This window comes from Phaeobacter sp. JH204B (genome assembly GCF_048055755.1).
In the GTDB taxonomy this organism is placed as follows: Bacteria; Pseudomonadota; Alphaproteobacteria; order Rhodobacterales; family Rhodobacteraceae; genus Phaeobacter; species Phaeobacter bryozoorum.
On record NZ_JAYMXF010000026.1, the window covers coordinates 1 to 111,470 of the forward strand.

At 62.6% G+C, this 111,470-nt stretch carries 109 protein-coding genes and 2 pseudogenes; 63 read left to right on the top strand and 48 right to left on the bottom strand.

Annotation, left to right across the window (positions count from 1 at the left end; all coding sequences use genetic code 11):
• Positions 1-161 precede the first annotated feature (161 nt).
• The 4 genes and pseudogenes from VXL81_RS14045 to VXL81_RS14060 form a co-directional block, all read left to right on the top strand.
• Positions 162-422: pseudogene (locus tag VXL81_RS14045) on the top strand (transposase); the annotation flags it as partial.
• Positions 423-702: 280 nt separating this feature from the next.
• Complete coding sequence (locus VXL81_RS14050) at positions 703-1,788, top strand: Hint domain-containing protein (protein ID WP_416554790.1); 1,086 nt, start codon at positions 703-705, stop codon at positions 1,786-1,788.
• Positions 1,789-2,068: 280 nt separating this feature from the next.
• Positions 2,069-2,689, top strand: coding sequence for a 30S ribosomal protein S4 (gene rpsD / locus VXL81_RS14055; protein WP_072505221.1), 621 nt, complete (start codon positions 2,069-2,071; stop codon positions 2,687-2,689).
• A gap of 207 nt (positions 2,690-2,896) precedes the next feature.
• Positions 2,897-3,481 (top strand): PA14 domain-containing protein, encoded by a 585-nt coding sequence (locus VXL81_RS14060; RefSeq protein ID WP_416534980.1) that lies wholly within the window; start codon positions 2,897-2,899, stop codon positions 3,479-3,481.
• Positions 3,482-3,523: 42 nt separating this feature from the next.
• Here the strand turns inward: VXL81_RS14060 and VXL81_RS14065 are convergent, their stop codons facing one another.
• Positions 3,524-3,985 carry an Lrp/AsnC family transcriptional regulator gene (locus VXL81_RS14065; protein ID WP_340546268.1) on the bottom strand — a complete coding sequence of 154 codons (462 nt, stop codon included), beginning with the start codon at positions 3,983-3,985 and terminating at the stop codon, positions 3,524-3,526.
• Between the two features lie 152 nt (positions 3,986-4,137).
• Between VXL81_RS14065 and hisC the strand changes: the two genes are divergently transcribed.
• Genes hisC through VXL81_RS14080 form a run of 3 tightly spaced genes read left to right on the top strand, consistent with a single transcriptional unit; the run spans position 4,138 to position 7,012 of the window.
• Positions 4,138-5,223 (top strand): histidinol-phosphate transaminase, encoded by a 1,086-nt coding sequence (gene hisC, locus VXL81_RS14070; protein ID WP_340546267.1) that lies wholly within the window; start codon positions 4,138-4,140, stop codon positions 5,221-5,223.
• Positions 5,220-6,140, top strand: coding sequence for a prephenate/arogenate dehydrogenase family protein (locus tag VXL81_RS14075; protein WP_416534982.1), 921 nt, complete (start codon positions 5,220-5,222; stop codon positions 6,138-6,140). Before hisC ends, VXL81_RS14075 begins: the two co-directional genes overlap by 4 nt.
• Complete coding sequence (locus VXL81_RS14080; protein WP_340546265.1) at positions 6,137-7,012, top strand: extensin family protein; 876 nt, start codon at positions 6,137-6,139, stop codon at positions 7,010-7,012. The genes VXL81_RS14075 and VXL81_RS14080 overlap by 4 nt, the downstream gene beginning before the upstream one ends.
• Here VXL81_RS14080 and VXL81_RS14085 read toward each other — a convergent pair.
• A pseudogene (locus tag VXL81_RS14085) lies at positions 7,009-8,012 on the bottom strand (DUF2125 domain-containing protein). The gene VXL81_RS14080 and the pseudogene VXL81_RS14085 sit on opposite strands and share 4 nt — an antisense overlap.
• Positions 8,013-8,076: 64 nt before the next feature.
• Here VXL81_RS14085 and VXL81_RS14090 point away from each other — a divergent pair.
• From VXL81_RS14090 to VXL81_RS14100, 3 genes are all read left to right on the top strand, one after another.
• The gene (locus VXL81_RS14090) at positions 8,077-8,607 is read left to right on the top strand and encodes a gamma-glutamylcyclotransferase (RefSeq protein ID WP_340546263.1); all 531 of its coding nucleotides are present in this window, start codon (positions 8,077-8,079) and stop codon (positions 8,605-8,607) included.
• A gap of 79 nt (positions 8,608-8,686) precedes the next feature.
• Positions 8,687-9,868, top strand: a complete 1,182-nt coding sequence (locus tag VXL81_RS14095; RefSeq protein WP_340546262.1) for a biopolymer transporter ExbB — start codon at positions 8,687-8,689, stop codon at positions 9,866-9,868.
• A gap of 3 nt (positions 9,869-9,871) precedes the next feature.
• Entirely contained in the window at positions 9,872-11,839 is a 1,968-nt protein-coding gene (locus VXL81_RS14100) for a peptidoglycan -binding protein (protein ID WP_340546261.1), read from the top strand.
• Between the two features lie 16 nt (positions 11,840-11,855).
• Here the strand turns inward: VXL81_RS14100 and VXL81_RS14105 are convergent, their stop codons facing one another.
• The 4 genes from VXL81_RS14105 to gloB all read right to left on the bottom strand — a co-directional run bounded on the left by VXL81_RS14105 (position 11,856) and on the right by gloB (position 16,882).
• A complete protein-coding gene (locus tag VXL81_RS14105) occupies positions 11,856-12,425 on the bottom strand; it encodes a DUF2087 domain-containing protein (RefSeq protein WP_416554792.1) in 570 nt (189 codons plus the stop codon).
• 207 nt (positions 12,426-12,632) lie between these two features.
• Positions 12,633-13,598 carry a M23 family metallopeptidase gene (locus tag VXL81_RS14110; RefSeq protein ID WP_416554794.1) on the bottom strand — a complete coding sequence of 322 codons (966 nt, stop codon included), beginning with the start codon at positions 13,596-13,598 and terminating at the stop codon, positions 12,633-12,635.
• 6 nt (positions 13,599-13,604) lie between these two features.
• Entirely contained in the window at positions 13,605-15,926 is a 2,322-nt protein-coding gene (gene clpA, locus VXL81_RS14115) for an ATP-dependent Clp protease ATP-binding subunit ClpA (protein ID WP_340546258.1), read from the bottom strand.
• A 182-nt stretch (positions 15,927-16,108) separates the two neighbouring features.
• Positions 16,109-16,882, bottom strand: a complete 774-nt coding sequence (gene gloB / locus VXL81_RS14120; protein ID WP_416534987.1) for a hydroxyacylglutathione hydrolase — start codon at positions 16,880-16,882, stop codon at positions 16,109-16,111.
• A gap of 65 nt (positions 16,883-16,947) precedes the next feature.
• On the opposite strand from gloB, the gene VXL81_RS14125 reads away from it, so the two are divergent.
• The 7 genes from VXL81_RS14125 to VXL81_RS14155 all read left to right on the top strand — a co-directional run bounded on the left by VXL81_RS14125 (position 16,948) and on the right by VXL81_RS14155 (position 23,678).
• On the top strand, positions 16,948-17,694 hold the full coding sequence (locus VXL81_RS14125) for a class I SAM-dependent methyltransferase (protein ID WP_340546256.1): 747 nt from the start codon (positions 16,948-16,950) through the stop codon (positions 17,692-17,694).
• Between the two features lie 584 nt (positions 17,695-18,278).
• The gene (locus tag VXL81_RS14130; RefSeq protein ID WP_340546255.1) at positions 18,279-18,839 is read left to right on the top strand and encodes a F0F1 ATP synthase subunit delta; all 561 of its coding nucleotides are present in this window, start codon (positions 18,279-18,281) and stop codon (positions 18,837-18,839) included.
• Complete coding sequence (atpA, locus tag VXL81_RS14135; RefSeq protein ID WP_340546254.1) at positions 18,840-20,378, top strand: F0F1 ATP synthase subunit alpha; 1,539 nt, start codon at positions 18,840-18,842, stop codon at positions 20,376-20,378.
• 14 nt (positions 20,379-20,392) lie between these two features.
• A complete protein-coding gene (locus tag VXL81_RS14140) occupies positions 20,393-21,274 on the top strand; it encodes a F0F1 ATP synthase subunit gamma (RefSeq protein WP_340546253.1) in 882 nt (293 codons plus the stop codon).
• Between the two features lie 20 nt (positions 21,275-21,294).
• A complete protein-coding gene (gene atpD / locus VXL81_RS14145; RefSeq protein WP_340546252.1) occupies positions 21,295-22,719 on the top strand; it encodes a F0F1 ATP synthase subunit beta in 1,425 nt (474 codons plus the stop codon).
• Between the two features lie 11 nt (positions 22,720-22,730).
• Positions 22,731-23,144, top strand: coding sequence for a F0F1 ATP synthase subunit epsilon (locus tag VXL81_RS14150; RefSeq protein ID WP_340546251.1), 414 nt, complete (start codon positions 22,731-22,733; stop codon positions 23,142-23,144).
• Between the two features lie 183 nt (positions 23,145-23,327).
• Positions 23,328-23,678, top strand: coding sequence for an H-type lectin domain-containing protein (locus VXL81_RS14155; RefSeq protein ID WP_416541877.1), 351 nt, complete (start codon positions 23,328-23,330; stop codon positions 23,676-23,678).
• Here the strand turns inward: VXL81_RS14155 and VXL81_RS14160 are convergent.
• A complete protein-coding gene (locus VXL81_RS14160) occupies positions 23,675-24,052 on the bottom strand; it encodes a GFA family protein (RefSeq protein WP_416554796.1) in 378 nt (125 codons plus the stop codon). The two genes, VXL81_RS14155 and VXL81_RS14160, sit on opposite strands and share 4 nt — an antisense overlap.
• 138 nt (positions 24,053-24,190) lie before the next feature.
• On the bottom strand, positions 24,191-25,210 hold the full coding sequence (locus VXL81_RS14165; RefSeq protein ID WP_340546248.1) for a ribose-phosphate pyrophosphokinase: 1,020 nt from the start codon (positions 25,208-25,210) through the stop codon (positions 24,191-24,193).
• A 215-nt stretch (positions 25,211-25,425) separates the two neighbouring features.
• Between VXL81_RS14165 and VXL81_RS14170 the strand changes: the two genes are divergently transcribed.
• The gene (locus tag VXL81_RS14170) at positions 25,426-26,280 is read left to right on the top strand and encodes an alpha/beta fold hydrolase (protein WP_416555038.1); all 855 of its coding nucleotides are present in this window, start codon (positions 25,426-25,428) and stop codon (positions 26,278-26,280) included.
• 114 nt (positions 26,281-26,394) lie between these two features.
• Here the strand turns inward: VXL81_RS14170 and VXL81_RS14175 are convergent, their stop codons facing one another.
• Positions 26,395-26,823, bottom strand: a complete 429-nt coding sequence (locus tag VXL81_RS14175) for a hypothetical protein (protein WP_340546247.1) — start codon at positions 26,821-26,823, stop codon at positions 26,395-26,397.
• 92 nt (positions 26,824-26,915) lie between these two features.
• Between VXL81_RS14175 and VXL81_RS14180 the strand changes: the two genes are divergently transcribed.
• Complete coding sequence (locus VXL81_RS14180) at positions 26,916-27,818, top strand: LysR family transcriptional regulator (protein ID WP_416534989.1); 903 nt, start codon at positions 26,916-26,918, stop codon at positions 27,816-27,818.
• A gap of 67 nt (positions 27,819-27,885) precedes the next feature.
• Here the strand turns inward: VXL81_RS14180 and VXL81_RS14185 are convergent, their stop codons facing one another.
• The 5 genes from VXL81_RS14185 to VXL81_RS14205 form a co-directional block, all read right to left on the bottom strand.
• Entirely contained in the window at positions 27,886-28,920 is a 1,035-nt protein-coding gene (locus tag VXL81_RS14185; RefSeq protein ID WP_416554798.1) for a threonine aldolase family protein, read from the bottom strand.
• Entirely contained in the window at positions 28,921-29,391 is a 471-nt protein-coding gene (locus VXL81_RS14190) for a YcgN family cysteine cluster protein (RefSeq protein ID WP_416539141.1), read from the bottom strand. It lies immediately after the preceding gene.
• On the bottom strand, positions 29,388-30,320 hold the full coding sequence (locus VXL81_RS14195; RefSeq protein WP_340546243.1) for a bifunctional riboflavin kinase/FAD synthetase: 933 nt from the start codon (positions 30,318-30,320) through the stop codon (positions 29,388-29,390). The genes VXL81_RS14190 and VXL81_RS14195 overlap by 4 nt, the downstream gene beginning before the upstream one ends.
• A 75-nt stretch (positions 30,321-30,395) precedes the next feature.
• Positions 30,396-30,839, bottom strand: coding sequence for a MaoC family dehydratase (locus VXL81_RS14200; RefSeq protein ID WP_416534992.1), 444 nt, complete (start codon positions 30,837-30,839; stop codon positions 30,396-30,398).
• A gap of 146 nt (positions 30,840-30,985) precedes the next feature.
• A complete protein-coding gene (locus tag VXL81_RS14205; RefSeq protein WP_416554800.1) occupies positions 30,986-31,861 on the bottom strand; it encodes a TIGR01459 family HAD-type hydrolase in 876 nt (291 codons plus the stop codon).
• Positions 31,862-32,001: 140 nt separating this feature from the next.
• Between VXL81_RS14205 and VXL81_RS14210 the strand changes: the two genes are divergently transcribed.
• Entirely contained in the window at positions 32,002-33,969 is a 1,968-nt protein-coding gene (locus VXL81_RS14210; RefSeq protein ID WP_416554802.1) for a methyl-accepting chemotaxis protein, read from the top strand.
• A 658-nt stretch (positions 33,970-34,627) separates the two neighbouring features.
• On the opposite strand, the gene VXL81_RS14215 is transcribed toward VXL81_RS14210, so the two are convergent.
• Positions 34,628-35,548, bottom strand: coding sequence for a manganese-dependent inorganic pyrophosphatase (locus tag VXL81_RS14215; RefSeq protein ID WP_416554804.1), 921 nt, complete (start codon positions 35,546-35,548; stop codon positions 34,628-34,630).
• A 213-nt stretch (positions 35,549-35,761) separates the two neighbouring features.
• On the opposite strand from VXL81_RS14215, the gene VXL81_RS14220 reads away from it, so the two are divergent.
• The 7 genes from VXL81_RS14220 (at position 35,762) to VXL81_RS14250 (ending at position 42,905) form a co-directional block, all read left to right on the top strand.
• Complete coding sequence (locus VXL81_RS14220) at positions 35,762-36,472, top strand: DUF2161 domain-containing phosphodiesterase (protein WP_416541308.1); 711 nt, start codon at positions 35,762-35,764, stop codon at positions 36,470-36,472.
• A 169-nt stretch (positions 36,473-36,641) separates the two neighbouring features.
• Positions 36,642-36,929: a co-chaperone GroES gene (locus VXL81_RS14225; protein WP_340546237.1), complete on the top strand. Its 288-nt coding sequence runs from the start codon at positions 36,642-36,644 to the stop codon at positions 36,927-36,929.
• Between the two features lie 75 nt (positions 36,930-37,004).
• Positions 37,005-38,654 carry a chaperonin GroEL gene (gene groL, locus VXL81_RS14230; protein WP_340546236.1) on the top strand — a complete coding sequence of 550 codons (1,650 nt, stop codon included), beginning with the start codon at positions 37,005-37,007 and terminating at the stop codon, positions 38,652-38,654.
• Positions 38,655-38,960: 306 nt separating this feature from the next.
• Complete coding sequence (locus VXL81_RS14235; RefSeq protein WP_416554806.1) at positions 38,961-39,854, top strand: HNH endonuclease; 894 nt, start codon at positions 38,961-38,963, stop codon at positions 39,852-39,854.
• Between the two features lie 92 nt (positions 39,855-39,946).
• Positions 39,947-40,828 (top strand): DMT family transporter, encoded by an 882-nt coding sequence (locus VXL81_RS14240; protein WP_416554808.1) that lies wholly within the window; start codon positions 39,947-39,949, stop codon positions 40,826-40,828.
• Positions 40,829-40,926: 98 nt separating this feature from the next.
• Entirely contained in the window at positions 40,927-41,760 is an 834-nt protein-coding gene (locus tag VXL81_RS14245) for an esterase/lipase family protein (protein WP_416554810.1), read from the top strand.
• Entirely contained in the window at positions 41,757-42,905 is a 1,149-nt protein-coding gene (locus VXL81_RS14250) for an alpha-D-ribose 1-methylphosphonate 5-triphosphate diphosphatase (RefSeq protein ID WP_416554812.1), read from the top strand. The genes VXL81_RS14245 and VXL81_RS14250 overlap by 4 nt, the downstream gene beginning before the upstream one ends.
• Positions 42,906-43,055: 150 nt before the next feature.
• Here VXL81_RS14250 and VXL81_RS14255 read toward each other — a convergent pair whose 3' ends face one another.
• The 3 genes from VXL81_RS14255 to VXL81_RS14265 form a co-directional block, all read right to left on the bottom strand.
• On the bottom strand, positions 43,056-44,132 hold the full coding sequence (locus VXL81_RS14255; protein WP_416554814.1) for a 5-(carboxyamino)imidazole ribonucleotide synthase: 1,077 nt from the start codon (positions 44,130-44,132) through the stop codon (positions 43,056-43,058).
• Positions 44,125-44,625, bottom strand: a complete 501-nt coding sequence (gene purE / locus VXL81_RS14260; RefSeq protein ID WP_416554816.1) for a 5-(carboxyamino)imidazole ribonucleotide mutase — start codon at positions 44,623-44,625, stop codon at positions 44,125-44,127. Before purE ends, VXL81_RS14255 begins: the two co-directional genes overlap by 8 nt.
• 127 nt (positions 44,626-44,752) lie before the next feature.
• Positions 44,753-44,977, bottom strand: coding sequence for a YdcH family protein (locus VXL81_RS14265; RefSeq protein WP_340546229.1), 225 nt, complete (start codon positions 44,975-44,977; stop codon positions 44,753-44,755).
• A 178-nt stretch (positions 44,978-45,155) separates the two neighbouring features.
• Here VXL81_RS14265 and VXL81_RS14270 point away from each other — a divergent pair, with 178 nt between their 5' ends.
• The 4 genes from VXL81_RS14270 (at position 45,156) to VXL81_RS14285 (ending at position 47,805) form a co-directional block, all read left to right on the top strand.
• Entirely contained in the window at positions 45,156-45,569 is a 414-nt protein-coding gene (locus VXL81_RS14270) for an Hsp20 family protein (protein WP_072505182.1), read from the top strand.
• A 5-nt stretch (positions 45,570-45,574) separates the two neighbouring features.
• Entirely contained in the window at positions 45,575-45,799 is a 225-nt protein-coding gene (locus VXL81_RS14275; protein ID WP_340546228.1) for a DUF1150 family protein, read from the top strand.
• 247 nt (positions 45,800-46,046) lie between these two features.
• Positions 46,047-46,928, top strand: a complete 882-nt coding sequence (locus VXL81_RS14280; protein WP_416554818.1) for a PhzF family phenazine biosynthesis protein — start codon at positions 46,047-46,049, stop codon at positions 46,926-46,928.
• 13 nt (positions 46,929-46,941) lie between these two features.
• Positions 46,942-47,805 (top strand): hypothetical protein, encoded by an 864-nt coding sequence (locus tag VXL81_RS14285; RefSeq protein ID WP_416554820.1) that lies wholly within the window; start codon positions 46,942-46,944, stop codon positions 47,803-47,805.
• 63 nt (positions 47,806-47,868) lie between these two features.
• On the opposite strand, the gene VXL81_RS14290 is transcribed toward VXL81_RS14285, so the two are convergent.
• From VXL81_RS14290 to trxB, 3 genes are all read right to left on the bottom strand, one after another.
• On the bottom strand, positions 47,869-49,944 hold the full coding sequence (locus tag VXL81_RS14290) for a bifunctional sulfate adenylyltransferase/adenylylsulfate kinase (RefSeq protein WP_416541892.1): 2,076 nt from the start codon (positions 49,942-49,944) through the stop codon (positions 47,869-47,871).
• 184 nt (positions 49,945-50,128) lie between these two features.
• Entirely contained in the window at positions 50,129-50,461 is a 333-nt protein-coding gene (locus VXL81_RS14295; RefSeq protein WP_416539132.1) for a ribonuclease E inhibitor RraB, read from the bottom strand.
• A 5-nt stretch (positions 50,462-50,466) separates the two neighbouring features.
• Positions 50,467-51,408: a thioredoxin-disulfide reductase gene (gene trxB, locus VXL81_RS14300; protein WP_416535007.1), complete on the bottom strand. Its 942-nt coding sequence runs from the start codon at positions 51,406-51,408 to the stop codon at positions 50,467-50,469.
• Between the two features lie 241 nt (positions 51,409-51,649).
• On the opposite strand from trxB, the gene VXL81_RS14305 reads away from it, so the two are divergent.
• Positions 51,650-52,150 (top strand): Lrp/AsnC family transcriptional regulator, encoded by a 501-nt coding sequence (locus VXL81_RS14305; RefSeq protein ID WP_340546222.1) that lies wholly within the window; start codon positions 51,650-51,652, stop codon positions 52,148-52,150.
• Positions 52,151-52,261: 111 nt separating this feature from the next.
• Here VXL81_RS14305 and VXL81_RS14310 read toward each other — a convergent pair whose 3' ends face one another.
• From VXL81_RS14310 to lgt, 5 genes are all read right to left on the bottom strand, one after another.
• The gene (locus VXL81_RS14310) at positions 52,262-53,038 is read right to left on the bottom strand and encodes a Hint domain-containing protein (protein ID WP_416535008.1); all 777 of its coding nucleotides are present in this window, start codon (positions 53,036-53,038) and stop codon (positions 52,262-52,264) included.
• Between the two features lie 274 nt (positions 53,039-53,312).
• Positions 53,313-53,465 (bottom strand): hypothetical protein, encoded by a 153-nt coding sequence (locus VXL81_RS14315; RefSeq protein ID WP_416554822.1) that lies wholly within the window; start codon positions 53,463-53,465, stop codon positions 53,313-53,315.
• A 195-nt stretch (positions 53,466-53,660) separates the two neighbouring features.
• The gene (gene pgeF / locus VXL81_RS14320; RefSeq protein WP_416554823.1) at positions 53,661-54,428 is read right to left on the bottom strand and encodes a peptidoglycan editing factor PgeF; all 768 of its coding nucleotides are present in this window, start codon (positions 54,426-54,428) and stop codon (positions 53,661-53,663) included.
• Positions 54,425-55,492 (bottom strand): class I SAM-dependent methyltransferase, encoded by a 1,068-nt coding sequence (locus VXL81_RS14325; RefSeq protein WP_416539131.1) that lies wholly within the window; start codon positions 55,490-55,492, stop codon positions 54,425-54,427. Before VXL81_RS14325 ends, pgeF begins: the two co-directional genes overlap by 4 nt.
• Positions 55,489-56,391 (bottom strand): prolipoprotein diacylglyceryl transferase, encoded by a 903-nt coding sequence (lgt, locus tag VXL81_RS14330; protein ID WP_416535012.1) that lies wholly within the window; start codon positions 56,389-56,391, stop codon positions 55,489-55,491. Before lgt ends, VXL81_RS14325 begins: the two co-directional genes overlap by 4 nt.
• 96 nt (positions 56,392-56,487) lie before the next feature.
• Here lgt and VXL81_RS14335 point away from each other — a divergent pair, with 96 nt between their 5' ends.
• The 5 genes from VXL81_RS14335 (at position 56,488) to VXL81_RS14355 (ending at position 59,780) form a co-directional block, all read left to right on the top strand.
• Positions 56,488-56,736, top strand: a complete 249-nt coding sequence (locus VXL81_RS14335; RefSeq protein ID WP_340546216.1) for an accessory factor UbiK family protein — start codon at positions 56,488-56,490, stop codon at positions 56,734-56,736.
• A gap of 374 nt (positions 56,737-57,110) precedes the next feature.
• Positions 57,111-57,611 (top strand): YbjN domain-containing protein, encoded by a 501-nt coding sequence (locus VXL81_RS14340; RefSeq protein WP_340546215.1) that lies wholly within the window; start codon positions 57,111-57,113, stop codon positions 57,609-57,611.
• 57 nt (positions 57,612-57,668) lie between these two features.
• The gene (gene proC / locus VXL81_RS14345) at positions 57,669-58,496 is read left to right on the top strand and encodes a pyrroline-5-carboxylate reductase (protein WP_416554825.1); all 828 of its coding nucleotides are present in this window, start codon (positions 57,669-57,671) and stop codon (positions 58,494-58,496) included.
• Positions 58,489-58,827: a tRNA-binding protein gene (locus VXL81_RS14350; RefSeq protein WP_340546213.1), complete on the top strand. Its 339-nt coding sequence runs from the start codon at positions 58,489-58,491 to the stop codon at positions 58,825-58,827. The genes proC and VXL81_RS14350 overlap by 8 nt, the downstream gene beginning before the upstream one ends.
• A gap of 26 nt (positions 58,828-58,853) precedes the next feature.
• Positions 58,854-59,780 (top strand): 2-hydroxyacid dehydrogenase, encoded by a 927-nt coding sequence (locus VXL81_RS14355; RefSeq protein WP_416555040.1) that lies wholly within the window; start codon positions 58,854-58,856, stop codon positions 59,778-59,780.
• 96 nt (positions 59,781-59,876) lie between these two features.
• Here VXL81_RS14355 and VXL81_RS14360 read toward each other — a convergent pair whose 3' ends face one another.
• Entirely contained in the window at positions 59,877-60,476 is a 600-nt protein-coding gene (locus tag VXL81_RS14360) for a thymidine kinase (RefSeq protein ID WP_340546212.1), read from the bottom strand.
• Positions 60,477-60,864: 388 nt separating this feature from the next.
• Here VXL81_RS14360 and VXL81_RS14365 point away from each other — a divergent pair, with 388 nt between their 5' ends.
• Together VXL81_RS14365 and arsH are read left to right on the top strand one after the other, a co-directional pair.
• Entirely contained in the window at positions 60,865-61,326 is a 462-nt protein-coding gene (locus VXL81_RS14365) for a hypothetical protein (RefSeq protein ID WP_340546211.1), read from the top strand.
• The gene (arsH, locus tag VXL81_RS14370) at positions 61,319-62,080 is read left to right on the top strand and encodes an arsenical resistance protein ArsH (RefSeq protein ID WP_374015560.1); all 762 of its coding nucleotides are present in this window, start codon (positions 61,319-61,321) and stop codon (positions 62,078-62,080) included. The genes VXL81_RS14365 and arsH overlap by 8 nt, the downstream gene beginning before the upstream one ends.
• An 86-nt stretch (positions 62,081-62,166) precedes the next feature.
• Here arsH and VXL81_RS14375 read toward each other — a convergent pair whose 3' ends face one another.
• Positions 62,167-63,291 carry a beta-ketoacyl-ACP synthase III gene (locus VXL81_RS14375; RefSeq protein WP_416535014.1) on the bottom strand — a complete coding sequence of 375 codons (1,125 nt, stop codon included), beginning with the start codon at positions 63,289-63,291 and terminating at the stop codon, positions 62,167-62,169.
• A gap of 208 nt (positions 63,292-63,499) precedes the next feature.
• Here VXL81_RS14375 and VXL81_RS14380 point away from each other — a divergent pair, with 208 nt between their 5' ends.
• The 4 genes from VXL81_RS14380 (at position 63,500) to VXL81_RS14395 (ending at position 69,432) form a co-directional block, all read left to right on the top strand.
• Positions 63,500-64,015, top strand: a complete 516-nt coding sequence (locus VXL81_RS14380; protein WP_416544186.1) for a MarR family winged helix-turn-helix transcriptional regulator — start codon at positions 63,500-63,502, stop codon at positions 64,013-64,015.
• Between the two features lie 3 nt (positions 64,016-64,018).
• Positions 64,019-65,062: an efflux RND transporter periplasmic adaptor subunit gene (locus VXL81_RS14385; RefSeq protein ID WP_340546208.1), complete on the top strand. Its 1,044-nt coding sequence runs from the start codon at positions 64,019-64,021 to the stop codon at positions 65,060-65,062.
• Between the two features lie 11 nt (positions 65,063-65,073).
• On the top strand, positions 65,074-68,118 hold the full coding sequence (locus tag VXL81_RS14390; RefSeq protein WP_416539127.1) for an efflux RND transporter permease subunit: 3,045 nt from the start codon (positions 65,074-65,076) through the stop codon (positions 68,116-68,118).
• Positions 68,119-68,718: 600 nt separating this feature from the next.
• Positions 68,719-69,432, top strand: a complete 714-nt coding sequence (locus VXL81_RS14395) for a trypsin-like serine peptidase (RefSeq protein WP_416554827.1) — start codon at positions 68,719-68,721, stop codon at positions 69,430-69,432.
• 226 nt (positions 69,433-69,658) lie between these two features.
• On the opposite strand, the gene carB is transcribed toward VXL81_RS14395, so the two are convergent.
• Positions 69,659-73,018 carry a carbamoyl-phosphate synthase large subunit gene (gene carB, locus VXL81_RS14400; RefSeq protein WP_416554829.1) on the bottom strand — a complete coding sequence of 1,120 codons (3,360 nt, stop codon included), beginning with the start codon at positions 73,016-73,018 and terminating at the stop codon, positions 69,659-69,661.
• Between the two features lie 188 nt (positions 73,019-73,206).
• Between carB and VXL81_RS14405 the strand changes: the two genes are divergently transcribed.
• The 5 genes from VXL81_RS14405 to VXL81_RS14425 all read left to right on the top strand — a co-directional run bounded on the left by VXL81_RS14405 (position 73,207) and on the right by VXL81_RS14425 (position 80,008).
• Positions 73,207-74,361, top strand: a complete 1,155-nt coding sequence (locus VXL81_RS14405) for an aminodeoxychorismate synthase component I (protein WP_416544184.1) — start codon at positions 73,207-73,209, stop codon at positions 74,359-74,361.
• Positions 74,304-74,957: an aminotransferase class IV family protein gene (locus VXL81_RS14410; protein ID WP_416554831.1), complete on the top strand. Its 654-nt coding sequence runs from the start codon at positions 74,304-74,306 to the stop codon at positions 74,955-74,957. Before VXL81_RS14405 ends, VXL81_RS14410 begins: the two co-directional genes overlap by 58 nt.
• 371 nt (positions 74,958-75,328) lie before the next feature.
• On the top strand, positions 75,329-77,113 hold the full coding sequence (gene aspS / locus VXL81_RS14415) for an aspartate--tRNA ligase (RefSeq protein ID WP_340546345.1): 1,785 nt from the start codon (positions 75,329-75,331) through the stop codon (positions 77,111-77,113).
• Positions 77,114-77,325: 212 nt separating this feature from the next.
• On the top strand, positions 77,326-78,735 hold the full coding sequence (locus tag VXL81_RS14420; RefSeq protein ID WP_416554833.1) for a DUF1800 domain-containing protein: 1,410 nt from the start codon (positions 77,326-77,328) through the stop codon (positions 78,733-78,735).
• A gap of 13 nt (positions 78,736-78,748) precedes the next feature.
• On the top strand, positions 78,749-80,008 hold the full coding sequence (locus VXL81_RS14425) for a DUF1501 domain-containing protein (RefSeq protein WP_416554835.1): 1,260 nt from the start codon (positions 78,749-78,751) through the stop codon (positions 80,006-80,008).
• Between the two features lie 285 nt (positions 80,009-80,293).
• Here the strand turns inward: VXL81_RS14425 and VXL81_RS14430 are convergent, their stop codons facing one another.
• Together VXL81_RS14430 and VXL81_RS14435 are read right to left on the bottom strand one after the other, a co-directional pair.
• On the bottom strand, positions 80,294-80,434 hold the full coding sequence (locus VXL81_RS14430) for a hypothetical protein (RefSeq protein ID WP_340546200.1): 141 nt from the start codon (positions 80,432-80,434) through the stop codon (positions 80,294-80,296).
• A gap of 1 nt (position 80,435) precedes the next feature.
• Complete coding sequence (locus tag VXL81_RS14435; RefSeq protein ID WP_416554837.1) at positions 80,436-81,155, bottom strand: response regulator; 720 nt, start codon at positions 81,153-81,155, stop codon at positions 80,436-80,438.
• 222 nt (positions 81,156-81,377) lie between these two features.
• Between VXL81_RS14435 and mce the strand changes: the two genes are divergently transcribed.
• Together mce and VXL81_RS14445 are read left to right on the top strand one after the other, a co-directional pair.
• Positions 81,378-81,782 carry a methylmalonyl-CoA epimerase gene (gene mce, locus VXL81_RS14440; RefSeq protein ID WP_340546198.1) on the top strand — a complete coding sequence of 135 codons (405 nt, stop codon included), beginning with the start codon at positions 81,378-81,380 and terminating at the stop codon, positions 81,780-81,782.
• A gap of 57 nt (positions 81,783-81,839) precedes the next feature.
• Positions 81,840-82,115, top strand: coding sequence for a DUF1467 family protein (locus tag VXL81_RS14445; protein WP_340546197.1), 276 nt, complete (start codon positions 81,840-81,842; stop codon positions 82,113-82,115).
• 98 nt (positions 82,116-82,213) lie between these two features.
• Here VXL81_RS14445 and VXL81_RS14450 read toward each other — a convergent pair whose 3' ends face one another.
• Both VXL81_RS14450 and VXL81_RS14455 read right to left on the bottom strand, forming a co-directional pair.
• On the bottom strand, positions 82,214-82,918 hold the full coding sequence (locus tag VXL81_RS14450; protein WP_340546196.1) for an EI24 domain-containing protein: 705 nt from the start codon (positions 82,916-82,918) through the stop codon (positions 82,214-82,216).
• On the bottom strand, positions 82,915-83,493 hold the full coding sequence (locus tag VXL81_RS14455) for a nitroreductase family protein (RefSeq protein WP_340546195.1): 579 nt from the start codon (positions 83,491-83,493) through the stop codon (positions 82,915-82,917). Before VXL81_RS14455 ends, VXL81_RS14450 begins: the two co-directional genes overlap by 4 nt.
• Before the next feature lie 211 nt (positions 83,494-83,704).
• Between VXL81_RS14455 and VXL81_RS14460 the strand changes: the two genes are divergently transcribed.
• Positions 83,705-84,001: a DUF167 domain-containing protein gene (locus tag VXL81_RS14460; RefSeq protein WP_416555042.1), complete on the top strand. Its 297-nt coding sequence runs from the start codon at positions 83,705-83,707 to the stop codon at positions 83,999-84,001.
• A 64-nt stretch (positions 84,002-84,065) separates the two neighbouring features.
• Here the strand turns inward: VXL81_RS14460 and VXL81_RS14465 are convergent, their stop codons facing one another.
• Entirely contained in the window at positions 84,066-84,320 is a 255-nt protein-coding gene (locus VXL81_RS14465; protein ID WP_340546194.1) for a hypothetical protein, read from the bottom strand.
• 149 nt (positions 84,321-84,469) lie between these two features.
• On the opposite strand from VXL81_RS14465, the gene VXL81_RS14470 reads away from it, so the two are divergent.
• The 4 genes from VXL81_RS14470 (at position 84,470) to VXL81_RS14485 (ending at position 86,220) form a co-directional block, all read left to right on the top strand.
• Positions 84,470-85,195, top strand: coding sequence for a M48 family metalloprotease (locus tag VXL81_RS14470; protein ID WP_416554839.1), 726 nt, complete (start codon positions 84,470-84,472; stop codon positions 85,193-85,195).
• Positions 85,192-85,578, top strand: a complete 387-nt coding sequence (locus VXL81_RS14475) for a YigZ family protein (protein ID WP_340546192.1) — start codon at positions 85,192-85,194, stop codon at positions 85,576-85,578. Before VXL81_RS14470 ends, VXL81_RS14475 begins: the two co-directional genes overlap by 4 nt.
• Positions 85,579-85,673: 95 nt before the next feature.
• Positions 85,674-85,967, top strand: coding sequence for a DUF6455 family protein (locus tag VXL81_RS14480; RefSeq protein WP_340546191.1), 294 nt, complete (start codon positions 85,674-85,676; stop codon positions 85,965-85,967).
• A gap of 1 nt (position 85,968) precedes the next feature.
• Positions 85,969-86,220, top strand: coding sequence for a DUF6455 family protein (locus VXL81_RS14485; RefSeq protein ID WP_416554841.1), 252 nt, complete (start codon positions 85,969-85,971; stop codon positions 86,218-86,220).
• Positions 86,221-86,230: 10 nt separating this feature from the next.
• Here VXL81_RS14485 and VXL81_RS14490 read toward each other — a convergent pair whose 3' ends face one another.
• The 3 genes from VXL81_RS14490 to rimO all read right to left on the bottom strand — a co-directional run bounded on the left by VXL81_RS14490 (position 86,231) and on the right by rimO (position 89,066).
• Positions 86,231-86,614 carry a thiol-disulfide oxidoreductase DCC family protein gene (locus VXL81_RS14490; RefSeq protein WP_340546189.1) on the bottom strand — a complete coding sequence of 128 codons (384 nt, stop codon included), beginning with the start codon at positions 86,612-86,614 and terminating at the stop codon, positions 86,231-86,233.
• Positions 86,615-86,955: 341 nt separating this feature from the next.
• Entirely contained in the window at positions 86,956-87,666 is a 711-nt protein-coding gene (locus tag VXL81_RS14495) for a hypothetical protein (RefSeq protein ID WP_416541288.1), read from the bottom strand.
• Positions 87,648-89,066, bottom strand: coding sequence for a 30S ribosomal protein S12 methylthiotransferase RimO (gene rimO / locus VXL81_RS14500; RefSeq protein ID WP_416554843.1), 1,419 nt, complete (start codon positions 89,064-89,066; stop codon positions 87,648-87,650). The genes VXL81_RS14495 and rimO overlap by 19 nt, the downstream gene beginning before the upstream one ends.
• A gap of 379 nt (positions 89,067-89,445) precedes the next feature.
• On the opposite strand from rimO, the gene VXL81_RS14505 reads away from it, so the two are divergent.
• Positions 89,446-91,398 (top strand): AsmA family protein, encoded by a 1,953-nt coding sequence (locus tag VXL81_RS14505; protein ID WP_416554845.1) that lies wholly within the window; start codon positions 89,446-89,448, stop codon positions 91,396-91,398.
• Positions 91,399-91,492: 94 nt separating this feature from the next.
• Here the strand turns inward: VXL81_RS14505 and VXL81_RS14510 are convergent, their stop codons facing one another.
• Genes VXL81_RS14510 through VXL81_RS14525 form a run of 4 tightly spaced genes read right to left on the bottom strand, consistent with a single transcriptional unit; the run spans position 91,493 to position 96,195 of the window.
• Positions 91,493-92,989: a phosphomannomutase/phosphoglucomutase gene (locus VXL81_RS14510; RefSeq protein WP_416539117.1), complete on the bottom strand. Its 1,497-nt coding sequence runs from the start codon at positions 92,987-92,989 to the stop codon at positions 91,493-91,495.
• Between the two features lie 21 nt (positions 92,990-93,010).
• On the bottom strand, positions 93,011-93,844 hold the full coding sequence (gene kdsA / locus VXL81_RS14515) for a 3-deoxy-8-phosphooctulonate synthase (RefSeq protein WP_340546184.1): 834 nt from the start codon (positions 93,842-93,844) through the stop codon (positions 93,011-93,013).
• 4 nt (positions 93,845-93,848) lie between these two features.
• Positions 93,849-95,558, bottom strand: a complete 1,710-nt coding sequence (locus VXL81_RS14520) for a capsule biosynthesis protein (RefSeq protein WP_416554847.1) — start codon at positions 95,556-95,558, stop codon at positions 93,849-93,851.
• Complete coding sequence (locus tag VXL81_RS14525; RefSeq protein WP_340546182.1) at positions 95,533-96,195, bottom strand: ABC transporter ATP-binding protein; 663 nt, start codon at positions 96,193-96,195, stop codon at positions 95,533-95,535. The genes VXL81_RS14520 and VXL81_RS14525 overlap by 26 nt, the downstream gene beginning before the upstream one ends.
• A 286-nt stretch (positions 96,196-96,481) precedes the next feature.
• On the opposite strand from VXL81_RS14525, the gene VXL81_RS14530 reads away from it, so the two are divergent.
• Together VXL81_RS14530 and VXL81_RS14535 are read left to right on the top strand one after the other, a co-directional pair.
• The gene (locus tag VXL81_RS14530) at positions 96,482-97,075 is read left to right on the top strand and encodes a uracil-DNA glycosylase family protein (protein WP_340546181.1); all 594 of its coding nucleotides are present in this window, start codon (positions 96,482-96,484) and stop codon (positions 97,073-97,075) included.
• On the top strand, positions 97,072-97,869 hold the full coding sequence (locus VXL81_RS14535; RefSeq protein ID WP_340546180.1) for an SseB family protein: 798 nt from the start codon (positions 97,072-97,074) through the stop codon (positions 97,867-97,869). The genes VXL81_RS14530 and VXL81_RS14535 overlap by 4 nt, the downstream gene beginning before the upstream one ends.
• Before the next feature lie 106 nt (positions 97,870-97,975).
• On the opposite strand, the gene yghU is transcribed toward VXL81_RS14535, so the two are convergent.
• On the bottom strand, positions 97,976-98,857 hold the full coding sequence (gene yghU, locus VXL81_RS14540; RefSeq protein WP_340546179.1) for a glutathione-dependent disulfide-bond oxidoreductase: 882 nt from the start codon (positions 98,855-98,857) through the stop codon (positions 97,976-97,978).
• Between the two features lie 348 nt (positions 98,858-99,205).
• Here yghU and VXL81_RS14545 point away from each other — a divergent pair, with 348 nt between their 5' ends.
• A complete protein-coding gene (locus VXL81_RS14545) occupies positions 99,206-99,724 on the top strand; it encodes a YHS domain-containing (seleno)protein (protein WP_340546178.1) in 519 nt (172 codons plus the stop codon).
• A gap of 164 nt (positions 99,725-99,888) precedes the next feature.
• Here the strand turns inward: VXL81_RS14545 and VXL81_RS14550 are convergent, their stop codons facing one another.
• Positions 99,889-100,497 carry a GcrA family cell cycle regulator gene (locus tag VXL81_RS14550; RefSeq protein ID WP_340546177.1) on the bottom strand — a complete coding sequence of 203 codons (609 nt, stop codon included), beginning with the start codon at positions 100,495-100,497 and terminating at the stop codon, positions 99,889-99,891.
• 293 nt (positions 100,498-100,790) lie between these two features.
• On the opposite strand from VXL81_RS14550, the gene VXL81_RS14555 reads away from it, so the two are divergent.
• Entirely contained in the window at positions 100,791-101,651 is an 861-nt protein-coding gene (locus VXL81_RS14555; RefSeq protein ID WP_416554849.1) for an ABC transporter permease, read from the top strand.
• Here the strand turns inward: VXL81_RS14555 and VXL81_RS14560 are convergent.
• Entirely contained in the window at positions 101,633-102,565 is a 933-nt protein-coding gene (locus tag VXL81_RS14560; RefSeq protein WP_416554851.1) for a DMT family transporter, read from the bottom strand. The genes VXL81_RS14555 and VXL81_RS14560 overlap by 19 nt on opposite strands.
• A gap of 50 nt (positions 102,566-102,615) precedes the next feature.
• The gene (locus VXL81_RS14565) at positions 102,616-102,753 is read right to left on the bottom strand and encodes a hypothetical protein (RefSeq protein WP_416539112.1); all 138 of its coding nucleotides are present in this window, start codon (positions 102,751-102,753) and stop codon (positions 102,616-102,618) included.
• A 302-nt stretch (positions 102,754-103,055) separates the two neighbouring features.
• On the opposite strand from VXL81_RS14565, the gene VXL81_RS14570 reads away from it, so the two are divergent.
• Together VXL81_RS14570 and argF are read left to right on the top strand one after the other, a co-directional pair.
• On the top strand, positions 103,056-104,240 hold the full coding sequence (locus VXL81_RS14570) for an aspartate aminotransferase family protein (RefSeq protein WP_416554853.1): 1,185 nt from the start codon (positions 103,056-103,058) through the stop codon (positions 104,238-104,240).
• Positions 104,241-104,349: 109 nt separating this feature from the next.
• A complete protein-coding gene (gene argF / locus VXL81_RS14575; protein ID WP_416554855.1) occupies positions 104,350-105,276 on the top strand; it encodes an ornithine carbamoyltransferase in 927 nt (308 codons plus the stop codon).
• Positions 105,277-105,393: 117 nt separating this feature from the next.
• Here the strand turns inward: argF and VXL81_RS14580 are convergent, their stop codons facing one another.
• The 3 genes from VXL81_RS14580 to hrpB form a co-directional block, all read right to left on the bottom strand.
• On the bottom strand, positions 105,394-106,875 hold the full coding sequence (locus VXL81_RS14580; protein ID WP_416554857.1) for an inorganic phosphate transporter: 1,482 nt from the start codon (positions 106,873-106,875) through the stop codon (positions 105,394-105,396).
• A 90-nt stretch (positions 106,876-106,965) separates the two neighbouring features.
• Positions 106,966-107,424: an NUDIX hydrolase gene (locus VXL81_RS14585; RefSeq protein WP_340546169.1), complete on the bottom strand. Its 459-nt coding sequence runs from the start codon at positions 107,422-107,424 to the stop codon at positions 106,966-106,968.
• Positions 107,425-107,606: 182 nt separating this feature from the next.
• A complete protein-coding gene (gene hrpB, locus VXL81_RS14590) occupies positions 107,607-110,111 on the bottom strand; it encodes an ATP-dependent helicase HrpB (protein ID WP_416554859.1) in 2,505 nt (834 codons plus the stop codon).
• 139 nt (positions 110,112-110,250) lie between these two features.
• Here hrpB and meaB point away from each other — a divergent pair, with 139 nt between their 5' ends.
• Positions 110,251-111,288: a methylmalonyl Co-A mutase-associated GTPase MeaB gene (gene meaB, locus VXL81_RS14595; protein ID WP_416554861.1), complete on the top strand. Its 1,038-nt coding sequence runs from the start codon at positions 110,251-110,253 to the stop codon at positions 111,286-111,288.
• The last annotated feature ends 182 nt before the right edge of the window (positions 111,289-111,470 follow it).

The following is a 111,470-nucleotide window of genomic DNA, read 5'->3' on the forward strand; positions in this document are numbered from 1 at the left end:
TATACCAGACAAAATAAACAACATGGCGCCCCAAGGGGCGATTCTGGCGTTCGTAGCACTGGATGTGTGGAAACACAGATTTGGCCCGAGAAATATGGACAGTTGAGCTAGGTGGATTTCCCGCTCCTGATCCGGCAGCGTGCCGGGACGAAGGAGCGACGATGGCCAGACGACCCAGACGGAACCACAGCCCTGCATTCAAGGCGAAAGTCGCATTGGCAGCTTTGAAGGGCGACAAAACGATGAGCGAATTGGCGACGCAGTTTGACGTTCATCCGAACTAGGTCAAGCAATGGAAAGACCAGCTCCTAGGCCGCGTGACAGACGTTTTTGACGACAAGCCGAAGGCGTCGAAGGAGACCGAGATCGATGTCAAATCGTTGCACGCGAAGATAGGCCAGTTGACGCTGGAAAACGATTTTTTGGGCGAAGCGCTCGCCAAGGCCCGTCTGTTGAGAACGCTTGCGGGGTCTCACGGCAGACGCAATGCTCCAGCCCTTGTCGCTCCCAGTCCTGCCAGCCGACAACCACCATCCCTTTCGTCCTTCCTCATATGAGCTGTCTTGAAATCGTAGGCTGCATCTCTTTGACCATAAAGGACGAGCGGCTGTGAACCGTTCTGGTGATGTGGCTTTTGTGGGCGGGCGGTTTCTGTTAACGTTGGTTTAACAACAATACCGCCAGAGACAGGCAGTCGAGCATATGCAAACAGGCTTTCGAGGCACCTACGTCATTTCGTGGGGGCAGACCGAAGTGGATGGTCTGCCGGGGGCGCCGGTGTCGGCACTGGCCGCCGGGGCAAGCTGGCGCTGGCGCGGGGCGCCGCTGCGGGTCGACGGGCCTGGCAATCTCCTGGAACTGGAACCTGGCGATGCGGAGCGGGATCTGCGGCGCAATGCGGCGCGGTCCGTGCGCCGGTTGGTCGGGCTCGCGATCGAACCCGGACCGCAGGGGCGGGACCGCCCGGCTGACCGGCCGGAGGAGGACCGCCCGCAGACGGTGCTGCGGGATCGCTATTTCGTGGTGACCGACGGGCGGCGCAATTACACGGTGACGCTTATTGATGTCGGGCCCGTGCAGCGGCCGCTGTTGATGTTTGTCGATTCTCAACCTCCGAACGACAGGGATCTGTGGGTCGTCGATGTGCGGCTGGACACAGGCGACCGACGCGATGTGCGGTCGCATACCGGCGTGATCTGTTTTACCCCCGGAACCATGCTGCGCACCCCTGCGGGGGCGGTACCGGTTGAACGGCTGCAGGAAGGCGACTGGATCCAGACCCGCGACAGCGGCGCCCAGCAGATCCAGTGGATTGGCGCGCGGCGGATGACCGGCGCACGGCTGTTCGTCGCGCCTGAGCTGCGCCCGGTGCGGATCAGGGGAGGGGCGCTTGGCATCGAGCGGCCCGATGCGGATCTGCTGGTCTCGCCGAGCCATCGCATGCTGCTGCGGGGGCCGCATGTGCAAAGCCTGTTCAACACGCCCGAGGTGCTGGTTGCGGCGCGCGATCTGATCAATGGTCGCGAGATTGCGGTCGATACGCAGCTGCGCGAGGTCACCTATATTCATGTCTTGTTGGCGGAGCATCAGGTGCTGTGGGCCAATGGGGTCGAGACAGAGAGCTTTCACCCCGCCCAGGCGGCGCTGAGCGCGCTGCGCGATGAGGATCGCGCCCGGCTGTTGCAGCAGCTGCCGGATCTGGAAGTCGATGCGATGCGCTATGGCGAATTCGCGCGCCGCAATCTCAGCCAGCCGGAGGCGGCAATCCTGCGACATGCAGCAGCCTGACCGCTTGTCGGCCGCGCGCTGAGACCGTGCGACCGCGCGGCTGGCGGAGCCGTTTTTCCCTCTGCCTTTGGCAACGCGCGATAGGGGCGGAAAAGCTGGTTGACTCTCTCTCGCCCTCGTCTATACACGCGGCTTCATTGGTGTTGGCGGCTCCCGCAAGGGAATGCCTGTCATGCCCGAAGAGCGCAAGGATCATCCGGTCCTTCGCGACACGGAGCAAGAGGACAACGCCCTTCGATGCAGCCCTTTGGGGTGCGACCAAAACTGAAGGAGATCAGCCGTGACCAAACGCACGTCTGCCAAGTACAAAATTGACCGCCGTATGGGCGAAAACATCTGGGGCCGTCCGAAGTCCCCGGTGAACCGTCGTGAATACGGCCCCGGCCAGCACGGCCAGCGCCGCAAGGGCAAACTGTCCGATTTCGGTATCCAGCTGCGCGCCAAGCAGAAGCTCAAGGGCTACTACGGCGACCTGACCGAGAAGCAGTTCCGTCGCATCTACGCCGAAGCTGAGCGTGTTAAAGGCGACACCGGTGAAAACCTCATTGGTCTGCTGGAGCGCCGCCTGGACGCGGTTGTGTACCGTGCCAAATTCGTTGCAACCGTTTTTGCGGCCCGTCAGTTCGTGAATCACGGTCACGTTCTGGTCAACGGCAAGCGCGTGAACATCCCCTCCTACCGCGTGAAGGAAGGCGATGTGATCGAGGTTCGCGAGAAGTCCAAGCAAATGACCGCACTGCTGGAAGCTGTTCAGCTGGCAGAGCGTGACGTTCCTGACTACGTCGAAGCCGACCACTCCAAGATGACCGCCACTTTCGTGCGCGCACCGGGCCTGTCCGACGTGCCGTACCCGGTTGTGATGGAACCGAACCTGGTCGTCGAATTCTACGCCAAGAACTAAGTCCTGTCCGAACCCGGACACGACAGAAAGGGGCTGCCATCTGGCGGCCCCTTTTTCATTTGCTACCGCAGCGGAAGGTCACTGGTGATCGCCTGGGATGACAGGCGCCACCCGCCGCTGCCGCCATTTGCGATTGCCAGCTGCCCCCTTGCGGACCTATCCTTTTTGCAGACGCCCGCTCAGAGGTGATGAACAGGAAGGTAGACGATGAAAATGACCCGTATTCTGGGGATGGCTGCGATGGCAGCTGTCACCGCAACACTCACAGCAACACTCTCATGGGCGGCGCCCCTGCGTCTGACCCCGGCCAACCCGCAACCGACGGGGCTGAAGCCGGGTCTGACGGTGCGCTATGCCTATCCCGACGACGTCAAGACGCTGCGCGCCGCTGCCAAGGCGCTGGAGGCCGGAGCCGAGGTCGGACCGCCGCTCAAGGGGCTCGACTATCGCGACACCAGCATCGGGCAGAATGCCCTCACCTCCAAACGCTCGGAGCATGTCGCGGCTGACATCCGTGGCTATGTGCGTTTTGATGCGCCGGGCATCTATACGATTGATTTCCTCACCAATGATGGCATCCGGGCGACGATCGGCGGCAAGGTGGTCGGCAAATTTGATGGTCGGCAGACCTGTCAGGAGACCTTTGCCCAGCAGGTGGAGGTGCCGCAAGCCGGCTGGTATCCGATCCATGTGCTGTATTTTCAGCGGCTGAATACCTCCTGCCTGCATATGCGCATGGGGCCGCAGGGCAGCCGTGTCACCTGGATGCCGAACAAGGCTTTTGGCCGCTGACAGGACTGCGGATTGGCGGTGACCGGTTGCGGGCGCCTGCGGCTATAGCGGCAGCGGGCGTCCTTCGGCGATGGCTTCCATGGCGAAATACGACGTGACGCTGTCCAGCTCGACACCTTCGATCAGGCGCTGGTAGACCTTGTCGTAACTGGCCATATCCTCGGTCACGACCTTCAGCTGGTAATCGTAATCGCCGCCGATGCGGTGGAAATCGACCACCTCGGGGATGGTCAGCACATGGCGGCGAAAGGTCTGCAACCATTCCGCCGAATGGTGACGTGTGCGCAGCATCACAAAGACCACCAGATCCAGCCCCAGCTGCTTGCGGTCCAGACGGGCGGTGGTGCCCTGCATCAGGCCGCTTTCGCTCAGGGTTTTCAGGCGTCGCCAGCAGGCGTTCTGCGACAGGCCGACCTGCTCTGCCAGATCGCGCTGCGAGAGGCTGGCGTCACGCTGCAGGGCGCGCAGCAGGGCCAGGTCGATGTTATCCAGCTTATGGGTCATGGCCCCATCATGGCGGCGGGCATGGCGGAGTTCAATCACTCAGTGCAACCAACGGACGGGACCGGGACATTGCAATCCGGCAAGAGGCGTCTTGCCGCTTTCCCATTGCTGCCAAGGCGGTTATTACGAGGCGGCATCAAGGAGCATCTACCATGACCCACATCGCGCCGCAGCCTGGCATATTGGACATCGCCCTTTATGAGGGCGGGGCTGCCCATGTGAAAGGGGTGAGCAATGTGACCAAGCTCTCCTCCAATGAAAACCCATTGGGGCCAAGCCCGAAAGCCATTGAGGCAATGCAGGCGGCGGTCTCTCAGATGCACCGGTATCCGAGTTCCGATCACAGCGCCCTGCGTCAGGCGATTGGCGAGGTCTACGGCCTGCCGGCGGAGCAGATCATCTGCGGGGCGGGCAGTGACGAGATTATCACCTTTCTCTGTCAGGCCTATGCGGGGCCGGGGGATGAGGTTCTGTTCACCGAGCATGGCTTTGCCATGTATCGCATCAGCGCCCTGGCGGCCGGGGCGACCCCGGTCGAGGTGGCGGAACGCGAACGCGTCACCGATGTCGATGCGCTGCTGGCCGGATGCAGCGAGCGCACGCGGCTGGTGTTCATCGCCAATCCCAACAATCCCACCGGCACGATGATCGGCACCGCTGATCTGGCCCGGCTCGCCGATGGTCTGCCACGGGGAGCACTGCTGGTGCTGGATGGCGCCTATGCGGAATATGTCGAAGATTATGACGCCGGGGCCGAGCTGGTGGCCAGCCGCGACAATGTGGTGATGACGCGCACCTTCTCCAAGATCTACGGGCTGGGTGGCGCTCGGGTCGGCTGGGGCTATGCGCCGAAAGTCATCATTGACGTGCTGAACCGGGTGCGCGGTCCGTTCAATCTGTCGTCCACCGCTCTTGCCGGGGCGGAGGCAGCGGTGCGGGATACGGAGTATACCGAACATTGCCGTCAGGAAAACGCCAGATGGCGCGGCTGGCTGGCCGAGGCGCTGGCGGAGTTGGGTGTGCCCTCAGACACCTCCTGTGCGAATTTCATTCTGGCGCGCTTTGCCAGCCCGGAAGAAGCGGGCGCCTGCGATGCCTTCCTTCAGTCGCGCGGGCTGATCGTGCGCCGGGTGAGCGGATACAAGCTGCCCGCAGCGCTGCGGATCACCGTGGGTGATGAGACCGCATGCAAGCAACTGGTTGCGGCTGTGAAGGCGTTCAAGGATGGCGCGGCATGAGCGCGCCGATCTACAACCGCATCGCGCTGATTGGTCTTGGCCTGATCGCCTCCTCCATGGCACATGCCATTCGCCGTGGCGGGCTGGCAGGCGAGATCACCGGCTATGCCCGCAGCGCACAGACCCGCGAGACCGCGCGCCGTATCAACTTGTGTGATCGTGTCTGCGAGACGGCTGCGGAGGCGGCGCAGGACGCTGATCTGGTCGTGCTCTGTGTGCCTGTGGGGGCGATGGATGCTGTGATGGCGGACATTGCGCCGGTGCTGAAACCCGGTGCCACGGTTTCCGACGTGGGGTCGGTCAAACGCCATGTGATCGACGCGGTGTTGCCGCATATCCCCGACGGGGTGCATTTCGTGCCGGCCCACCCATTGGCGGGCACCGAACATTCCGGGCCCGAGGCCGGGTTTGCCGAGCTTTATGATAACCGCTGGTGCCTGCTGGTGCCGGTAGAGGGCTGCGAACGCGCCCCGGTGGACCGGTTGCGCCGGCTCTGGGAGGGGATGGGCTCCAACGTCGATGAGATGGACGCGGATCACCATGATCTGGTTCTGGCGGTGACCTCGCATGCGCCGCATCTGATTGCCTATACGATGGTCGGCGTGGCTGATGACCTGCGCCGGGTGACCGATAGCGAGGTGATCAAATACTCGGCTGCGGGATTTCGTGATTTCACCCGGATTGCCGCCTCCGATCCGACCATGTGGCGGGATGTATTCCTGACCAACAAGGATGCGACGCTGGAAATTCTGGGACGTTTCACCGAGGAGCTGTTTGCCCTGCAACGGGCCATCCGCACCGGGGATGGGGAGCATCTGCACCAGTATTTCACCCGCACCCGGGCCATCCGCCGGGGCATTATCGAGGCCGGGCAGGACACGGCGGCGCCGAACTTCGGCCGCGAGACCAAGTCATGAGGCGCGGCTGGCGGTCGGGGGCGCAGGCGGTTGCGACGGCAGCCGGGCTGATCGTCATGATCGCCGTCAGCGCCGGGGCCACTGCGGCCAATGCGCCTGACCGCTCGCTGCGGCCCAATGCGCGCCCGGATCCGGCGGCTGTCGCCGCTTTGACGCCGACACCCGCCGCTGCTGCGGTCACCGTTTCATCGGATCTGCGCCCGCAAGGGCGACCGCCGTCTGAACAGGCCGTCGCCATGGCTGCGCTGCGCCTGCCGATGATGCCGACCGGTCCAGAGGCCTCTCTGCGTCCACATCTGCGGCCCGGCGATCTGGCGGAGAAAATCCTGTTCGGCAAACGCAAACGCCGCAAGACCTCGGTCTGCGGTGATATCGACATTCAGGGAGCAGAGGTGGGTGCCGTACCGGGGCGTCTGAACGGCTGCGGCGCAAAGAACGCGGTGCGGGTGCGATCGGTTGCCGGGGTGACGCTCAGCCAGCAGTCGGTGATGACCTGCGACACCGCCCGCGCGCTCAAGAAATGGGTGGAGCGGGATGTGGTCAAGGCCTTTGGCCGGCGTGACAAGGTGGTGGCCCTGAGGGTGGCGGCGCATTATTCCTGCCGCACCCGGAACAACCGGCCGGGCGCAAAGATCTCAGAACATGGTCGGGCCAAGGCGATTGATATCTCGGGCTTCGTTCTGGAGAGCGGCAAGGTGATCACGGTGCTGAAGGGCTGGACCGCGCGCGCCACGCGCAAGGGGCTGCGGAAGATGTGGAAAGGTGCCTGTGGCCCGTTTGGCACCGTGCTGGGGCCGCTTTCGGACCGGTACCATCTGGATCATTTCCATCTGGACGTCGCCCGTCATCGCGGCGGTCCTTATTGCCGCTAGCGCAGGATCAGACGGGGCGCTGGACCGATCGGCAGCGGACCGAGCGTGACATAGCCGGAGCGCAAAGTCAGCGGCAGATCAAGGTCGCGATGGTTGCCGCCAAGCCCGGCAAAGACCCGCAAAACCCGCTCAATCCCGGAGCGCGCAGTCGGGTGCAGGCTGCCTGAGGCTTCGGCCATTTGCAGGATGTCCTGCCAGTTTTCAACCTGAAGCGCGAGATCGCCCTCTGGCAGGCCGGTCTCATCCAGACGCAGCTCGCCTGTGCCTTGATGCGCATCGGGCCCCAGCGGGCCTCGGCAAGATGCAGCGATATCTGGCGCGGCTGCGGGCGGCGCAGCTCAATCGCGCTGCGGTTCCAGCTGGTGTCGAAGCCCACATTCATGTCGAGCGTGACCGTCTCCAGCCGCTCCGGAAGCCCCTCGGTCGCCGCTAACCGCTGGCGCAACAGCGGGTGAGGGGAGACACCCTGCGCATCGGCGTGGATCTGGTAGTGGTTCTGCGCATCGGTCCGCGTCATCTCCAGCAGGACCGCCTGACCGCTCAGCTCGGGTTTGCCATTGCTCTGTACCGTCCAGTTTCTGGACATCATGTGCAGCTGTTCCAGGTCCAGCGCGGATCCCGGTGCCAGTTGCAGCTCGGCCCGCAGCCCCTCGGCGTGCAGGATCGCGGTGCTGTCGAAATAGGAGAACCGTTGTGGTGTCGGCGGCAGCAGAAGCGTCACGGTGCCGGGCCAGAGTGCAAGGCTGCGGATGTCGAGCCAGTCGGCACGCCATGCGGTGCCGGTGCCCGGATCGGCGAGGGCAGGGGTGGTGATCCGGTGATGGTGATAGAGTGGATAGCCCGAGGTGCGCAGCGTGGCATAATCGGCCTGCCAACCCTGCCGCTGCTGCTCGGCAAACCAGCCATCCAGCCCCTGACGCAGGCCCCAGGCGGCAACCGCCCAGTAAAGGCTCCAGACGGAGACCGAAATGAGCAGCATTTTTGTCCAACGGATCATCATTCGGCCTCTTTTCTGGACGTGGGATTTGATGTTTATAGACCGCGATCAAAAAAGGGCCAGCGTCATGACCATGTGGGTATTTGGATACGGATCTTTGTTGTGGAATCCAGGTTTTCCGGTGGCCCGCCGCGAAGTTGCGACCCTGCCGGGCTATGCGCGGTCCTTCTGCATGAAGTCGATCCATCATCGCGGCAGCGAGGAGAAACCCGGTCTTGTGCTGGCGCTGGATGCCATCGAAGGGGCGGCCTGTACCGGAATCGCGCTGGCGGTCGAGGCTGGCCACGAAGAGCAGACCTTGCTGGAACTGCGGGCGCGGGAGCTGATTTCCTCGGCCTATGTGGAGAAGGATCTGACGGTGCAGCTGGCCAGCGGCGGGGAAGTTACCGCCGTGACCTATGTGATTGATCCCGATCATATCCAATATTGCGGCGGCATTAGCCTCGAAACTCAGGCGCAGATCATTGCCGAAGCGGTTGGGGGACGTGGCCCCAATACCGAATATCTGTTCAATACGGCCGAGCATCTGGCGGAGATCGGGCTGCGCGACGCTGATTTGGATTGGCTTGCGGCGCGTGTGCGGGATCTTGCGTCATAAAGCCTTGGCTCTTTTGAGGATTTGCCTATAGGCTCCGGTTCTGCAAGAGCACCAAAAAAAAGTGTCAGGAGCCACAGCTATGGCGCAGCCAGACCGCGAAAGCAGACCGCAGTTTTCCCAACCGGTACGCCAGATTATCATGATGCTGATCGCTCTCGGGCTGTCAGGGTTCGGGGCCTTTGTGGCGCTGCCGCGCGTTTTGCCGGTGTTTGAAGCCAACCCCTGGCTCAACGGGTTTATCGGTCTGGTGTTTGTTTTCGGCGTGATGGCCTGTTTCTGGCAGGTGCTGCAACTGATCGGGTCGGTGCGCTGGATCGAGGCTTTCGCTGCCGGGGTCGCCAGAGAGGATGTTCGCCCACCGTCGATGCTGGCTCCGCTGGCGTCACTGTTGCGGTCGCGGGGCGCGCGGATGCAGCTTGGCTCATCCTCGACCCGCTCGATCCTCGATTCCGTTGCGACCCGGATCGACGAAGAGCGTGAAATTACACGCTATATCGTTAACCTGCTGATTTTCCTTGGCCTTCTGGGGACGTTCTATGGTCTTGCGACCACGGTGCCAGCGGTGGTCGATACCATCCGCAGCCTCGCCCCGCAGGAAGGCGAGGAAGGGATCGCAGTGTTCAACCGGCTGATGACCGGGCTTGAGGCGCAGCTGGGCGGCATGGGCGTTGCCTTTGCCTCGTCTTTGCTGGGGTTGGCGGGATCGCTGATCGTCGGGCTGCTTGAGCTGTTCGCAGGCCATGGTCAGAACCGGTTCTACCGTGAGCTTGAAGAATGGCTGTCGTCTTTTACCCGCGTCAGCTTTTCCTCAGGCGAGGAGACAGGCGGCGGTGAAAACACGGCACTTGCAGGTGTGCTGGACAGCATGACCGAGCAGATGGACGCGTTGCAGTCGATGTTTGTGCAAACCTCCGAAGCCCGTGCCGGGGTGGATCAGAAACTGTCCGAGCTGGTGGATGCGATTACAGATATGAACCGGCGGCAGGACCAAACCGAAGGCACGGCCCGGGCGCTGGAGCGGGTCGCAGTGGGGCAGGAGGCCCTGACCGAACTGATGCGCGCCCATGGCGATGTCGGGCTGGATGCCGAAAGCCGGATGCGGCTGCGCTCTATCGACGTCCAGATGCTGCGCATCCTCGAAGAAATCTCCGCCGGCCGTCAGGAGAGCCTGGCGGAGCTGCGCAAGGATATCGACCTCCTGGTCAAGGCCTTTGCCCGACCGCGTGGATTGGGTCGCACCGCACGCGGCTCCGAGGACTAAGCGATGGCCCTGTCACGTCGCACCGGACAGCGTTTTCAGGCCTCGATCTGGCCCGGGTTCGTGGATGCGATGACGGGCCTGTTGCTGGTCCTGATGTTTCTTCTGACCATCTTCATGGTGGTTCAATTTGTGCTGCGCGAGACGATTTCGGGGCAGGAAAGCCAGCTGGATGAGCTGGCCGCGGAAGTCGGGGCGCTGGCGGATGCGCTTGGGCTGGAGGAGCGGGCCAACAGCCAGTTGCAGGCCCGTCTTGGCGCCTTGTCGGCGACGCTCGGCACCACGCAGGGCGCGCTTGAGGCTGCCGAGGCGGAGCTGTCGGCGGCGCGCGGAGAGATCAGCGATTTTGAGGCGCAGGTTGCGCAGCTGTTGCTTCGCCAGGAGGAGGCCAATGCCACGATCAGTGATCTGACCGCACAGCGCGCGGCGTTGCAGGCCTCGCAGTCTGAACTGGAAGGCGAGCGTGACGCGCTCTCGCAGGCGCTGGCTGCCAGCCGCAGTGAAATCGACGCCCAGACGGAGGCGGCCAGGCTGGCTGCGGCCAAACGCGAGGCGCTGGAGGCACTGGTTGCCGATCTGGAGACTACGGCGGCGGATGCCACGGCAGCGGCGCAGCAGCTGGAAACGGAGCTCACCTCTGCCGAGGCAGCGCGCCTTGCGGAGGCGGCTGCCGCCGAGGCGCTGCGCAACCGGCTGCAGGATGCGGATGCCGAACTGACCGCCATGACCCTCGCGCTTGAGGCGCAGCGGCAGGCCGCCGAGGATACGCTGACATTGCTTGCCGCTGCTGAAACGGCCAAGGACCAGCTGGATGCGCGGCTGGCCGAGGTTCTGGACGCGCTCGACAGCGCACAGGCAGCGAGCGCGGACCGGGATGTTCTGGCCGAGCGGCTGACCCGTGTCTTGGCGCAGCTCGATGCCACACAGACACGCGCCGACAGCGAGGTCGCGGCATTGCAGGAAGAGCTGGACCGGCTGCGGCAGAGCCGTGACACCGCGCAATCGGATCTTGAAACCACCACGGCGGCGCAGGCCGAATTGGAACAGCGCCTGCTGGAGGCGCTGGGCAAATTGGAACAGGCCAATGCAGCTGCTGCGGACCGGGATCTGTTGCAGCAGCGATTGCTGGCGGCCCTGAGCGACGGCAAGGATCAGGCCGCCGAAAGCGCCGAGCTGGCGAGCCTTGCAGAGCAGCGTGCCGCCCTGCTGGCACAGGCCCGCGAGAGCCTGAACGCCGAGCAGGCCATATCCGAGGAGGCGCGGCGTCAGACCGCACTGCTGAACCAGCAGGTCGCCGCCCTGCGCGAACAGCTTGGCGGTTTGCAGGCTCTGCTGGACGATTACAAAGCCCGTGATGCAGCACAGTCGGTGCAGATGCAGAACCTTGGTCAGGATCTGAACGCTGCCCTGGCCCGGGCCGCCGCCGAGGAACGCCGACGTCGGCTGCTGGAAGAGAGTGAGCGCAAGCGACTGGAGGCTGAGGCAGAGCAGCTCAGCTCCAAGGCGCAGGATCTTGAGCAGTATCGTTCAGAGTTCTTTGGCAGGCTGCGCGATGTGCTGGGTAATCAGGAAGGGGTGCGGATCGAAGGCGACCGTTTTGTCTTTGCCTCGGAAGTGCTGTTTGCCCCCGGAAGCGCCGATCTGTCGCTGGAAGGGCGGGCTGAAATCGCCAAGGTCGCAGGGATCCTGCAGACCGTGGCAGCGGCCATTCCGCCGGAAATCAATTGGATCATCCGGGTTGATGGGCACACCGATGACACCCCGCTGGGGGTGCACCCGAAATTTGCCGATAACTGGGAGCTGAGCCAGGGCCGCGCGCTGTCGGTGGTGCGCTACATGGTGCAGGCGCTGGGCATCCCGCCCGAGCGCCTGTCTGCCAATGGATTTGGTGAATATCAGCCGGTGAATCCAGCCCCGACTGCGGCCGCACGGGCGCAGAACCGCCGGATCGAGCTGAAATTCACCGAGCGCTGAGGTGCCATTGCCGGTGCTACCGGCGCGTGATCTGCGCTGCTGCCTGGGTGCGCTGTTTGCGGCGGGCTGCCAGTCGCGAAATCAGTGCTTTGGCTTCGGCGGTGGGCTCCTGTTCGATACGCCTGTAGTCGCTGCCATCGCGTTGCCGGGTCAGCAATCCACAGGAAATCATGGTGCGCCGCAGGGTTGCGGGATCCCTGAAGCGATGTTCGCCGATCAGCAGCGCATTCACCTGCGCCTCCTGCAACGCCCTGTCGGCCGGAAAGACCGACCAGAGCCCAAACAGCGCAAGCGTCTGCACGGCGCGTTTTGACGGCCAGCGCAGCAGCAGCCCGTCGTCATCGAAATGGCCCAGCGTGCGCGCGATCAGCCGATGATCAGCCGCCGGCGCCATTGTGGTTTTCGCGAGCCGTCGGGCCGCTGCCTGTATGGCGCGCTGGTGTTGCAGGTTCTGAAAACCGGCGGCGCGGGCGAGCATGTTCATCAGTGTCAGATGCGAGGGGCTGGCCTCGCCCAGTTGCCGGGACAAGGCGCGGGAGAAATGGGACAGGTCATCCACCTGTAGGGGAAGCGGTTTTCGGGTCATATTGCATCCTATCGGCGCCTGTGCGGGTCGTTGGTCGCTGTCCTGACGACGCGGCGCCATCTGCAATGGAAACCGTTCGGTGATATGGCAGGTTTAGCTCTCCCATGCGGGAGCAGCGACGCCTCGGTGTCTGCCGACCGTGGCAGCAGATTAGCCGCTGAGAGCGGCAAGGCCAAGAGGGCTTGGCCCCGCCGTGTCGGTGAAGCCCTATTTCACCGTCATTTCCTGGCGCTGATCATCTACGACCTGGCCGTCGCGCAGCAGTGTCGCGGTTGCGATGTAGCGGCCGGGTTGCAGCCCCGATCCACGGATCCGTTTGCCCGCGGCGCGGTACAGCTGCGCTTGGGTTTTTTCCAGCGGTTCTGTCTGCTCCAGCAGGGTGCCCTGCGGCCCGTCGATACGCAGCACCAGCTGGTCACCGCTGCGGGCGCCGAAGGCATAGGCCCAGAACACGATTGCGCCGCTGCCGGATGCCAGCGGCGACTGATCGGCGATCCCGGCCTTGATCGCGGCAAATTTCGGAACATGGTCGGCAAAGCCGCTGCCTAGAAAGCCGCCGGCCTGATAGGTGATCTCCTCGGCCCAGAGCGGCGCGCCGATGTCGGCACCGCAGCCCTGCTCCATCCGGGGGCCAAAGGGGTCTATGGTGATACCATCCTTGCGCACGGAAAGATGCAGATGGGGAAACTGGGTGTTGCCGGAGAGGCCGATTTCCCCAAGCGGTGTGCCGGCCGTGACCCTGTCGCCGGAGCTGACCTGGATGGACCCACGTTTCATGTGGCAATACTGAGTTTCCCAGCCGCCGCCGTGGCGCAGCAGAACCCCGTTTCCACATTCCCGCCCCTCGATCGCGGGGTCGTCCGGCCCGCTGGAATAGCGGTCCTCCATCCCGTCGCGGCTGCCGACCACGGTGCCATCCGCCGCGGCAAAGACGGCGACGCCGGCCTCCATGTCGCTGAGATAGGGCAGGGCGATATCCGTACCCTTGTGGCCGTCATAGGTGAGGGGATTGCAGGTGAAATCCTGTGTCGCCGGTCCGATGGCGCGGTCGACATATTGCTGGATCTGGCAGCTGTCGCCGAGGGTGCAATCGACCGGCCAGTCCAGAACGAGATCGCTCGCCGCGACGGGCGCGGCGAGCGAGGAGAGAAATGCCAGGGGCAGAAGACGCATTGGCTGTTACTCGGCCGTAAGCAGCGGCGGCCTGTCCCCCGAGATGCGAGGCTTGGCCGGGCCTTCGATCCTGAGATCCAGTTTGCCATCCTTGATGCCGACCTTGACCAGGCCCCCCTTGGAGAGTTTGCCAAACAGCAGCTCTTCCGCCAGCGGTTTCTTGATGTGCTCCTGAATGACACGGCCCAGAGGACGCGCGCCCATGCGGTCGTCGTAGCCTTTGTCAGCCAGCCATTCTGCCGCCTTGCGGGTGAGTTCGATCGAGACATTGCGGTCCATCAGCTGGGCTTCCAGTTGCAGGACAAATTTCTCGACCACCTGCAGGATGACGTCCTTGGGCAGCGGTGCAAAGGAGATCACCGCGTCCAGACGGTTGCGGAACTCCGGGGTGAACGTGCGTTCGATGGCGGCTGTATCCTCGCCTTCGCGGCGGTCACGACCAAAGCCGATGGCGGCCTTTGCCTGCTCGGATGCGCCGGCATTCGAGGTCATGATCAGCACGACATTGCGGAAGTTCACGGTACGGCCGTTGTGATCGGTCAGCTGGCCATTATCCATGACCTGCAACAGGATGTTGAACACATCCGGGTGCGCCTTCTCGATTTCATCCAGCAGCAGCACGCAGTGGGGATGCTGGTCAACACCATCGGTCAACAGCCCGCCCTGATCAAAACCGACATAGCCCGGAGGCGCGCCGATCAGGCGGGAAACCGCGTGTTTCTCCATGTATTCGGACATGTCAAACCGCAGAAGCTCCACACCCAGCGTATCGGCGAGCTGTTTGGCGACCTCTGTCTTGCCGACGCCGGTTGGGCCTGCAAAGAGATAGTTGCCGATGGGTTTTTCCGGTTCGCGCAGACCGGCACGGGCCAGTTTGATGGCGCTGGACAGCGCCTCGATCGCGTTGTCCTGACCAAAGACCACCCGTTTCAGCGAGCGCTCCAGATCCTTCAGCACCTCGGCGTCGTCCTTGGAAACGTTTTTGGGCGGGATGCGGGCGATCTTGGCGACAACCGCTTCGATCTCCTTCACACCGATGGTCTTGCGGCGTTTGCTTTCGACCACCAGATGCTGTGCGGCACCGGCCTCGTCGATGACGTCAATCGCCTTGTCCGGCAGTTTGCGATCATTGATGTAGCGGGCGGAGAGCTCCACCGCAGATTTGATCGCATCGCTGGTAAAGCGGATGCCGTGATGGTCCTCGAAATAGGGTTTCAGCCCTTTCAGGATCTCGATGGAATCCTCGACCGACGGTTCATTCACATCAATTTTCTGGAACCGGCGGGACAGCGCGCGGTCCTTCTCGAAATGTTGGCGGAACTCCTTGTAGGTGGTGGAGCCCATGGTGCGCAGCTTGCCGCCCTGAAGCGCGGGCTTCAGCAGGTTGGACGCGTCCATGGCCCCGCCGGAGGTGGCGCCTGCGCCGATCACCGTGTGGATTTCGTCAATGAACAGAACTGCATCGGGGTGATCTTCCAGCTCGGTAACGACGGCTTTCAGACGTTCCTCGAAATCGCCGCGGTAGCGGGTGCCCGCCAGCAGCGCGCCCATATCCAGCGAGTAGATGGTGGTTTCCGACAGAACCTCGGGCGTTTCACCGGCGACAATCTTGCGCGCCAGACCTTCGGCGATGGCGGTCTTGCCAACGCCGGGATCGCCAACCAGAAGCGGGTTGTTCTTGCGGCGGCGGCACAGAACCTGGATGCAGCGCTCAACCTCGTGGCTGCGCCCGATCAGCGGGTCAATGTCGCCCTCGCGCGATTTTTCATTGAGATCGACGCAGTATTTCGCCAGCGCGCTCTCTTTCTTGTCGCCCTCGGTGGTGGGCTGGGGCTCTTCCTCGACTTCGGGGGAGCCGGTGACGGGCCGGGACTCACCAAAGGCCGGATCCTTGGCCACGCCATGGGCGATGAAATTCACCGCGTCATAGCGGGTCATGTCCTGATCCTGCAGGAAGTAGGCCGCGTCGCTCTCGCGCTCGGCGAAGATGGCGACCAGCACATTGGCGCCCGTCACCTCGGTCCGGCCGGAGCTTTGAACATGGATGGCGGCGCGCTGGATCACGCGCTGGAAGGCAGCGGTCGGTACCGCTTCGGAGCCGTCGATGTCGGTGACCAGATTGGCGAGATCCTCATCGACAAATTCGACAAGGGTTGCACGCAATTCGGTGAGGTCGACACTGCAGGCGCGCATGACGCGGGCCGCGTCCGGCTCATCCAGCAGGGCCAGAAGCAGATGCTCCAGGGTTGCGAATTCGTGACGCCGTTCGTTTGCCAGCGCAAGCGCGGCGTGAATGGCCTGTTCCAAAGTGCTCGAGAATGAAGGCACGGGCGTGCTCCTCTTGGTCTTGGGTTGGCGTTGAGGCTGTGGGACGGATGCCTAGCCTTCCACAGTCCAACCATGTCCTGATAGTATTAGAGTTTGGTTGATACGTGCCCGGCTTCAAGTTCTTTCTTGCAATTTCTTGTCACATTTCTCGTGACTGTGCCGTGAAACGGCAGCCGGGGCGCCTAAAACTTGTCCTTTCGCGCCCGGATTTCAGCAAAGACCTTGGTCGCCGGCGCCCCGCCCATGCCAAGGGCATCCTTGACGCTGTCGAGATGGGCCCGCAGGAACGGGTTGGTGTCCAGCTCCTCTTGCAGGCGTGACGGGACTGTTGGTCGCCCTTCTGCACGGTCCGCATCAATCGCGGCACAGCGCTGTTGCAGCGCCGGGTTGTCCGGGTCGATGGTGAGCGCGAAGCGGGCATTGGACTGGGTGTATTCATGGCCGGAATAGACCGTGGTGTCGCGGGGCAGGGCGGCGAGTTTCTGCAGGCTCTGCCACATCTGGTCGGCAGTCCCTTCAAACAGGCGGCCACATCCCAGCGCCATCAGGCTGTCGGCTGTGAAAACCGCTGAGGACGCCGGGAGGTGAAAGGCAATATGGCCGAGGGTATGGCCGGAGACATCCAGCACATGGACCTCCTCGCCGAGGCAGCTGAAGGTCTCTCCCTCGGCCACCGCCAGATCTAGATCCGGCAGGCGATGGGCATCGGCGCGCGCACCGACGATCTGGCAGTCATAGGATGCACGCAGGTCGGCGACCCCGTCGATATGATCCCAGTGGTGGTGAGTCAGCAGGATCTGATCCAGCCCCCAGCCGCGCCTGTCTAGCTCCGACTTGATAGCCTCCGCTTCCGGCGCATCAACCAGCGCGGTCTGACCGGTGGCCGCATTGTGTAGCAAAAAGGCATAGTTGTCGGACAGGCAGGGCAGGGTGACGATTTCAAGGGGCATGGTCATTCGCTTCTCGATGGGTAAACTGACGGCGACTGGCCTCAGATTGGCCCAAGCAACGGACGCCCGCAATGCATGTTGATGTTCAGGATCTGAGGAATTTCTACTATCGCAGCACCCTGGGGCGGGCGGCGCAGGCGTCTATCCGCGGTCGGCTGCTGGAACTATGGCCCGAGGCGGCCGGGCTGACGGTCGCGGGGTTTGGGTTTGCGGCACCGCTGCTGCGCCCCTATCTGGCGGAGGCGCGGCGGGTGATTGCGCTGATGCCCGGGCCGCAGGGGGTGATGCAATGGCCGGCCGGGCTGCCCAATGTTTCGGTGCTCTGCGAAGAGACCTCCTGGCCGATTGAAACCGGGCATGTGGATCGGCTGGTGCTGCTGCACGGGCTGGAGACCTCGGACCGGCCGTCGCATCTGCTGGAGGAATGCTGGCGGGTGCTGGGACCGGGGGGGCGCGCCGTCTTTGTGGTGCCCAACCGTGCCGGTCTCTGGGCGCGCTCGGATGTGACCCCGTTTGGCTTTGGCCGCCCCTATACGCTGAGCCAGGTGGAAAATCAGCTGCGCCTGCATCAGTTCACCGTCGAGCGGCACTCAGCCGCGCTTTATCTGCCGCCCAGTCAGCGCCGCTTCTGGCTGAAGTCCGGGCCTTTGTTTGAGCGGATGGGGGATCGTCTTCCGGCGATGCTGGGGGGCGGTGCGTTTCTGGTGGAGGTCAGCAAGCAGGTGCATGTCCAGCGCGGCGAGATGACCCGCCTGCGCCGTCCCAACCCGATCCGGGTGCTGGAAGGGTTGTCCAATCCGATGCCCGAACCGGCGTGACGGGGGCGATTTCAGGGGCGGGCGGATGTGTCCGGGCGGTCGTCGATGTCGTTTGCGGCATATGCACAGGGTGACGGCAGGTCGCCTGCAAACGACGCCGCGTCGCGGCGTCTGCGGGCTGGACAGGTGGCGCAAAATGGGGCGCGATGAGAGGCTATGAAATAGGCGGTTCTTAATCTTTGGCAGGAGGCGCAGGATGACCTTGCGGAAGGCGGCTTCGGGTGCTCTGGTGCTTGATTCCCCGCATATGGTTCAAAATCGCGCTTTCAGTGCTCGTTTTCGACGGTTTGGAGGTTTTTTTGTCCTCAGGGCGTGATTTTTGCTGATTTGGAATCGCAAAATTGACGCCTAAAGTCGGTTTTTTTGACGCATGTTCTGTCGTTTCATCGAGTGTTATTGCCTAATCACTTGAAAACGCTTGAAACTTCCTTTTTTACCTCGCTGTCCAAGGCAGTTGATAGGTTGCCAACGCTCTGCTACATCCACGCTGATTTTGACGCCCCACCAGATTGTGGGGAGACCTCACGCCCCCGGACGCCACCTGCAAGGGTTAGCCAACCGGGGCCAATATCGGAAGGGTGGACGTGTCCGAACCAGCTTCGATCTCCGCAGGCATTGCCGCGCGCTATGCCACCGCGATCTTTGAGATCGCCGAAGAGAGCAAGGCGCTTGATAGCCTTGAAACCAGCATCAATGACCTGTCTGCCGCTCTGGCGGATAGTGAAGATCTCCGCGACCTGATCACGTCACCTCTGGTGTCGCGTCAGGAGCAGGGGGCTGCGATCACCGCAATTGCCAAGAAAATGGGCCTGGCCCCGGTTCTGGCAAATGCGCTGTCGCTGATGGCCGAAAAGCGCCGCCTGTTTGTGGTGCCTGCGCTGCTTGAGGCTCTGCGCGCACGCCTGGCCGAAACCCGTGGTGAGATTACCGCCGATGTCACATCGGCAAAGGCGCTGACCAAGACCCAGAGCGAAAAGCTGGCCAAGACACTGGCCGAACGCACCGGGAAAAAGGTCGTGATCAATGCAACCGTCGATGAAAGCATCATTGGCGGTCTTGTCGTTAAAGTGGGCTCGAAGATGATCGACAGTTCGATCCGCTCCAAGCTCAACTCCCTACAGAACGCAATGAAAGAGGTCGGATAAATGGGTATCCAAGCAGCAGAAATTTCTGCGATCCTGAAAGACCAGATCAAGAATTTTGGTCAAGAAGCCGAGGTGGCAGAAATTGGCCGCGTGCTGTCCGTTGGTGACGGTATTGCCCGCGTCTACGGTCTCGACAATGTCCAGGCCGGCGAGATGGTCGAATTCCCCGGCGGCATCATGGGCATGGCGCTGAACCTCGAATCCGACAACGTCGGTATCGTTATCTTCGGCTCCGACCGTGACATCAAAGAAGGTGACACCGTCAAGCGCACCAACTCCATCGTGGACGTTCCCGCTGGCCCCGAGCTCCTCGGCCGCGTAGTCGACGGTCTGGGCAACCCGCTGGACGGCAAGGGTCCGATCAACGCATCCGAACGCAAGGTTGCCGACGTGAAGGCACCGGGCATCATCCCGCGTAAATCGGTTCACGAGCCGATGGCAACCGGCCTGAAATCGGTTGACGCGATGATCCCGATTGGCCGTGGCCAGCGAGAGCTGATCATTGGTGACCGTCAGACCGGTAAAACCGCCGTTGCGCTGGACGCCATCCTGAACCAGAAAGTCTACAACGACGCCGCTGGTGATGATGAATCCAAGAAACTGTACTGTGTTTACGTCGCGATCGGCCAGAAGCGCTCGACCGTGGCCCAGCTGGTGAAGAAGCTGGAAGAAACCGGTGCGATGGAATACTCGATCGTGGTTGCCGCAACCGCGTCCGAACCGGCTCCGATGCAGTTCCTGGCGCCTTACGCCGCGACCGCGATGGCCGAATACTTCCGCGACAGCGGCAAGCACGCGCTGATCGTTTATGATGACCTCTCCAAGCAGGCCGTGGCCTATCGCCAGATGTCGCTGCTGCTGCGTCGTCCGCCGGGCCGTGAAGCCTATCCTGGTGACGTTTTCTACCTGCACTCCCGCCTGCTGGAGCGTTCCGCGAAGCTGAACGAAGAATTCGGTGCCGGCTCGCTGACCGCGCTGCCCGTGATCGAAACCCAGGGCGGCGACGTGTCCGCGTTTATTCCGACCAACGTGATCTCGATCACCGACGGTCAGATCTTCCTGGAAACCGAACTGTTCTACCAGGGCATCCGTCCTGCTGTGAACACCGGTCTGTCGGTGTCGCGTGTGGGCTCCTCGGCTCAGACCAATGCAATGAAATCCGTTGCTGGTCCGGTTAAGCTGGAACTGGCTCAGTACCGCGAAATGGCAGCCTTTGCACAGTTCGGCTCCGATCTGGACGCCGCGACCCAGCAGCTGCTGAATCGTGGTGCCCGCCTGACCGAGCTGATGAAACAGCCGCAGTACGCACCGCTGACCAACGCCGAGATCGTTTGCGTGATCTTTGCAGGTACCAACGGTTACCTCGACAAAGTCGACGTGAAAGCAGTCGGCCGTTACGAGGCTGGCCTGCTGGCGCATCTGCGCAGCAAGCACCAGGACCTGCTGGATTGGATCACCAACGAAGACCCGAAGATCAAGGGTGATGCAGCCGACAAGATCAAAGCAGCTCTGGACGCGTTCGCAGCTGACTTCGCTTAAGGGGGGATCAGGCGTTGCCTAACCTTAAAGACCTTAAAAACAGGATCGCGTCGGTCAAATCGACCCGCAAGATCACCAAGGCCATGCAGATGGTCGCGGCCGCAAAACTGCGCCGCGCCCAAGAGGCCGCCGAAGATGCACGTCCCTATGCCGAACGGTTCAACGCCGTTATGGCCGGGCTCGCCGCATCTGTCGGTGGCAGCGATTCTGCACCCAAACTGCTTGCCGGCACCGGTAGCGACCAGGTTCATCTCCTGGTCGTGCTGACCGCCGAACGCGGGCTTTGCGGGGGCTTCAATTCCAACATCGCCAAGCTGGCCCGGGTGGAAGCCCAGGCGCTGAAGGCAGCGGGTAAGACTGTCAAGATACTGACAGTCGGCAAAAAAGGCCGGGACGCGATGAAGCGCGACCTTGGCGAATATTTTGTCGGCCACGTGGATCTGAGCGACGTCAAACGTGTTGGCTATGCCAATGCGCAGGACATCGCCAAGGACGTTCTGGCCCGCTTTGATGCCGGGGAATTCGACGTTGCGACGCTCTTTTATGCGCGGTTCGTGAACGTTGTGACCCAGGTGCCGACAGCCCAGCAGGTGATCCCGGCGTCGTTCGATGCCACGGAAGACGCGGCTGCGACCAGCTCTGCGGTTTATGACTACGAGCCCAGCGAAGAGGCCATTCTGGCCGACCTGCTGCCGCGCGGCGTCGCAACTCAGATCTTTGCAGCGCTGCTGGAAAACGGGGCCTCCGAACAGGGTGCCCGGATGAGCGCGATGGACAACGCGACCCGCAACGCGGGCGAGATGATCGACAAGCTGACCATCGAGTTCAACCGCTCGCGTCAGGCCGTGATCACCAACGAGCTGATTGAAATTATTTCGGGCGCCGAGGCGCTCTAAAAGAAAACCGGAGACGAAACATGGCAAATGCAAAAGGCAAGGTGACCCAGATCATCGGCGCCGTTGTGGACGTGCAATTCGACGGCCACCTGCCGGCGATCTTGAACGCGCTGACCACCGACAACAATGGTAAGACCCTGGTTCTGGAAGTTGCCCAGCACCTCGGTGAAAACACCGTCCGTACGATCGCGATGGACGCGACCGAAGGTCTGGTTCGCGGTCAGGCTGTTGCCGACACCGGCGCACCGATCTCGATCCCCGTCGGCAACGCGACCCTGGGCCGCATCCTGAACGTTGTGGGTGAGCCCGTGGACGAGCAGGGCCCGGTGAACGCAGCGGAGACCCGTTCGATCCACCAGCCCGCACCCGAGTTCAGCGACCAGTCCACCGAATCCGAAGTGCTGGTAACCGGCATCAAGGTGATCGACCTTCTGGCCCCCTACGCCAAGGGTGGTAAAATTGGTCTGTTCGGCGGCGCCGGCGTTGGCAAAACCGTTCTGATCATGGAACTGATCAACAACATCGCAAAAGTGCACTCGGGCTTCTCCGTGTTCGCCGGTGTTGGTGAGCGGACCCGTGAAGGCAACGACCTCTACCACGAGATGATCGAATCCAACGTTATCAAGCCCGATAACCTGGAAGAATCGCAGGTGGCCCTGGTTTACGGCCAGATGAACGAGCCTCCGGGTGCGCGTGCCCGTGTTGCTCTGACCGGTCTGACCCTGGCGGAACAGTTCCGTGACCAGTCGGGCACCGACGTTCTGTTCTTCGTGGACAACATCTTCCGCTTCACCCAGGCGGGTTCCGAGGTTTCGGCTCTGCTCGGCCGTATTCCTTCGGCTGTGGGCTACCAGCCGACGCTGGCCACCGACATGGGTGCGATGCAGGAACGCATTACCTCCACCAAGAACGGCTCGATCACCTCGATCCAGGCTGTGTATGTTCCCGCGGACGACCTTACCGACCCGGCACCGGCAACCACCTTTGCCCACCTGGACGCGACCACCGTTCTCAACCGTTCGATCTCGGAACTGGGTATCTACCCGGCTGTTGACCCGCTCGACTCCACATCGCGCCTGATGGACCCGTCCATCGTGGGCGAAGAGCATTATGCTGTGGCCTCCGACGTTCAGCAGATCCTTCAGCGCTACAAGTCGCTGCAGGACATCATCGCGATCCTCGGCATGGACGAACTGTCCGAAGAGGACAAGCTGACCGTGACCCGCGCGCGTAAGATCCAGCGCTTCCTGTCCCAGCCGTTCGACGTTGCAAAGGTCTTTACCGGCGCAGACGGCAAGCAGGTTCCGCTTGAGGACACGATCGCGTCGTTCAAAGCCGTTGTGGCTGGCGAATACGACCACCTGCCCGAAGGCGCCTTCTACATGGTTGGCGGCATCGACGAGGTGATCGCTAAAGCCGAGAAAATGGCTGCTGACGCGGCCTAAGGAGGGCCCTGATGGCTGATACGATGCAATTCGACCTCGTGAGCCCGGAGCGCCGCCTGGCGTCGCTCCCGGTGACCGCGGTAATGATCCCCGGCGCGGAAGGCGACATGACGGCTATGGCCAACCATGCGCCGACCATCACCACGCTGCGTCCGGGTGTCCTGCGGGTTGAAGGCCCGCAAGGCACATCGGAATATCTGGTCACCGGTGGCTTTGCTGAAATCGGCGCTGACGGTCTGTCTGTCCTTGCTGAAAAGGCAATCCCCATGGACCAGCTGACGCGCGCGCAATTGGACGAGCTGATTGAAGAGGCCCGCACGACCTACAAGACCGTGCAGGAAACCGATCAACCGCATGGTCTCGTTGAAGACGCGGCCAAGCTGCTCGCTGACATGGAAGCCCTGGGCACCCACATGAGCCTCTGATCCGTCAGAGCCATGGCAAAACACGATAAACCGGCCCCTTGCGGGCCGGTTTTGTTTTTTGGCAGAGTTGCAGGACAGGCGGCGCACTCGCCCGCGCCCTGTGCACCAGGCTATGCGCAGGTCGGGCGGTGCGCAGAGCGGGCAGGGAAGAGATCGGGCAGGGGTTCAGGGGGCGGAAACAGTATGAAACGTGTACAGAGCCCCCGCCTTGGGGTGGATCAGGGCGATATCGAGATCTTCTCGGAGTTCGAGAATGGCGGCAGCATGTGGACCGGAACCGGCCCGCGCGAACGCCGTCGCGAGGTGCGCTTTTCCGAGCCCTTTGCCGAGCTGCCTGCGGTGCATCTCTCCAGCTCGCTGGTGGACATCGATTCAGGGGCCGCCATCCGGGCGGAGCTGGTCGCCGAGAAGGTCACCCACCAAGGATTTGACGTGGTGTTTCGCACCTGGAATGACAGCCGCGTCGCGCGGATCCGGGCCTCCTGGCTGGCGATCGGAACGCTGCCCTTTGCCGATGACTGGGACGTTCCCTAACACGGGTCTTTGTCGCGGTCAAAACGGGTCAGACCCGGAAACGCGGGCAGCCAGCTTTCGCGGCGCAGGCACCAGCCTTCATAGCTTGGCAGCAGCCCGTCCGTGGTTTCGAGCGCACCCAGATGCAGCTCGATCTCATCGCCGCTTCGGGAAAAAACCGACGAGCCGCAGATACCACAGAAATGGCGGCCCCTGTAATGCTGCGGCCTGCCATCAACAGTGACAGCCGATGCCGGGAAAATCGCAGCCGCGTAGAACAACGCGCCATGGTGCTTGCGACAGTCGCTGCAATGGCAGATGCCAACCCGGAGCGGCGCACCGGAGGCGCTGATACGGATGGCGCCGCATAGGCAGCTGCCCTGATGGTGCTGCATCCTCCTGCCTCCCCGCTTTAAGCCACGCGCCAAGCCTAGCGTGCTGGGCGGCGTGCCGTCGATAGCGGCAAGACGAAAAACCCCACGCGCCGGGTTCCGGGTGTGGGGTCAAAGAGCTTGGCCGATTGGCGGCGCGGTTTAGCCGTTGCGCGACAGCGACTCGTAGATCGGAACCAGCGTCTTGTCCTCGAACAGAGAGGACACGGAGGTGCCGTGCCAGATATTGAGAATGGCCTGAGTGAACAAGGGCGCGGTCGGCAGGATGCGAATATTCGGCGCGCCAAGGACCGCTTCGGTCGGCTGAATGGTGTCGGTCAGCACCAGCGATTTCATCACCGAGTTTGTCACGCGCTCAACAGCCGGGCCGCTCATCACACCATGGGTGATATAGGCGTGGACCTCCTTGGCCCCATTGTCGAGCAGCACCTGCGCCGCCTTGCACAGGGTGCCGGCTGTGTCGCACATGTCGTCGATGATCAGGCAGATCTTGTCGGTGACATCGCCAATCACGGTCATTTCGGCGACCTCGCCGGCTTTCTCGCGGCGTTTGTCGACGATCGACAGAGGCGCGTTGATGCGCTTTGCCAGTTCACGGGCGCGGGCCACACCGCCGACGTCCGGTGACACGACCATGAGTTCGTCCATGCTGTCCTTGAACTGGTTTTTCACATCCAGAGCAAAAATCGGCGAAGCATAGAGGTTGTCGACGGGGATATCGAAGAAGCCCTGGATCTGGGCCGCGTGCAGGTCCATTGTCAGAACCCGTTCGATGCCCGCACCGGTCAGCATATTCGCCACCAGCTTGGCCGAGATCGGCGTGCGGGCCTTGGTGCGGCGGTCCTGGCGGGCATAGCCGAAATAAGGGATCACGGCGGTGATACGCTGGGCAGAGGAGCGGCGCAGGGCATCTGCGATGATCAAGAGCTCCATCAGGTTGTCATTGGCCGGGTTCGAGGTCGGCTGAATGATGAACATGTCCTCACCGCGGACGTTCTCATAAACCTCGACGAAGATTTCGCCGTCGTTGAACCGCTCGACCCGGGCATCTACGAGGCCCTGATCAACGCCGCGGTGCATCGACATGCGGCGGGTAATGGTTTCGGCAAGCGGAAGATTGGCGTTCCCAGCAATCAGCTTGGGTTCGTTCAAAGTCGGCATTGGCTGTTATCCCCAGGCAGCAATGGCAGTGTGACAGATTCGTGATGTTGAACCCCGCTTAGCATGGGCGTACCGTCGCGCCTAGATTTAATGCGGGAGAACAGGCCCATGGTGGCAAACGACAGGGCAGGGGAAACCTGCTGGAGTTGCGCAGAGGAGCAGCGAAGAAGGACCTTGGTTGACGGTGGCATCGCGACCGCAAAAGGGCAGTCATGATGGCGGAAATCTCGGCCGGGCTGGCGCAGCCCGTGGTCACCCATTCCTTTGGTCGCGGCAATCGGCAGGTTCTGGGAGTCCATTGCTCCCTTGCCCATTCCGGTGCCTGGCGTGGTCTGGCGACCATTCTGGAAGAACATGTGACGATCTCAAGTTTCGACATGCTGTCGCACGGGCGCAGTCCCGATTGGGACGGTGAGGGGCTTTTGCAACTGCGCAATGCCGAGGCCGGGCTGGCCCTGATCGAGTCGGAGAACCTTGCCAAGGACGGGCCGATTGACCTGCTGGGCCATTCCTTTGGTGCCACGGTGGCGCTGGCAATGGCGCAGATGCGGCCTGACCTGGTGCGCTCTCTGGTGATGATCGAACCTGTGTTTTTTTCGCTGGGGACAGCGACGACGACCGATCCCGAGGCGCTTGAGGCGCTGCGCCGGGACCACATGACCGTTCGCGAAACCTATCTCAACGGCGATGTGGAGCAGGCGACACGCCTGTTCAACCGGGCCTGGGGAGCAGGCCATCCGAAATGGCCAGATTTGCCCGAAAGCGCCCGCAGCGCCATGGTCCGCAGTTTCCCGGCGGTGATGGCCTGCGATACGCAGATCTACGACGATATGCTGGGCGTGCTGGAACCGGATAAGCTGGCGTTGCTGACGATGCCCTGTCTGCTGATTGATGGCGGCAAAAGCCAGCCCATCATGCATGAGATCATTCGCGCTCTTGCCGCACGACTGCCGGAGGTGACCTGCCGAAGGGTCGAGGCGGCGGGACATATGCTGCCGATCACACATCCGGCCGAGACGGCGGCTCTGCTGCAAAGCTTCTGGCCGGACGTGGCGCTGGCGCAGGCCTAGGCCCTAGCCGATGCTGCACGGTCCCGAGGGGGCGTTCCCGTAGCAAGAACCCGAAGCGCGCCAGAGGCGGCTTCGGGTTTTTCAGCTTGCGACGTCAGGGCGCGTGAGTTGGCCTCAGAGATCGGTCACCGTGGTGACGGTTTCGCGGAAATAGTCAATCTTGCCGTCCTTCTGATGGGACAGGATGAAGGTCACGCTTTCCACCATACGATCCCGCACCGCGTAGTGATAGCGCTGCTGGAACCGGGTGTTATACCAGCCATCCCCCAGATCCTGTGATGTCAGATCCACGATTTTTGTTCCCTGAGGGAAAACTTCGGGGCCAAGCCGGGACAGGATCACGCCAAAGCCCTCGATATCGGTGGCCTGTTGCCAGCTGACGTCGACGCCATCGCTGTCGCGGTAATGGTCGATGCGAAAATCGATATCCGGCGCGATAAAGCCCATCAGGGCGGGGTCGCCTGCCTCGAACAGGCGCAGCAACTGCTCGATTTCGGGGGCGGTTGTGGCTTGGGGCGCGGGGGCGAGGGTGGTTGCGGACATGATGCTCTCCTGTTGAGTGGTGCCGACAGGATGGCAAAGATACCGACTATAGGGAATTGCTCTGGAGGCTATCCATGTTATAGTTTGAAGCTATGGATGATCTGACACCGCTACGATATTTCCGGGCTGCCTATGAAATGGGAACCTTCAGTGCTGCGGCACGGGCCTGCGATGTGCGCCAGCCCTCGGTCTCGGCGGCAATTGCCCGACTTGAGCAACGGTATGGCGGCCCGGTGTTTCGGCGCGGTCGGGATGGTCTGACGCCAACCGCGCTCGGGCATGAACTCTATCAGCAGGCAGGTGGGGTGCTGGCGCAGATGAGCCAGCTTGAGGCGCGGCTAAAGGGGCATGTCGCGCAAACGGTAAGGGTGTTCTGCGCGCCCGACGTCTTGATGGCGGCATTTGAGGATGGGCTGGCCCGGATCCGGCGGGCGGAACCACAGGCGCAGTTTCAGTTCACCGAGGATCCCACGCAGGCGGATCTGCATTTTGCGGCTGAGAGCTGCCTGCCACGGGGCTGCGGTTTTCATCCGCTCTGGCAGGAGCGCTATGGTCTCGGTCTGCCCTCTGGGCATCCTCTGGTGGCAAAACCGCAGCTGACGCTGGCAGATCTTGCGGATGAGGCCCTGATTGCGCGCCCCTATTGCCCCAGCGCGGACCGGTATCTGGCTGAACTGGCGCGGGATGACGGCGGGACGGGGCTGCGGGTGGCGGCCAGCGCGATACATGATGCCCAGCTGATGGATCTGGTGGCTGCCGGTTTGGGAATGGCGCTGATGCCAATGTCCCATGGCGATGCTCACAGGGGCATTGTGCTGCGGGAGATTTCGGACGTCGACCCGGTAACGCGGGTGGTTGGTGTCGGCTATCGCAAAACAGGATTTGCCGACGCTATGGCGCGGCATTTCCTGAGCCGCCAGAGCTTCATGGGTGCTGGCGCCGGGGGTGGCAGCGCTCCGGGTGGCGGGCCCGCGATGACCGCTGAGCCGATGTGACCGGGAGCCGCCGGTGGGCGGCAAACCGGCGTCCCATTAGGAGGTGGCGGCCCAACCGCGATATGTGTCAGAGAAGCGCGAGAAACGCGTCTATCTGGTCGTCTTCTATGGACCAGTCGCAGACGAACCGCGCGGTGACCTCTTCGTCCGCTGCGCCTTCCAGGCCGCCGTCCCAAAGGTGATAGACCGCGCCGGCGTCGAACAGCCGCTGGTGGGTGGCGCGTGGCAGGGCGGCAAAGATCATGTTGGCCTGCGGATCATGGCTGAACCGGGCGCCTTTGCTGCGCAACCCGTCCGCCAGACGCGCTGCCTTGGCATTTGCCGCGCGGGCGTTGTGCAGCCAGAGATCATCGGTCAGATAAGCCAGCATCTGCGCTGACAGATAGCGATGCTTGGAGAACAGATGCGCCCCGCGTTTGCGGCGATATTCGAACTCCTGCGCTTTGGCAGGGTCAAAGAAGATCACCGCCTCAACCCCCATGCAGCCGTTTTTGGTGCCGCCAAAAGACACCGCATCCACGCCTGCTTTCCAGGTCATCTCGGCGGCGGTGCAGCCCAGCGTCACCAGCGCATTGGTGAAACGTGCACCATCCAGATGCACCGGCAGACCGTAGGATTTTGCAACCTCGCAGAGCGCGCGCAGCTCTTCGACCGAATAGACCGTGCCAAATTCCGTCACCTGCGTGATCGAGACGGGACCGCGCTGCGGCCCGTGGACGCCGCGATTTTCCTCGCCCTCAAGGGCTTGGCGCAGATCGGCGGGGGTCATCTTGTCAGCATCGGTCACCAGCGTCAGCTTGGCGCCGCCGGTGTAGAACTCAGGCCCGTTGCATTCATCGACGTTGATATGGGCCTGTCGGGTGCAGAACAGCGTCTGCCAGGGCTGCGACAGGGTCGAAAGGGCCAGTACATTGGCGGCCGTGCCGGTTGCGACGAGGTAGACCGCTGCGTCCGGGGCGTCAAAGATCTCGCGGATGCGGGTGGTGACCTGTGCCATCTCGTCATCTGCACCGTAGCCCATGGCATAGCCAGTGTTGGCCGTTGCAAGGGCTGCCAGAATTTCAGGATTGGCCGGACCGGAGTTGTCAGAGGCGAAATGCATTTAGAGCGGCTCCTCGATTATATGCTCTTCCCAGTCTTCTTCGGGAGTGTCGAATTCCGATACGGTCCAGCCCCGCACCGAGACACCGGCCTCATGCACGCTTGCGGGATCACCGGTGATCAGCGGGTGCCAGTCGGGCAGCGGCTTGCCTTCCCAGAGCAGGCGATAGGCGCAGGTCTGTGGCATCCAATAGGCGTGGGTGTCCAGATTGTCGGGCTTCAGCACGATACATTCGGGGACAAACTGATGGCGGTTCTCGTAGTGGGCGCAGCGGCAGGTGGCATCATCCAGCAGACGGCAGGCAACCCGGGTCAGCGCCACTTCGCCGCTGTCTTCATCCTCCAGCTTGTTCAGGCAGCATTTGCCACAGCCATCGCAGAGCGCTTCCCACTCGCGGTTGTTGAGCTTTGTCAGCGGCTTCTTTTCCCAGAAGCGCTTGCTCAGCCCGTTGCGGTCAATGCCCTGGCTCATAGCGCCGCCAACAGCTGGCGCGCCGTGATGCAATCAGCGTCCATCTGGGCCAGCAGCCCCTCCAGCCCGTCAAAGGTCATTTCCGGGCGCAGGTATTCGACCAGCCCCACAGACAGCGTCGCGCCGTAGAGGTTGCCGGTGAAATCGAACAGGAAGGTTTCAATATTGGGATGGCTGCCATCGAACATCGGGCGCACTCCGACGGAGGCTGCGCCATGATAGCTGCCCCGATAGGGGCCATCCAGCACATCGACCAGCACGGCATAGACGCCAAAGGCGGGCTGATGCAGCCCGTCGATCGACATGTTCGCGGTGGGATAGCCCAATTCGCGGCCGCGTTGTTCGCCGCCAATGACCTCGCCTTCGATCCGGTGCCAATGGCCGAGCATATTGGCGGCATCGCGCGGCCGCCCGTCGCTGAGCGCGCGGCGGATGGCGGTGGAGGAGACCGTGTCCTCGGAATATTCCATCAGCGGCGCCACGGTGACGCCGAACCCCATCTGGTCGCCAAAACGCTGGAGATCGTCGGCAGAGCCGGCGCGACCCTTGCCGAAACAGAAATCCGAGCCGACGACGACATGGCGCAGGCCTAGACCGTCGGCAATCACCTTGCGGGCAAAGCCCTCGGGCGTGAGACCTGAGAGGGCGGCATTGAAATTCAACTGGTAGAGACGCTCCACCCCCAGTTTTTCCAGCCGCGATGCCCGGGCTTCGGCCGACATCAGGCGAAACGGCGGGGCATCGGGGGCGAAGAACTCCCGCGGGTGAGGTTCGAAGGTCAGGACCCCGAGCGGCGCCTCGGGCACAGCGTCGCGGGCCAGGTCGATGACCGATTGATGGCCGCGATGGACACCATCGAAATTGCCGATGGCGGCAGAGGCCCCACGATCCTTTGGATCTACGAATTGAAAGTCACGGATAATGCGCATGGCCACTGCCTAGCCGCGCCGGGACGCGCTTGCAAGAGCCATGCCACGGGGCGCCACAGCTTGGCGGCCATCGCGTCAGTCGAACTTGCGTGACGGCGCCATCACCATGGCTTCGCCGACCAGCACCTTCTTGCCCTCCACCATGCAGCGGCAATCCAGCTTGACCCGGCGTTTGTCGATCTCGATGCCGGTCACCTCGACCTCCGCAAGCACGAGATCGCCGGGGCGGACGGGGGCAAGAAACTTCAGGGACTGGCTCATGTAGATGGTGCCATGGCCGGGCAGTTGCTCGCCAATTACGGCAGAGATCAACCCGGCAGTCAGCATCCCATGGGCGATGCGCCCCTGAAACATGGTGTCCTGCGCGTAATCTTCATCCAGATGCACCGGGTTATGGTCGGTTGAGACCTCGGCAAACATCTCGATATCCTTGTCCGTCACCTCTTTGCGCAGATAGCGGACCATCCCCATTTCGATATCTTCGATGCAGATCGTTCCGCGCGGAAAATTGTCCAACATATGCCTCTCCTGTTGCCGTTGCTCTGCGAAAAATTGCGCGGTGCTGTCTATGGGTTGCGGGTCGAACCTGAAACAATCGGGCAAATGCAGACTTGTTACGGCAACTTTATTACTTTGCAGTCGCAGAAAGGCAAGTGTTTTCTCCGTTAGCGCAATCTGCCGATAGAATAGGTCGGTGCAGATTTTTCCTTTTCCAAATAGGTGCTTAGCGCGGCTTCATCGGGCTGGTGGTCGGTTTTGGTCTCTTTTGCTGCAAGTCCACCTGTAATGAAGAGTGAGTCCAGACCTTCGCCCATTGCGCCCGAGATATCGGTGTGGGGGCCGTCACCGATCGCCAATATGTCACGGTCGGCGATATCCAGGCCCAGCTCCGCCAGACGCCGCCGCGCCAGATCGTAGATCGGCGGGTGGGGCTTGCCGAAGTACAGGCTCTCGCCGCCCATTTCCGAATAAAGCCGCGCCAGCGCCCCGGCGCACCATTCGCGCGTCTCGCCGCGATCAACCACGATATCGGGATTGGCGCAGAGTAGTTTCAGCCCCATCTGCTTGGCATAGAGGAAATCCGGGCGGTTCACATCCGGGTCGGCCTGCGTATCGAATGGGCCGCAGCAGACAATGCCTTCGGCCTCCTTCAACGGAACGTGGGTCACATCAATCGGATCGTCCAGCATCTTCAGCGGCTCAAAGAAGCCGGCATCGCGTTCCCATTCACCCATGAAATAGACCTTGCGGCCAACGGCACCGCTGAACATGGCGGCGCGTGCGGAATCGCCGGAGGTGGCAATGGTGTCATAGGCATCCTGAGGGACGCCGAAGTCGCCAAGCTGTGCCGCAACCCCTGCCCTTGGCTTGGGCGAGTTGGTCACCAGCACAACAACACCGCCAGCCGCGCGATAGGCCTGCAAGGCAGCCACGGCCTCGGGGTAGGCGGTGATACCGTTGTGCACACAGCCCCAAAGATCGACAAACAGGGCTTTGTACTGGCTTGAGACCTCGGCGAGGGAGGCAATGAGTCGGGTCATGGGACAGGTCTTTCACATGGGATTTCGGCTGTTCAAGCTATGCCAGAGCCTGCGGAATTTGACCAGATCGGCGATGTTTCCGGTTTTTTAACAACAGAGGCGTAGAACAGGTCGAGGCTACAACCCAGAGGTGTGCGGTAATGTTTCGAACGATGTCAACAAAAACCCGATTTATTATTTCGGGTGCGGTATCCGTTTTTGCGATTGTTATATTGGCTCTGATATCTGTCTACAGCCTGTGGCAAAGCGAACTGGAGCTTGAGCGGCAGATTGATGTAACCAAAACGGTGCGCCACGAGCTGAAGGTCGACCTCCTGCATGAAGAGTTGCACTCGGAAGTGATCTATCTCGTGTTTGCCGGGGATCATGCGACCGCAGCCGAGAAAGAGGCGCTGCGCGCACAAGTGGTCCAGGCCAGCGAGGAGCTTCGCAAGAATCTGGAATTGCTGAAAAACGATTCCTTGCCACCAAAGGCGCTGGCGCAGGTCGAGGGGATGGTGGCGGAGGTTGATACCTTTGTCGGTCAGGGCGTCGCCCTGGCAGAGCTGGCCGTCACCGACCCGGTCGCCGCGGAGGCTGCTGTCGATGCCTTTCAGGACAGTTACGCGGCCCTCAATGAGAAATTGCACCCGTTGAGTGACTGGATTGAAACCTCGGCGGTCGAAACCGCAAAGGCGGCGCGGGCACATGACATGCTTCTGCTTTATGTCCTCCTGGGAACATCCGCCCTGTTGGTCTTGGTGACGCTCTATAACGCGCGCAAGATGACCATGAACATTGTGCGCCCGATTGATCGGCTGCGCGAAGCCCTGCGCGAAGTCGCAGAAGGGGATTTTGGCATCAAGGTCGCTGAGCGGATGCGCGGTGACGATTTTGGCGAGATCGCCCGCGATATCGACCGTGTGTCGGCCCGGGTCATCAGCGAGCTGGAGAAACAGAATACCCTGCGTGTGGAGGGTGAGCATGTCATCGACCGGCTGCGTCAGGGCCTGCAGGCGCTGGCGTCCGGGAACTTCAGCGTTCGCATCGCAGAGAGCTTTGGCGAGGCCTATGATCCGCTGCGGATGAATTACAACGAAACGGTCGATAAACTGAATGAGGTGATGGCCCAGGTGGTCAAGGCAAGCGCCGCGATCCAGGCGCAATCCGATGAAATCCGGTCCGGTGCTGAAGACATGTCTGCCCGCACCGAAAGCCAGGCGGCCACGCTGGAGCAAACGGCTGCCGCACTGGAAGAAATGACGGTCAGTGTCAACAACTCCGCCCAGAACGCCAAAGCCGTCGAAAGCGCTGTGGATTCCGCGCGCAAGGATGTTGAAAACAGCGGCCGGGTCGTGGAGGGCGCGATCGAGGCGATGAATGAGATCGAACGCTCGTCCGGGCAGATTTCGCAGATCATCGGCGTGATCGACGACATTGCCTTCCAGACCAACCTGCTGGCATTGAACGCTGGTGTCGAGGCGGCGCGGGCAGGTGAGGTCGGGCGCGGTTTTGCCGTCGTCGCCTCCGAGGTGCGCGCTTTGGCGCAACGGTCATCGGATGCCGCCAATGAGATCAAGTCGCTGATTTCGGCCAGCACCAGAACAGTGGAAGAGGGCGTGGAGAAGGTCGATAGCGCCGGCAAGGCCCTGTCGCAGGTTGTCGGCGAGGTGGTCAATATCGCCACGCTTGTCTCTGGTATCTCTTCGGAATCCGGTGAGCAGGCGCAGGGGCTGAACGAAATCAACATCGGTGTTGCCCAGCTGGACAATGTCACCCAGCAGAATGCCGCGATGGTTGAGGAATCCGGCGCTGCCATCCTGAAGATGAACAGCGAGACCTATGGTCTGAACCAGATCGTCAGCCAGTTTGTTCTGCTCTCAGCAGATGGTGCCGCAGGCCGCGCACCCTCAGCGGCGGAGCGCGCAGCGGCCGTTGTCGAGGCAGGTCACCCGGATGAGGAGCGTTGGGAAGACTATAACGAAGTCTCCGCCCATGGGCCTGTTTCCGGCGATGGCATCGATGACTGGGACACCGACCGCGCATCGCTGCACAAGTCCGTGGGGTCGAAAGCAGGGGATGCCGGTGACGATTGGGCGGATCGGGATGCGGTTGCCAATTTCGCCTGACGGCCTGAGCGCCTGATAGTCGTCTGTGGGGCACGGTAGGCAGCTGACCACGCGCCGGTTTCGGGCTTGCCGCCTGCCGCGCGTGGCGGCCTGTCACCTGGGATCGGGCGTCAGCTTCGCCCGGTGCAATCTGAACCGACCGGCCTCGGTCAGCCGATGCCTGTGAGCGAATCGGGCGCCCGCGACTTTATGGCAGGATTGCCAGCGCCAATGCCTTTGCATGACGGAAATGCCAATGCCGGTCGATAGATCCACGTCACCTCTGGCGGTGCTGGCTCCTTTGCCGAGGCGCTGACGCCGGTCGCGGCGCTTTGGCCCCTTTTGCACCGGGGCGGGCTGGGATGACTTAGGTATCCGTGGCTTACTTTCGCCCTGAGGCGTGATTTGCTGGAGTGTCATCCGGGGACCGCGACACGGGCAACCACAGCAATTGGTCAATGCGCACAGCAGATGCGGCAAACAGAGGTCCGGGGGGATCCGCAAGAGGGTGGCGATCGCTCTGCGCGTGCTACCAGCACCTGGTTGCCGGTCGATCGAAACACGCGGTGGTATCACCCGAAGATCGGATCGCCGGCTACTGCAGGTCCATCATAAAAGATGCGGGCCACCTCAGAAAACCCGCATCTTTCGCATTTCATAGGCTCGAAGGCGCCGGGCCTTAGATTGCCAGATTGGGGATGATCTGTTTCTTGCGGCTCATGATCCCCGGCAGCACAACGCTATCGCCCTCCGCTGTGGCGCCAAAGCTCTTGGCCGCGAGGGTTTTCACCAGGTCGTTGGGCACCAGAAGAGTGGCTTCTTCCTTCAGGATATCCACCACAAAGAGCAGAACCTGATCAACGCCATCTTCGGCAGCGACGGTTGTCATGGTTTCCATCAGCGACGCCTTGCGATCCAGCACCACGGCGGGAGCGGTGGTTTCCAGAACCGAGACCCGGAATTTGGTGCCTTCGACCGCGTATTCCTTGGAATCCATCCGCAGCAGCTCTGCGTCGGAGAAGGCCGAAACATCGGATTTCGCGGCAAACATCTCGGCGGCATAGGTGGCGATATCGACGCCGAGATCTTCGGCCAGGCTATAGGCCACGGCTTTGTCTTCCTGGGTGGTGGTCGGCGAGCGGAATTCCAGCGTGTCGCTCAGAATGCAGGTCAGCATCGCGCCTTTGATCTCGCGTGGTGCCTGCGCCAGATCGCTGCCGATCATTTTCCACATGATGGTCGCGGTGCAGGCGACCGGCTCGATGCGGATGTCGATGGGGCCTTTGGTTTCCAGCCCGCCGACCAGTTTATGATGGTCGATGATCGCACGAACGTCAGCGCCATTGATATTGGCGGGCAGTTCAGCCGGGTTGTTGGTGTCGACGATGACGACAGGCTGATCATCGGCCACATCGCTGATGATCTCCGGCTTTTCCAGCCTCCAGTGTTGCAGCATGAAGGCCGCTTCGGTGTTGGGCTCGCCCAGCAATTTCGGAGCGGCTTCGACGCCTTTGATCTGGTTCAGATACCACGACCAGATGATGGCGGAGCCGGTGGAATCGGTATCGGGGGATTTATGGCCGAAGACGAAGGTAGTCATTGAAGTGTGTCCTATGCAGATGCCGGAATTTTGCGCGTCTTATAGGTGGGGGCGGCGATCTTGTCACCCCGGCCCGTTGTCTCGTCAATGCAGCTATGCCGTCCGTGCAGATCAGGGCAGCGCACGCGCGCCAGGGGAGCCAATGGCTGCGGATCATAGCCCTGATTTGGCGAATGGCTTTTCCTCTGCTGCGGCTGGGGGTAGCATTGCGTCATGACCCGCGAAGATCAGCTTTATCCGCCCGTGAAGGCCCTGTTGGAACAGCAAGGGTATACCGTGAAGGGGGAGGTGGGGGCCGCTGATGTGGTTGCCTGCCGGGGCGATGAACCACCGGTTATTGTCGAGCTGAAGTTGCGGTTTTCACTGTCGCTGTTCCATCAGGCGATCACGCGGCTTGCGCTGAGCGACCTCGTTTATATCGCTGTGCCGAAACCCGCTGGCCGCCAGGCGCGGCGGGTGCTGAAGGACAATCTGGCGATGTGTCGGCGTCTAGGGCTGGGGCTGATCACGGTTCTGCCGGACGGTCGGACGGAGGTCCAGTGTGATCCGGGGCCTTACGCGCCGCGAAAATCGGCCAAGAAACAGGCGCGGCTGCTGCGCGAATTTCAGCGCCTGCAGGGGGATCCGAATGCCGGTGGGGCCACCCGCCACGGGATCGTGACCGCCTATCGCCAGGACGCCTTGCGCTGTGCCGCCCATCTGGCAGACCACGGGCCGAGCAAGGGGGCCGCCGTGGCCAGGGCAGCGGGCGTCCCACAGGCCACCCGGATCATGGCGAGCAATCACTATGGCTGGTTCATGCGGGTCGCCACCGGCATTTATCAACTGACCGAGGCCGGTCAGGCGGGGCTGGTTCATTGGGCGCATAGCTGGGAAGCGCTGGGGGCCGACGATGGGACAGCGGCCGAGGTGGGCCCTGCGTGATAGCCGCGGCAGAATATTGCCATAAAATTTCCCAACCAACCTGTTGACAGGACCGCACGCCCTGCCTAGCTATTCCTTCGTTAGCACTCGGCAGTATTGAGTGCTAACACCCTCTGCGGGGAGCAGGGGGGCGAGACAACAACCTTTGAGCCTTTAAGGAGCTACAAAGATGGCATTGAAACCGCTTCATGACCGCGTGCTGGTCCGTCGCACCGAAAGCGAAGAAAAAACCGCCGGTGGTCTGATCATCCCTGATTCCGCCAAGGAAAAGCCGAGCGAAGGCGTTGTCGTCGCAACCGGCGAAGGCGCACGCAAGGACAGCGGCGAGCTGATCGCAATGGCTGTTTCGGCTGGCGACAAGATCCTGTTCGGCAAATGGTCCGGCACCGAGGTCACCGTCGACGGCGAAGAGCTGCTGATGATGAAGGAAAGCGACATCATGGGCATCATCGAGTAAGACACCGGGTTTTTCCCAAGTCTGCTCTGATCCCTGATCGCTTAAACCCACAGAATTTCTCTAGGAGAGTAAAAAATGGCTGCTAAGGACGTCAAATTCGACACCGATGCCCGCAACCGTATGCTGCGTGGCGTCAACATTCTGGCCGACGCCGTGAAAGTGACCCTGGGCCCGAAAGGCCGCAACGTGGTTCTGGACAAATCCTTCGGCGCACCGCGCATCACCAAGGACGGCGTGTCCGTGGCGAAGGAAATCGAACTGGAAGACAAGTTCGAGAACATGGGCGCCCAGATGGTGAAGGAAGTTGCTTCCCGCACCAACGACGAAGCCGGTGACGGCACCACCACCGCAACCGTTCTGGCCCAGGCCATCGTCAAAGAAGGCCTGAAGCAGGTTGCAGCCGGTCTGAACCCGATGGACCTGAAGCGCGGCATCGACCTGGCAACCTCCAAGGTTGTTGAAGCGATCAAAGCCTCGGCCCGCGACGTGAAGGACAGCGACGAAGTTGCGCAGGTTGGCACCATCTCCGCCAACGGTGAAGCAGAAATCGGCCGTCAGATCGCTGACGCGATGCAGAAAGTCGGCAACGAAGGTGTTATCACCGTCGAAGAAAACAAGGGTCTGGAAACCGAGACCACTGTTGTCGAAGGTATGCAGTTCGACCGTGGCTACCTGTCGCCCTATTTCGTCACCAACCCCGACAAGATGGTTGCAGAACTCGACGACTGCATGATCCTGCTGCACGAGAAGAAACTGTCGTCGCTGCAGGCAATGGTTCCGCTGCTTGAGCAGGTGATCCAGTCGCAGAAACCGCTGCTGATCATCGCTGAGGACGTCGAAGGCGAAGCGCTGGCAACCCTGGTTGTCAACAAGCTGCGCGGCGGTCTGAAAATTGCTGCTGTCAAGGCACCGGGCTTCGGTGATCGCCGCAAGGCCATGCTGCAGGACATCGCAATCCTGACCGGCGGCCAGGTCATCTCCGAAGATCTGGGCATGAAGCTCGAGTCCGTCACCATGGACATGCTGGGCACCGCCAAGAAAATCGAAATCACCAAAGACGAAACCACCATCGTTGACGGCGCTGGCGAGAAGGCCGAGATCGAAGCACGCGTTGCCCAGATCCGCACCCAGATCGAAGAGACCACCTCTGACTACGACCGTGAGAAGCTGCAAGAGCGCGTTGCCAAACTGGCAGGCGGTGTTGCCGTGATCCGCGTCGGCGGCATGACCGAAGTGGAAGTGAAAGAGCGCAAAGACCGCGTCGACGATGCTCTGAACGCAACCCGCGCAGCCGTGCAGGAAGGCGTCATCGTTGGTGGTGGTGTTGCTCTGGTTCAGGCCGGCAAGGCACTGGACGGTCTGGAAGGTGCAAACTCCGACCAGAACGCCGGTATCATGATCGTTCGCAAGGCCATCGAAGCGCCGCTGCGCCAGATCGCCGAGAACGCCGGTGTTGACGGTGCCGTGGTTGCGGGCAAGATCCGTGAATCCTCTGACACCAGCTTTGGCTACAACGCCCAGACTGATGAATATGGTGACATGTTCTCCTTCGGCGTGATCGACCCCGCCAAAGTGACCCGCACCGCGCTGGAAGATGCAGCCTCGGTCGCAGGCCTGCTGATCACCACCGAAGCCATGGTTGCCGACAAGCCCGCCAAAGAAGGCGCGGCAGGTGGCGGCATGCCCGACATGGGCGGCATGGGCGGCATGGGCGGCATGATGTAATCACAAATCCCCTTGGGATTTGGGATGAGGCAAAAGGCGATTGGCTGCAGGTTTGTTATCTGGGCCAATTCGCCGGAAGCCCACCGCTGATGACTGGAAGAATTAGGGGCTGCCTTCGGGCGGCCCCTTTTCGTTTCGGCGGGGAGAGAGAAGGCCCGCCTTGCGGGCCTGCCTCCGGCGGGAGTATTTTTGGAAAGGTGAATGAGGGGGGGCGTCGCAGCGTCGGCATATTTGGCCAGAAAGAGGGGATGATGCCTCTTGTCTCTTCTCTTTTCGTTTTCGAAACAAAGACCTAAAGTTTCCGCCATGGTCAAAGCAGTTTTTATTCAGTCCTCGCATTCGGGTTATGACGACCAGCCTGGAAAAGCGTATCATTTCCCGAAGAAGCTCTATTTGAGCCGGGTCGAGCAAACCGTGGGCGACTGGGTCATCTTCTATGAGGGGCGGCGCGGCGGCGGTAAAGGGTACCATTCTGTACAGCGTGTCCTGAAGGTGCAGGATGACCCTGAGGACCCAGCATTGGCCTATGCGCTGCTGGACACAGGCAGTGAGCTGTCCTTTGAGAATTTTGTTCCCCGATGGGTAGAGGGGCAGGGACCCTATGAAACCGGGCTGCCACGGTCGCGCGGCAGCAACACAAGCGCGGTGCGGCTAATCTCCGACGCGGATTTTGCGCGCATTATCAATGCCGGCCTGACTGCGCGCGAAGAGCCGAATGCCATTCCGCGAACCGGGGATTTCACCGCAGAGCCTGGTTTTGCCGAAGCACAGGTCGCTTTTGAAACCCCAAATGGACCTCGCGAAATGCTGCTGTCCCAGCGGGCCTTCCGGGATCGTAGTTTTGCAAGACAGGTCAAACATGACTATGGCGGCCGCTGTTCGGTGTCGGGGTTGGAGTTGCGCAATGGCGGCGGGCGGCCTGAGGTCGAGGCCGCCCATATCGTGCCGGTTTCGGAATCTGGTCCGGACACGGTGCGCAATGGGCTGGCCCTGTCGGGAACGGTGCATTGGATGTTTGACCGAGGTCTTCTGTCGATCAGTGACGACAATGAGGTGCTTGTTGCGAAGAAGGCGGTGGATGACGCGACGCTGGATCGTTTGCTGCTGCCGGACCGGCGATTGATTGAGCCTGTGAACCCCGCATTCAAACCACACAGATCATATCTCCGCTGGCATCGGGAGAATGTCTTTAAGGGTTAGAGGCGCTTCGGGGCACATGTTCAGTCGAAGATAGATCTCTGACACGAAAATATCACTGGTCCGAAGTTGGTTTGCACGATAGCAGCCAGTTCATGCGCCTGTTTCTTCTTGTCTTCCTCACCATGGTGGCCTTTGCCGCCAATTCCATCCTCAGCCGACTGGCGATCGGAGGCGGGCATATGGAGGCTACAAGCTTTGGCCTTTTGCGCGTGCTGTCCGGGGCGGTCACGCTGGTTGGGCTCTGTGCCCTCAGCGGGCTGTCGCTGAGACGTGATCGACGCCAGACCTTCTGGGGGGCGGCGGCGCTTACGACCTATATCGTCGGGTTCTCCATCGCCTATGAGGACCTGGATGCAGGGCTTGGCGCGCTGATCCTGTTCGGCGTGGTGCAGGTGTCGATGTTCCTGTGGGGGGCGCTGCGGGGCAGTCCGGTCGCGCCGGGGCAGGTCGCTGGCGCGGCAATTGCTCTGGTCGGGCTTGCTGCGGTGGTCTGGCCGACCGACGGTGTGCCAGCGGCGCCGCTGGGGGCCTCATGCCTGATGGCGCTGGGCGGTCTTGGATGGGCGGGCTACAGTCTGCTCGGACGGGGCGCAAAGGCACCACTGGCGGCAACGGCTGTGAATTTCGCGGCGGCGAGCGTGATCATGGTGCCCGCGGTGCTGATCTTCGGCGCGGACATCGTCATCTCTCCATGGGGCGTGGTGCTGGCCATTGTGTCCGGCGCAGTAACCTCGGGCCTTGGCTATGCGCTCTGGTATCACGTCTTGCCACAGCTTGCGGCCGCCGTGGCTGCCACGGTTCAGCTGTCGGTGCCGGTGATCGCGATCCTTGCCGGTGCGGTTGTGCTGGGAGAGGTGATTGGCCTGCAGTTGACCATTGGCGCGATCGCTGTTCTGGGCGGTATTGCAATCGTCGTCCTGTCTGGGCCGGGGCGCAGGCGGGCGGCGGGCATCCCGGCGGGCAAAGAGGGCTAAGGCGCCGCGTCACGGCTCTGGGAATTGCGGTCTGCTCTTTCCGTTGAGGTGAAATGCCCCTATCTGCGGTGTCACGACCCCTTGAGACCGCGAGCACAATGACCCGACATTCCACCACCTTCTTAGCCAGTATTTCGGCATGTGTCGCCGCGATCCTGTGTCTTGCTCCGGGATTGGCCCGTGCAGATTGCGCGATCCTGCTGCACGGTCTGGCGCGCAGCGAAATCTCGCTGGCGGTTATGGGGCAGGTGCTGGAGGCGCGCGGCGTCAAGGTCGTGACACCCGGGTACCCGTCAACCGACAAACCGGTGGCGGTGCTTGCCGCGGAGACGCTGCCGGATGCGGTCGGGCAATGTGCGGAGCAGATATCACAAGGCGAGCAGATCCACTTTATCACCCATTCGATGGGCGGCATCCTGCTGCGCCACTGGTTGCGGGAAAACCGACCAGAGGCGCTGGGGCGGGTGGTTATGCTGGCTCCTCCCAACCACGGCAGCGAATTGGTGGACGAACTGGGCGACTGGGAGGTCTTTGGCCTGTTGAACGGGCCTGCGGGGCTGCAGCTGGGAACCGGCGAAGACAGCCTGCCCAACCAGCTGCCTGCTGCCAGTTTCCCGGTTGGGGTCATCGCCGGGCGCTTCTCGCTCAACCCGGTGTTTTCGGCCATCATTCCGGGGCCGGATGACGGCAAGGTGTCGGTGCTGAGCACATATCTGGAGGGCATGGCGGATCACATCGTGTTGCCCGTGACCCATACTTTCATGATGAATAATCCGCAGGTTATTGCGCAGGCGTTGCATTTCCTCGACAGGGGGCGCTTTGACCCCGATCTGACATGGTTTGAGTCCATCACGGGTGAAATAGAGGAGGCCTGTGCCGGTGGTCGGTGCAGCGCCGATGGGGATCAGCTGCAAGGGGAGGCCCGGCCATGAGCACGCTTGAACTTACATTGACCGGTGCAGATGTACTGCGCCCGGACGGGATGGAGCGCGGTGGCGTGCTGGCGCTGGCAGCAGGTCGGATCCAGGCCGAGCGGGCGGGGCGGCAGATTGACCTGACCGGATATCGGATCCTTCCGGGGATCGTTGACTGTCACGGCGATGGGTTCGAACGTCACCTCGCGCCCCGGCGCGGTGCCATGAAACAGATGGTCGAAGGGGTGATCGCCGCAGAGGCAGAACTGGCGGCAAACGGCATCACAACCGGTGTTCTTGCCCAGTTCTACTCCTGGGAGGGGGGGCTGCGCGGTCCCGACTTTGCAGATCAGGTCTTTGAAGGGATCAAATCCGCAAAACCCCGTGTCGTTACCGATCTGATTCCGCAGCTGCGGTTTGAAATCCACCTGCTGGAGGCCTACGATGATCTGCCGGCACTGATCGCGGGGTGGCAGGTCCCCTATGTCGTCTTCAACGATCACCTACCTCATGACCGGCTTGCGCAAGGAAAAAAGCCCCCGCGGTTGACCGGCCAGGCGCTCAAGGCTGGGCGTAATCCGGAGGTTCACTGGCAGATGTTGCAGCAGATGCATGCCCGCAGACCCGAAGTGCCCGCGGCGCTGGATCAGCTGGCCGCAAAGCTTCAGGCCGCAGGCGTCTGTTTGGGCAGCCATGATGACCATACAGCGGATGACCGCATCACCTGGCGCCACCGCGGCGCGCGGATCTCCGAGTTTCCCGAAACAATGGAGGCCGCAGAGGCCGCGACATCAGCGGGCGACCCTGTCATCCTCGGCTCACCCAATGTGGTGCGCGGAGGCTCGCACAAGGGCAATGCCTCGGCGCTTGATCTGATCGCCATGGGGCTCTGCGATGCGCTCGCCTCCGACTATCACTACCCCAGTCCGCGCCGGGCGGCTCTGATGCTTGAGAAAACCGGTGTTCTGGATTTTGCCTCAGCCTGGAGGCTGGTGTCAGCAGGCCCGGCGCGTATCCTCGGGCTGGAGGATCGCGGAGAGCTAAGGCCCGGACAACGCGCCGATCTCGTGATCCTTGACGCCCAGGGTGGTGTTGCAGCCACGCTTTCGGGCGGCAGGGTCAGCTATATGAACGGCGATGTGGCAGGCCGCTTTCTGGCCTGACAGATCCGCCGCGTCGCCGGGAGGGGAGCGCCGCGCATCAGGCCGGATGGCCCTCTTTGCGGCGCGTAAAACCGGCGGGGCCGCTTTTACTGCCCTGCCGCCATCTTCTGGCTCAAAATATCCCGGGGTTTGGGGCAGAGCCCCAATTGGTCAGGTCTGTGGCAGTAGCACCCGGTTCACATGGCCCATCTTGCGGCCCGGCTTGGCTTCGGTCTTGCCGTAGAGATGGATGGCGCAGCGGGTTTCCTGAGCCAGCTCAGGGATCCGGTCCACATCGGCACCGATCAGGTTCTCCATCACCACATCGCTGTGGCGCTGCCCGTCGCCAAGGCTCCAGCCAACAATTGCGCGGATGTGTTGTTCAAACTGATCCACGGCGCAGCCATTCTGCGTCCAATGGCCGGAATTATGCACCCGGGGAGCGATTTCATTCACGATCAACCCCTGTGGCGTGACAAAGAGTTCGACCCCGAGGACGCCCACATATTCCAGCGCGTTCAGGATCTTGCCTGCCATCAGGACCGCGTCCATACGCTGTCCGGCGCTGAGGCGCGCGGGCACTGTCGTTGTATGAAGAATGCCGTCGCGGTGAACATTCTCACCGGGATCAAAACAGGCGATCTCGCCGCTGACGCCGCGCGCGGCGATCACTGAAATCTCATGGCTGAAGGTGACAAACCCTTCCAGGATCGAAGGGGCGCCTCCCATCTCGCTCAGCGCGGTGGCTGCGTCATCAGGCGCCTTGATCCGGGCCTGCCCCTTGCCGTCATAACCGAAGCGGCGTGTTTTCAGGATCGAAGGGGTGCCGATTGTTGCCAGCGCCGCGTCGAGGCTGGCCTGATCGGCAATATCGGCAAAAGCTGCGGTGCTCAGGCCGAGATCCTGCAGAAAGGTCTTTTCGGTCAACCGGTCCTGGCTGATCCGCAGGGCCTCACGGCCGGGGCGGATGGGTTTGTGCTGTTCCAGCAGGTCCAGCGCCGACGTCGGGATGTTCTCGAACTCATAGGTGATCACATCAACAGAGGCGGCAAAGCCTGCCAGCGCGTCCGCGTCCTCATAGCTCGCGGTTGTCACCTTATGGGCGACATCTGCGGCCGGGGGATTTGCACTCGGCTCGAAGATATGCGTGCGAAAGCCGAGGCGGGAGGCGGCGACCGACAACATGCGGCCCAGCTGGCCACCACCGAGAATGCCGATGGTGGCGCCTGTGTTCAAACGATCAGTCATCAACCGGTTCCTCTGGGATCGAAGCGGAAAGAGCCGCGCGCCAGTCGTCGAGACGCTGGGCAAGTTCGGGATCCTGCAAGGCCAGAATTCCGGCGGCCATCAATCCGGCATTTGCTGCACCGGCGGCGCCGATGGCCATGGTCGCAACCGGGAAGCCCTTGGGCATCTGCACGATGGAATAAAGCGAATCAACACCAGAGAGAGCGCGGGTCTGAACCGGCACACCAACCACCGGAACGCGGGTTTTCGACGCGACCATACCGGGGAGGTGGGCGGCCCCGCCGGCGCCTGCGATGATCACCTGCAGACCACGTTCGGCGGCAGATTTGCCATAGCTCCACAGCCGGTCCGGGGTGCGATGGGCCGAGACGATCTTGGCCTCATAAGGCACGCCCAGTTCGTCGAGGAGGGTGGCGGCTTCTTTCATGGTTGGCCAGTCGGACTGACTGCCCATGATGATGCCCACTTTGATGTCGGCGGTATGCTCTGGCATAGGCTCGGATCCTGTCATGCCGCGGGCCTGCGAACCCGCTGGGTTGGAGGAAGCGCGCACTATAGAGAACCCTGTGCATCGCGCAATGCGGCATTGGAGCTGTCGGGCGCGTTGGCTGGATGGGGGATCAGGCGATGATATCCGGTGTCAGCCGGTCTTCGATCAAGGCAATCTTGTCTTTCAGGATCAGCTTCTGCTTCTTCAATCGCTGAATGGTCAGCTGATCGCTGGTCCCGCGCTCCTGCAGGGCCACGATTGCTTCGTCCAGATCGCGGTGTTGCCTGCGAAATACCTCCAGCTCCACCTGTAAAACATCGTCGGTTTTCATGGAGATATCGGTTGGTGCGTTCATTGGCGACTCGTCGGCTGGCGGGTTAATCTTTGGCGAATATTACGCTTTTAGAGGCTTTTGCGCCAGCGCCGCGGTGCCTTGGGCTTGTGAAAACAGATAAAACATCCATATTCTTAGGGAAGCGGTCGCCATAATGGGGCCGTCACCATACGTCGCTTTAGAATCAAGGACGAAACCCGTGTCTAAACTCACACTTGGCTCGTATCCGCATATGTTGGGATTTGAGCAGCTGGAACGCCTGTTGGAACGCTCGGCCAAATCCGGGAACGAGGGCTATCCTCCCTATAATATCGAACAAACCTCAGATCATTCCTATCGCATCACGCTGGCGGTGGCCGGCTTCGGCGAGGCGGATCTGGCGATCACCGTCGAGGACCGTCAACTGGTCATCCGGGGACGCCAGAGCGATGACAGCGATGGCCGGGTGTTTTTGCACCGGGGCATTGCCGCGCGGCAGTTTCAGCGCATGTTTGTGCTGGCGGATGGGGTCGAGGTGGGGGAGGCCATTATGGAAAATGGCCTCTTGCATGTCGACCTGACCCGATCGCGGCCCGAAACCGTGGTTCAGACGATCAATATTAAGAAGGGGTAAGACAGATGCATACAGCCTATCAGTTCAACGATGCCGACAGCCGCATTGTCTATGTCAAGGCGGTTGATGTCGCGGATCTCCCTGCGGAGGTTCAGGCCGGTGCCGCCGGGCGCAGCCACCTCTATGCGGTGCATGATGCCGCCGGTGAACAGCTGGCCCTGGTCAGCGACCGGAAAATGGCCTTTGTTCTGGCGCGGCAGCATGATTATGCGCCGGTGCCGGTGCACTAATGGATATTGCCGCACGGCGTGAGCAACGCCCGCGCAGGTGATTGCAAGCGGATCGGGCGCCATATCCATGGCGCCCTTTTTGTTGGGCGGGCAACAGCTGCGGCGGGGCTCTCAGGCTGTCCGGCAGGCGCTGCGCGCAGGTGCAATCAAAGGGGCAGGCGGCAACTCCGGACCCAAATCCGCTTGCGATGCCGCGTGCGGCGTGATCTTGCTGACGCAGGACCGTGATCACGCCGGGGAGGGTACATTGCGATACGATTTTGACTGGGTAGATGCCTTTTCGGGCCGGGCCTTTGGTGGCAACGGCTGCGCAGTGGTCCATGGCGGCGCCGGGCTGAGCGAAGAGATCTGCATGGCCTATGTGCGCGAGACCTCGCTGGTGGAATGCACCTTCACCGGCCCGTCACAGGTTGCCGATGTGCGGGTGCGCTATTTCCTCGCCAGCCGCGAGATCCCTTTTGCAGGCCATCCGACTATTGCCACCGTGGCAGCCTTGCGCGACCGTGGCCTGATGGAGGGCGATGCGATCACGCTGGAGACCGGAGCCGGTCTGGTGCGGGTGAGCATGGCGGATGATCTCATTGAAATGACCCAGATCGCGCCAGAATTCGGCGCCTTTGCCGATCCGCAGCTGGTCGCGGCGGCGGTTTCGCTGCCGGTGGAGGCGATTGTTGGCCGACCGCAGCGGGTGTCGACCGGATTGCCGTTCTGTATCACGGTGTTGCGGGACCGTGCCGCGCTTGAGGCCGCGACGCTGGATGTGCCGGCGCTGGCCCGGCTGGGGGCGGCAATGGGTGCCGACGGTATCGACATGATGGAACCGTTTCTGGTGACCTTGAGCGGTGCCACCGCCGAGGGGGACACATTCTCGCGGCTGCTGATGGCCCCGCCGAGCCCGCCGGAGGATCCATTTACAGGCTCGGCGACCGGCGCCATGGCCGCCTATCTGTGGCACCGCGGTCTGATGGAGTCCGACCGTTTCATCGCCGAGCAGGGACATGGCCTTGGCCGTCCCGGTCAGGCTGTGGTGACGCGGGTTGGCCCGGCGGATGCGATTGAGGGCGTGCGGGTGGCGGGCCGGGGCTATGTTCTGATGCGCGGCACCGTAGATCTGCCAGACCTCGGCTGACAGAGGGCGGACTGTGACGCGCGAGCCTGCCATTGCGGTGGTGCCCTATGGGGCAAAGCTGAACCGGGCCTTTGCCAATCGCGAGCTTGCAGGCCTGCACTGGCCGTTCGGTTGCCCCGGCGATCTGATCGGCGGGCGGGTCTCGGATCTTGCAGCGCAAGACCATCTGATTGTCTGGGCAAAAACCGGAATGCACCTGCCGGGGCGCTGGCCCTGTCGTGCGGGGATCTCCATGATGGTGATGGAGCCCAAAATCATGTCGTCGTTGCACCACCGGCTGCTGCCCTGGACCTGGCGGCGGTTCTTTCGGGTGTTCAGCTATAATGAGGACTTGCTGGCAGGCATTGGCAACGGGCTTTTCCTGCCCTTCGGCACCACATGGGTGCCTGAGTGGCAGGAGCTGGCGATAGAAAAACGTGCCGATCTTTCGATCATCGCCTCAGCCAAGCGGGACCATCCGGGCCACAAGCTGCGCCATGACGTGGTCGAACATCTGAGGCGCAGCACGCCCGAGGTGGCCATCCTCGGGCGTGGATACCAGCCGTTTGAGACAAAATCCGACGGGCTGGCGCCCTACCGCTATAGTGTGGTGATCGAGAATGTCCGCGAACGGAATTATTTTTCGGAGAAGCTCATCGACGCGGTTCTCTGCGAAACGGTGCCGATCTATTGGGGCTGCCCGAATATCAGCGATTTCTTTGATCCTGCCGGAATGATGATCTGCTCGACCGGCGAAGAGATACGCGCGGCCATCGCGATGATATCGCAGGATGATTACACGGCGCGGCTGCCGACGCTCAGGGCGCTTAAGCCGGAGGCTGCGCGATATGGCAGTATTGAGCGCCGCGCGGCGGAGGCGCTTCGGGCCAGCCTTTAACCCCATGTTTGAGTCGAAAAAGGCCGCCCGATCGGGCGGCCTTCTGTCAGTCTTGCGGGTGGATCAGCCTGCGATCAGCCCCATGTTCTCCAGCTTCAGCAGAACCTGATGGGCGCAGTTGTCGACGTCGACATTCTCGGTCTCGACACGCAGCTCCGGATCAACGGGGACATCATAGGGATCGGAAATCCCTGTGAATTCCTTGATCTTTCCTTCACGAGCCAACTTGTAGAGACCCTTGCGGTCGCGGCGCTCGCATTCCTCGATCGAGGTCGCGACATGCACCTCCAGGAAAGCACCGAACTGCTCCACATCCTCACGCACGGCGCGGCGGGTAGTGGCATAAGGCGCGATCGGCGCGCAGATGGCGATGCCGCCGTTCTTGGTGATCTCGGAGGCCACATAGCCGATGCGGCGGATGTTGAGGTCGCGGTGCTCTTTCGAGAAGCCCAGCTCGGAGCTGAGGTTTTTCCGCACGATGTCGCCATCGAGCAGCGTCACCGGACGGCCACCCATTTCCATCAGCTTGACCATCAGAGCATTTGCAATGGTGGATTTGCCGGAGCCGGAGAACCCGGTGAAGAATACGGTGAAGCCCTGCTTGGAACGTGGCGGCTTGGTCTTGCGCAGCTCATTCACAACCTCGGGGAAGGAGAACCACTCGGGGATCTCCAGGCCTTCTTGCAGGCGGCGGCGCAGTTCGGTGCCGGAGATGTTCAGGATGGTGACATTGTCGCGATCTTCAATCTCGTCGTTGGGTTCGTATTGGGCGCGTTCCTGCACATAGACCATGTGTTTGAAGTCGACCATTTCGATGCCGATTTCTTCCTGATGCTCGCGGAACAGATCCTGCGCATCATAGGGGCCGTAGAAATCTTCACCGGCGGAGTTCTTGCCGGGGCCTGCGTGATCGCGACCAACGATGAAATGGGTGCAGCCGTGGTTTTTGCGGATCAGCCCGTGCCAGACCGCCTCGCGCGGGCCGGCCATACGCATTGCCAGGTTCAAGAGCGACATGGATGTGGTGGCCGCCGGATACTTGTCCAGCACCGCCTCATAGCAGCGTACGCGGGTGAAATGATCGACGTCGCCCGGTTTGGTCATGCCGACAACCGGGTGGATCAACAGGTTGGCCTGTGCCTCGCGCGCAGCGCGGAAGGTCAGTTCCTGATGTGCCCGGTGCAGCGGGTTGCGAGTCTGGAAGGCCACGATGCGGCGCCAGCCCAGTTTGCGGAAATAGGCGCGCAGCTCGTTCGGAGTGTCGCGACGTCCGCGGAAATCATAGTGGACGGGCTGCTGGATGCCGGTCACCGGGCCGCCCAGATAGATCTTGCCTGCGGTGTTATGCAGGTAGTTGACCGCCGGATGGGCGTCATCATCGGCGCCGAACACCTTTTCGGCTTCGCGCGATTTGTTCGGCTCCCAGCGATCGGTCACGGTCATGGTGCCAAGGATGACACCTTCCTGATCGCGCAGGGCGATGTCTTCGCCGATTTCCAGCGATGCGGCAAAATCCTCGGACACATCCAGCGTGATCGGCATCGGCCAGAGGGTGCCGTCCGCAAGGCGCATGTTTTCGACAACGCCGTTGTAGTCTGCTTCGCTCAGAAACCCTTTCAGCGGGTTGAAGCCGCCGTTCATCAGCAGCTCCAGATCGCAGATCTGGCGCGGGCTCAGGTCATGGCTCTTCAGCTCTGCGGCTTCGACCTTCAGCTTTTGGGCGGAGTCATAGGAGACATAAAGCTCCGGGATGGGGGCAAGATTATTCTGCATCAACTTGGTCCTGTACTTGAAGGGGACGAGGCCACTGGTGGTCCCAGTGAGTTCAGCGTGAAGCGCGTCGTATTCGGCGAACTTGCGGGCGAGAAACTGATCGGTGAGCCGGATTTTTTCGGCAGCACCTCGGGTGGTAAGCGCATAGGCGAAGCGTTGACGTTTGTCGGGACCTGCGCGATGGCTGACCTTGACAAGACCGGCTTCTGCGGCTGCGCGTAGATGTGCATTGAGCCGCCCAAGTGATATCCCGACAGCCGTCGCCGTGGTCCGCTGCGAGGCGTCTGGCGCCTTGTCGAGCTGGCTGAGGATACGAAAGAGCAGGTCTTCGTCCTCATGGCTGAGTGGTGTGGATCGGGATGGCATCGGGTCGACTCAAAGTGTGTTCACGGGTGAACACATGTCATGCTTTGCAGTCGCAGCAAAGTCAAAACCCTTTTGAGTTTCGTGAAAAAGACCGCCGTTCCCCTATTGCAACGCAAGCGGAACGGGCGGTCTGTTGTCTCCGGCGGGCCGGGACAGGGGTCTGGCAGCCGGGGCTGCCTTGGGCTCAATCCTCGGCAAATCCCCAGCCGTCTGGCCGAAACCCATGGTCAAGTGCAGTCCGGGTTGCGACCTCTTCGACCATCCAGATCGCTGATGCGGACAGGATCTGTTCGGGCATCGTCGCGATCAATGTGGCGGGATCATCGCCCTCGGCCTCTGCCCATTGGGTATAAAAGCCCAGATCGGCCAGTGCCTCGGCAAGGGGCATCCAGTCCTTGGCCTCTTCAGCGACAAAGAACAGATCAAGATCCGCCTCAAACGGCAGGTCACCCTCGGCCTGCAAATCGGAGAAGGCCGAGAATGTCTCGGCCTTCTGGGTGTCGAAATCATGCGCCACCGCGCTCACTCCTGCTCTGCGAGGAAGCGTTCGGCATCCAGCGCCGCCATGCAGCCCATGCCGGCGGAGGTCACCGCCTGACGATATTTGTGATCGGTCAGGTCACCAGCGGCAAAAATGCCGGGGATGGAGGTTTCGGTGGTGCCGGGCGTTACCTTCACATAGCCGCCATTGTGGGTTTCCAGCACGTCCTTGACCAATTCATTGGCAGGCGCATGGCCGATGGCGACAAAGACGCCCTTGCAGGAGATTTCGGTGATTTCGCCGGTCTTCACGTTCTTCACCCGCACGCCCTCGACGCCCAGCGGGTTCTCGGTGCCGATCACCTCTTCCAGCTGGTGGAACCACAGCGGCTCAATCTTCTCGTTCTTCATCAGGCGGTCTTGCAGAATTTTCTCTGCGCGCAGCTCGTCGCGGCGGTGGATCAGCGTCACCTTGGAGGCGAAATTGGTCAGGAACAGCGCCTCTTCCACAGCGGTATTGCCGCCACCGATCACCACAATCTCCTGGCCGCGATAGAAGAAACCATCGCAGGTCGCGCAGGCGGAGACGCCAAAGCCCTTGAACTTCTCCTCGGACGGCAGGCCGAGCCATTTGGCGCGCGCGCCGGTTGCCAGAATGACCGCATCGGCGGTGTAGACGGTGCCGCTGTCACCCTTGGCCACGAATGGGCGCGAGGTGGTGTCGAGATCGGTGATGATGTCCCCGATGATCTCGCAGCCCATCGTCTTGGCGTGCTCCTGCATCCGCACCATCAGATCCGGGCCCTGAACCTCGGTGTCGCCAGGCCAGTTCTCTACCTCGGTAGTCGTGGTCAGCTGGCCGCCTGGCTCAATGCCCTGAACCAGAATCGGCTCCAGCATGGCGCGGCTGGCGTAGACACCGGCGGTGTAGCCTGCCGGGCCGGACCCGATGATCAGAACCTTGGTGTGGCGCGTGTCGCTCATCTCATTTCCCCAGTCGATGAAAGGGCGGTCTTGCCGCCGTCAGGCAATGCATATAACTGCACCCGGCGATGTCTTAAAGCCCCGGCTTCAGCGATGTCGGATGCCCCCGGTTTTGATGCCTGGGCTAAGATGCTGAGGTCTCATCTTATCAACGGCAAATATTGTTGCGCGCGTCTGAAATAATATTGCGTGCGCTACGGATGCTGGTATAACAAACGGAAAATTCAACAGGAGCTTCCAGATGGTCACAACACGCCTTGATCCGATTGATCGCAAGATTTTGTCGGAGTTACAGGCCGACGGTCGTATGACCAATGTTGAACTGGCCAAGCGTGTGGGTATTTCCGCACCGCCGTGCCTGCGCCGGGTGCGCTCGCTTGAGGAGGCTGGGCTGATCCGCGGATACCATGCCGAGGTCAACGCACGCGAATTGGGGTTCGAAGTGCAGGTCTTTGCCATGGTGGGGCTGGAAAGCCAGGCCGAGGCCGAGCTGAGCGCCTTTGAAGCGAAATGTCGCGACTGGCCGCTGGTGCGCGAGTGCCACATGCTGAACGGCGAGGTGGATTTCATCCTGAAATGCGTCGCGCCCGATCTCAGCACCTTCCAGAGCTTTCTGACCGGCGATCTGCTGACGACGCCGAATGTGGCCAGCGTCAAGACGTCGCTGGTGATCCGAGGGGCCAAGGACGAACCCGGCGTTCCCTTTGATGTGCTGGAGCAAAGGCTCGCGCGCGAAGCCTGAGGGGCAGAGCCTCGCAGAAATCGGTCAGGCCAGTCTGATCAGAAAAAGCGCCTCGCAATGCGGGCGCTTTTTTCGTTTGGGGCGACCGCCGCAGCGGTCGGCGGACCCGGCTTAGTTCATATCGGGATCTTGCAGCAGGATCCGGGGATAGGCCAGCGGGCCGAAGCCTGCGATCGATTCGACATGCGAAAACAGGTTCAGATAGAGCGTGCGGATGGCGTGGCTCACCAGTTTCAGGGCCTCCGGGCCGGGGTGATAGGTTTCGAACGGCAGACCACCGACACTGATCGCCGCATGGCGCGGCAGGCACAGATGAAAGAGGTCCACGGCGGTCGGGGGCGCGGTTTCGAAAATACTCATCCCGTCATGATATTGCTGCACCGGAACCAGCGAGGCGGCATTGTCCAGCTTGATCCCCGGCAGAGGTGCCCGTTGCAACAGCCGCGCGGCGGGGCCTGCGACAACCGTCGACATCGGCTTTGCCTCGCCAAGGCTATCGGCGGTAAAGCTGGTCAGCCGGTGGCTGCGACCGTGCTGCCCGCTGCGCGATGGGACAAGGCTGGTGCTGCCTTTCCACAACAGGGGGAGGGGATCGCCATCAAAGGTGATCAGCTCATCGCCCGGCAGCAGATCCTCGATTGCAATGGGCCCCTGCGTGGTCTCGATCAGGGATCCGCGGCAAAAGGCGGTAAAGGCGTCTTCGAACAATGGCAGCGACGGTGCGACATGGCGTGTCTCGGCGATCTGGCCGTTTGGCAGCAGGCTACAGACATCGTAACGGCGCAGCTGTGGCCGCGTCCCGCCGCGCTGGGCAGCAGGGTCCTGTAGCAGAGCATTGGCTTCGACCGCATTGGCAGCTGCGCGTCGCAGCGACTGGGGTATGGTCATGGCGAACGTGCCTCTCTCATGACTGTACTTGCATCAACCCCGGCAGCGCGATGAGCAGAAGGCGCGCCGGAATCGCTTGGTCCCTGTCGGGCGCTCCGGTCGCAATACGCGCGGTCCGGGGCAATGCGCCCAATCGGGCAGGTAAATGCGGCGGCCCTGTCTTGGGCAGAGGCCGCCGCCAGAGGTGATCACCGGTGGACGGTGTCAGGCGGGTATTCCCGGCCCCGTCGTGAGAGCGGGCCGTCGAGATTGCAGGGACGCCTCTTCAATGATCTCAGGCACTCTTGGCCTGGGCCGGGCGCCGGAGAGTCTCGCGACGCCGCTCAATCGCGAGCTGCCGGGTGGCGCCACGCGTCCAGGGTAGGCGCACCTCTTCGGTCTTGGCGGCAGCTACAATGGATTTGATGAAGCGCGATTTTGGTTTCATGAGGCGTCTCCTGTAGGAGCGGGGCAGCATTCTGCGGCCCGCGCTTTAGTCCCGTCTTTTGTCGCCTGCCAATGCGCCGGGAATGTGGCCGATCTGTGGAAATCACAGGAACGCCGCAGTGATCCGCGCGCACTCAGCCCCCGCGCGGGCGCGCTTCGGTGGTCACATTGGGCCGCGAATTGCAGGTCGCGGCGCCTACAGGCGAATGCAGGAGATCAGGCGCCCGTAGTCGACCTCTTTGTGATGGGTCGCGCGGCGGAAGGAATAGAACCGTTCCGGGTCGGAGTAAGTGCAATGCCCGGTCCATGCGGCCTCGGCCACGCCGGCGCTGCGCAGTTTGTGCAGACCCAGAGAGGGCAGATCAAAGAGGTAGCGATCGCCCTCGCCATTGGCAAAGAACCGTGCGTTTTCCGGATCCTGCATCATGAAGTCGTCAAAGAACTCAGGGCCGACCTCATAGGCGCGCTGTGAGATCGACGGGCCGATAACCGCGCGGGTGGCCTGCCGCCGCGCGCCCAGCTGTTCCATCGCGTCCAATGTGGCCTCCAGCACGCCATCAAGCGTGCCGCGCCACCCGGCATGAGCTGCGCCGATCACATTGGCCTCCGGGTCGTGAAACAGAACCGGCTGGCAGTCGGCGGTCAGGATCGACAGCACCACGCCGGGCACATCGGTGACCATGGCATCAGCCTGAATATCGCCCTGAATATTGTCCTGCCGGGGATCGGAGATGGTCAGGACATTGGCGGAATGCACCTGATTCACCCGGCCAAGCGCCTCGGGCGATGCCTCCATCGCTGCGGCGACGCGCATCCGGTTGATCTGCACCGCTTCGCGCTGATCCGACGAGCCAAGCCCGCAATTCAATCCGGCAAAAATACCCGAAGAGGCCCCGCCGCGACGGGTAAAGAAGCCGTGTTTGGTGCCATTGAGCAGCTCGGAGATGAGAATTTCCAGCGTCATGCGTTCAATCCCGGTGGGGGTGCGGTCTCTTCGGGGAAAATCCCGAGTATCTTGAACAGGTTTCCCATTTCCTCAGGATGCGTCAACCGTCGATGCGCCGCAATCAGAGATTGCAGCGCGTCGCCGTTTAGCCGCGCCGCCAGCGCCTGTGCCCGATCGGTAATGCCCAGACGCTCCAGAAACACGCCTTGCGGGGTCAGCCGACTATAGGCACAGCCCGCAGATTTCGCAGCCAGTGCAAGCGCTTCGAAATCGACATGGGTGGTCAGATCGGCGCTGCCCGGATCCTTCAGCGGATCGCTTGGCGCATGGGCGCGCAGGGCCTGCAACGTATCCCCCAGCGACCGCCAATCGCCGTAATCGACAATAAGCGCGGTTCCGCCGTAGCGGGCGATCCGGGTGGCGATGGTCTGAACCATCGGTTGCGCGGCTTCACACAGCTCGACCAGATCACCGTCGCGGGTGTCCTCAAGGCGATGCGCCAGTGCAGGCTGTGGCGCCACCGCGCCAAGGCCAAAGCTGAGCGTGCCATCCTGAAGACCCACTGATTTTTCGCGCCAGCCATCGCCATCGCGCAGAAATTGCCGCACCGGCAGCGCATCAAAGAACTCATTTGCGATTAGAAACAGCGGCTGCTCGGGCAGCTCGGCGATATTCGGGTACCAGACCGGGTCATGGCCTGCCAGTTGCCTCGCCTGACGGGCGCGCAGGGTGGGGGAGGCCTCTAGCAGGGCAATCTGCATGGCGGCGTGAAACCCGGGCACGCCTTTTGTGGCGCGCAGCAGATCAGCCATCAGCGTGCCGCGACCGGGACCCAGTTCGGCCAATGTGAACCGCTGAGGTTGGCCCTGATCCAGCCAGCATTGTGCCAGCGCCAGTCCGATCAGCTCTCCGAACATCTGGCTGATTTCCGGGGCTGTGGTGAAATCCCCCTTGGCCCCCAGCGGGTCGCGGGTGGTGTAATAGCCATAGCTTGGATGCAGCAGCGCCTCGGCCATGTAATCCGCGACCGAAATCGGCCCCTCGGCACGGATGCGGGCAGTGATATGGTCGCTCAGGCTCATGCCGGAATCACCGCCATGCGTCGGCTGCGCAGCACCAGAATGAGGCCGATGGCGATCATCGGCAGCGACAGCAGCTGTCCCATGGTCAGACCGTAGCCGCCGATATGCCAGGCCAGCCCCAGGGGGTTCTCTGCGGTTACGAATTGGGCGTCGGGCTGGCGCATGAATTCAACCGCGAAGCGCGCCGCGCCATAGCCTGCCAGAAACACGCCGGTCACCCGGCCTGGGTGGGTCAGCGCCGCGCGCCGGTAGACCAGCCACAAGAGCACCGCACCAAGGATCAGCCCTTCCAGCAGTGCCTCATAGAGCTGGGACGGGTGGCGCGCGCAGATCTCCCCCAGCGCCTGCCCGCAGGACTGCGCCGCGCGCCCGGGAAAGGCGACCCCCCAGGGCAGATCGGTTGCCCGCCCCCAGAGCTCGGCGTTGTTGAAGTTGGCAAGTCGGCCCAGCAAGAGGCCCGGCGGCACCGTATGTGCCACCAGATCAGCGATCTGAAGGCGCGGGATCCGGTGGCGCAGCGCATAAATCCAGGTGGCAATGATCACCCCCAGGAGACCGCCATGAAAGGCCATGCCCCCCTGCCAGATGCGCAGGATCTCGGCCGGGTTCTGAAGGTAGTAGCCGGGCTGATAGAACAGCACATAGCCAAGCCGTCCGCCCAGAATGACGCCGAGGATGATCCAGGTGAGCAGATCTTCGACCTGTTGCGGTTTCATCGGGGGCTGTGCGTGGGGCCAGAGCGCGGGGCGCCGCAGCGCCGCGACCGCCAGCCGCCAGGCGATGACAATCCCGACGATATAGGCCAGCGCGTACCAGCGCAGCGCGAATTGGCTGCCGAACAGCTCAATTGTGAAGATTTCCGGGGTCAGATCGGGGAATTGGAGGATGAATGCGTGCATGTGCCGTCAATGCCTTTGCGGGGGCTGCGGTGTCAACGGCTTGCCGCCGCCGGTGTTGATGACCATATAGGGGTCAAGGCAGACATGGAGAAGACAATGCAGACGCGCAACAAGATCATGGATGATATTTCCCAGCTGATGACCAACGCGATGGGTGTGGCCCATGGCGCGCGGGAAGAGGCAGAGACCGCCATGAAGGGGCTGATCGACCGTTGGCTGGCCGATCGCGATTTCGTGACCCGCGAGGAGTTCGACGCCGTGCGCGCCATGGCCCAGAAGGCGCGTGAAGAAAACGAAGCGCTGAAGGCCCGGCTCGACGCGCTGGAAGCGGATAAATCCGCGTGATCCGGTTCCAGGGCTGAGCGGCAGGCACAGCCCGCCGCCCGGCGCTGAAATATCCGATCTGCAACATTTGCTGGCGTGCGGCCCGGTCCGGGTGGCGCGCCATTTTTGCGACCAAGCCCGCGTCGCAGACTCCCACCCGGCGCAGCAGGATCCCGCAGCTGCCTCTCTTCACAGCACTGTCACGATATTTTGAGGGTCATCGCCTTTCGTCCACAACTTATTGCAGTTATCCCCAAATAAAGGGTTGCCAGACGGCCTTGGTGCCTCCACCATATCTGGTAGGAGGACGGGTAAATCCCTCTCCTTATTGAGCAGGCCGCTAGCAATTGGGGGTGCCCCGCATCTCTTTTGCTAGAGATCAGAGAGGTGGCAACATGGCTCTTTCCGAACATTTTCTGGAAGACGAAATTCACCCTATCGACATCGTCGAACACTTGGCCTCGGACCACGATTGGGACTTTGACCGCATAGGCGACGATCAGATCGCCATGGCGGTGGAAGGCCAGTGGCGCACCTATTCGCTGACATTGGCGTGGTCCGGCTATGAAGAAACCCTGCGGATGGTATGCAGCTTTGAGATGGAGCCGCCGAAGGAACAGCTGCCGCGGCTCTACGAGCTGATCAACGAGATGAATGATCAGTGCTGGGCCGGTGGCTTTACCTTCTGGCCCGATCACAAGCTGATGCTGTATCGCTATGGGCTGGTATTGACCGGCGGACAGGTGGCAAGCCCGGAGCAGATCGACACGCTGATCAACTCCGCTGTCGCCAATTGCGAGCGCTACTATCCGGCAATCCAGCTGATGGTCTGGGGCGGACAATCGCCGCGCGACGCGCTTCAGGTCGCCATTGCAGAGGCTTACGGGCGCGCGTAAACCTTTCCCCGAACCGGCGCTGCATGGTGCCGGAGATCCGATCAGGGGAGGGGAAAGATGCAGGTATCACAGATCGCAGCGCGGGGCATCGCGCTCTTGGGCTGCGGCAAGATGGGGTCGGCAATGCTGGCCGGATGGCTTGACCGGGGTGTTGACCCGGATACCGTCTGGGTGATTGATCCCAATCCTTCCGACTGGCTGCGCCAGACTGGTGTGCATCTCAATGCGCCCTTGCCAGAGGCCGGTGACCGGGCGCCGGGGATCGTGCTGATTGCTGTCAAACCCCAGATGATGGGAGAGGCGCTGCCGCAGCTGCAACAGCTGGGCAATGGCGAGACGCTGTTTATCTCGGTTGCTGCCGGAACCTCGATCGCTATCTATGAATCGCTTCTGGGGGCGCAGACGCCGATCGTGCGCGCCATGCCGAATACGCCTGCCGCCGTCGGGCGTGGCATTACCGCGCTCATCGGCAACATGCGCGCGACCGAGGCGGATATAAATCGCGCCGATGCGCTGTTGCAGGCCATCGGCCAGACCGTCCGATTGGAGAGCGAGGCGCAGATGGATGCGGTCACAGGCGTCAGCGGCTCCGGCCCGGCCTATGTTTTCCATCTGATCGAAACCCTTGCCGCCGCTGGCGAGGCTGAGGGGCTGCCTGCCGATCTGGCGATGCAGCTGGCCAAGGCCACCGTCGCAGGGGCCGGTGCCCTGGCAGAAGCCTCCGAGGAAACGCCAGCGCAGCTGCGGGTCAATGTCACCAGCCCCAATGGCACGACCCAGGCCGCGCTGGAGGTGCTGATGGATGAGACCGACGGCTTTCCGCCGCTGCTGCGCCGCGCCGTGGCAGCAGCCACCAACCGGTCGAGGGAGCTGTCCCGTGGCTGACATCAGTTTTGACGAATTTCTAAAGGTCGATGTGCGCGTGGGCGAGGTGGTGCGCGCCGAGGACTACCCCGAGGCTCGCAAACCCGCGATCAAGATGTGGGTGGATTTCGGCGATGACATCGGCATCAAGAAAACCTCGGCGCAGGTGACGGCCCACTACACGGCGGAAACGCTGCTGGGCAAACAGGTGATGGCCGTGGTGAATTTCCCGCCCCGCCAGATTGGCAAGTTCATGTCCGAAGTGCTGGTGCTGGGGCTGCCGGATGCCACCGGAGAGATTGTTCTGATTGGTCCGGATGGACCGGTCCCATTGGGAGGGCGGATGCATTGAGCGGCAAACTCTGGATTACCCGGCCAATGACAGCCGCGGTTGAGGCGCGTGCGCGGGCGGAATTCGATGTCGAGATCCGCCAGCAGACCAGCCCTTTGAACGCCGATGAGCGCCAGCGTGCGCTGCGTGATTTCGACATCGTCCTGCCGACCCTGGGGGACCAGTTCGACGCAGGCAGTTTTGCCGCCGTGCCGCAGCCACGGTGCAGGTTGCTGGCCAATTTCGGCGTCGGCTTCAATCATATCGACGTGGCGGCCGCGCGCCGGGCCGGGATCGTGGTCAGCAACACCCCCGGCGCCGTTACCGATGCGACCGCTGATATTGCGCTGACGTTGATGCTGATGACCGCCCGCCGTGCCGGCGAGGGCGAGCGTCTGGTCCGCTCCGGCGAATGGCAGGGCTGGCATCCCACCCAGATGCTGGGCACGCATCTGACAGGCAAACATGTGGGCATCGTCGGCTTTGGCCGCATCGGTGAGGCCATCGCGCGGCGCTGTCACTTCGGCTTTGGCATGTCGGTCAGCTATCTGGCGCGCAGCGACAAATCACCCGGCTTCCCGGTGTCGCGCGCGGAAAGCCTGACCGCTCTGGCGGCTCAGGTGGATGTGCTGGTGCTTGCAGTGCCCGGCGGTGCGGAGACGCGACATTTGATCAGCGCGGAGGTTCTGGCGGCGATGCGCGCTCATGCCCTGCTGATCAATATCTCGCGCGGTGAGGTGGTGGATGAGGTGGCGCTGATCGCCGCCCTTCAGGCGGGCGCGCTCGGCGGGGCAGGTCTGGATGTCTATGAATTCGAGCCGGAGGTGCCGGAGGCCCTGCGGCAGATGGAGCAGGTCACGCTGCTGCCGCATCTGGGCACCGCCACCGAGGAGGTGCGCAGCGCCATGGGACATCTGGCGCTGGACAATGTCGCCGCCTTCCTTGCAGGTCGGCCGTTGATTTCGCCCGTGTAACTGTCGGTGTAACCGCCAGCGTATCGTGTCGGGGCGTCTAAAGTCCCGCGCGGCGTCAGACGCGCCCGGCCTCCGCTCGGTTTAGGCCGTTTCAGATCAGCCCGCAGCAGAGGTGGGCTGATCGCCGGTGGCCTCGCGCCAGTGACGACGGCAGAGCGATACATAGGTTTCATTGCCGCCGATCTGCACCTGCGCGCCTTCGGTGATGGTCTGGCCGTTCTCATCCTGCCGGATCACCATGGTTGCCTTTTTACCGCAGTGGCAGATGGTGCGGACTTCGCGCATTTCATCGGCCAGCGCCAGCAGGGTGGCGGAGCCGGGAAACAGCTTGCCCTGAAAATCGACCCGTAGCCCGTAGCACAAAACCGGCACCCGCAGATCGTCGACCACCCGCGCCAGATCCCAGACCTGATCCGGCGACAGAAACTGCGCCTCATCGACAAAGATGCTGGCAACACTGCCCCTTGCCAGTCGCTCTGTCACTTTGTCGAACAGGTTCTCACCGGGCCGGAAGATGTCAGCCTCGGCACCGATCCCGATGCGGGAGGCGATCCGCCCCTGACCGGCGCGGTTGTCCAGCGCTGCGGTCAGCAGATAGGTGTCCATATCGTTCTCGCGGTAGTTATGCGAGGCTTGCAAGAGCACCGTCGATTTGCCGGCATTCATGGTGGAGTAGTGGAAGTAAAGCTTGGCCATGGCGCTGATTTAGCCGCAGAGCCGGTCGGAGGAAACGGTTTTCTTCACCAATTCTTCACCGATTGCCCGATGAGCCGACGGCATTTTCGGTCTGAGGATAAAACGCCCTGCGCGCGGATGCCGGTTCGCGGCGAAACAACCCGAGAAACGAACCACATGACATCTGCGGCAGGGCGCCAACTGGACGGAAATTGCCCACCAGCGAAGGCCCACGAAACACGCCTCCGCCCCCAGCGCGTTTCCCTGTCTCGCGACCCGGAACAGCGCGGTAAGTCCCTTAAAAACCTTAGGGATAGAAATAGCTTTGCATTTCCTTTAAGTGTCGTGAATGGGAAATTAACGCGTTTCTTCCCCGATGGGGTCGCGGTCATATGCAGGTAGATTTTATATGGCAGACATAGGTACTTATCTAAAAAAGCACACCGAGGCTCTGGTCAAGGATGTGGGGATCGAGGCAGCCTGCCAGATCACAGGAAAATCCAAGGCGACGTTGGGGCGGTATTACTCGGATAATGCCGAACATGTCGATCGGTTCATGCCCGTCGACGCCGTTGCCAAACTGGAAGCTGCGGCCTCCTTCCCGCATGTGACTTCCGGTCTGGCGGATCTGAAGAACATCACCTTGTCCTACTGTCAGGCCAGCCCGGCCTCAGAGGCGCGCCGCGGTGGCGTCAATGCGGATGTGATTGCGCTCAGCCAGCGCTTTGCCACATTGATGAGCGAATATCAGGAGGCCATGGCCGATGGGATCATCACCATCAATGAGGCCAAGCGGTTGCTGCGCGAAACGGTGATGCTGCAGCAGGTGCTTCTGGATATGAAACTGCATCTGGAAGAAGAAAGTGGCTGAGACACCGACGACCGGGCCTGCTGTTTCGGCTGACGGGCGTGTGGCGGAGGATCTGCCGGCGCTCATCGCCGAGGCCTTGCCGCAGATTGATATCGCCCGCCTGGCAGCGACAGGTGACCCGCAGCATCCGCCCCGGATCCTGCTGCTCTATGGCTCCCTGCGGGCCGTCAGCTACTCACGCAAGGTTGCCGAGGAGGCAGCCCGGATCCTGCGCGCGCTGGGCTGCGAGGCGCGGATTTTCGATCCGAGCGGGCTGCCATTGCCCGATGACACCGGCAGCGAAGATCACCCCAAGGTGAGCGAACTGCGCGATCTTGCGGTCTGGTGCGATGGAATGGTCTGGTCCAGCCCGGAACGGCATGGCGCTATGACGGGCATCATGAAGACACAGATCGACTGGCTGCCGCTGTCGCTGAAAGGCGGTGTTCGCACCACGCAGGGCAAGACGCTGGCGGTGATGCAGGTCTCCGGCGGATCGCAATCTTTCAACGCTGTCAACCAGATGCGTATTCTGGGCCGCTGGATGCGGATGCTGACCATCCCCAACCAATCCTCGATTCCCAAGGCGTGGCTGGAATTTGCCGAGGGGGACCGGCTGCCCGAAGGCCCGTTCTATCGCCGTGTTGTCGATGTGATGGAAGAGCTGGTGAAATTCACCTGGCTGACTCGCGGTCGCAAGGACTACCTGGTCGACCGCTACTCAGAGCGGGTTGAGGACGCCGAGGCCGTGCACCAGCGGGTGTCGCAGAAATAGCGCCGGACGCGAGCTGAAGGCGAGACTGAAAAAGGGCCTGCCAGGATCGGCAGGCCCAAATTCGTTTGGCAACTGGTCCGGCAGGCTCAGGCCGCGCGGCGCAGGATCACCGATCCCACCGAATAACCGGCACCGAAAGAGCAGATCAGCCCCAGATCGCCCTCGGCCAGATCATCCGAATATTTGGAGAAGGCGATGATCGACCCTGCCGAGGATGTATTGGCGTAATCCTGCAGGATATTGGGCTGTTCACCGGCCTCTGGCGTGCGGCCAAGGACCTTTTTGCCAATGAAATCATTCATCGTCTTATTGGCCTGATGTAGCCAGAGCCGTTTCAGCTCGGTGTTGCTGACGCCCTCGGCCTCCATGTGATCCGCAATATGCTGGCTGACCATCGGCAGCACTTCCTTGAAGACCTTGCGCCCGTTCTGCATGAACTGCATGTCCCGACGATCCGCGACCCCATCCGGGCGCGACCGGCGCAGATAGCCATTGTTGTTGCGGATATTGTTGGAAAAGCTGGTGGCGCAGCGGGTCGACAGGATTTCGAAATGCGGGCCGCTGGCGTCTTCGCTGCGCTCGATCAGGGTGGCTGTTGCCACATCGCCAAAGATGAAATGGCAATCGCGGTCGCGCCACTCAAGATGGCCGGAGCAGATCTCGGGATTGACCACCAGCGCCGACCGAATGGAGCCGGAGCGCACCATATCGGCAGCCGCCTGAATCCCAAAGGTGGCGGAGGAACAGGCGACATTCATGTCAAAGGCAAAGCCTTCGATGCCAAGAAGATCCTGAATTTCGATTGCCAGCGCCGGATAGGCACGTTCCATATTGGAGGCCGCACAGATGACCGCGTCGACATCCGCCGCAGTCTTGCCGGCCTGTTTCAGTGCTTTCTTGGCGGCATCCAGTGCCATTTCGGCCATGATGGATGGCTCGTCATCGCTGCGCTGACGCAGCAGCGGGTGCATCACCTCAGGATCAAGAATACCGCTCTTGTCCATCACGTAGCGCTGTTCGATACCGGAGGCCTTCAGGATGAAGTCTTCGGAGGAATGCGCCAGAGGATCCATCTCACCCGCTGCAATCGCCTCTGCGTTCTCGGCATTGACCTTATCGGCATAGGCATTGAAGGCTGTGACCAGCTCGGCGTTTGTGATCGTCTGTGACGGCGTAAAGACGCCCGTGCCGGTGATGGCGGGTGTATACATGAGCTGGACCTTCGGGTGGTTTTCAAAAGTGCTGCATATCTGGGCATCTTCCCCCGGTGAGGTCAAGGGCAAGGCCCTTGGCGTTACGGGCGCAGCCCCTACGTCAACCTGATCAGGGCGTCCCGGAGCATTGTTGATATGAATAAAATGCTTCCCTCCTTGAATGGTTCGAAATTTGAAGTATATGCGCGATGAAGGCGATGGTGGTATGATTCGACAAACCGGCAACGACAGCGACACCCAAACTGACGGCGATACCGCGACGGACGGCAATCAGGCTGAGACCTGCCCGGAGGTCTGCGCCATGCTGGGTGTCTTTGCGCTCTATTGGCGCATCGACGCCTGCATCGAAGACACCGTTGACCTGCCAGACCTGAGCCGGATGGAATGCCATGTGCTGGTGCGTCTGGGCACGCCCTGCCGGATGGGAGAGCTGGCGCGGATGTTGCAGACGGTGCCTTCGTCGGTGACCACGGCCGCCGACCGGCTGGAACGGCAGGGTCTGATCCGCCGCAGCAGGGATCCGCAGGACAGGCGCGCCTGGTTGTTGTCGCTCACCCCCGACGGCGCCGCCAAACGCCAGTATCTGGTCGAGGCGATGACGGATCTGTTCCAACGTATTTCCGGTTTGGACCCGGAGGAAATCAAACAATTTGCGGCCTTGTCGGCCAAGATTCATGACACAGTCATTAAAGCGGACGCGAAGCCGCGTCGGAAGGAGTAACCCATGCAGCTGAGTTCGAGAGTCATCGCCGGGGTCGCCGCGTTGCTACTGGTGGCCACACCAACACTGGCACAGAACGTCCTGAAACCCGTGAAACTGATGGAAACACGCTCAGGCGCGGTGCCGATCCAGCGCGAGTTCTTCGGTCAGGTCGCGGCAAAAGAGACGGTGGATCTGGCGTTTCAGGTCGGCGGACAGGTTGTGAAATTCCCTGTCACTGAGGGGGCTTTCCTGCCAAAGGGGGCTCTGGTCGCGGAGTTGGATCTGGAGCCGTTCGAGCTGAAACTGGGACAGGCCCAGCTGCAAAAAGAGCAGGCGGACCGAACCGTCACGCGGCTGGAAAAGCTGACCGGCACGGTCAGCCAGGTCTCCATCGACGATGCCGAAACCCAGGCCGGACTGGCCCGCATTGCGCTCAGGGATGCCGATTATGCGCTGGAACATGCAACGCTGAACGCGCCATTTGATGCCCTGGTGTCCAGCCGTGAGGTCGCCCTGTTCAGCACCGTCAGCGCCGGCAGCCCGATTGTGCGCCTGCACGACATGTCGGAGCTGCATATCGAGGTCGATGTGCCCGAGGTTCTGTTCCAGCAAGGCGAAGACAATGACGCGCTGACCATCACGGCAAGCTTCCCCGGCAGCGACAAGACCTACCCGCTGGAAATCCTTGAGTTCGACGCCGAGGCCAGCAGCGTTGGCCAGACCTATCGCGTGACCTTCCGTCTTGACCCGCCCGAGGACCGCCAGATTTTCCCCGGGGCCTCGACCTCTGTGCGGGTGACCGTAGATACCGGAATGTCTGCGATTGTGGTCCCGCCAACCGCCATCGTGCCCGCCGCCAACGGCGACACCGGGGTGATGCTATTTACACCCAAGGGCGCGGATGAGGGCACCGTCACCTGGACCAGGGTCGAAACCTCGGCCACCGACGGCGGCCAGATCGAGATCGTCTCGGGGCTGAACGGTGGCGAAGAAATCGTGCTGACCGGTGGCAGCGCGCTTGCTGACGGGGCGGCCGTGCGTCGCTTCACCGGCTTCACCAACTGAGGGCGGATCAGATGGACATTGCACGCGGGTCGATCAATCGGCCGCTTTATACGTGGATCATCATGCTGGCCGCCCTGTTTGGCGGTATCTGGGGGTTCCTGAACCTCGGGCGGCTCGAAGATCCGGCCTTCACCATCAAACAGGCTGTGGTCATTACCCAATACCCCGGCGCCAGCGCCGAGCAGGTGGCGCTGGAAGTGTCAGAGCCACTGGAATCAGCGATCCAGAAGATGGGGGAGGTGAAGCAGATCACCTCGATGAATCAGCCGGGCCTGTCGCGCATCGATGTCGAAATGCAGGACACCTTTGACGGCACCGAACTGCCGGGCCTCTGGACCAAGCTGCGCAAAGAGGTCGAAGACGCGGCGCGGAACCTGCCCGACGGCGTTAGCGACCCTTTTGTGAACGATGGTTTCGGTGATGTGTTCGGGGTCTTCTACGCCGTTACCGCCGAAGGCTTCACGGATGCCGAACGCCACCAGCTGGCGACATTCCTGCGCCGAGAGCTTCTTGCCGTTGATGGCGTCGCCGACGTCGAAATCGCGGGCCTGCCGGAAGAGGCGATCTTTGTCGAGCCGAAGATGGCGATCACCGTCAACCAGAATATCCCGATTGGCGCGGTTTCGAACGCATTGGCCACCGCCAATTCCGTCCGCTCTGCCGGTCAGGTCGACAACGGGCCTGCCCAGACACGCATCAGCGCGCCGGAAGGCTCGGACTCGGTGACGGAAATCGCCGGGCTGACGATTGGCTCTCAGGGGGAGGTCATCAATATCATTGATATGGCGGATGTGCATCGCGGCCGCCTCGATGATCCCTCGCAGATCATTCGTTTTGACGGCGTCGAGGCCTTTACCATGGGGGTTGCGGGCCTTGCGACTGAAAACATCGTTGAGGTCGGCCAGCGGGTTGATGCGCGGCTGGCGGAGCTGAGCACACAGATCCCCTATGGTGTGGAGCTGAAGCCAATCTATCAGCAGCATGTGGTCGTAGACGAGGCCTCCAATGCCTTTCTTGTGAACCTCGCGATGTCGGTCAGTATCGTTGTCATCGTGCTGGCGGTCTTCATGGGGTGGCGCGCGGCTGTTGTTGTCGGCGCCACCCTGCTGCTGACGGTTGTTGGCACATTGATGTTCATGAATATCTTCGCCATCGAAATGGAACGGATCTCGCTCGGGGCGCTGATCATTGCGATGGGGATGCTGGTGGACAATGCCATCGTCGTGGCCGAGGGGATGCAGATCTCCATGGCCCGGGGCCGGACCTCACGCGAGGCCGCGCATGAGGCTGCATCGAAAACCCAGATCCCGCTGCTGGGCGCGACGGTGATCGGGATCATGGCCTTTGCGGGGATTGGTCTCAGCCCGGATTCAACCGGTGAATTCATGTTCTCGCTCTTTGCGGTGATCGGGATTTCGCTGTTGCTCAGCTGGCTGCTGGCGCTGACCGCGACGCCGCTGCTGGGGCATTACTTTTTCAAACAGGGTACCGGCGACGATCAGGATGCCTATTCCGGCCTCTTGTTCCGCACCTATGGCAATATCCTGCGCCTGTCCCTGCGGCTGCGCTGGCTTGTGGTGCCGGGTCTGTTTGCGATCACGGTGCTGTGCTTCATCGGTTTTGGTCAGGTGAAACAGCAGTTCTTCCCCAACTCCAACACGCCGCTGTTCTTTGTGCATTACAAGCTGCCGCAGGGTACGTCGATTGCAACAACCTCCGAGCATATGCGTGTGTTTGAGGACTGGCTGGCCGAACGGGACGATGTAGAGACGGTCGCGACCTTTGTCGGGCAGGGGGCCACGCGCTTCATGCTGACCTATGATTCCGAAGACCCGAACCCCAGCTATGGCCATCTGATCATCCGCGCAACGAGCCTTGAGGGCATCCCGGCTCTGCAGGCGGATCTGGAGGACTTCGGCCAGGGACGCTTCCCCGAAGGCGAATTCCGCACCAAGCGGCTGGTCTTTGGCCCCGGTGGGGGCGCGCCTATCGAGGTCCGTTTCGCCGGCCCTGATCCGCGCGTGCTGCGCCAGCTGGGCGACGAGGCCATGCAACGGCTGCAAGAGGCGTCGCAGGACATCCTGAGTGTGCGTCAGGACTGGCGCGAGCAGGAGATCACACTGAAGCCGATCTATGCCACCGATCGGGCACAGACAGCCGGTGTGTCGCGCGATGCCATCGCTGATGCGCTGCAATTCTCGACCGACGGTCTGCGCACCGGCGTGTTCCGGGAGCGGGATCGCCTGATCCCCATCGTCCTGCGCCGACCTGCTGACAGCTCCTATAATCTGATGGACCAGCTGGTGTTCTCAGAGGCGGCGGGCAAATTTATCCCGCTCGAGCAGATGGTCGACGGGGTCGATGTGGTGGTGGAGAACACCCTCGTGCATCGTCGGGACCGGGTGCCGACCTTGACCGTTGGTGCCGATATCCGGGCGGATCTGACCGCAGCCACCGTCTTTGCCCAGGTGAAGGACAGCATCGAGGCGATGTCGCTGCCGACCGGCTACACCATGGAGTGGGGTGGCGAGCATGAGAACTCAGCCGATGCCAATGCCAGCCTCGGCAAGCAGCTCCCGGTGACGATCCTGATCATGGTTCTTATCTCGGTACTGCTGTTCAACGCGATCCGTCAGCCGATTATCATCTGGCTGCTGGTGCCGATGTCGGTCAACGGGGTGGTGATTGGTCTGCTTGGCACCGGTATGCCCTTTACCTTCACGGCGCTTCTGGGCCTGCTCAGCCTTTCTGGCATGCTGATCAAGAACGGCATCGTGCTGGTTGAGGAAATCGATCTGGTCCGGGCCGAGGGCAAACCCCTGCGGGAGGCCATCGTCGAGGCATCGGTGTCGCGTCTGCGCCCGGTGATGCTGGCGGCGGTGACAACCATCCTTGGCATGGTGCCGCTGCTGACCGACGCGTTTTTCGTGTCGATGGCGATCACCATCATGGGGGGGCTGGCCTTTGCCACCATCCTCACGCTGGTGGCCGCGCCGGTGTTCTACCTGATCTTCTTTGCCCGCGATGAAAAGCGCGAACAGGCTGCCGCAGCCTGATCCCGTCCCGCTGAACTCTGAAAAAGCCCCGGTTGCAGAACCGGGGCTTTTTCTATGCGAATGATCTCGCTCAGGTTGTGCGCGACCCTGTGCGGCTGACAGCGTGTCGTCCGCATGATGCGTGCAGTGGCGTCAGGCATCACGGGAGAACCCCGCTATCGCGGCCCCCGCAGCCCGTCAGGGCAGGGGCAAGGCAGAGGCGGAGGGCAGACATCTGCCTTAAGAGTTTCGCGCATTGAGCGAGTCGTCCGGTGACGCCTCAATTGGGGAAATGGCCGACCCAATTCCGCCTCAATCCCGATGATTCCTTTCCAAATTCCGATGCGACATCAGCAGACACAGGAAAAAACCCACCAAAATCCTTGCTGGAAAAGTTACAATTATTCATGTGTTTAAGTGGAATTATTCTAAAAGTGTTCAGGAAGGTTAAGGAAAATATAGAGATGTGGCGCAGTGAGGGCCGCAAATATCGGCCGCGTTAATCGGACGTTAATCACGTCACATTCTGCACCTCTTTCTGACAGCTCCCTACAACTCCAAGCCGCATTCCAGCCCCAGCAGACCCTGATGATGGCGATGTGGGAAAAACTGGAGTGGACCATGAAACGCATTATCGGACTTATCGCCGCCGCCTTTATTTCGAGTTCAACCTTTAGCCTCCCTGCCGAGGCGCAATCCGCAGGCGTGCGCGCCGTCGAGGGCTGGGAAGCTGTCGGACGGCTTAATATTGGCGGGCGCAATATGTGTACCGGCAGCCTCATCGCGCCAAATCTGGTGCTGACCGCCGCACATTGTCTCTATAATCCGCAGACCGGGCAGGCGGTAAACCCGCGCAATATCAAGTTCGAGGCCGGCCTCAATGGCCGCCGGGCCAAGGCGTCACGCCGTGTGGTGAAGGCTGTTGTTCATCCCGGCTATCGTCACAGCTGGTCCAGCAACAGCGCAGCGGGCAGCGATATTGCGGTGCTGCGTCTGGACCGCCCGATCTCCGGCAGCGAGATCCGCCCCTTCGTGCTTGCCGCTGCGCCGACACCGGGGGAAAGCGTGGATGTACTGTCCTATACCGTGAACCAGGCCACCCGACCGGCCCGCGAAAAAGACTGCCAGATCCTGTCCACCCGCAGCGCGACGCTGGTGACCTCCTGCCGTGTCGAATATGGCGCCTCCGGCTCGCCAGTGTTGCAGATGCGTCCGGGCGGCACCCCGCGGCTGGTCTCGGTGATCTCTGCCAAGGCGCAGATGGGTCGTAAACGGGTTTCGCTGGCCACCCCATTTGATGGATCGCTGCGTGCGCTGATGCGCCGCGCGGGCTGAGCACGGGCTGTCCGGCCTCCGCTCCGTTTCCCACAAAAGCGTTTGTAGGAGGCGGGCCATCCCTGATCAGCCAAAAACCCCGGAGCCTCGGCTCCGGGGTTTTCCTATGTCCGAACCTTTGCCCAGTCCTCCCAGCAGGCCGCCTGTTGCGGCGAGGGCAAAAGAAAAGGCCCCGACGCAGGTCCGGGGCCTTCCAATAGGTTCGATCTCTGCCAGCCTCGGCAGATCAGCCCTGCAAGCTCTTCACTTCAACGTCACCTTCTGCCTGCGCCTTGATTGCGCGGGCGGCGGCATTGGCACCGGCTGCGGTGGTGAAATAGGGGATCTTGTCATAGAGCGCGACGGACCGCATCTCCTTGCTGTCTTCAACCGCCTGCGCGCCTTCGGTGGTGTTCATCAGCAGCTGGACGTTGCCGTCCTTCAGCATATCCACCACATGAGGGCGCCCCTCATAGACCTTGTTGACCAGTTCGCAGGGCACGCCGTGCTCATCCAGCCAGCTCTGGGTGCCGCGTGTGGCAACCAGCGTAAAGCCCTGTTCCACGAGGATTTTTGCGGCGTCCAGCATCAAAGTGCCCTTGTCGGCATCCTTGATCGAGATAAAGGCCCGGCCCGAGGATGGCAGCACCATGCCAGCCCCCATCTGCGCCTTCAGGAAGGCGCGGGCAAAGCTGCGGTCCCAGCCCATGACTTCGCCGGTGGAGCGCATCTCGGGGCCGAGGATGGTGTCGACGCCGGGGAAGCGGGCAAAGGGAAGCACCGCCTCCTTGACCGAGAACCACGGCATGTCCGGGTCGGCCAGGGTCATCGGATCCGCCATCGGCACGTTCACGTCATAGCCTGCGTCCGGCTCATAGGGCGGGCGCTTCGGGAAGTTCGACAGCGGCTCACCTGCCATGACACGCGCCGCGATGGAGGCGATGGCGCTGTCGGTGGATTTCGCCACAAAGGGCACGGTGCGCGAGGCCCGCGGGTTGACCTCGATCAGGTAGATCACGTCATTGCCGTCGGCGTCAGGTTTGACAGCGAACTGGATGTTCATCAGGCCAACCACATTCAGCGCCTTGGCCAATGCGTTGGTCTGGGTCTTGACCTCGGCGATCACCTCTTTGGACAGCGAGTAAGGCGGCAGCGAGCAGGCACTGTCCCCAGAGTGAACCCCGGCCTCTTCGATATGCTGCATGATGCCTGCGACATGCACGTCGGTGCCATCACAAATCGCATCCACATCCAGCTCCACCGCGCCCGAGAGATAGCTGTCGAGCAGAACCGGGCTGTCGCCGGAGACCACGACCGCCTCGGCGATGTAGCGCTTGAGCTGGTCCATATCGCGCACGATCTCCATCGCGCGGCCACCCAGAACATAGGACGGGCGGATCACCAGCGGGAAGCCGATTTCAGCCGCGATTCCAATCGCCTGCGCGTCGGTCGAGGCAATGCCGTTATGCGGCTGCTTGAGCCCCAGCTGGTTGACCAGCGCCTGGAACCGCTCGCGGTCCTCGGCCAGGTCGATGGCGTCGGGCGAGGTGCCAAGGATCGGGATGCCTTCCTCTTCCAGCGCATTGGCCAGCTTCAGCGGGGTCTGACCGCCGAACTGCACGATCACCCCGTGCAGGGTGCCGTTTTCCTGCTCCTTGGTGAGGATTTCCATCACATGCTCAAAGGTCAGCGGTTCAAAATACAGCCGGTCCGAGGTGTCATAGTCGGTCGACACCGTTTCCGGGTTGCAGTTGATCATGATGGTCTCGAAGCCAGCGTCGGTCAGCGCGAAACAGGCATGGCAGCAGCAGTAATCGAACTCGATCCCCTGGCCGATCCGGTTTGGGCCACCGCCCAGAATGACAACCTTCTTGCGGTCGCTCGGCCGGGCCTCGCATTCCACATCGCCAAAGGCCGGGGCCTCATAGGTGGAATACATATAAGGCGTCTGGGCCTCGAATTCGGCGGCGCAGGTGTCGATCCGCTTGAAGACGGCCTTGACGCCCAGATCACGGCGGGCGCGGCGCACGTCGGTCTCGCTCTTGTCGGTCAGTTTCGCAAGGCGGGCATCGGTAAAGCCCAGCATCTTGACCCGGCGCAACCCATGCTCATCCTTTGGCAGGCCCTCGGCGCGGATCTCGGCCTCGGCCTCCACGATTTCGCGGATCCGGGCCAGGAACCAGGGATCGAACTTGGTGACGGCCTGGATTTCATCATCCGACAACCCGTGCCGCATCGCCTGGGCAATGGTCCGCATCCGATCGGGGGTCTGCTTGCTGATGGCCTTGATCACCGCAGCCTTGCCGTCGGTGCCATCCTCGGCGCCGGGAATGGCAACCTCGTCAAAGCCGGTCAGACCTGTCTCCATGGACGCCAGCGCCTTTTGCAGGCTCTCGTGGATCGTGCGGCCAATGGCCATGGTCTCACCCACGGATTTCATCGCCGTGGTCAGATAGGGCTCGGAGCCTGCGAATTTCTCGAAGGCAAAGCGCGGGATCTTGGTCACGACATAGTCGATCGTCGGCTCAAACGACGCCGGTGTCACGCCGGTGATATCATTGTCCAGTTCATCCAGCGTAAAGCCGACCGCCAGCTTGGCCGCAATCTTGGCAATCGGGAAGCCGGTTGCCTTGGACGCCAGCGCCGAGGACCGCGACACACGCGGGTTCATCTCGATCACCACCATGCGGCCATCCTCAGGGTTCACCGCCCATTGGACGTTGGAGCCGCCGGTTTCCACGCCGATTTCGCGCAGCACCGCAATCGAGGCAGAGCGCATCATCTGGTATTCTTTGTCGGTCAGCGTCAGCGCCGGGGCCACGGTGATCGAATCACCGGTGTGCACGCCCATCGGGTCGATATTCTCGATCGAGCAGACGATAATCGCGTTGTCGGCGGTGTCGCGCACCACCTCCATTTCATATTCTTTCCAGCCCAGCAGGCTCTCGTCCACGAGGATCTGATTGACCGGCGAGGCATCCATGCCGGAGCGGCAGAAATGGATGTAATCTTCGCGGTTATAGGCGACGCCACCGCCGGTGCCACCAAGGGTAAAGGCCGGGCGGATGATCGCGGGCAGGCCGATGTCTTCCAGCTCGTCCAGCGCCATCTGCACGCCTGCATCCAGGTCCGCGCTGCCGTTAGCTTTCTTCGGGGCGGTGATGATTGTGGCGCGGGGGTTTTCCAGTCCAAGCCGGTCCATCGCTTCGCGGAACAGCTTGCGGTCTTCTGCCATTTCAATGGCTTCGCGCTTGGCGCCGATCATCTCGACGTTGAATTTCGCCAGCACACCCATCTCTTCCAGCGCCAGTGCGGTGTTCAGACCGGTCTGTCCCCCCATGGTCGGCAGCAGCGCATCGGGACGTTCCTTTTCGATGATCTTGGCGACCACCTCCGGGGTGATCGGCTCGATGTAGGTGGCATCCGCCAGACCCGGATCGGTCATGATCGTTGCCGGGTTGGAGTTCACCAGAATGACCCGGTAGCCCTCTTCACGAAGCGCCTTGCAGGCCTGCGCGCCGGAGTAGTCAAACTCACAGGCTTGGCCGATGATGATCGGCCCCGCACCAATGATCATGATCGATTGGATATCGGTTCTTTTCGGCATGGCCTGAATCCCTCTGATTTGCGCGAGTCATGGGCACCCCCGTGCGCCCAAATTGTCCTGCGTTATAGGGACCGCACCGAAAGGTTCAAGGGGGATCGGAAACCGAATTGGAAATGCCGCATCCGTGGGTTTTGTTCGCATAGCGAACGGATATATGTGGAGAGGTCATAACGACGGAGCAGGCTGACGTGCGGATTCGCTTTGATCAGGGGCCGATGGGGGCCGGGACATGTTTTGAAACGCCGCTGCGCATGATCCGCGCAGAGCGGGCCGAAGATGTGCCTGCCGCGCTGGCGGCGCTGGATGCGGCGCGCGACGCCGGCCATTGGCTTGCGGGCTATGCGTCCTATGAGCTGGGCTATGCGCTGGAGCCAAAACTGGCGGGCCGGATGCCTGCGGGGCGGCGGCTGCCGCTCATTTGTTTTGGGGTCTATGCGGAACCGCGAGCGCAGAACATTGGGGGCCGGACCCGACCGCAGGCGGAAAGCGAAGCTGGTCTTGAAGGAATTACCCCCCGCTGGACTTTTGACCGCTACGCCGAAGCCTTCGCAGAGGTGAACCGCAACATTGGCCAGGGCGATATCTATCAGGCCAACCTGACCTTCCCGATTGATGCCGACGCTTATGGGACATCCGAAGACATCTATGCCGCGCTTCAGGCCAGACAGGCCGTCGGCCACGGTGCCTTGGTCCAACAGGAGGGGCTGCCGGACCTGTTGTCACGCTCGCCAGAGCTATTCTTCCGCACCGATGCAGAAGGGGGCATCGAGACCCGCCCGATGAAGGGCACCCAGCCGCGCAGCGACGATCCGTTGGAGGATGCCCGCCGCCGCGACTTTCTGCGCCAGGATGAGAAGAACCGCGCCGAAAACCTGATGATCGTGGACCTCTTGCGCAACGATATCTCACGCGTCGCCGAGACCGGGTCTGTGCATGTACCGGAGCTGTTTGCGGTCGAGAGCTACGCCACGGTGCATCAGATGGTCTCCACCGTCCGCGCCAGATTGCGGCCCGACGCGGGGCTTGCAGAGATCTTTGCCGCGCTGTTTCCCTGCGGTTCCATCACCGGCGCCCCCAAGATTCGCGCGATGGAAATCCTCGCGGAACTGGAACCCTGGGCGCGCGACATCTATTGCGGCACCATCGGCTGGGCGGCGCCGGACGGCCGGGCAGAATTCAATGTTGCAATCCGCACGCTGATGCTGGACGCGGGCCGCGCGACGCTCAATGTGGGCGGTGGCGTGGTCTGGGACAGCACCGCAGATGCAGAATATGAGGAAGCCCTATGGAAAGCCCGCTTTGCCCGCGTGACACCCTCCAGAACGATCCCGCTTTCGGCCTGATCGAGACGCTGGGCTGGCATCCGGGGCAGGGCTTTCGTCACCTGCGGCTGCATCTGGCCCGGATGGGGCGCAGCGCGGCTCTGTTCGGGATCGCTTTCGATCCAAAGCGGGCGGAGGCGGTTCTGGCGGAAGCCACCGATACGGTGCCGCTGCGCTGCCGCCTGACACTGGACGCGGCTGGCCAACTGGCGCTGACCACGGCTCCGCTGGGCGGCACGCCTTCTGAATGGCGGCTGGGGGTCGCGGAGACCCGGCTGGAAGCGGACGACATGTGGCTTCAGCACAAGACAACCCGCCGCGCGGTCTACGATGCGGCGCGGGCCACGCTGCCGGAAGGCGTGGATGAACTCCTGTTCCTGAACGAGCAGGGCGAGGTTTGCGAGGGCACCATCACCAATATCTTTATAACCCGCCCGGACGGGCAGGTGATCACGCCGCCGCTCAGCTGTGGTCTGCTGCCGGGTATCCTGCGGCAGGTGATGCTGGAGCGGGAGGAATGCACAGAGGCGGTGCTGCGTCTTAAGGACCTGAGGTGTGCCAAGGCCATCCATATGGGCAATTCCCTGCGCGGGCTGATCCCGGCACGTCTGGTGTGACGGGGGCGCTCCCGCGGACAAGCCGCCCTTCTGGCTGACGCCAGCGGACCCTTGCCCTTTGGGCGTGGCAGCGCACCATTGGGTGCGCTAGGGTTCCGCAGAACGCAACCGACGCCGTGCCAGAGGCACGGCGCCCGGCCCAACGTCGGAGGTCTCAGCGCGTCCGCGATGAGACCGTAGAGGGCGGGAGACCCTCGCTCGGGCGCGCAACAGGCACTATTGGGGGTTCGCGGATGCCGAATCCGCCCAGTTTGCTTGACAACGGCGTCGCAACCTAGTGTACCACCCCGGACGAATTCCGCGCCGTTCTGGCGCATTTCCCGATTGACGGCCCTCCCGGACATCAGACCGGTATAATGAAAGGTCACCCCATGCACGACTATCGCAGCCATACCTGCGCCGAATTGAACAAATCCAACGTCGGTGAAACCGTCCGCCTGTCGGGCTGGGTCCACCGCGTCCGCGACCATGGCGGGTTGTTGTTCATCGACCTGCGCGACCATTACGGTGTGACCCAGGTCATGGCCGACCCGGACAGCCCGGTCTTTGCCGAGATCGAGAAGGTCCGCTCCGAATGGTGTATCCGCATCGACGGCAATGTCATGGCCCGTGATGAGAGCCTGGTGAACCCGAAAATCTCTACCGGCGAGATCGAAGTCTTTATCCGCGATATCGAGGTGCTGGGCAAATCCGAGGAACTGCCGCTGATGGTCTTCGGCGAGCAGGAATACCCCGAGGAAACCCGCCTGCGCTATCGCTATCTGGACCTGCGCCGCGAGAAGATGCAGCGCAACATGGTGCTGCGCTCCAACATGATCCGTTCGATCCGCAACCGCATGTGGGACATCGGCTTCAACGAATACCAGACCCCGATCATCACCGCCTCCTCCCCCGAGGGCGCGCGCGACTTCCTGGTGCCGTCGCGCCTGCATCCGGGCAAGTTCTATGCGCTGCCGCAGGCGCCGCAGCAGTTCAAGCAGCTGATGATGGTGTCGGGCTTTGACAAGTATTTCCAGATCGCGCCCTGCTTCCGCGACGAGGACCCGCGCGCCGACCGCTCGCCTGCGGATTTTTACCAGCTCGACATGGAAATGTCCTTTGTCACCCAGCAGGATGTGTTCGACACCATCGCGCCGGTGATGGCGGGCGTGTTCGAGGAATTCGGCGGCGGCCGCAAGGTCGACCCGGCGCATGACTGGCCGCAGATCTCCTACAAGGATGCCGCCAAATGGTACGGCACCGACAAGCCGGACCTCAGAAACCCGATCAAGATGCAGGACTGTTCCGAGCATTTCCGCGGGTCTGGGTTCGCGATCTTTGCAAACCTCTTGGAAAACGAAGGCACAGAAGTGCGCGCGATCCCGGCACCGACCGGCGGCTCCCGCAAGTTCTGCGACCGGATGAACAAGTTTGCGCAAGGAGAAGGCCTGCCGGGCATGGGCTATATCTTCTGGCGCGACGGCGACAACGGGATGGAAGCGGCTGGCCCGCTGGCCAAGAACATCGGCCCTGAGCGCACCGAGGCGATCCGCCAGCAGCTGGGCTTGGGCGTTGGTGACGCGGCCTTCTTCCTGGGCGGCAAGCCGAAGGCGTTTGAAGGCGTCGCGGGCAAGGCCCGCACCGTCATCGGCGAGGAGCTGGGCCTGATTGACAAGGACCGCTTTGCCTTTGCCTGGATCGTCGACTTCCCGATCTACGAGAAGGACGAGGAAACCGGCAAGATCGACTTTGAGCACAACCCGTTCTCGATGCCGCAGGGCGGCATGGACGCGCTGCTGTCCGATCCGCTGGCCGTGAAGGGCTACCAGTATGACCTCGCCTGCAACGGCTACGAGCTGGTGTCCGGCGCGATCCGGAACCACAAGCCGGAGATCATGTTCAAGGCCTTTGAAATCGCGGGCTACGGCAAGGAAGAGGTCGAAAAACGCTTTGGCGGCATGGTCAACGCCTTCCAGTACGGCGCCCCGCCGCACGGCGGCTGCGCGGCCGGTATCGACCGCATGGTAATGCTCTTGGCCGATGAGGCCAACATCCGCGAGGTCATCATGTTCCCGATGAACCAGCGCGCCGAAGATCTGATGATGTCGGCCCCGTCGGAACCGCTGAGCGAGCAGCTGATGGAGCTGGGGCTGCGGGTGATTCCACAGGACCAGTAACCTCTGGAAGTCAGTCTGAAACAGGCCCGGACAGATGTCCGGGCCTGTTTTGATTCGGCGGGCACCGCAGCTCCGTCGAGTTGTGTCGCGATCTTGGCGGCCCGCAGTGCGCCTATGAGCAGAGAGTTGCGTGCCTGAAGAAATTCAGCTGGTGTCGGCGCTGCGATATCCTACTCTTGTCGGGTTGCAACAGCTCATGAGCGGGGAAAGCGATGCGCTTTGACGGGGAATTGGCGGAGATCCGTTTCGGCTGCGGCCTGTCGCCGCTGCATGCCCCTGCCGCCGGGCCGGAGCGGCTGCTTGCTGACCTTCAGGCCCCGGATCATGCGGCGCAGACCTGGCCGATCCCAGGGTTTGACGCTGCGCTGGCGGATGCTCGGGCCTATTCCGCCGCCCGCCGCGCCCGCAAGGCGGCCGCTGGCAGCCCGGATTTCGAGATGCGCGACAGGGATCTGAAACACCAGCGCGCCCTGATGCGGGACCATCAGGCGGATTGGTTCGTTCGACGGCTGCTGCGCTGCGTGACAACGCCGCATGGGTTTCGCGAACGGCTTGCCCTGTTCTGGGCGGATCACTTCACCGCGCAGGGCAAGATTGCCGCGCTGCGCTACGCGGCCACCCCCTATGTCGAGACGTCGATCCGCCCGCATATTGCCGCGCGGTTCGAGGATCTGCTGATTGCGGCTGTGACCAGCCCGCTGATGCTGCATTTCCTGGACCAGCACCGGTCCACCGGCCCCAACAGCCGCCGCGCCAAACGGGTCGCGCAGCGTCAGGGGCGGGTGGTCGGGCTCAATGAGAATCTGGCGCGCGAAGTGCTGGAGCTGCACACGCTCGGCGTTGGCGGGCCTTATACGCAACAGGATGTGCGCCAGCTGGCCGAGCTGTTCACCGGCATGATCTACGACACCACCGAGGGCTTCAAATTTGCGCCGGGATGGGCCGAGCCGGGGGCCGAGACCCTATTGGGAAAGCGCTACGATGCCGAGGTCACCGGTCTGGCTGCGATCAAACAGGCGCTGCGGGATCTGGCGCGCCACCCGGCCACGGCGGATCATCTGGCGCATAAACTGGCGGTGCATTTCACCCGTGACACGCCGGACCCGGCACTGGTCGCCCATCTGGCGGCCCGCTACCGGGCGACATCGGGGGATCTGACGCAGGTCTATGCGGCGCTGCTGGAGCATCCGGCGGCCTGGCAACCTGACCTTGAAAACGTCAAACCGCCCTTTGCCTATCTCGCCTCGGCCTGTCGGGCGCTGGCGTTGCCAGCTGCCGCGCTGACCGGGCTGAACCGGGCGCAGGTCAACCGGTTCTTCCTGCGTCCGATGCAGCGCATGGGCCAGCGCTGGGAGGTCTCCAACGGTCCCGACGGCTGGCCCGAGGCCGATGCAACCTGGATCACGCCGCAGGCCCTGGCGGAGCGGCTGCGCTGGTGCATGTCGGTGCCGACACAGGTGATGGTGCAGGGCGCAGGACCATTGCCCGCGCCGCTTCAGCTGCTGCGAAGCGCCCTTGGCGGCCGGGAAACCGCGCAGCTGCGGTTCGTCGCAACAGCTGCCGAAACCGAGCGGGAGGCGATAGGACTGATCCTGGCCTCACCCGCCTTTCAGCGGCGTTGAGAGGGAGATCGAGATGACCAAGACACCGCGTCATGGGTTCACTGGCCCATCCCGCCCCTCTGGCCTGACCCGGCGCGGTTTCCTCGCCCGCTCCGGTCTGATTGGCTGTTCGCTGGCGGCAAGCCCGCTGCTGACCCCCGTGAGCTTTGCTGCGGCCCCCTGGAACAGCCGACTGGTGGTGATCATCCTGCGCGGCGGCATGGATGCCATCGATGTGGTCCAGCCCTATGGTGATCCGGCCTATGCCGGCCTGCGGTCGAGCCTCAGGGGAGGGCCGCAAAATGGCGGGCTCGATCTGGATGGCTATTTTTCCCTGCATCCGGGACTTGCCCCCTTGATGCCGTTGTGGCGGGCGGAGCAGCTCGGGTTTATTCACGCGGTATCAACGCCTTATCGCGACAAGCGCAGCCATTTTGACGGTCAGGATCTGCTGGAAGCCGGGACGCCGGGCCTGCACCAGCGCCGCGACGGATGGCTGAACCGGCTGTTGCAGATCACGCCCGGTGTCGAGGCGCGCACCGCCTTTGCCATCGGGCAGGGGGAAATGAAACTGTTGCAGGGCGCGGCCCCGGTGTCCGACTGGTCGCCGGATGCGGAAATGGCTCTCAGCCCGCAGGCCGAACGTCTGGCCGGTCTGATGATGGAGCAGGATCCGCTGTTTCATGCCGCTCTGGCAGAGGCGCTCGACCTTGCCGACAGCGCACCCATGGATGCGGACGGCGCCGGGAGCGCAGAGGCAACGGGAAGCATGGGGCAGGCCAAGGCACGATCCCGACCGCATCAGCGGATTGCCAGCTATGCGGCCCAGCAGCTGCGCGGTGACAGCCGGATTGCGGCTTTCTCGATCAACGGCTGGGATACGCACAACCGTCAGACCGGCGCGCTCACACGGGCGCTGGGGCGCCTGTCCGATACCATTCTGACACTGTACCGCGATCTTGGGCCGGGGATCTGGGACAAAACCGCAGTGGTGGCGATGACCGAATTTGGCCGCACCGTGCGCGAGAACGGGACCAGCGGCACCGATCACGGAACCGGCGGTGCGATGGTGCTGGCCGGTGGCGCGATCCGGGGTGGCCGGGTTCACGGGTTGTGGCCGGGTCTTGAGGAGGCAGCGCTGTTTGATCGCCGTGATCTGATGCCCACTGGCGATGTGCGGGCCCATATGGGCTGGATCATGCGCGGTATGATCGGCACCGACGCCCAGCAGATTGCAGATGTGGTTTTTCCCGGCGTCGAGCTGGGCGCTGAGCCGGGGGTGCTGCGGCGCTGACGGGGATGCGCTGACCGCTGCGGCGGCTTGCGGCTCCGCCACTGGGCCGCCAGTCAGCGGTTAATGGGAGAGGGGCCGAGAGTGTGTCGGCTCGCGCGATCTGTCGCCTTGCGCCGCTATGTGGGTGCTGCGCATTTGCCGACCGCGATAGCGACCGTGCGATCTGTCATCCAATAGACTGACCGGGCTACCTGTCAGCAAGGATGCTCGCCCAACGATCTGTCAGCAAGGGGGCGGACGGGGTGACCTGTCAGCCAGGATCAGGTGATCCCGTGGCGCGGCAGATCAGCGGTCGCTGCGATCAAGGATGACCAGCGATCCCAATGTCCGGTCGCGGTTACGGCGGATTTCACGGGCCGAGAACCGCGCCTGAAGATATAGGACAATGCCCAAAGTGGTTGAGGCGATGAGAACGATTTCGATCATCTCAGATGGCGACTTTCTGTTTCAGACGTTCCTGAACCAGCCCGGCGACACGGGCGGCAATGGCGGCAACAGGGCGTCCGCTGCTGCGGGCATCGGCCAGATCTGCGGCGGCTCCTGCCAGATGTGAGTCGCCAACGCTGCGGGCCACACCACCAAGGAACTGCGCAACATAGTCCAATGTCTGCCCTTCCTCAGCTTCGTTCAGCACCTCTGCGGCATGGGACATGTCATCCTGAAAGGCGAGGAGATCCGGCTCGATCACCTCATCGGTCAGCTGGTTGGGGCCGGAGAGCTGGCGTTCGGCGGGCAGGCGCGACAGGATCGCGGATTGGAATGCGGCGAGCGATGTGATCGGTTTTGCCAGAAACCCATCGGCCCCGGCGTCCATCGCCATCGCCTCACCTGATTCATCACCGGAGATCCCGAGGATCACGCCGACACGCGGCGAGGCCTCCGCCATGGAGCGGATCAGATCGGCGCCCGACCCATCAGGCAGGCCGAGATCGGCAATAACGACCGAGGGGCGGTAGACCTTCAGATGCCGGTGGGCGGATTTCAGACAATCGGCCCGGCGGATCCGCGCACCGCTGCGCAGGCACAGCAGACGCATCGCCTCGCAGGCGTATCGACTGTCTTCCACCACAAGAATGGTCAGCCCCAACAAAGGTCGTTTGGTGGTGGGCAGGCGGTGGGCAGCAGCAAACAGTTCCGAATCGTCCATGACTAAGGCTCCTGACTGGATACGACTCAACGCTAGGGAAACGGGGCTAACAGCTGGTTAACATCCAGGTCGCAGCCTAAGGTTGAATGGAATTACCGCGCAAAAATCGACGCAACGAAGCGTTATTGCAGGAAATATTCTGCCGCGCGGATTGGCGCACTTGTCCGCAGGCCATGGCTCTTTGATAAGTCTTGGCAATCAGTTCACTCAGGAGACCGCACCATGATTGGCCGCCTCAACCACGTCGCAATTGCCGTACCGGACCTTGATGCCGCCTCGGCACAGTATCGCAACACCCTCGGCGCCAAGGTCGGCGCACCCCAGGATGAGCCCGATCACGGCGTCACCGTCGTGTTCATCGAACTGCCCAATACCAAGATCGAGCTGCTCTACCCTCTGGGCGACACTTCTCCCATTGCGGGGTTTCTGGAAAAGAACCCGGCCGGGGGCATTCACCACATCTGCTACGAGGTGGATGATATCCTGGCGGCCCGCGACCGGCTCAAGGCCGAAGGCGCGCGGGTGCTTGGATCGGGCGAACCCAAGATCGGCGCCCATGGCAAACCGGTTCTTTTCCTGCATCCGAAGGATTTCAACGGCTGCCTGGTGGAATTGGAACAGGTTTGACGCTATCTGCCCCCTAACCCTCCGCAGTGGGGCGGGGGTCTCAGAAGGACAGCTATCATGGGTGTGACATCCGGTTTGGTTCTCTATGCGGTGATCTGGTTCATGACGTTCCTGATCGTGATCCCGATCCGCATTCAGACGCAGGGCGACCTAGGCGAGATCGTGCCCGGCACCCACGCCGGTGCGCCCGAGCATCACTATCTGAAGCAGAAGGCCGTGATCACCACCATTGCCGCTGCCGTCATCTGGGCGATCGTTGCGACGATCATCCTTAGCGGCTGGATCACGGTGAATGATTTTGACTGGTTCGACCGGCTGCCGGATCCCGAATAACCCGGCGCAGCATATCTTTGGCATTACAACAGGCGGGCAGGGGTCCGCCTGTTTTATGTTTGTCCTCCGGTTTGCCGCCCCGGTTTGCTCCGCGCGGCTCAGCCTGCCGACAGTTCGTGCCGGGTCAGCCGATGGAAGAGATGGGTGAAGGTCGCCGCCCCGATGATCGGGATAAGCAGGTTCACCAGCGGAATCGACAGCGGCATGGCCATCAGCACACCGGCGATCCAGACCGCGCCCAGATGCTTGCGCCGCAGCCGTTTGGCTTCCGGCAGGCCAATGCGGCGCGCCGCGGCGAGGGTGAAATACTCCCGCCCCAGAAGGAACCCGTTCAGCCCCCAGAAGATAAACAGCGCAAAGGGGGCAAGCATCACGTAAAGCACCAGCGCCAGCACATTGGCGACGACAAGAACGCCGAGAAAATTGATGGTATCGCGCACGCCATCCCAGAACGGTGTCTTGGTTGCCGGTGGCAGACCGGGATAGTGGCGATCTTCTACCGCCTGTGCGACCTCATCCAGAAACATCGAGGTAATCGCCGAGGCCACGGGCACCATCAGGAACGCCGACAGCACCAGCATCAGCAGCAGCGAGGTGATCGAAAGAAGATCATCGACCCAGGTGACCGGGCCGATCAGCGGTAGCGTCGCATCCGGGCCGACCAGCCATTGGATCAATGCCAGAAACGCCGCATAGGCCAGCACCAGCAGCGCGACGGTCAGGCCAATGCCCAGAAACAGAACCCGGCGAAAGCGGGGGTCGCCGATCTGGCTCAGCGCCTTTGAGAAATCTGTCAGAATCATTGGTCCATCCAGGTGGTCAGCGCCGCCAGATCAGGGCGGGGGCGGTCGGGCGGCGTGTTGGTTTCGGTGGCGATATGGATCAGGCCCGCAATCCGCTCATGCGACTGCAGGCCAAAGGCTTCGGCGCAGAACTCGGGATCATGGCTGGCCCAGCCTGACAGCCAGTTGGCGCCCCAGCCGGCCGCAAGAGCCGCGTTCAACAGCGCCAGGCAGACGGCCCCGGCGGAGTAGGTCTGCTCGATGGGCGGGATCTTCGGGCTGGCCTTCTGGATCTCCACCACGGCGACCGCCAGTTGCCCCAGTTCAAACTGGCTGCGGCCCTTGGCAATATCCTCGGCCGATTTGCCCAGTCGTTCGCCCGCCTTGCCGGTCAGCTCTGCCAGCCGCGCCATCGCGGGTTTCTCGATCACGATGAAACGCCAGGGCTCCAGCTTGCCGTGATCGGGCGTGCGTGCGGCTGCGGTCAACAGCGGCATCAGCGCCTCGCGGCTTGGGGCCGGGGCCACCAGCGTCTTGGCCGGGCGGGAACGGCGCGACAACAGAAACGCCAGGGCAGCATCATTGCGAGGGGGCATATGTGAAACCTTTTTACATCTATCGCCCCATGTCGGCAGGGCGGCGCGGGATTTCAAGGGGGATCCGAGAATTTGGCAGAGCTGGCCTGCCCGGAGCGGGGACAGGCACGGACCGCAGCCGGATCCAAACATGAGGTGTGAGGCAGGAAATATCCCGGTCGTAGCGCCAAAGTCTATGGATTTTGCCCGCAATCCGCGCGATCACCCCGCTATGGGCAAGCCAAAGCAGAAAGACCTCCCCGATCTCAGCCATCTGGCCATCGCCGGGGCAGAGATTGCGGTCCGCGTCACGCCAAAAGCGTCGCGCAACGCCGTTGTCCGTGCCGGGGCGGAGAGCTGCGGGCAGGCGGGTGTGCTCAAGATCACGGTGACGGCAGCGCCCGCGAACGGCAAGGCCACGGCTGCGGTGCAGCTGCTGCTGGCCCGCGCGATGGGTATTGCCCCCTCGCAGCTGACACTGCTGCGCGGCGCGACCTCTCGGGAGAAGGTCTTTGCCTACCGCCCCTGAGGTCTCCGGGGCGGGGCCTGCGCCGCCAACCATGGGGCCAGCCCTCACCAGCTCCTGATGGATCTCAGCCCTTTGCCTCGGGTTCATCATCGCGGGCAAAGCGATAGACCCCCTCAGGCAGATCCAGCGCCGCTGCAAGATCGCGGACCTGATTGTGCGACAGGGTGATTGTCTGAACCCGGTCGGTGCGCGGGTCCAGCTGTTCGACCGTGACGCATTCTGTGAAAATATTGATGGAGACATCTTCCATCAGCGGGGTGGCCTCGTCATCGACGAGCGTAACGACGGTGGCGTCGAATTCATGCTCAATGGTAAACATGTCCTCAGCTTGCCACCGGGCCGCCCCCGCTGACAAGGCTTTGTCGCATCACGTGATCTTGCAGCAGATTGCAGCCGCCGGAGCTTCATGCAATTGATCCTCGGTCCGCTGTCGCGATAAGATGGCACAGACAAAGCAAAGGAGATGTCATGCGTCGGGTGTTGCTGTTGATGGGATGTGCCATCACCATGGGTCTTGCGGCCTGTGATGTTGTGGTTGACACCGGGGCTGCGCCCACCGCGCGGCCCTCTGGCGCGCCGGTTCAGGGCCTGTCCCCGGCCGAGGGGCGCAGCGCCTTTGCGGCGGTCACCCGCGTGGTCGAGCCCGTCTCTGAACGGGAATGCCGGGCGCGTGCGCCGGGTCTGAACTGTGATTTCCTGATCCGCATCGACCCCAACCCCAATGCCCCGCCAAATGCCTATCAGAGCCAGGACCGGTCCGGGCGTCCGGTGATCACCTTCACCCAGCGGATGTTGGGGCAGATTGCCAATCGGGATGAGCTGGCCTTTGTAATGTCACATGAGGCCGCCCACCATATTCGCGGCCATCTGGCGCGCAAACGACAAAGCGCGGTGGCAGGCTCGATCCTGCTGGCGGGACTTGCCAGCGTCTCTGGCGCCAGCGCGGCGGATGTGGCCCGCGCCCAGGATCTTGGCGCGGTGGTCGGCGCGCGCACCTATTCGAAGAATTTCGAGCTGGAAGCGGATGAGCTGGGTACCATCATCACCCATAAGGCCGGGTATCGTCCCAGCATCGGGGTGCGCTTCTTCAACCGGCTGCCGGATCCGGGCGATCGCTTTCTGGGCACACATCCGGCCAACCCGGACCGGGTGCGCGTGGTCAATCAGACGATCCAGAAATATAACCTGAATTGAGCGATCTGGACCAAGCCGTCGCCTCGCTGAGGCAGCTGGGCGTCGTGCTGACCGATCGCGGCTCGCGCTATGCGGTCAGCGGAGCGCGGGTCACCAGCCGCGAGCAGATCGACGCCGTTCTGGCGGCGCTGAAATCCGACCGCTCCTATGCCAAGGCGACCCATAACACCTGGGCCGCGCAGCTGCCCACCGGCGCGCTGAAGGCCGATGACGGCGAAAGCGGCGCCGGTATGGTCATCCTGCGCATGATGGAGCGCGAGGGGCTCTGCGATCACCTGATCATCGTCACCCGCTGGTATGGCGGCAAGAAACTGGGCGGCGACCGGTTTCGCCGGGTTCAGGACGCGGTGCGCGCCTATCTCGACCCGGCCAGGAGCAGCTGATCGCCGGGTGCGCGCCCTTTTGACCTGCATCAAATCGCAGTGCGCCGGAGATGGCTAAGCTGCCCTCAGAATGAATGATTTCCGAGGGCGCCGAGATGACCACCTACACCGATCAGAGCCGCAGGGACAACCTGAAGACCCATGCCGATCTTTTCGACAGCATGGCCACAACCGTGGGGCTGGACCTACAGGAAGAAGCCATCTCGGGCCGGTTGAGATTTGACGAGATCGCCGAGGCGGTGCTGCGCTGCACCCGCTGCGGCGGCGTCGGTGCCTGCCGAAATTGGCTGGCGAAGGGGGGCCGCCCAGGCGCCGACGCGCCGGATTTCTGCCGCAACCGCGATCTGCTGGCCTTTCTGAACGATGCGGAGACAGAGCAGGAGCGCTAGGATGCGGCCGCTGGGCGATCCGCTCCATCACCTGCGCCTGATGGCCCGGATGGGGCAGGCTGCGGGGGTTGAGCTGAGCGCTGCGCTGGCCGCAGGCCGGATCCCTCCCGAGGACTGGGCCGCGATGATCACCCGCTGCCGCAGCTGCGACGCGACCCTGCACTGCGAGGCCTTCCTTGCCACCCGCGAGCGATCACAGGCGCCGATGTCCGGCTGCCGCAATGCCGATCAGCTGATGGTGCTGCGCGACTGACGTATCGCAGCTACGACCCGCGACGCTGCCGCAGGCGGTGCCAGCGATAGAGCGTCGGCGCCAGCAGGTGATCATATGCCGCCGATGCAAGCTGGCGCAGACCGGGCAACCCGACGATCCGTGCGACCCAGCGATATCCCGGCATCTGCGCCCAAAGCACCAGAAACGCCGGGATGCCACTCAGCACCTCGCCCCGATGGCGCACATGCAGCCGTCGCGCCGCGCTATCGGCATCCACGCCCCACAGCGCCAGATCCTGCGAGTTCAGATCATCAAACCTAAGCGGCAAATCCCGCCGCTCCGCCAGATTGGCATAATGGCGGATCTCGATACTGCACACCGGACATTCCCCGTTGTAGAGAACCTCCGTGCTGTCATCCTGAGGGGTCGGCATGGTGGGTGCCTCTTTGCTGAACACTGATACCTGACGATATAGCGGCGCCGCGCCGCCGGACGAAGGGCAGATGGTCACAGGCAGCCCAAAAACTCCACGCGCCACAATCCATCCCGGTCCACCCCGTCCAACCAACAACGCGGCAAGGGGTAATGTTGCGGTGTCAGGGCATGGCTGGACGCTTTCCTAGGCTGGTAGCGGTTGGTGGAGAACGTAGCACGGATTTGGCGCGAGGGGGCGAACCCCAAGCCCGCGCAAAGCGCGGGCAGCTCCTGAACCTCCCGTCAAACCGTAGGTTTGCCTCCGGCAAAACGGAGAGGGCGCTTCGCACCCACCTAGGGTCAGGCGCTGGTAGTGACCAAATTCATAAACCCATTCTCGCTAAGCACAGAGAGTGCAAGAGCACTGTGGTGTTTTTCTAAGTCAGTTAAGTGTTCTTGACTAAGATTTCGGTGGTCGAAGGCCACGATCGTAGCTAATCCAGCCATGGCTAGCACGTGGCAATTGACCAGAAGTTCGCAGAAATTACGATTATATTGAGTTTCATATCTATAGGGACGACCGCCGGTGAGGTGGGATAGCCGGTCGTGCGACGTAAGATGGGCAATGCCGGACAACAACCCGTAGATTTTCCCTAATCCGAGATTGCGCAGTGCTTTTATACGTGGGTTTTTGCTATCGATCTGTTTGCCATCAAGGATACCACGCAAGACATCAAGCCCTTCAAGTTCCTGTCGTATTAGCGTCGAAGCGCCCACATACTGGCCATTTGCGATTGCGGCCTCAACCAACGCAAGATTCTGAAACATTGATGCAGCAACTGCGGCGCGGCGGTGCAAGTCTTTGTCGATTTGGAGCAAACAGATATTTTCAGCTCTCTCGAAGACCGAAACGACAGTAGAAAACGCGCAGTCACATGCAAAAGCGAGATCCGGCAGATCAGTTCGCCAGTCAGGCAAATCTGATTGATGAATCTGAAGTACATGCCTATAGTGCTTTGCCTTCTGGAAGAATTCGAAGTCGCGCTCTTTAGTTATATCACTCGTCCCCACAGGTCATACTCCCCGGCCTCGTCCACCTCGACCGTCACAAGATCACCCGCCTGCAACCCCTCGGTCCCCTCGTCAATGAACAGGTTGCCGTCGATCTCCGGTGCGTCGGCCTTGGTGCGGCAGGTGGCGATGCCGTCTTCGTCGATGTCGTCCACGATGACCTGCATCGTCTGGCCGACCTTGGCCGCCAGCTTGGCCTCGGAAATCGCCTGCGCCTTCTCCATGAACCGCTCCCAGCGCTCCTGCTTTACCTCTTCCGGCACATGGTCCGGCAGATCGTTGGAGCGCGCGCCGTCGACGTTTTCGTATTTGAAGCAGCCGACCCGGTCCAGCTGCGCCTCGTCCATCCAGTCCAGAAGGTGCTGGAACTCCGCCTCGGTCTCGCCGGGGAAGCCGACGATGAAGGTGGAGCGCAGGGTGATGTCCGGGCAGGTGGCGCGCCAGGCGGTGATCTCGTCCAGCGTCTTGGCCGCCGCTGCGGGCCGGGCCATGCGGCGCAGCACATCCGGGTGGGCATGCTGGAAGGGGATGTCCAGATAGGGCAAGAGCGCATTCTCAGGGTCCGCCATCAGCGGGATCAGCTCGCGCACATGCGGGTAGGGGTAGACATAGTGCAGCCGCACCCACAGGTCCTCCGCCGGGGCCAGCTTGCCCAGTTCGCGGGAGAGGTCGAGGATATGGCTGCGCACCTCCTGATCCTTCCAGGGATGCGCGGAATACTTGCGGTCGAGGCCGTAGGCGGAAGTGTCCTGCGAAATCACCAGGAGTTCGCGCACTCCGGCCTCCACCAGCTTCTCCGCCTCGCGCAGCACCGCGTGCACCGGGCGCGAGGCCAGCTTGCCGCGCATGTCCGGGATGATGCAGAACTTGCACTTGTGGTTGCAGCCCTCGGAGATCTTCAGATAGCTGAAGTGCCGCGGGGTGAGCCTGACACCGGTTGCGGGCAGCAGATCCACATAAGGGTTCGGGGAGGGCGGAACCGCGGAATGCACCGCGTCCAGCACCTGTTCATACTGATGCGGGCCTGTGACCGCGTGGATGCGCGGGTGATGCTCGCGGATGTAGTCCGGCTCGGCGCCGAGGCAGCCGGTGACGATCACCTTGCCGTTTTCCTTCAGCGCCTCGCCGATCGCCTCCAGGCTTTCCGCCTTGGCGCTGTCGAGGAAGCCGCAGGTGTTGACGATCACCGCGTCCGCGCCCGCGTAGTCGGGCGAGATGCCGTAGCCTTCGGCGCGCAGCCGGGTCAGGATCCGCTCGCTGTCGACCAGCGCCTTTGGGCAGCCAAGCGACACCATGCCGAGGGTCGGCTGGCCGTCACGGGGTTTGTCGCGGAACTGCGGTTCCGGGGCAAGGTCGGGACGGAGGCTGGGCGGGTTGGCTGAACCGGGTGTCTGTGTCATGCGCGCGCATATATCAGGACTGCGGCAGGAGGCAAGGAAAACAGGGGTATTCAGCGTCACCACCTGTGCAGCGGGGCGGTGCAATATCGAGCTTCCTGTGTTGAAGGTGGCAGGCCAGAGCCCGTAACCTGCGGAACAGCCATAGTGATCCCGAGCGCAAGTGAGACGCGAAGAGCGGGCGATTTTGTGCTGTGACCTGTGCTGTCGCCCTCGCGCGTCTGGGCCTGCGCCAGCGGTTCCGGTTGCGATAAACCTCTGATGCAAACATGCAAACCTTTGATGCTGCGCGGGGGCTTCCTGCATTGCACCCCTGCGCGCAGGCGGTAAGCTGCGCAAAACCCCGTGGGGAATACGGGGGCAAGGCAAGAGGAGTGGGGTGATGAGGCTGATAATCCGGGTCATTGCGGCGCTGGTGGTGGCGCTGGTGCTGCTGCTGGCTGGGTTGTTACTGCTGCCAGGGGAGAAGCTGGCCCAGCTGGCGGCAACCCAGATCGAAAAGCAGACCGGCCGCACGGTCACCTTTGGCGGGCGCGTGGGATATACGCTCTGGCCGACGCTGGGAGTGAAGGCAGACCGTGTGGCGCTGTCAAACGCGCCCTGGGCTGGGCCTGAGCCGATGCTGACGGCGGAACGGCTGACCATTGGGGTTGCGGCGGCGGATCTCCTGCGCGGTCAGGTCAGGATCACCGAATTGTCGGCTGTCCTGCCGCAGCTGAACCTCAGCACCCGCGCGGATGGCACCGGCAACTGGGTGCTTGAGCCACTCACATCCGGCGCGGCGGAGACCCCGGCGGCCCCCTCCGGCACGATGGAAAGCCTGCCGATCAGCATCGAGGCGCTGACCCTCACCGGTGCCAGCCTGCGCTACGCCCCCCATGGCGAAACCCCGATTGAGATGAAACAGGTCGACCTGGCGCTGCAATGGCCTGATCCCACGGGCACCGTGATTGCCGATGTGACGCTGCGCCCGGCCGGAGCGCCGGTGCAGATCGCCGCCGAAATCGGCACGTTCGAGGCCTTCCTCGCGGGTCAGGTCGCCTCGGTCGGGGCGTCGCTTAGCGCTGACGATACGGAGCTGCGCTTTGACGGGCGGGCGGATATCAATGGCGCCGCCACCGGGCGGGTGACCGGCAAGAGCACCGATCTGGCGCGCAGCCTTGCGGTGCTTGGTGCGGCAGAGGGGATCGAGACCCCGGCGGTGGACAGCTGGCTCATCGGGTCTGATCTCACCTATACCCCCGACGGGCGGCTGGCGCTGCGGGATCTGACGCTGGAGGTGGATGCCAACAGGCTGCGCGGAGCTGCCGACGTGGTGCTGGGCGATGTGCCGATGGTGACGGCGCGGCTCAGCGGGGATCAGCTGGATCTGTCGGCGCTGCTGCCCTCGGGAGAGGCCGATCTGCCGGCCGCCGCCGCTGCGGGCAATGGTGACGATCCGGTCAGCGATGGCTGGTCGCGCACGCCGATGGACTTCAGCTGGCTCGCCGCGCTCAATGCCGCGATTTCGCTGGAGGTGCAGGGGGTGGAGACCGGATCTGTCCGCCTTGGGCCCAGCTCGCTGGACCTGACCCTTGACCGGTCGCGTGCGGTTCTGAAATTCCAGCCAGCCACGGTCTTTGACGGTCAGTTGCAGGGGCAGCTGGTGGTCAACAATCGCAACGGGCTGTCGGTCGGCGGTAAGCTGGGCTTTCAGGATATCCGGCTGGAACAGGCGCTGGGGCAGACCATGGGCTATGACCGCCTCAATGGTGAGGCGCTGGGCGAGCTGGAATATCTGGGGGTCGGCAATTCGGTGGCAGAGATTATGTTCTCGCTCAGCGGCAAAGGTTGGCTGGAGGTCGGCAAGGGGTTCTTTACCGGCTTCGATCTGGAAGAACTGATGCGCAGCGGCAGCGGCAATGGCGGCAGCACCCTCTTTGACCGGCTGACCGCCAGCTATACGATCGAGGGCGGCAATCTGCTCAATCAGGATCTGCTGTTGAGCCTGCGCGGGTTGCGCGCCGAAGGAGAAGGCCGCATCGGGCTGGGGGCTCGGGATCTGGACTACCTGTTCACCCCGAGCCTGCAACGCGGCGACGGCAGCACCCGTCTGTCGATCCCCGTTGCGATCACCGGTCCCTGGAGCGATCCCAAGATTCGGCCGGATCTGAAACGCGCGCTGGAGCCGGAAATCGACGCGGTGGAACAACAGGCCAAGGATCGCCTGCGCCAAAAGCTGGCCGAAGAGCTGGATACCGAGATCGCGCCGGAACAGGACATCAATGAGGCCATCCGCGACCGGATCGAGAAAGAGGCCAAGGATCAGCTGTTGCGGCTTCTGGGCGGCGATTGATCCAGCCGCCAGATTCGAGTGGCCAGATCCCACAGTGCCGACAAATAAAAACGCCCGCCAATGGCGGGCGTTTTTATCTCAGTTGTCGGAATGATCAAAAGGTCTGATCGTAGTCCCCGACCAGCGGTTCGGTGCGGATGACCGCGTCAATCTCGGCAAAGATCTGGCGCAACTCGGCCTCGCTCTCGCTGCTTTCGCAGACCACAACGAGGTTCGGCGTATTGGAGGATGCCCGCACCAGCCCCCAGGAGCCGTTATCCAGGATCACACGCGCACCGTTCACGGTGACGACTTCCTTGATGGGTCGGTCTGCCAGCGTCTCGCCCGCCTCGGCCTTGGCGACCAGTTTATCCACCAGCCGCTCCAGCACGGTATATTTCTCGGTATCGGCACAATAGGGCGACATGGTCGGCGTCGCCCAGGTCTTGGGCAGTGCTTTCCTCAGATCCGACATGCTCTTGTCGGGGTTGCGATCCATCAGCTTGCAGATCTCGACCGCGACCCGCATGCCGCAGTCATAGCCCCGGCCCACAGGTTCGGCGAGGAAGTAGTGGCCGGATTTTTCGAACCCTGCCAGCGCGCCGATCTCCTTCACCCGGCGTTTCATGTGGCTGTGACCGGTTTTCCAGTAGTCCGCCGTCACGCCATTGGCCTTCAGCTCGGGGTCGGAGGCAAACAGCCCGGTGGATTTCACATCCGCGACAAAGGTCGCATTCGGGTAAATCTTGCTCAGATCCCGCGCCATGATGACGCCGACCTTATCGGCAAAGATCTCCTCGCCCTCATCATCCACCACGCCGCAGCGATCGCCGTCGCCATCAAAGCCAAGCGCCATGTCAGCGCCCGAGGCTTTTACGCTGGCGGACATGTCGTGCAGCATTTCCATCGCTTCAGGATTGGGATTGTAGTTCGGAAAGCTGTAATCCAGCCTGTTATGGCTATCGACCACCTCAACGCCCATGCGCTCAAACAGCTCCGGCGCAAAGGCTGAGGCGGTGCCGTTGCCGGTGGCGCAGACCACCTTCAGCGGGCGAGACATTTTGAAATCCCCGACCAGATCGTCCAGATAGGCCTCTTTTACGCCATCCACAAACTGATAGGAGCCGCCGGGACGGGCTACGCCCTCACCATTCAGGACGATATCGCGCAGCTCACCCATTTCGTCCGGGCCGTGGGTCAGCGGGCGTTCAAAGCCCATCTTGACCCCGGTCCAGCCGTTGGGGTTGTGGCTGGCGGTGACCATGGCCACGGCAGGCACATCCAGATGGAACTGCGCGAAATACGCCATCGGCGACAGCGCCGGGCCGATATCGCGCACCTCGATGCCAGCCTGCATCAGGCCGATGATCAGCGCCTGTTTGATGGCGACGGAATAGTCGCGATAGTCATTGGCCACGGCGATCACCGGCGGGATGCCGCGCTTGTGCATCTGCGTGCCCAGTCCCAGCCCCAGCGCAGTCATGCCGGGCAGGTTGATTTCCTCGGGGTATTTCCAGCGCGCGTCATATTCGCGAAAACCGGTGGGCGTGATCATCGGATCGCGCAGAAAGCTCCAGGTGTTCGGGCGCACCTCGGGGATGGGTTTGGTCATGTCACTCGGCTCTCTTGTCAATCAGATGCGGATGGGATCGGCCTTGGCCAGGGCATCAAAACGCATCAGCGTCTCGATCAGCTTCGGCATCTGGTCGAGGTAGATCATGTTGGGCCCATCGCTGGGCGCGTTATCCGGGTCTTCGTGGGTTTCGATGAACACCGCCGCAATGCCAAGCGATACTGCCGCCCGCGCCATCAGCGGCGCAAATTCGCGCTGCCCACCGGTGGAGCCGCCCTTGCCGCCGGGCTGTTGCACCGAATGGGTGGCGTCCATCACCACCGGGTAGCCGCCCTGCGCCATCTGCGGCAGCGAGCGCATGTCCGCCACCAGCGTGTTATAGCCAAAGGAGGTGCCGCGCTCGGTCAGAAGGATGTTCTCATTGCCGGTGCTTTCCACCTTGGCGACCACATTGGCCATATCCCAGGGCGCCAGAAACTGGCCCTTCTTGATGTTCACGGCCTTGCCGGTCCTGCCTGCGGCCAGCAGCATATCGGTCTGGCGGCACAGAAACGCCGGGATTTGCAGGATATCCACGGCCTCAGCCGCCACCGCGCATTGCGCCTCGGTATGGACATCGGTCAGCACCGGCACATCAAATTCGCGGGCGATGGTCTGAAGCACCTTCAGCCCCTCATCGACGCCCAGCCCGCGTTTGCCGGAGAGCGAGGTCCGGTTGGCCTTGTCGTAGGACGCCTTGAACACATATTGCGCGCCGTATCTGGCGCAGGCCTCTTTCATCTGGCCCGCGATCATGCGGGCATGATCGAGGCTTTCCAGCTGGCAGGGTCCTGCAATCAGGGTCAGCGGGCGGTCATTACCGATGCTGAGATCGGCGACGGAAATATTTTTCATGGCGTTATGACGAAACCTGTTCTCGGAGGATGGACGCAGTAAGCGAGCACATCAGGTAGATACCGGAAAAGATCAGGAATGCCAAAATCGTATTTTCAAATCGGCGGGGATAGGTCGCTTCCTCGCTGGGAACGGGTTCTACCGCCGTGGTGAGATAGCGCACCTGGCGGTTTGCCTCCATGCGGGTCTGTTCAACCTGTTGCAGCGCCGATTGCAGCATCAGATCGCGGGTCGCCAGATCAGCCTGCGCCATCTGGATCTGCACCGTCAGGCTGGCAAGCGAGTTTTCGCCGGCCGAGGCGTCAATCATGCGATCGTTCAGCCGCTGGATCAGGCTGTTCAGCCGCGCGATATCGGCGCGCGCGCCATCCACCTTGGCCTGATTTGGGCGGGTATTGTCCAGCAGGGCCGCCAGCTCCAGCTCCTTTTCCTGGCGCTGAAGTTCAAAGGTGCTGATCTGCGAACGCAGCGACATGATCACGCCTTCGGGGTCCAGCACGGTGCCGCGCTGTTGCAGCCGCACCAGTGTTTCCTGGGCATTGCGGCGTTTTTCTTCGGCCATCTCCAGCGCGGTTTCGGCATCCCCCACCTGATCGGAGCGTTTTTGCACCGACAGCTGGTTCACCTTTTCCTGCGCATAGCTGATCAGCTTGCGCGAAAACTCCGCCGAGATCTGCGGATCGGCTGCGGTGACTTCCATGCGGACCACACCTTCGGTCGGGTCGTAACCGATCTTCACGTGGCGCGAATAGGTCTTATAGGCTTCCTCATTGGTGGGGTTGTCGTTCAGCCGTTGGATCGGATCGATCCACTCTTGGGTGAAATGCGACTTGAATCCGATCTCGCGGTCCAGCCGCAGCATCGCCTCCTTCGATTGCAGATAGCTCTGGACCGCGATCGAATCCTGGCTGGTGGCAAACTGGGTGCCGCTGAGCAACCCGCCAAGACCGCCACCACTGCCTGCGCTGTCAGCCTTGAGCACGAGGAACTCGGATTTCGCGGCATACATCGGTGTTGCGACGCTGTAGAAATAATATCCCGCAAGAAGCGTGGGCAGCATGACGAAAAACGCCAGACGCGCGCCCAGCAGAAGCAACCGGCGGCGACGGCGGCGCGCGATATCGCGCTGAATTTGCTTGATTTCCCGGTTGCGCCGCTCCGCAGGGCTCAGCTCTTGGGCGGGCAGGGATATCTTGCCGACGGGGACTGTCTGCGGCAGTTGCACGCCGCCCGGGGCAGGCGGGCTGCCCGTCGGCTGGGCCTTGTTGGGCTGGACCACAAGCTCCAGCATATTGGCGCGCTGGAACGGATCGATGCCCTTTAGTCGCAGCTGGCGGACCGCGTCGAAATCAGAGGTGGCGGCCAGGTTGTTCTTCTGGGCGATGCGGCGCGCCAGTCGCAATTGACGGCCGGTCAGCCCTTCCTTGCGGATGTCATCCAGATTGGTGGACGGCTTGCCGGGCTTCGCGTTGCCGGATTGCGCGGCGGCGGGTTCCTTGATGATGACAGGCTCATCTGCGGCTGTCGGTTTGACCGTAGCGCTATCCGCTGCTGCACTCGCCGTACTCGCCGCGCTTGCTACACTCGCAGACAGGGCGCCAGCGCCAGCCTGAGCGGCGCCCGGTGGCGGCACGGGGCGCGCGGCGGCAGGCTGCGCTGCCGTGGTGCCGCTCCGGCGGACGCGGAATTTACTCGCCTTGGGTTTGGTAGTCATAGAGCTGTTTCGCTTCTTCCAAGGTTTCAAACATATGCAACTGGCCATCAACCAGAACAGCCGCAGAGCGGACGAATTTCTCCAGCGTCTTGGGCTGGTGCGACACCATGATGATGGTGGTGGTTTCCAGCCGCTCCTGCAGGATGGCGCCGGCCTTCTTGTTGAACTCCACATCCGTGGTGCTGGGCATCCCCTCGTCGATGAGGAAGATATCAAAATCCAGCGCCAGCATCAGTGCAAAACTGAACCGCGCCCGCATCCCGGAGGAATAGGTGCCGACCGGTTGGTCGAAATATTCCCCCAGACCGCAGAGCCAGCGGCAGTAGGCCTCAACATAATCGGGATCCAGCCCGTAGAGATTGGCGATATAGCGGGCATTGGCCATCGCCGAGAGGCGGTTGATAACGCCACCCATGAAGCCGAGGGGGAAGGAAATCCGGCAGCCCCGGCGGATATCGCCCTCGTCGGGTTTTTCCAGCCCCGCCATCATATTGATCAATGTGGTCTTGCCGGTGCCATTCGGCGCCAGCACCCCCATGGATTTACCAAGTTCAACGCGAAAGGACACCCGGTCAAGGATCACCTTGCGCTGGGTGCCGGTCCAGAAGGACTTGCTCACGTTTTCAAACTCAAGCATCGCGGGTTCCGGTGCTGCTCTCGGCCCCGTTCGGGGTCTCTGATCCTCATCATGCGCCAGGCGGATCCCGGCGGCCTTATGACTGCACTAACAGATTTGTGTTAACGACATAGGCTGCTATTTGGACCATATTATGTCCAATTGTTACGGGTTTTGGCAACGCTCCCTTAACCAAGTGACGGGGCTTTGATCGGAAGATGGCGGTCGATGCCGGATGACAGAGGCCCTGGACGCCGGTTACGCGGGGCGAAAAACGGGGCCTGAGGCGTGGATGGCAGGGTCAGATATGACGACAATTGATCAGCTGCGACAGGAGATTCGCGCCTGCCGCCTTTGTGCTGCACGTTTTGCCGCCACCAGCACCAGACACAGCCCGCGTCCGGTCGCCTGGTTCGACAGCGCCGCCCGCATCCTGATCGCAGGTCAGGCGCCCGGCGCGCGGGTCCATGACAGCGGCCGCCCCTTCACCGATCCTTCCGGGGATCGCCTGCGTGAGTGGCTGGGTCTGAGTGAGGCGCAATTCTACGACCAGTCGCTGGTGGCCATTGTGCCCATGGCCTTTTGTTTTCCGGGTTATTCGCCGAAGAAAGCCGACCTGCCGCCGCCTGCCATCTGTCGCAATACCTGGCACGACCGGGTGATGACCAGCCTGCCCAATATCGGCCTGCGTGTGCTGGTCGGGGCCTATGCCCACAGCTATCACCTGGGTGGCAAACAGCCGGTTCAGGCGCGGGTGGAGAGCTGGCGGGACCACGCGCCGCAGGACTTCCCCTTGCCACATCCGTCCTGGCGCAATACCGCATGGCTGAAACGCAATCCCTGGTTCGAGACCGATCTGCTGCCGGTCCTGCGCGCCCGGGTTCAGGAGCTGATAACATGACCGAAGCCACCCCTCTGGACACCAGCCATGCCGCGATGCTGGCCGCGCCGCAGGATGACGCGGCCCGCCTGCGGTTCTACGAACGGCTGGCTGATAGCGAGCTGTTCCTGATGCTGGCCCGCGAGGCAGAGGGCGACAGTATCGCGCCCGAGCTGTTCGAGACGGAGGAGGGGACCTTTGCGCTGGTTTTTGACCGCGAGGACCGGCTCGCGGAATTCGCCGGTCGCATCGTGCCCTATGCTGCGCTGTCGGGGCGGGTTGTGGTGCAGATGCTGGCAGGGCAGGGCGCAGGCGCAAACATCGGCCTTGGCGTTAACCTGGATGTGGCACCTTCGGCAATCCTGATCCCGGCCGAGGCGGTGGCCTGGCTGCATGAGACGCTCGGCCAGATGCCTGCCGAGGTTGACGCCGAAATCGAGGCGATCACCGCCCCCGGAGGCCTGCCGGAAGTGCTGGTCACCGCGCTGGACACCAAGCTGGCCACCGCCGTTGGGCTGGCTCAGGCCGCCTATCTGGTCGGGCTGAACTATCGCGGCGGCGGGCAGGGGCATCTGCTGGGCTTTGTCGATGCCAGGGACGCCGCGCAGCCCGCGCTGGCCAAGGCGGTCGGAGAGGCGCTGACCTTCTCCGGGGTTGAGGCGGGTGCGCTGGATGTGGGTTTCTTTGCCAGCAGCGATGCGATGGCGGCGCGGCTGGCGCAGGTGGGACTGCGGTTCGATCTGCCGCAACCGGCAGAACCGAAACTGCCCTCTGCCCCCGGACGGGATCCTGAAAATCCGCCCCGGCTCAGCTAGGGCGGCAGGTCTGCGGGTCTCAAACAGAAACATCGCGGCCCGGTTAGGCGCCGCGATGTCCAGTGTCTTCTGCAATGGTGGTAGGCGGGGCCGTCCCCGCCCGCGGTCAGCTGTCGGCCTCTGCCGGTTCCAGTTTGTCCTGCGTCTTGGTGTCGAAATCCGACGCATCATGGCGTTCGCGCAGCTGGGTGTGCAGCTCGCCAAAGGCACGGTTCACCATGCGGCCACGGGACACGGCCGGACGCGCATCGATCTCCTTGGCCCAGCGGAGCACATGGGTATAGCTTTCCACATCCAGGAATTCCGCTGCCTCATAAAGCCGCCCGAGCACCAGCTGACCATACCAGGCCCAGATCGCCATATCGGCGATGGTGTAATCCTCACCGGCGATGAAACGGGTCTCGGCCAGCTGGCGGTCCAGCACATCCAGCTGACGCTTGGCCTCCATCGAGAAGCGATTGATCGGGTATTCGTATTTTTCCGGTGCATAGGCGTAGAAATGGCCAAAGCCGCCGCCGAGATACGGCGCGCTGCCCATCTGCCAGAACAGCCAGTTCATCACCTCGGCGCGCGCGGCCCCGGACTTTGGCAGGAAGGCATCGAATTTTTCCGCCAGATGCACCAGGATCGAGCCGGATTCAAACACCCGCACCGGCGTGTCGCCGCTACGATCCATCAGCGCCGGGATCTTCGAATTGGGGTTCACCTCGACAAAGCCGGACCCGAACTGATCGCCTTCGCCGATATTGATCAGCCAGGCGTCATATTCAGCCCCCTTGTGACCTGCGGCCAGCAGCTCCTCCAGCATCACCGTGACCTTCACCCCATTGGGCGTGGCCAGCGAATAAAGCTGATAGGGGTGTTTCCCGACCGGCAGCTCCTTGTCGTGGGTGGCACCGGCGATCGGGCGGTTGATCGAGGCAAAGCGGCCACCGCTCTCCTGGTCCCAGGTCCAGACTTTCGGTGGGGTATAGGTTGTGTCACTCATCTGTTGGCCTTGTTATGAAAGGGTTTTTGAATGGATCAGGTGATGGTGGCGCAGCGTCCCCCAGCAGGGGGGCCGCGCCGTATCCTGCAACAGATAATCAGGTCGCGCAAAATTCCAATGACTGGAAGGTCTGTGGCATACACTTTTTCTTGACCGGGGAGGGCTGCGGCCTGCCAGTTGTAACAAATCCCCGCGTCAGATCACGGCGGCTCCGCACTGGACACAGGGACGTGAGCCCCCCTTCGCATCGCCTGCGATCTCTGGCTAGTGTCTGAACAGCCCGGCCCGGATGGTCGGCGTTCCGCTTCTGTCGGGTCCGATGGCTCGCGCCTTTGAAAAGGATAGTCTATGAAACGCATTCTCTTTGCCGCCCTGGCCGCTGCCTCCTTTGGTCTGCCTGCCTTTGCCGGGGATCAATATGTCGACAACACCGGCTTTGCCGTTTCGGGCTACGATGTGGTGGCCTATCGTGATCTGGCGCAGAACCCTGTCGGCAACGCCCAGCCCGCAGCGGTGCCCGGCAATGCCGCCTTCACGGCTGAGCATAACGGCGCCACCTTCGCCTTCTCCAGCGCCGAGAACCGCGATAAATTTGCTGCCAACCCCGAGTATTACGCGCCGCAATATGATGGCCACTGTGCCTATGGCGTTTCCAAGGGCGGCAAGGTTCCGGGCAACCCGAACCTCTGGCGCATCGTGGATGACAAACTCTATCTCAACATCACCAAGAACGTCGTCGGCTTCTGGGAAGCGGATATTCCCGGCAACATCAACCTCGCCGAGGGCAACTGGCCCGAAATCGAACCCGCCGATGCCTCCAAGAGCGTGATCCCCAACTTCACATCCTCGGCGCCGGAGAAAGGCTGATCTGATCCGATCTGATCGCCCGCCTGCGGGCGCGGGGGGGGAGGGGCCTCGAACCGCTCCCCCCAAGCATGAAAACAGCGCCCCGGAGACATCCTGGGCGCTGTTTTACATCACACGACCTGCCGCTCAGACCCAAGGCCAGCTGGCAGGTGGTTTCAGGCGGTTCAGCGTTTGCGGTCGCGGCGCGCGCTCATCGGCTGGAAGGCCACGCCAACATGCGCTTCGCAATAGGGTTTGCCCTGCTGGACCGGCAGGCCACAGAACCAGAAATCTTCGGTCGCGGGGTCACCTACGGGCCATTTGCAAGTCCGCTCGGTCAGCTCCATCAGCGACAGCTTCTTGGCCTTCTTCTCGATCTCATTGACCTTGGCCAGCGCTTCTGGGCTGATCTCATTGGCCGAGGGCTGCGGCGGCAGTGGCTGTCCGGCCGGGATGATCTGACGGCGCGCAGGCGTCGCGCTCCGGGCGTCGCCGGTGGCCGCAGGCTCGGGCGTTACCGGGCGGGCCGGTTCGGTCTTGGGCTGCGGCTTGGGCTTGGCCGGAGCCGCAGCAGCGGCGGCTGGCGCTGGCTTTGGCGCGGCGGCGGGCTTTTCCTTGGGCTCGGCTGCCGGTTTGGCCGTACCGCTGTTGCGGTTGGACAGTCCCAGGCGATGCACCTTGCCAATCACGGCGTTGCGTGTCACGCCGCCGAGTTCCTTGGCGATCTGGCTTGCAGATTGCCCTTCGCCCCACATTTTCTTGAGCAGTTCGACGCGCTCGTCTGTCCAGGACATCTGTTGCCTTTCCAAGCTAAAAGCGGCCCCAGGAACCTGCGGCCGCCATCGAATTCCGTAACAAGCCCCTATTCTAATCACTGCGCCCCGAGTTACAAGAGCGTCTTGCGCTTGTCAGGGGTCTGCCGGGCCATCTGCGGCGACAAGCCTATCCATCAGGCTCGACGATCAGCCCCGGCAAAGGGCGCAGCACGGGTTGACGCGCGCCTGCGACCGGTTACGAAGGCCGTGACCACCCCCGAGGTCGCCGGACCGGTGGGGGATTGGCCCGCACAGAGTGAAAGAGGTCGGACATGGCACAGGATACACCGCAGACCCCGGCAGGGGCCGCAGCACAGGCAGAGTCACCTGTCTCACCGGGTATCGCCCTCGGAGAACGCCGGTTCGGGCGGGTGAACTGGCTTGGCCTGCGCACCCTGGCACGGCGCGAGGTTACCCGGTTTCTGGTGGTCTGGACCCAGACCCTGCTGGCGCCAATGGTCACTGCCGCGCTGTTCCTGATGATCTTCAACATTGCCATCGGGCCGGGGCGGGGCGATGTGATGGGCGTGCCCTTCATCGTATTTCTGGCGCCCGGCATCATGATGATGACGGTGATCCAAAATGCCTTTGCCAATACCTCCTCCTCCATCGTGATCACCAAGGTGCAGGGCAATATCGTCGACACGCTGATGCCGCCGCTGTCCGGGGTTGAAATCCTGCTGGGCTATCTGGCCGGCGCGGTCGCGCGGGGCGTTCTGGTGGCCCTCGGCATCGGCACTGGCCTCATGCTGGTGCTTGGCGTGGTGCCGGAACACCCTTTGGTGGCGCTGCTCTTTGTGGTGCTGGGCGCGGTATTCCTCGGTGGGCTTGGCATTGTTGCCGGGGTCTTCGCCGAGAAGTTCGACCAGATGGCAGCGATCACCAATTTCATCGTGACGCCGCTCGCCTTTCTCTCCGGCACGTTCTACTCGGTGCAGTCGCTGCCACCAGTGCTGCGGCTGCTGTCGCATCTCAATCCGGTGTTCTACCTGATCGACGGCGTGCGATTCGGCGTGATCGGCACCTCCGACAGTTCGCCGGTGCTCGGGCTTGTGGTCTGCAGCCTCGCAAGCCTCGCCATCGGCACATTGGCCTGGCTGATGCTGCGCAGCGGTTACCGGCTGAAATCCTGATCCGCCTGCGCGCCCGGATCCACGTGCAGGGTCGGGGGGCGCTGTCGTCCCTCGCGCCAGGCCAGTAGCGCCGCGCCTGCCAGAATGATGACCGCCCCCAGCACGGTGACCGCATCCGGGACCACCGCAAACACCGCAAGATCATAGAGCGTGGCAAAGATCAGCGTCGCATAGCTGAAAGGCGCCACAAATGACGCATCCGCCCGCGCGATCCCGTTGATGAAACAGCCCTGAGCGCAGGCCATCATACAGCCGAGCGCCGCCATCAGCGCCCATTGCTCTGCCGCGGGAGGCTGCCAGACCGCGACCACCGCGCTACAGGCAATCACCGTGCCCAGAAGATTGTTGACCCACAGGATCTGCAACGGCCACTCGCGCCCGGCCAGCCGCTTGATAAAGATCAGCTCCAGCCCCATCATCGCAGCCGCCGCCAGCGCCAGCAGGCTGGCGGGCTGAAAACTCGCCGGGGTCGGGCGCAGCAGGATCATCGCGCCCACTAGCGCAATCGCCGCCGCCGCCCATCGCCAGGGACCAACCCGCTCTCCCAGCAGCGGAATCGCCAGCAGCATCGCAAAGACCGGGTTCAAAAAGGTGATCGCGGTGGCATCCGCCAGCGGGATATAGGCCACCGAGGCAAACATCAGCGTCACCCCCATCCAGCCAAAGCTGGTGCGCCCGAGATGCAGCCCCCAATGCGGGCGGGTGAACCGGGGTCGCCGCAGCGCGACCACGGTCGTGATCGCCAGAAACGCAAAGGCAAAGCGCCCGAAACTGATCTGAAGCGGATGCAGCGGCATACCCGATGCCTCGGTACCCAAAGCCTTTGCGATCAGGGTGGTGCCTGCGATGAAAACTGTGGCCACCAGGATGAAGACGGCGGCAAGAGCGGGATTGGGCGATATGGTCCGGTGCATGGGCCAGCGATGCGCCAGCGGTGCCGCCTTGGCAAGCCAAAACGGATTGCTCAGCGTCGAAACGGTGCCGCCTCTAGCGCATCGCGGGCCTGGCGCAGGCTGGTCAGGAACCGCTCCGCCCGCTGGATACGGGCCTCGACCTCGGCATGGGTCGGCTGGACCGCTGGCGGCGCGCATAACACCGGCAAAGCGGCCGGCCCAGAGCAAGAGCGCCGACTGTGGCACCCCGGGGTGCCGCTTTGTCGCATATGGCTTCACAAATGGTCTTTTCTTTTGTCAAAACCTCCGTTATGGACGCGGTCATGATCACCGCTGCACATATCTCCCTGCTGCGACGCCGACGCCAAAGCGCGTAACCGGCCCCGATCCCGCGTGCCTGATCAAAGCTCATCGGCATGCCTCAAGACCTCAAGAATCACGCCCAAAATCGTTGACCCTGCGGCCCGGCTGCGTCACTGCTTGGCCCATCATGCCCAAAAGGAAGATCCAGATGATCCCCTCCGTTCTGCCAACCTATAATCGCGCGCCGCTCAGCTTTGTGAAGGGCGAGGGCGCCTGGCTGATCGAGGCTGACGGGCGACGTTTTCTGGACCTCGCCGCCGGCATTGCGGTCAATGCGCTGGGCCACGCCCATCCGGCTCTGGTCAAGGCGCTGACGGAACAGGCCGAAAACCTCTGGCATGTCTCCAACCTCTACCACATCCCGCAGCAGCAGGCGCTGGCCGACCGGCTGGTGGAGCACAGCTTTGCCGACACCGTGTTCTTCACCAACTCCGGCACCGAGGCCTGCGAACTCGCCGTGAAAATGGCGCGCAAGTATTTCTATGAAAACGATCAGCCCGAGCGGGTGGAGATCATCACCTTCTCCGGTGCCTTCCATGGCCGCTCCGCCGCAGGCATCTCAGCCGCGGGCTCTGAAAAAATGACCAAGGGCTTCGGCCCGATGCTGCCCGGCTTTGTCCATCTTACCTTCGGCGATCTCGATGCGGTCACCGATGCCATCAGCGACAAGACCGCCGCGATCCTGATCGAACCGGTGCAGGGCGAGGGCGGCATCCGCCCGGTGCCGGATGCAGAGCTGAAGGCGCTGCGTCAGATCTGTGACGATCACGGCCTGCTGCTGATCCTCGACGAGGTGCAATGCGGTGTGGGTCGTACCGGCAAGCTGTTTGCCCATGAATGGGCAGGCATCACCCCCGACATCATGATGGTGGCCAAGGGCATCGGCGGCGGTTTCCCGCTGGGTGCAGTGCTCGCAACGGAGGAGGCTGCGAGCGGCATGACCGCAGGCACCCATGGCTCCACCTATGGCGGCAACCCGCTGGGCTGTGCGGTGGGCTGCGCGGTGATGGATCACGTCTCCGACCCTGCCTTTCTGGCCGAGGTCAACCGCAAGGCAGGCCTCCTGCGTCAGAAACTCGAAGGGCTGGTGGCCGCCCATCCCGAGGTCTTCGAGGAGGTGCGCGGCACCGGCCTGATGCTGGGGCTGAAATGCGTGGCGGCCAATATCGACGTGGTCAATGCCGGCTACGCGGCCGAGGTGGTCACGGTTCCGGCCGCCGACAATGTGATCCGCCTGCTGCCGCCGCTGACCCTCACCGATGAGGACATTGGAGAGGCCTTCGCCCGTCTCGATCAGGCCGCCACCGCGCTGACCGCCCGCGCCGAGGCCTAGCCGTCATCTTTCCCGAAATACTCCGGGGGTGCGGGGGCTGGCCCCCGCCTTGACCGGCCCAGGGATGCGGTGCCGCCGCCTCCAAAGACAACCGAAAGCGATATCCGACATGAACCACTTTCTCGACATTCACAAAACCGATGCCGCCGATCTGCGCGGGATCATCGACCAGGCCCGGATCACCAAGGGTGCCCGCCAGGGCCGCCCGAAGGCCGCCCTTGACGATGAACTGCCGCTGAAGGACCGGATGGTTGCGCTGATCTTCGAAAAACCCTCGACCCGGACCCGCGTCTCCTTTGATGTGGGCGTGCGGCAGATGGGCGGGCAGACCATGGTGCTGTCGGGCAGCGACATGCAGCTCGGCCACGGCGAAACCATCGCCGACACCGCCCGCGTGCTCAGCCGCTATGTCGATATGATCATGATCCGCACCTTTGATGAAACCGTGCTGACCGAAATGGCCGAATATGCCTCGGTGCCGGTGATCAACGGGCTGACCGACCGCACCCACCCCTGCCAGATCATGGCCGATGTGCTGACCTATGAGGAGCATCGCGGCCCCATCAAGGGCAAGAAAGTCGTCTGGTGCGGCGATGGCAACAATGTCTGCGCCTCCTTCCTGCATGCCGCCGCACAATTCGGCTTTGATTTCACCTTCACCGGTCCGGCCCAGCTCGACCCGGAGCCTGAGTTCATCGGCCTCGCCCGCAACGCAGGCTCGCAGGTCATCATCGAGCGCGACGCCCAGAAAGCGGTCGAGGGCGCCGATCTGGTGGTGGCCGACACCTGGGTCTCGATGCACGACAGTCAGTCGTCCAAGGAGCGCCGCCACAATATGCTGCGCAGCTATCAGGTGAACGATGCGCTGATGGCCCATGCCAAACCCGATGCGCTGTTCATGCACTGCCTGCCGGCCCACCGCGAAGAGGAGGTCACCTCCGCCGTGATGGATGGTCCGCAATCGGTGATCTTTGACGAGGCTGAAAACCGCCTGCACGCACAAAAGGCGATCATGCGCTATTGCCTCGGGGCCTGAACCACTCGCCTCAGCCTGCGAATAGGCCAACAAAAAACCGCCGCATCCGGCCAGGATGCGGCGGTTTTTCCATTTCAGGCCGAGGCTTCGGGCCGGGACTTTAGCCCAGGGCCGGGATCACATTGTGATCGCGGTCAGCGCCAGGAACACGCAGCCCGACAGCAGTGCCGCGGCGGGCACGGTGATCACCCATGCGGCAGCAATGGTCATGAAATGGCTGCGGCGCACAAGTTTGCGGCGACGGCGCTCTTCCGGTGCAATCCGCTTGGTTTCGGGTTGGGTGGCGGAGCTGTTGCGCAGGCGGCGCTCCATATGCCATTCGCGGAAGAAACCGACGCCAAACACAGCCCCCACCGCAATGTGGGTGGAGGAGACCGGCAGGCCCAGCCAGCTGGCCACGATCACGGTGATCGCGGCCGACAGCGATACGCAATAGGCGCGCATCGGATTGAGCTTGGTGATCTGGCTGCCGACCATGCGGATCAGCTTGGGACCAAAGAGGAACAGGCCAAAGGAGATGCCAAAGGCCCCGATCACCATGACCCAGGTCGGAATCGCCACTTTGGAGGCGATATCGCCAAATTCCGTTGTGTGCACGATCGCCGCCAGCGGACCCACCGCATTGGCCACATCATTGGCACCATGAGCAAACGACAGAAGTGCAGCCGAGATCACCAGCGGGATCGAAAACAGCACCTTCAGCGATTTGTTGCGGTTCTCCATCCCCTCTGACTGGCGCTTGATCAGCGGTGCGGTGATCACATAGCTCATCGCGCCGACAGCGGCCCCGATCAGCAGCGCAATCTCCAGGTCGATCTTGATGATCTTCTTCAGCCCCTTCAGCGCCAGATAAGAGGCAAAGGCCCCCGCCATGATGCCCACCAGTACCGGAACCCAGCGCCGTGCAGCGGCGATCTTGTCGTCCTGATAGATGATCTTGGCCTTGATAAAGGCGAGGAACCCGGCCGCAATCAGCCCGCCCAGCACCGGTGAGATCACCCAGCTGGCAGCGATTTTGCTCATAGTAGGCCAGTTCACGGCGCCGAACCCGGCTGCTGCGATACCAGCGCCCATGACGCCGCCCACAACCGAATGTGTGGTCGAGACAGGCGCGCCGATCCATGTCGCAAGGTTCACCCAGAGCGCCGAGGAAATCAGCGCCGCCATCATGGCCCAGATGAACACATCGGCGCTGGCAACACTTGCCGGATCAATGATGCCCTTGGAGATGGTGGAGACCACATCGCCGCCTGCCAGCAGCGCACCGGCGCTTTCGGCGAGGGCGGCAATCACGATGGCGCCGCCCATGGTCAGCGCGTTGGCGCCCACCGCCGGGCCCATGTTGTTGGCCACATCATTGGCGCCGATGTTCAGCGCCATATAGGCCCCGAAGACCGCCGCCGCGATCACCACAAAGCTGGAGGGCGTGGAGCCGAGGAACACCGCCGCGCCAACGCCGGCCAGCGCGATAAAGACCAGCGCGATGCCGGGGGCCACCAGCGGGCGCGACACATAGGATGTCGCCAGTTCAAGTTGAGAAATCCGGTTAAGATCCCGGTCCAGTGTCTTCCACTGCGGTCGCTGCGGTGCGTCGCTCATTGTATCGATCCCGATTCAAAAGTTGCGCACGCGCCTAGCGTCCCCTCTGCAGTCATGCAAGGGGTTTGTCATATTTCCATCACGGAACTGTTACAATTGACGCAGTAATTCGCTCAATTCAGGCTCGGCCACCAGATCCGCAGCGGCGGCCGGCGACATCCATTTGCGGGTCCGCTCGGATTGTTCGGGGTAATCCTTGGCCAGCTCAATGACCTCTGCCGCATAGACCAGCGTGTGCACGGTTTCCTTCGTGCCATTGTCCTGCAATTTCACATATTCGTAGGTGCCGACCGGCTCACCCTCGATCCGGGCCTCACGCACACCGGCCTCTTCCCAGGCCTCCTGCAGCGCGGATTGCGGGCCGTTCTTGCCCTTGATCGGCCAGCCTTTGGGGACGATCCAGCGACCGGTGCCCCGGCTGGTGATCATCAGCACTTCTCGGCCCTCGGCACCATCGCGATAGCACATGGCGGCGACTTGCAGCCGTTTGGGGCGGAAAAACATTGGCCGGAGGTACTCCTCCCAGGCACTGGACATCATATGCTTCATTGCTGCTCAGCTTTCTGCTGCCGGCGCTTGGATGCCCGGCACATTTTTGCTTTGGAACAATCTTGGCATGGTGGGGCCGGAATTCAAGAGGCCGAGATTGCGAAACGGCGGGTTTTTGCGCCAAAGAGGCGCAAAATTCCGTGAATTCGCGGGGAAATCACGCGTTCCGGCATCAGTTTTGGCTATTTCCGGGGTTTCGCGCGCAGGGTCGGGTCCGCCTGCGTGGGGTCCTCGGGCCAGGGGTGTTTGGGGTATTGGGCACGCATATCCTTGCGCACATCGGCATAAGAGCCGGACCAGAAACCGGGCAGATCGCGGGTGATCTGGATCGGCCGCTGCGCCGGTGACAGCAGCGAGACCTTCAGCGCCACCCCACCCACGGTAGGGTGGCGGGTGACCCCGAACATCTCTTGCAGGCGCACGGAGATTTCCGGGATCTCCTCGGCATAATCAATCGGCACCCGACGCCCCAGCGGCGTGGTGAAATGCGGCGGCGCCAGCTGGTCCAGCCTCTGCGTCTGCTCCCAGCTGAGCGCCGCGCGCAGCGCAGGCAGCAGGTCAAAGCGTTTCCAGTCCTCGGCGCTGCGCACCCCGTCCAGCATCGGCAGCAGCCAATCCTCCAGCGTCGCCAGCAAAGCCTCTTCGCTGAAATCCGGCAGATCCTCGCCATTGGCCTGCAACAATCGCACCCGCGCCACAAACCGCGCCGCCGCACCGCTGAGCCGCAGGCCCAGTTCGCGCACGCCGTCCAGCATCGCCGTCGCCACAGCCTCCGCCGGAACATCCTTCCAGATGTGATCCTCCAGCACGATGGCGCCCAGACACTGCTGACGACGCGCCACCACCCGGCGATCGCGTTTGGACCAGGCGCAGGTCAGCTGCGGTTTGATCTGATCGGCAAATTCGGCGCGCAGCTCCGACAGGGTGATCGGTGCGGCCAGCCGCAGCCGCGCCTCACGCGGGTTGCCATCGCTGTCGAGGCCCACCAGAAACGGCGTCGCCGCCAGACTGTCCTCGGGCGGCAGCACCGCGCCCTTGCCACCGGACAGCACATAGCGCGGCGCATCGCCCTTGCGGCGCTGGCCGATCCGGTCGGGGTAGGCGGTGGCGGCCATCAGCGCAGCGCTTGCCGACGCAGAGGATGCCCCACCGCGCGCCTGCCGGGCCAGCCGCTTGGTCTCGCCCTTGATGCGCTCCAGCGTCGGGAGGTTCAGCTGATAGCTCCGGCGACGCTGAAACCCCTTGGCATCCCTCAGGGCCTCCAGCCGCAGCGCCAGATCCACCGGCGCGCCGCGCAACGGGTCGCGTTCCGCCAGCAGCGCCGCCAGCGGTGCCGCATCAGCGCCAAAGCGCGCCAGCATATGCCCCAGGCGCGGGTGCAGCGGCAGCCGGGCCAGCGCCTTGCCATGGGGGGTGATCCGCCGCTCGTCGTCCAGCGCCCCGAGCATCCGCAACAAGGCGCGCGCCTCCTGCAGGGCGCCATCTGGCGGTGGCGTCAGAAACGGGAGATCGCCAGGGTCCGCCCCCCAGAGCGCCAGTTCCAGCGCCAGCGCGGTAAGGTCGGCGGCCTGAATCTCCGGCGGCGGAAACGCGGCCAGCGCGCCATCCTCGCCCTTGGTCCACAACCGATACCCAACACCAGCTGCAACACGGCCCGCACGGCCCTGCCGCTGGGTGGCTTCGGCACGGGTCACCCGTTCGGTCACCAGCCTCGACATGCCGGAACCGGGGTCGAACCGGCTGCGCCGCGCCAGCCCCATGTCCACCACCACGCGAATGTCCTGAATGGTGAGCGAGGTTTCCGCGATCGAGGTCGCGAGCACGATTTTGCGCGCCACAGGATCCGGCTGGATCGCGGCGCGCTGCTCGGCAAAGGGGAGCGCGCCATATAGCGGACGCACCACGCAATCTCCCGGTAGCCGGGTCGCCAGCGCGGCAGCGGCCTTGCGGATCTCGCCCTCGCCGGGGAGGAACACCAGAATGCCGCCACCCTTGGCCTCGGACCCGCCTTTGCCGCCGGATCCGGGCGGGCGTGTCTCCGCCTCGGCGCGCAGCACCAGATCCACCAGCGCATCCAGCCGCCTCGGACCGCGTCCGCTGCGGCTGTCGGCGGGCAGGGGGGTGTCCAGCCAGCGGGTCTCAACCGGATAGCTGCGCCCCTCGGAGGTGATCAGCGGCGCCGCCATCAGTTCCGCGACGGGTGCGGCATCCAATGTGGCAGACATCGCCAGCAGGATCAGATCGTCGCGCAGCGCTCCGGCCACCTCCAGACAGAGCGCCAGACCAAAATCGGCATTGAGCGACCGTTCGTGGAATTCGTCAAAGATCACCGCGCCGATACCGGGCAGATCAGGGTCCGATTGCAGCATCCGGGTCAGGATCCCCTCGGTCACCACTTCGATCCGGGTCTCGGCGCTGACCTTGGCCTCGCCGCGGATCCGGTAGCCGACGGTTGCGCCGACCGGCTGGCCCAGCGTGTCGGCCATACGTTCCGCCGCGGCCCGCGCTGCCAGCCTGCGCGGCTCCAGCATGATGATCCGCCCCTCGCAGAGCTGCTCTTCCAGCATCGCCAGCGGCACCCGTGTGGTCTTGCCGGCGCCCGGTGGCGCCTGCAACACGGCACGCGACTGGCGGCGCAGGGCAGCGATCAACTCGGGCAGGGCGTCATCAATGGGCAATCTGGTCATGCCGCCTTATCGCCAATGGCGCGGGCGTGGTCCAGCGCCGAGCGCACCGGCTTTGTCCTCCTGCGACGGATGTTCACTGGACAAGCGCCGCCCGGCTGCGCCATCAATGCCCAAACCTAGGAGCGGGGAGAGGGCCACCATGGCAGCAGCAGGCAATTCCGGTGGAACAGGCGGCACAACGGCAGACCGCAGGGGTCCGCTGGATATCGACGATCTGGCCGCGCGGATCCTGAATGGCGAACGCCGCGCCCTGGCCCGAGCGATCACGCTGGTGGAAAGCGGGCGCGCCGACCACCGCGAGGCCACCACCCGCCTGCTGGACAGTCTGGCCCGCGAAAACCGTCAGGCTCTGCGCATCGGCCTGTCCGGCACGCCGGGGGTGGGGAAATCCACCTTCATCGAAAGTTTCGGCATGATGCTGATCGCGGCAGGCCTGCGGGTCGCGGTGCTGGCGGTTGATCCCAGCTCGACCCGTTCGGGCGGATCGATTCTGGGCGACAAGACCCGGATGGAACATCTCAGCCGCGAAAAGAACGCCTTTATCCGCCCCTCGCCAAGCCAGACCCATCTGGGCGGCGTTGGGCGCCGCTCGCGCGAAGCGGTGGCGCTGTGCGAGGCGGCGGGCTTTGACGTGGTGCTGATCGAAACCGTCGGGGTCGGGCAGTCAGAAACCGTGGTTTCGGAAATGTCCGATCTGTTTCTCTTGCTGCTGGCGCCGGCGGGGGGCGACGAATTGCAGGGCGTTAAACGCGGCATCATGGAAATGGCCGACATCATTCTGGTGAACAAGGCCGACGGCGATCTGAAACCGGCCGCCACCCGCACCTGCGCCGATTATGCCGGGGCGCTGCGCCTGCTGCGCAAACGTCCGCAGGATCCCGATGGCTTCCCCAAGGCGCTGATGGTCTCTGCCGCGACAAGGGACGGGCTGGAGACCGCATGGGACGACATGCAGGCGCTGGCCGACTGGCGTCGCGCCAATGGCCACTGGCAGCGCCGCCGCGCCGAACAGGCCCGCTACTGGTTTGGCGAGGATGTGCGTCAGGCGCTGCTGGCACGGCTGGAAACCCCCTGGGCGCGGAGCCGCATGGCGGAACTCTCCGAAGATGTGGCGGCAGGGCAGATCACGCCGGCGGCGGCGGCCCAGGATCTGCTCGCCGGGCTGGGCGTCGGTTGAGGTCCGCACCGGCCGCCGGGAGGGGATGCTGCGGCAGGCGCGGATGCTGTGATAAACGCTGGAGTCCGCGCCTCAGACAGGCTATGAGGGCGCAGACCTTGGGTGCTGAAACAGCCCGCTGGGAGGTTGTGCACGGGTTGTCCCATAAATCCGTTTCATATGGCTTGACCCTGCACGCGATT

What these genes read in the sequence shown, in the direction of transcription:
- VXL81_RS14050 (WP_416554790.1), top strand. Translation starts at nt 703, where the DNA reads ATGCAAACAGGCTTTCGAGGCACCTACGTCATTTCGTGGGGGCAGACC.
- VXL81_RS14060 (WP_416534980.1), top strand. Translation starts at nt 2,897, where the DNA reads ATGAAAATGACCCGTATTCTGGGGATGGCTGCGATGGCAGCTGTCACC.
- VXL81_RS14065 (WP_340546268.1), bottom strand. Translation starts at nt 3,985, where the DNA reads ATGACCCATAAGCTGGATAACATCGACCTGGCCCTGCTGCGCGCCCTG.
- hisC (WP_340546267.1), top strand. Translation starts at nt 4,138, where the DNA reads ATGACCCACATCGCGCCGCAGCCTGGCATATTGGACATCGCCCTTTAT.
- VXL81_RS14075 (WP_416534982.1), top strand. Translation starts at nt 5,220, where the DNA reads ATGAGCGCGCCGATCTACAACCGCATCGCGCTGATTGGTCTTGGCCTG.
- VXL81_RS14080 (WP_340546265.1), top strand. Translation starts at nt 6,137, where the DNA reads ATGAGGCGCGGCTGGCGGTCGGGGGCGCAGGCGGTTGCGACGGCAGCC.
- VXL81_RS14090 (WP_340546263.1), top strand. Translation starts at nt 8,077, where the DNA reads ATGACCATGTGGGTATTTGGATACGGATCTTTGTTGTGGAATCCAGGT.
- VXL81_RS14095 (WP_340546262.1), top strand. Translation starts at nt 8,687, where the DNA reads ATGGCGCAGCCAGACCGCGAAAGCAGACCGCAGTTTTCCCAACCGGTA.
- VXL81_RS14100 (WP_340546261.1), top strand. Translation starts at nt 9,872, where the DNA reads ATGGCCCTGTCACGTCGCACCGGACAGCGTTTTCAGGCCTCGATCTGG.
- VXL81_RS14105 (WP_416554792.1), bottom strand. Translation starts at nt 12,425, where the DNA reads ATGACCCGAAAACCGCTTCCCCTACAGGTGGATGACCTGTCCCATTTC.
- VXL81_RS14110 (WP_416554794.1), bottom strand. Translation starts at nt 13,598, where the DNA reads ATGCGTCTTCTGCCCCTGGCATTTCTCTCCTCGCTCGCCGCGCCCGTC.
- gloB (WP_416534987.1), bottom strand. Translation starts at nt 16,882, where the DNA reads ATGACCATGCCCCTTGAAATCGTCACCCTGCCCTGCCTGTCCGACAAC.
- VXL81_RS14125 (WP_340546256.1), top strand. Translation starts at nt 16,948, where the DNA reads ATGCATGTTGATGTTCAGGATCTGAGGAATTTCTACTATCGCAGCACC.
- atpA (WP_340546254.1), top strand. Translation starts at nt 18,840, where the DNA reads ATGGGTATCCAAGCAGCAGAAATTTCTGCGATCCTGAAAGACCAGATC.
- atpD (WP_340546252.1), top strand. Translation starts at nt 21,295, where the DNA reads ATGGCAAATGCAAAAGGCAAGGTGACCCAGATCATCGGCGCCGTTGTG.
- VXL81_RS14150 (WP_340546251.1), top strand. Translation starts at nt 22,731, where the DNA reads ATGGCTGATACGATGCAATTCGACCTCGTGAGCCCGGAGCGCCGCCTG.
- VXL81_RS14155 (WP_416541877.1), top strand. Translation starts at nt 23,328, where the DNA reads ATGAAACGTGTACAGAGCCCCCGCCTTGGGGTGGATCAGGGCGATATC.
- VXL81_RS14160 (WP_416554796.1), bottom strand. Translation starts at nt 24,052, where the DNA reads ATGCAGCACCATCAGGGCAGCTGCCTATGCGGCGCCATCCGTATCAGC.
- VXL81_RS14165 (WP_340546248.1), bottom strand. Translation starts at nt 25,210, where the DNA reads ATGCCGACTTTGAACGAACCCAAGCTGATTGCTGGGAACGCCAATCTT.
- VXL81_RS14170 (WP_416555038.1), top strand. Translation starts at nt 25,426, where the DNA reads ATGGCGGAAATCTCGGCCGGGCTGGCGCAGCCCGTGGTCACCCATTCC.
- VXL81_RS14175 (WP_340546247.1), bottom strand. Translation starts at nt 26,823, where the DNA reads ATGTCCGCAACCACCCTCGCCCCCGCGCCCCAAGCCACAACCGCCCCC.
- VXL81_RS14180 (WP_416534989.1), top strand. Translation starts at nt 26,916, where the DNA reads ATGGATGATCTGACACCGCTACGATATTTCCGGGCTGCCTATGAAATG.
- VXL81_RS14185 (WP_416554798.1), bottom strand. Translation starts at nt 28,920, where the DNA reads ATGCATTTCGCCTCTGACAACTCCGGTCCGGCCAATCCTGAAATTCTG.
- VXL81_RS14190 (WP_416539141.1), bottom strand. Translation starts at nt 29,391, where the DNA reads ATGAGCCAGGGCATTGACCGCAACGGGCTGAGCAAGCGCTTCTGGGAA.
- VXL81_RS14195 (WP_340546243.1), bottom strand. Translation starts at nt 30,320, where the DNA reads ATGCGCATTATCCGTGACTTTCAATTCGTAGATCCAAAGGATCGTGGG.
- VXL81_RS14200 (WP_416534992.1), bottom strand. Translation starts at nt 30,839, where the DNA reads ATGTTGGACAATTTTCCGCGCGGAACGATCTGCATCGAAGATATCGAA.
- VXL81_RS14205 (WP_416554800.1), bottom strand. Translation starts at nt 31,861, where the DNA reads ATGACCCGACTCATTGCCTCCCTCGCCGAGGTCTCAAGCCAGTACAAA.
- VXL81_RS14210 (WP_416554802.1), top strand. Translation starts at nt 32,002, where the DNA reads ATGTTTCGAACGATGTCAACAAAAACCCGATTTATTATTTCGGGTGCG.
- VXL81_RS14215 (WP_416554804.1), bottom strand. Translation starts at nt 35,548, where the DNA reads ATGACTACCTTCGTCTTCGGCCATAAATCCCCCGATACCGATTCCACC.
- VXL81_RS14220 (WP_416541308.1), top strand. Translation starts at nt 35,762, where the DNA reads ATGACCCGCGAAGATCAGCTTTATCCGCCCGTGAAGGCCCTGTTGGAA.
- VXL81_RS14225 (WP_340546237.1), top strand. Translation starts at nt 36,642, where the DNA reads ATGGCATTGAAACCGCTTCATGACCGCGTGCTGGTCCGTCGCACCGAA.
- groL (WP_340546236.1), top strand. Translation starts at nt 37,005, where the DNA reads ATGGCTGCTAAGGACGTCAAATTCGACACCGATGCCCGCAACCGTATG.
- VXL81_RS14235 (WP_416554806.1), top strand. Translation starts at nt 38,961, where the DNA reads ATGGTCAAAGCAGTTTTTATTCAGTCCTCGCATTCGGGTTATGACGAC.
- VXL81_RS14240 (WP_416554808.1), top strand. Translation starts at nt 39,947, where the DNA reads ATGCGCCTGTTTCTTCTTGTCTTCCTCACCATGGTGGCCTTTGCCGCC.
- VXL81_RS14245 (WP_416554810.1), top strand. Translation starts at nt 40,927, where the DNA reads ATGACCCGACATTCCACCACCTTCTTAGCCAGTATTTCGGCATGTGTC.
- VXL81_RS14250 (WP_416554812.1), top strand. Translation starts at nt 41,757, where the DNA reads ATGAGCACGCTTGAACTTACATTGACCGGTGCAGATGTACTGCGCCCG.
- VXL81_RS14255 (WP_416554814.1), bottom strand. Translation starts at nt 44,132, where the DNA reads ATGACTGATCGTTTGAACACAGGCGCCACCATCGGCATTCTCGGTGGT.
- purE (WP_416554816.1), bottom strand. Translation starts at nt 44,625, where the DNA reads ATGCCAGAGCATACCGCCGACATCAAAGTGGGCATCATCATGGGCAGT.
- VXL81_RS14265 (WP_340546229.1), bottom strand. Translation starts at nt 44,977, where the DNA reads ATGAACGCACCAACCGATATCTCCATGAAAACCGACGATGTTTTACAG.
- VXL81_RS14275 (WP_340546228.1), top strand. Translation starts at nt 45,575, where the DNA reads ATGCATACAGCCTATCAGTTCAACGATGCCGACAGCCGCATTGTCTAT.
- VXL81_RS14290 (WP_416541892.1), bottom strand. Translation starts at nt 49,944, where the DNA reads ATGCCATCCCGATCCACACCACTCAGCCATGAGGACGAAGACCTGCTC.
- trxB (WP_416535007.1), bottom strand. Translation starts at nt 51,408, where the DNA reads ATGAGCGACACGCGCCACACCAAGGTTCTGATCATCGGGTCCGGCCCG.
- VXL81_RS14305 (WP_340546222.1), top strand. Translation starts at nt 51,650, where the DNA reads ATGGTCACAACACGCCTTGATCCGATTGATCGCAAGATTTTGTCGGAG.
- VXL81_RS14310 (WP_416535008.1), bottom strand. Translation starts at nt 53,038, where the DNA reads ATGACCATACCCCAGTCGCTGCGACGCGCAGCTGCCAATGCGGTCGAA.
- VXL81_RS14315 (WP_416554822.1), bottom strand. Translation starts at nt 53,465, where the DNA reads ATGAAACCAAAATCGCGCTTCATCAAATCCATTGTAGCTGCCGCCAAG.
- pgeF (WP_416554823.1), bottom strand. Translation starts at nt 54,428, where the DNA reads ATGACGCTGGAAATTCTCATCTCCGAGCTGCTCAATGGCACCAAACAC.
- VXL81_RS14325 (WP_416539131.1), bottom strand. Translation starts at nt 55,492, where the DNA reads ATGAGCCTGAGCGACCATATCACTGCCCGCATCCGTGCCGAGGGGCCG.
- lgt (WP_416535012.1), bottom strand. Translation starts at nt 56,391, where the DNA reads ATGCACGCATTCATCCTCCAATTCCCCGATCTGACCCCGGAAATCTTC.
- VXL81_RS14335 (WP_340546216.1), top strand. Translation starts at nt 56,488, where the DNA reads ATGCAGACGCGCAACAAGATCATGGATGATATTTCCCAGCTGATGACC.
- VXL81_RS14340 (WP_340546215.1), top strand. Translation starts at nt 57,111, where the DNA reads ATGGCTCTTTCCGAACATTTTCTGGAAGACGAAATTCACCCTATCGAC.
- proC (WP_416554825.1), top strand. Translation starts at nt 57,669, where the DNA reads ATGCAGGTATCACAGATCGCAGCGCGGGGCATCGCGCTCTTGGGCTGC.
- VXL81_RS14355 (WP_416555040.1), top strand. Translation starts at nt 58,854, where the DNA reads ATGACAGCCGCGGTTGAGGCGCGTGCGCGGGCGGAATTCGATGTCGAG.
- VXL81_RS14360 (WP_340546212.1), bottom strand. Translation starts at nt 60,476, where the DNA reads ATGGCCAAGCTTTACTTCCACTACTCCACCATGAATGCCGGCAAATCG.
- VXL81_RS14365 (WP_340546211.1), top strand. Translation starts at nt 60,865, where the DNA reads ATGGCAGACATAGGTACTTATCTAAAAAAGCACACCGAGGCTCTGGTC.
- VXL81_RS14375 (WP_416535014.1), bottom strand. Translation starts at nt 63,291, where the DNA reads ATGTATACACCCGCCATCACCGGCACGGGCGTCTTTACGCCGTCACAG.
- VXL81_RS14380 (WP_416544186.1), top strand. Translation starts at nt 63,500, where the DNA reads ATGATTCGACAAACCGGCAACGACAGCGACACCCAAACTGACGGCGAT.
- VXL81_RS14385 (WP_340546208.1), top strand. Translation starts at nt 64,019, where the DNA reads ATGCAGCTGAGTTCGAGAGTCATCGCCGGGGTCGCCGCGTTGCTACTG.
- VXL81_RS14390 (WP_416539127.1), top strand. Translation starts at nt 65,074, where the DNA reads ATGGACATTGCACGCGGGTCGATCAATCGGCCGCTTTATACGTGGATC.
- VXL81_RS14395 (WP_416554827.1), top strand. Translation starts at nt 68,719, where the DNA reads ATGAAACGCATTATCGGACTTATCGCCGCCGCCTTTATTTCGAGTTCA.
- carB (WP_416554829.1), bottom strand. Translation starts at nt 73,018, where the DNA reads ATGCCGAAAAGAACCGATATCCAATCGATCATGATCATTGGTGCGGGG.
- VXL81_RS14410 (WP_416554831.1), top strand. Translation starts at nt 74,304, where the DNA reads ATGGAAAGCCCGCTTTGCCCGCGTGACACCCTCCAGAACGATCCCGCT.
- aspS (WP_340546345.1), top strand. Translation starts at nt 75,329, where the DNA reads ATGCACGACTATCGCAGCCATACCTGCGCCGAATTGAACAAATCCAAC.
- VXL81_RS14420 (WP_416554833.1), top strand. Translation starts at nt 77,326, where the DNA reads ATGCGCTTTGACGGGGAATTGGCGGAGATCCGTTTCGGCTGCGGCCTG.
- VXL81_RS14425 (WP_416554835.1), top strand. Translation starts at nt 78,749, where the DNA reads ATGACCAAGACACCGCGTCATGGGTTCACTGGCCCATCCCGCCCCTCT.
- VXL81_RS14430 (WP_340546200.1), bottom strand. Translation starts at nt 80,434, where the DNA reads ATGATCGAAATCGTTCTCATCGCCTCAACCACTTTGGGCATTGTCCTA.
- VXL81_RS14435 (WP_416554837.1), bottom strand. Translation starts at nt 81,155, where the DNA reads ATGGACGATTCGGAACTGTTTGCTGCTGCCCACCGCCTGCCCACCACC.
- mce (WP_340546198.1), top strand. Translation starts at nt 81,378, where the DNA reads ATGATTGGCCGCCTCAACCACGTCGCAATTGCCGTACCGGACCTTGAT.
- VXL81_RS14445 (WP_340546197.1), top strand. Translation starts at nt 81,840, where the DNA reads ATGGGTGTGACATCCGGTTTGGTTCTCTATGCGGTGATCTGGTTCATG.
- VXL81_RS14450 (WP_340546196.1), bottom strand. Translation starts at nt 82,918, where the DNA reads ATGATTCTGACAGATTTCTCAAAGGCGCTGAGCCAGATCGGCGACCCC.
- VXL81_RS14455 (WP_340546195.1), bottom strand. Translation starts at nt 83,493, where the DNA reads ATGCCCCCTCGCAATGATGCTGCCCTGGCGTTTCTGTTGTCGCGCCGT.
- VXL81_RS14460 (WP_416555042.1), top strand. Translation starts at nt 83,705, where the DNA reads ATGGGCAAGCCAAAGCAGAAAGACCTCCCCGATCTCAGCCATCTGGCC.
- VXL81_RS14465 (WP_340546194.1), bottom strand. Translation starts at nt 84,320, where the DNA reads ATGTTTACCATTGAGCATGAATTCGACGCCACCGTCGTTACGCTCGTC.
- VXL81_RS14470 (WP_416554839.1), top strand. Translation starts at nt 84,470, where the DNA reads ATGCGTCGGGTGTTGCTGTTGATGGGATGTGCCATCACCATGGGTCTT.
- VXL81_RS14480 (WP_340546191.1), top strand. Translation starts at nt 85,674, where the DNA reads ATGACCACCTACACCGATCAGAGCCGCAGGGACAACCTGAAGACCCAT.
- VXL81_RS14485 (WP_416554841.1), top strand. Translation starts at nt 85,969, where the DNA reads ATGCGGCCGCTGGGCGATCCGCTCCATCACCTGCGCCTGATGGCCCGG.
- VXL81_RS14490 (WP_340546189.1), bottom strand. Translation starts at nt 86,614, where the DNA reads ATGCCGACCCCTCAGGATGACAGCACGGAGGTTCTCTACAACGGGGAA.
- rimO (WP_416554843.1), bottom strand. Translation starts at nt 89,066, where the DNA reads ATGACACAGACACCCGGTTCAGCCAACCCGCCCAGCCTCCGTCCCGAC.
- VXL81_RS14505 (WP_416554845.1), top strand. Translation starts at nt 89,446, where the DNA reads ATGAGGCTGATAATCCGGGTCATTGCGGCGCTGGTGGTGGCGCTGGTG.
- VXL81_RS14510 (WP_416539117.1), bottom strand. Translation starts at nt 92,989, where the DNA reads ATGACCAAACCCATCCCCGAGGTGCGCCCGAACACCTGGAGCTTTCTG.
- kdsA (WP_340546184.1), bottom strand. Translation starts at nt 93,844, where the DNA reads ATGAAAAATATTTCCGTCGCCGATCTCAGCATCGGTAATGACCGCCCG.
- VXL81_RS14520 (WP_416554847.1), bottom strand. Translation starts at nt 95,558, where the DNA reads ATGACTACCAAACCCAAGGCGAGTAAATTCCGCGTCCGCCGGAGCGGC.
- VXL81_RS14525 (WP_340546182.1), bottom strand. Translation starts at nt 96,195, where the DNA reads ATGCTTGAGTTTGAAAACGTGAGCAAGTCCTTCTGGACCGGCACCCAG.
- VXL81_RS14530 (WP_340546181.1), top strand. Translation starts at nt 96,482, where the DNA reads ATGACGACAATTGATCAGCTGCGACAGGAGATTCGCGCCTGCCGCCTT.
- VXL81_RS14535 (WP_340546180.1), top strand. Translation starts at nt 97,072, where the DNA reads ATGACCGAAGCCACCCCTCTGGACACCAGCCATGCCGCGATGCTGGCC.
- yghU (WP_340546179.1), bottom strand. Translation starts at nt 98,857, where the DNA reads ATGAGTGACACAACCTATACCCCACCGAAAGTCTGGACCTGGGACCAG.
- VXL81_RS14545 (WP_340546178.1), top strand. Translation starts at nt 99,206, where the DNA reads ATGAAACGCATTCTCTTTGCCGCCCTGGCCGCTGCCTCCTTTGGTCTG.
- VXL81_RS14550 (WP_340546177.1), bottom strand. Translation starts at nt 100,497, where the DNA reads ATGTCCTGGACAGACGAGCGCGTCGAACTGCTCAAGAAAATGTGGGGC.
- VXL81_RS14555 (WP_416554849.1), top strand. Translation starts at nt 100,791, where the DNA reads ATGGCACAGGATACACCGCAGACCCCGGCAGGGGCCGCAGCACAGGCA.
- VXL81_RS14560 (WP_416554851.1), bottom strand. Translation starts at nt 102,565, where the DNA reads ATGCACCGGACCATATCGCCCAATCCCGCTCTTGCCGCCGTCTTCATC.
- VXL81_RS14570 (WP_416554853.1), top strand. Translation starts at nt 103,056, where the DNA reads ATGATCCCCTCCGTTCTGCCAACCTATAATCGCGCGCCGCTCAGCTTT.
- argF (WP_416554855.1), top strand. Translation starts at nt 104,350, where the DNA reads ATGAACCACTTTCTCGACATTCACAAAACCGATGCCGCCGATCTGCGC.
- VXL81_RS14580 (WP_416554857.1), bottom strand. Translation starts at nt 106,875, where the DNA reads ATGAGCGACGCACCGCAGCGACCGCAGTGGAAGACACTGGACCGGGAT.
- VXL81_RS14585 (WP_340546169.1), bottom strand. Translation starts at nt 107,424, where the DNA reads ATGAAGCATATGATGTCCAGTGCCTGGGAGGAGTACCTCCGGCCAATG.
- hrpB (WP_416554859.1), bottom strand. Translation starts at nt 110,111, where the DNA reads ATGACCAGATTGCCCATTGATGACGCCCTGCCCGAGTTGATCGCTGCC.
- meaB (WP_416554861.1), top strand. Translation starts at nt 110,251, where the DNA reads ATGGCAGCAGCAGGCAATTCCGGTGGAACAGGCGGCACAACGGCAGAC.